This is a genomic window from Pantoea sp. GABEPS69 (assembly GCF_045780835.1).
GTDB classification, from domain to species: Bacteria; Pseudomonadota; Gammaproteobacteria; order Enterobacterales; family Enterobacteriaceae; genus Pantoea; species Pantoea septica.
In genome coordinates this window covers 2546883-2662225 of sequence record NZ_CP118618.1, presented here as the reverse complement: position 1 = coordinate 2662225, position 115343 = coordinate 2546883, and the positions used below count along the sequence as shown (strand labels likewise).

Annotated in this window: 102 protein-coding genes and 5 tRNA genes (2 of these 107 cut by a window edge); 63 read left to right on the top strand and 44 right to left on the bottom strand. The window is 59.2% G+C overall.

All coding sequences use genetic code 11. The annotated features are described in order from the left end of the window. The 5 genes from PVE98_RS13050 to PVE98_RS13030 all read left to right on the top strand — a co-directional run. On the top strand, positions 1-1103 hold the 3' end of the coding sequence (locus PVE98_RS13050) for a DNA translocase FtsK 4TM domain-containing protein (RefSeq protein ID WP_096072877.1). It extends 2437 nt beyond the left edge of the window; the window shows 1103 of its 3540 coding nt (coding positions 2438-3540); its start codon lies off the left edge, out of view; its stop codon occupies positions 1101-1103. A gap of 177 nt (positions 1104-1280) precedes the next feature. Further along, positions 1281-1892, top strand: a complete 612-nt coding sequence (lolA, locus tag PVE98_RS13045; RefSeq protein ID WP_033751302.1) for an outer membrane lipoprotein chaperone LolA — start codon at positions 1281-1283, stop codon at positions 1890-1892. Positions 1893-1899: 7 nt separating this feature from the next. Further along, positions 1900-3243 carry a replication-associated recombination protein A gene (locus tag PVE98_RS13040; protein ID WP_033751927.1) on the top strand — a complete coding sequence of 448 codons (1344 nt, stop codon included), beginning with the start codon at positions 1900-1902 and terminating at the stop codon, positions 3241-3243. Positions 3244-3333: 90 nt separating this feature from the next. Next, positions 3334-4626, top strand: coding sequence for a serine--tRNA ligase (gene serS, locus PVE98_RS13035; protein ID WP_096072878.1), 1293 nt, complete (start codon positions 3334-3336; stop codon positions 4624-4626). 305 nt (positions 4627-4931) lie between these two features. Beyond that, on the top strand, positions 4932-6083 hold the full coding sequence (locus PVE98_RS13030) for an MFS transporter (RefSeq protein WP_033751924.1): 1152 nt from the start codon (positions 4932-4934) through the stop codon (positions 6081-6083). Between the two features lie 64 nt (positions 6084-6147). Here the strand turns inward: PVE98_RS13030 and pflA are convergent, their stop codons facing one another. From pflA to ycaO, 4 genes are all read right to left on the bottom strand, one after another. After that, on the bottom strand, positions 6148-6888 hold the full coding sequence (gene pflA, locus PVE98_RS13025) for a pyruvate formate lyase 1-activating protein (RefSeq protein ID WP_033751298.1): 741 nt from the start codon (positions 6886-6888) through the stop codon (positions 6148-6150). A 159-nt stretch (positions 6889-7047) separates the two neighbouring features. Further along, positions 7048-9330 (bottom strand): formate C-acetyltransferase, encoded by a 2283-nt coding sequence (pflB, locus tag PVE98_RS13020; RefSeq protein WP_033751297.1) that lies wholly within the window; start codon positions 9328-9330, stop codon positions 7048-7050. A gap of 68 nt (positions 9331-9398) precedes the next feature. Next, a complete protein-coding gene (gene focA / locus PVE98_RS13015; protein ID WP_096072879.1) occupies positions 9399-10259 on the bottom strand; it encodes a formate transporter FocA in 861 nt (286 codons plus the stop codon). Positions 10260-10623: 364 nt separating this feature from the next. After that, complete coding sequence (gene ycaO, locus PVE98_RS13010; protein ID WP_033751294.1) at positions 10624-12384, bottom strand: 30S ribosomal protein S12 methylthiotransferase accessory factor YcaO; 1761 nt, start codon at positions 12382-12384, stop codon at positions 10624-10626. Between the two features lie 310 nt (positions 12385-12694). On the opposite strand from ycaO, the gene serC reads away from it, so the two are divergent. The 12 genes from serC (at position 12695) to PVE98_RS12950 (ending at position 26715) form a co-directional block, all read left to right on the top strand. Then, on the top strand, positions 12695-13780 hold the full coding sequence (gene serC, locus PVE98_RS13005; RefSeq protein WP_096072880.1) for a 3-phosphoserine/phosphohydroxythreonine transaminase: 1086 nt from the start codon (positions 12695-12697) through the stop codon (positions 13778-13780). Positions 13781-13866: 86 nt separating this feature from the next. Next, positions 13867-15153 carry a 3-phosphoshikimate 1-carboxyvinyltransferase gene (gene aroA, locus PVE98_RS13000; protein WP_096072881.1) on the top strand — a complete coding sequence of 429 codons (1287 nt, stop codon included), beginning with the start codon at positions 13867-13869 and terminating at the stop codon, positions 15151-15153. Between the two features lie 200 nt (positions 15154-15353). Continuing rightward, positions 15354-16034, top strand: coding sequence for a (d)CMP kinase (cmk, locus tag PVE98_RS12995; protein ID WP_033751286.1), 681 nt, complete (start codon positions 15354-15356; stop codon positions 16032-16034). A 124-nt stretch (positions 16035-16158) separates the two neighbouring features. Beyond that, positions 16159-17832, top strand: a complete 1674-nt coding sequence (gene rpsA / locus PVE98_RS12990) for a 30S ribosomal protein S1 (protein WP_048784670.1) — start codon at positions 16159-16161, stop codon at positions 17830-17832. An 87-nt stretch (positions 17833-17919) separates the two neighbouring features. Next, positions 17920-18204 (top strand): integration host factor subunit beta, encoded by a 285-nt coding sequence (gene ihfB, locus PVE98_RS12985; protein WP_033751281.1) that lies wholly within the window; start codon positions 17920-17922, stop codon positions 18202-18204. 205 nt (positions 18205-18409) lie between these two features. Next, on the top strand, positions 18410-20662 hold the full coding sequence (locus PVE98_RS12980; RefSeq protein ID WP_096072882.1) for a DNA internalization-related competence protein ComEC/Rec2: 2253 nt from the start codon (positions 18410-18412) through the stop codon (positions 20660-20662). A gap of 34 nt (positions 20663-20696) precedes the next feature. After that, positions 20697-22445: a lipid A ABC transporter ATP-binding protein/permease MsbA gene (gene msbA, locus PVE98_RS12975; RefSeq protein WP_096072883.1), complete on the top strand. Its 1749-nt coding sequence runs from the start codon at positions 20697-20699 to the stop codon at positions 22443-22445. Further along, the gene (gene lpxK / locus PVE98_RS12970) at positions 22442-23443 is read left to right on the top strand and encodes a tetraacyldisaccharide 4'-kinase (protein ID WP_096072884.1); all 1002 of its coding nucleotides are present in this window, start codon (positions 22442-22444) and stop codon (positions 23441-23443) included. Before msbA ends, lpxK begins: the two co-directional genes overlap by 4 nt. Before the next feature lie 24 nt (positions 23444-23467). After that, the gene (locus tag PVE98_RS12965) at positions 23468-24685 is read left to right on the top strand and encodes a winged helix-turn-helix domain-containing protein (RefSeq protein WP_096072885.1); all 1218 of its coding nucleotides are present in this window, start codon (positions 23468-23470) and stop codon (positions 24683-24685) included. A 106-nt stretch (positions 24686-24791) separates the two neighbouring features. Next, positions 24792-24974, top strand: a complete 183-nt coding sequence (locus PVE98_RS12960) for a Trm112 family protein (protein ID WP_033751266.1) — start codon at positions 24792-24794, stop codon at positions 24972-24974. Further along, positions 24971-25720 (top strand): 3-deoxy-manno-octulosonate cytidylyltransferase, encoded by a 750-nt coding sequence (gene kdsB, locus PVE98_RS12955; RefSeq protein WP_033751263.1) that lies wholly within the window; start codon positions 24971-24973, stop codon positions 25718-25720. The genes PVE98_RS12960 and kdsB overlap by 4 nt, the downstream gene beginning before the upstream one ends. A 101-nt stretch (positions 25721-25821) precedes the next feature. Continuing rightward, positions 25822-26715 carry a fructosamine kinase family protein gene (locus PVE98_RS12950; RefSeq protein WP_033751261.1) on the top strand — a complete coding sequence of 298 codons (894 nt, stop codon included), beginning with the start codon at positions 25822-25824 and terminating at the stop codon, positions 26713-26715. Here PVE98_RS12950 and elyC read toward each other — a convergent pair. Further along, positions 26695-27480 (bottom strand): envelope biogenesis factor ElyC, encoded by a 786-nt coding sequence (gene elyC / locus PVE98_RS12945; protein WP_096072886.1) that lies wholly within the window; start codon positions 27478-27480, stop codon positions 26695-26697. The two genes, PVE98_RS12950 and elyC, sit on opposite strands and share 21 nt — an antisense overlap. A 125-nt stretch (positions 27481-27605) precedes the next feature. On the opposite strand from elyC, the gene cmoM reads away from it, so the two are divergent. From cmoM to PVE98_RS12910, 7 genes are all read left to right on the top strand, one after another. Continuing rightward, on the top strand, positions 27606-28391 hold the full coding sequence (gene cmoM / locus PVE98_RS12940; RefSeq protein WP_033751258.1) for a tRNA uridine 5-oxyacetic acid(34) methyltransferase CmoM: 786 nt from the start codon (positions 27606-27608) through the stop codon (positions 28389-28391). Further along, positions 28388-29710, top strand: coding sequence for a chromosome partition protein MukF (gene mukF / locus PVE98_RS12935; protein WP_096072887.1), 1323 nt, complete (start codon positions 28388-28390; stop codon positions 29708-29710). The genes cmoM and mukF overlap by 4 nt, the downstream gene beginning before the upstream one ends. Then, positions 29691-30407: a chromosome partition protein MukE gene (mukE, locus tag PVE98_RS12930; protein WP_033751251.1), complete on the top strand. Its 717-nt coding sequence runs from the start codon at positions 29691-29693 to the stop codon at positions 30405-30407. Before mukF ends, mukE begins: the two co-directional genes overlap by 20 nt. Then, entirely contained in the window at positions 30404-34879 is a 4476-nt protein-coding gene (gene mukB, locus PVE98_RS12925) for a chromosome partition protein MukB (RefSeq protein ID WP_313619288.1), read from the top strand. The genes mukE and mukB overlap by 4 nt, the downstream gene beginning before the upstream one ends. Positions 34880-35032: 153 nt before the next feature. Next, a complete protein-coding gene (ldtD, locus tag PVE98_RS12920) occupies positions 35033-36841 on the top strand; it encodes a L,D-transpeptidase (protein ID WP_096072889.1) in 1809 nt (602 codons plus the stop codon). 188 nt (positions 36842-37029) lie between these two features. Continuing rightward, positions 37030-37578 carry a YcbK family protein gene (locus tag PVE98_RS12915; protein ID WP_096072890.1) on the top strand — a complete coding sequence of 183 codons (549 nt, stop codon included), beginning with the start codon at positions 37030-37032 and terminating at the stop codon, positions 37576-37578. A 39-nt stretch (positions 37579-37617) separates the two neighbouring features. After that, positions 37618-38247, top strand: coding sequence for an MBL fold metallo-hydrolase (locus PVE98_RS12910; protein ID WP_096072891.1), 630 nt, complete (start codon positions 37618-37620; stop codon positions 38245-38247). A gap of 75 nt (positions 38248-38322) precedes the next feature. On the opposite strand, the gene PVE98_RS12905 is transcribed toward PVE98_RS12910, so the two are convergent. From PVE98_RS12905 to pncB, 4 genes are all read right to left on the bottom strand, one after another. Next, the gene (locus PVE98_RS12905; RefSeq protein WP_096072892.1) at positions 38323-39513 is read right to left on the bottom strand and encodes an amino acid aminotransferase; all 1191 of its coding nucleotides are present in this window, start codon (positions 39511-39513) and stop codon (positions 38323-38325) included. Between the two features lie 208 nt (positions 39514-39721). Then, on the bottom strand, positions 39722-40882 hold the full coding sequence (gene ompF / locus PVE98_RS12900; RefSeq protein WP_096072893.1) for a porin OmpF: 1161 nt from the start codon (positions 40880-40882) through the stop codon (positions 39722-39724). A gap of 301 nt (positions 40883-41183) precedes the next feature. Continuing rightward, complete coding sequence (gene asnS / locus PVE98_RS12895) at positions 41184-42584, bottom strand: asparagine--tRNA ligase (RefSeq protein WP_033751232.1); 1401 nt, start codon at positions 42582-42584, stop codon at positions 41184-41186. 159 nt (positions 42585-42743) lie between these two features. Beyond that, positions 42744-43949 carry a nicotinate phosphoribosyltransferase gene (pncB, locus tag PVE98_RS12890; RefSeq protein ID WP_096073887.1) on the bottom strand — a complete coding sequence of 402 codons (1206 nt, stop codon included), beginning with the start codon at positions 43947-43949 and terminating at the stop codon, positions 42744-42746. Positions 43950-44190: 241 nt separating this feature from the next. Here pncB and pepN point away from each other — a divergent pair, with 241 nt between their 5' ends. Continuing rightward, positions 44191-46806 carry an aminopeptidase N gene (gene pepN / locus PVE98_RS12885; protein WP_033751230.1) on the top strand — a complete coding sequence of 872 codons (2616 nt, stop codon included), beginning with the start codon at positions 44191-44193 and terminating at the stop codon, positions 46804-46806. Between the two features lie 268 nt (positions 46807-47074). Here pepN and ssuB read toward each other — a convergent pair whose 3' ends face one another. The 5 genes from ssuB to ssuE are packed head-to-tail and all read right to left on the bottom strand — an operon-like array spanning position 47075 to position 51331. Beyond that, positions 47075-47863 carry an aliphatic sulfonates ABC transporter ATP-binding protein gene (ssuB, locus tag PVE98_RS12880; RefSeq protein WP_096072894.1) on the bottom strand — a complete coding sequence of 263 codons (789 nt, stop codon included), beginning with the start codon at positions 47861-47863 and terminating at the stop codon, positions 47075-47077. Next, positions 47860-48651 (bottom strand): aliphatic sulfonate ABC transporter permease SsuC, encoded by a 792-nt coding sequence (ssuC, locus tag PVE98_RS12875; RefSeq protein WP_096072895.1) that lies wholly within the window; start codon positions 48649-48651, stop codon positions 47860-47862. Before ssuC ends, ssuB begins: the two co-directional genes overlap by 4 nt. A 10-nt stretch (positions 48652-48661) precedes the next feature. Next, positions 48662-49807: an FMNH2-dependent alkanesulfonate monooxygenase gene (gene ssuD / locus PVE98_RS12870; RefSeq protein WP_033751221.1), complete on the bottom strand. Its 1146-nt coding sequence runs from the start codon at positions 49805-49807 to the stop codon at positions 48662-48664. Between the two features lie 10 nt (positions 49808-49817). Further along, positions 49818-50765 carry a sulfonate ABC transporter substrate-binding protein gene (locus PVE98_RS12865; RefSeq protein WP_096072897.1) on the bottom strand — a complete coding sequence of 316 codons (948 nt, stop codon included), beginning with the start codon at positions 50763-50765 and terminating at the stop codon, positions 49818-49820. Positions 50766-50779: 14 nt separating this feature from the next. After that, entirely contained in the window at positions 50780-51331 is a 552-nt protein-coding gene (gene ssuE, locus PVE98_RS12860; RefSeq protein WP_033789321.1) for an NADPH-dependent FMN reductase, read from the bottom strand. A 765-nt stretch (positions 51332-52096) separates the two neighbouring features. On the opposite strand from ssuE, the gene PVE98_RS12855 reads away from it, so the two are divergent. From PVE98_RS12855 to PVE98_RS12835, 5 genes are all read left to right on the top strand, one after another. After that, positions 52097-53077, top strand: coding sequence for a glycosyltransferase (locus PVE98_RS12855; protein ID WP_096072899.1), 981 nt, complete (start codon positions 52097-52099; stop codon positions 53075-53077). Positions 53078-53283: 206 nt separating this feature from the next. Beyond that, the gene (locus PVE98_RS12850) at positions 53284-54810 is read left to right on the top strand and encodes a lipopolysaccharide biosynthesis protein (RefSeq protein WP_033751212.1); all 1527 of its coding nucleotides are present in this window, start codon (positions 53284-53286) and stop codon (positions 54808-54810) included. Further along, positions 54807-55814 (top strand): glycosyltransferase family 2 protein, encoded by a 1008-nt coding sequence (locus tag PVE98_RS12845; protein WP_407568511.1) that lies wholly within the window; start codon positions 54807-54809, stop codon positions 55812-55814. The genes PVE98_RS12850 and PVE98_RS12845 overlap by 4 nt, the downstream gene beginning before the upstream one ends. Before the next feature lie 120 nt (positions 55815-55934). Continuing rightward, a complete protein-coding gene (pyrD, locus tag PVE98_RS12840) occupies positions 55935-56945 on the top strand; it encodes a quinone-dependent dihydroorotate dehydrogenase (RefSeq protein WP_096072901.1) in 1011 nt (336 codons plus the stop codon). A gap of 153 nt (positions 56946-57098) precedes the next feature. Then, on the top strand, positions 57099-57641 hold the full coding sequence (locus tag PVE98_RS12835) for a cell division protein ZapC (protein WP_033751204.1): 543 nt from the start codon (positions 57099-57101) through the stop codon (positions 57639-57641). A 3-nt stretch (positions 57642-57644) separates the two neighbouring features. On the opposite strand, the gene PVE98_RS12830 is transcribed toward PVE98_RS12835, so the two are convergent. Beyond that, positions 57645-58754: a YcbX family protein gene (locus PVE98_RS12830; RefSeq protein ID WP_096072902.1), complete on the bottom strand. Its 1110-nt coding sequence runs from the start codon at positions 58752-58754 to the stop codon at positions 57645-57647. Positions 58755-58930: 176 nt separating this feature from the next. Here PVE98_RS12830 and rlmKL point away from each other — a divergent pair, with 176 nt between their 5' ends. From rlmKL to rmf, 6 genes are all read left to right on the top strand, one after another. Next, positions 58931-61045 (top strand): bifunctional 23S rRNA (guanine(2069)-N(7))-methyltransferase RlmK/23S rRNA (guanine(2445)-N(2))-methyltransferase RlmL, encoded by a 2115-nt coding sequence (gene rlmKL, locus PVE98_RS12825; RefSeq protein ID WP_048782969.1) that lies wholly within the window; start codon positions 58931-58933, stop codon positions 61043-61045. A 6-nt stretch (positions 61046-61051) separates the two neighbouring features. Continuing rightward, the gene (locus PVE98_RS12820; RefSeq protein WP_096072903.1) at positions 61052-62968 is read left to right on the top strand and encodes an ABC transporter ATP-binding protein; all 1917 of its coding nucleotides are present in this window, start codon (positions 61052-61054) and stop codon (positions 62966-62968) included. A 16-nt stretch (positions 62969-62984) separates the two neighbouring features. After that, positions 62985-64253, top strand: a complete 1269-nt coding sequence (gene pqiA / locus PVE98_RS12815; RefSeq protein WP_096072904.1) for a membrane integrity-associated transporter subunit PqiA — start codon at positions 62985-62987, stop codon at positions 64251-64253. After that, positions 64240-65883, top strand: a complete 1644-nt coding sequence (pqiB, locus tag PVE98_RS12810; protein ID WP_033751191.1) for an intermembrane transport protein PqiB — start codon at positions 64240-64242, stop codon at positions 65881-65883. The genes pqiA and pqiB overlap by 14 nt, the downstream gene beginning before the upstream one ends. Beyond that, complete coding sequence (gene pqiC, locus PVE98_RS12805; protein ID WP_033751188.1) at positions 65880-66446, top strand: membrane integrity-associated transporter subunit PqiC; 567 nt, start codon at positions 65880-65882, stop codon at positions 66444-66446. Before pqiB ends, pqiC begins: the two co-directional genes overlap by 4 nt. Positions 66447-66723: 277 nt before the next feature. Then, entirely contained in the window at positions 66724-66891 is a 168-nt protein-coding gene (gene rmf, locus PVE98_RS12800; RefSeq protein WP_072010433.1) for a ribosome modulation factor, read from the top strand. A gap of 57 nt (positions 66892-66948) precedes the next feature. Here the strand turns inward: rmf and fabA are convergent, their stop codons facing one another. After that, complete coding sequence (gene fabA / locus PVE98_RS12795; protein ID WP_033751185.1) at positions 66949-67467, bottom strand: bifunctional 3-hydroxydecanoyl-ACP dehydratase/trans-2-decenoyl-ACP isomerase; 519 nt, start codon at positions 67465-67467, stop codon at positions 66949-66951. 67 nt (positions 67468-67534) lie between these two features. Continuing rightward, positions 67535-69292, bottom strand: a complete 1758-nt coding sequence (locus tag PVE98_RS12790; protein WP_227741508.1) for a Lon protease family protein — start codon at positions 69290-69292, stop codon at positions 67535-67537. A gap of 162 nt (positions 69293-69454) precedes the next feature. Here PVE98_RS12790 and matP point away from each other — a divergent pair, with 162 nt between their 5' ends. Further along, complete coding sequence (gene matP, locus PVE98_RS12785; protein WP_147632222.1) at positions 69455-69922, top strand: macrodomain Ter protein MatP; 468 nt, start codon at positions 69455-69457, stop codon at positions 69920-69922. A 72-nt stretch (positions 69923-69994) separates the two neighbouring features. Here matP and ompA read toward each other — a convergent pair whose 3' ends face one another. After that, a complete protein-coding gene (gene ompA, locus PVE98_RS12780; protein WP_033751180.1) occupies positions 69995-71062 on the bottom strand; it encodes a porin OmpA in 1068 nt (355 codons plus the stop codon). Between the two features lie 353 nt (positions 71063-71415). Next, on the bottom strand, positions 71416-71907 hold the full coding sequence (gene sulA, locus PVE98_RS12775) for an SOS-induced cell division inhibitor SulA (RefSeq protein ID WP_033751179.1): 492 nt from the start codon (positions 71905-71907) through the stop codon (positions 71416-71418). 209 nt (positions 71908-72116) lie between these two features. Between sulA and PVE98_RS12770 the strand changes: the two genes are divergently transcribed. After that, positions 72117-72728, top strand: a complete 612-nt coding sequence (locus tag PVE98_RS12770) for a TfoX/Sxy family DNA transformation protein (protein ID WP_096072906.1) — start codon at positions 72117-72119, stop codon at positions 72726-72728. Here the strand turns inward: PVE98_RS12770 and yccS are convergent. Together yccS and PVE98_RS12760 are read right to left on the bottom strand one after the other, a co-directional pair. Continuing rightward, positions 72725-74863, bottom strand: coding sequence for a YccS family putative transporter (gene yccS, locus PVE98_RS12765; RefSeq protein ID WP_096072907.1), 2139 nt, complete (start codon positions 74861-74863; stop codon positions 72725-72727). The two genes, PVE98_RS12770 and yccS, sit on opposite strands and share 4 nt — an antisense overlap. Before the next feature lie 9 nt (positions 74864-74872). Further along, positions 74873-75316, bottom strand: a complete 444-nt coding sequence (locus PVE98_RS12760; protein WP_096072908.1) for a YccF domain-containing protein — start codon at positions 75314-75316, stop codon at positions 74873-74875. A 124-nt stretch (positions 75317-75440) separates the two neighbouring features. Here PVE98_RS12760 and helD point away from each other — a divergent pair, with 124 nt between their 5' ends. Beyond that, positions 75441-77495: a DNA helicase IV gene (gene helD / locus PVE98_RS12755; RefSeq protein WP_096072909.1), complete on the top strand. Its 2055-nt coding sequence runs from the start codon at positions 75441-75443 to the stop codon at positions 77493-77495. On the opposite strand, the gene mgsA is transcribed toward helD, so the two are convergent. Together mgsA and PVE98_RS12745 are read right to left on the bottom strand one after the other, a co-directional pair. Beyond that, a complete protein-coding gene (gene mgsA / locus PVE98_RS12750) occupies positions 77496-77954 on the bottom strand; it encodes a methylglyoxal synthase (RefSeq protein ID WP_096072910.1) in 459 nt (152 codons plus the stop codon). 68 nt (positions 77955-78022) lie between these two features. Then, entirely contained in the window at positions 78023-78664 is a 642-nt protein-coding gene (locus PVE98_RS12745) for a DUF2057 family protein (RefSeq protein ID WP_033751165.1), read from the bottom strand. Positions 78665-78836: 172 nt separating this feature from the next. On the opposite strand from PVE98_RS12745, the gene PVE98_RS12740 reads away from it, so the two are divergent. Further along, on the top strand, positions 78837-79259 hold the full coding sequence (locus PVE98_RS12740) for a CoA-binding protein (RefSeq protein ID WP_033751163.1): 423 nt from the start codon (positions 78837-78839) through the stop codon (positions 79257-79259). 32 nt (positions 79260-79291) lie between these two features. Here the strand turns inward: PVE98_RS12740 and hspQ are convergent, their stop codons facing one another. Next, positions 79292-79609 (bottom strand): heat shock protein HspQ, encoded by a 318-nt coding sequence (gene hspQ, locus PVE98_RS12735; protein ID WP_033751160.1) that lies wholly within the window; start codon positions 79607-79609, stop codon positions 79292-79294. A 59-nt stretch (positions 79610-79668) separates the two neighbouring features. Further along, positions 79669-80859: a 23S rRNA (cytosine(1962)-C(5))-methyltransferase RlmI gene (gene rlmI / locus PVE98_RS12730; RefSeq protein ID WP_096072911.1), complete on the bottom strand. Its 1191-nt coding sequence runs from the start codon at positions 80857-80859 to the stop codon at positions 79669-79671. Between the two features lie 85 nt (positions 80860-80944). Here rlmI and yccX point away from each other — a divergent pair, with 85 nt between their 5' ends. Continuing rightward, positions 80945-81223 (top strand): acylphosphatase, encoded by a 279-nt coding sequence (gene yccX / locus PVE98_RS12725; RefSeq protein ID WP_048782999.1) that lies wholly within the window; start codon positions 80945-80947, stop codon positions 81221-81223. On the opposite strand, the gene tusE is transcribed toward yccX, so the two are convergent. Together tusE and yccA are read right to left on the bottom strand one after the other, a co-directional pair. Further along, a complete protein-coding gene (gene tusE / locus PVE98_RS12720; protein WP_096072912.1) occupies positions 81224-81550 on the bottom strand; it encodes a sulfurtransferase TusE in 327 nt (108 codons plus the stop codon). Positions 81551-81689: 139 nt separating this feature from the next. Continuing rightward, positions 81690-82346 carry an FtsH protease modulator YccA gene (gene yccA, locus PVE98_RS12715; protein ID WP_033751148.1) on the bottom strand — a complete coding sequence of 219 codons (657 nt, stop codon included), beginning with the start codon at positions 82344-82346 and terminating at the stop codon, positions 81690-81692. 219 nt (positions 82347-82565) lie between these two features. Between yccA and PVE98_RS12710 the strand changes: the two genes are divergently transcribed. The 3 genes from PVE98_RS12710 (at position 82566) to agp (ending at position 84697) form a co-directional block, all read left to right on the top strand. Further along, positions 82566-82653, top strand: a tRNA-Ser gene (locus PVE98_RS12710). Between the two features lie 67 nt (positions 82654-82720). Beyond that, positions 82721-82808 (top strand) — tRNA-Ser (locus PVE98_RS12705). Between the two features lie 236 nt (positions 82809-83044). Next, complete coding sequence (agp, locus tag PVE98_RS12700) at positions 83045-84697, top strand: bifunctional glucose-1-phosphatase/inositol phosphatase (RefSeq protein WP_313619179.1); 1653 nt, start codon at positions 83045-83047, stop codon at positions 84695-84697. A 56-nt stretch (positions 84698-84753) separates the two neighbouring features. Here agp and PVE98_RS12695 read toward each other — a convergent pair whose 3' ends face one another. The 3 genes from PVE98_RS12695 to wrbA are packed head-to-tail and all read right to left on the bottom strand — an operon-like array spanning position 84754 to position 87029. Further along, entirely contained in the window at positions 84754-86127 is a 1374-nt protein-coding gene (locus PVE98_RS12695; protein WP_407568510.1) for an NAD-dependent succinate-semialdehyde dehydrogenase, read from the bottom strand. 51 nt (positions 86128-86178) lie between these two features. After that, positions 86179-86409, bottom strand: coding sequence for a YccJ family protein (locus tag PVE98_RS12690; RefSeq protein ID WP_033751138.1), 231 nt, complete (start codon positions 86407-86409; stop codon positions 86179-86181). A gap of 20 nt (positions 86410-86429) precedes the next feature. Continuing rightward, complete coding sequence (gene wrbA, locus PVE98_RS12685) at positions 86430-87029, bottom strand: NAD(P)H:quinone oxidoreductase (RefSeq protein WP_096072915.1); 600 nt, start codon at positions 87027-87029, stop codon at positions 86430-86432. Positions 87030-87182: 153 nt separating this feature from the next. Here wrbA and PVE98_RS12680 point away from each other — a divergent pair, with 153 nt between their 5' ends. Continuing rightward, positions 87183-88091: a DMT family transporter gene (locus PVE98_RS12680; RefSeq protein WP_033751134.1), complete on the top strand. Its 909-nt coding sequence runs from the start codon at positions 87183-87185 to the stop codon at positions 88089-88091. Here PVE98_RS12680 and rutG read toward each other — a convergent pair whose 3' ends face one another. From rutG to rutA, 6 genes are read right to left on the bottom strand one after another with little or no spacing between them, the layout of a single operon-like run. Next, positions 88092-89417: a pyrimidine utilization transport protein G gene (gene rutG, locus PVE98_RS12675; protein WP_033751132.1), complete on the bottom strand. Its 1326-nt coding sequence runs from the start codon at positions 89415-89417 to the stop codon at positions 88092-88094. It abuts the gene before it with no gap. A gap of 42 nt (positions 89418-89459) precedes the next feature. Then, positions 89460-89984 (bottom strand): NADH-dependent FMN reductase RutF, encoded by a 525-nt coding sequence (gene rutF / locus PVE98_RS12670; protein WP_033751123.1) that lies wholly within the window; start codon positions 89982-89984, stop codon positions 89460-89462. A gap of 10 nt (positions 89985-89994) precedes the next feature. Further along, positions 89995-90798: a pyrimidine utilization protein D gene (gene rutD / locus PVE98_RS12665; protein WP_033751121.1), complete on the bottom strand. Its 804-nt coding sequence runs from the start codon at positions 90796-90798 to the stop codon at positions 89995-89997. Then, entirely contained in the window at positions 90798-91193 is a 396-nt protein-coding gene (rutC, locus tag PVE98_RS12660; RefSeq protein ID WP_033751119.1) for a pyrimidine utilization protein C, read from the bottom strand. The genes rutD and rutC overlap by 1 nt, the downstream gene beginning before the upstream one ends. Positions 91194-91197: 4 nt before the next feature. After that, positions 91198-91917 (bottom strand): pyrimidine utilization protein B, encoded by a 720-nt coding sequence (gene rutB / locus PVE98_RS12655; protein WP_033751117.1) that lies wholly within the window; start codon positions 91915-91917, stop codon positions 91198-91200. After that, positions 91917-93005, bottom strand: coding sequence for a pyrimidine utilization protein A (gene rutA, locus PVE98_RS12650; protein WP_096072916.1), 1089 nt, complete (start codon positions 93003-93005; stop codon positions 91917-91919). The genes rutB and rutA overlap by 1 nt, the downstream gene beginning before the upstream one ends. A gap of 306 nt (positions 93006-93311) precedes the next feature. On the opposite strand from rutA, the gene rutR reads away from it, so the two are divergent. Beyond that, complete coding sequence (gene rutR, locus PVE98_RS12645) at positions 93312-93947, top strand: HTH-type transcriptional regulator RutR (protein WP_033751113.1); 636 nt, start codon at positions 93312-93314, stop codon at positions 93945-93947. Between the two features lie 42 nt (positions 93948-93989). After that, positions 93990-94964: a metal-dependent hydrolase gene (locus tag PVE98_RS12640; RefSeq protein ID WP_033751110.1), complete on the top strand. Its 975-nt coding sequence runs from the start codon at positions 93990-93992 to the stop codon at positions 94962-94964. 97 nt (positions 94965-95061) lie between these two features. Here PVE98_RS12640 and cycA read toward each other — a convergent pair whose 3' ends face one another. Next, positions 95062-96456 carry a D-serine/D-alanine/glycine transporter gene (gene cycA, locus PVE98_RS12635; RefSeq protein ID WP_033751107.1) on the bottom strand — a complete coding sequence of 465 codons (1395 nt, stop codon included), beginning with the start codon at positions 96454-96456 and terminating at the stop codon, positions 95062-95064. Between the two features lie 283 nt (positions 96457-96739). Between cycA and PVE98_RS12630 the strand changes: the two genes are divergently transcribed. Then, positions 96740-97438 carry an extensin family protein gene (locus PVE98_RS12630; protein WP_096072918.1) on the top strand — a complete coding sequence of 233 codons (699 nt, stop codon included), beginning with the start codon at positions 96740-96742 and terminating at the stop codon, positions 97436-97438. 1 nt (position 97439) lies between these two features. On the opposite strand, the gene PVE98_RS12625 is transcribed toward PVE98_RS12630, so the two are convergent. Then, entirely contained in the window at positions 97440-98114 is a 675-nt protein-coding gene (locus PVE98_RS12625; RefSeq protein WP_096072919.1) for a DUF4396 domain-containing protein, read from the bottom strand. Positions 98115-98666: 552 nt separating this feature from the next. Between PVE98_RS12625 and sdiA the strand changes: the two genes are divergently transcribed. Both sdiA and PVE98_RS12615 read left to right on the top strand, forming a co-directional pair. After that, positions 98667-99389 carry a transcriptional regulator SdiA gene (sdiA, locus tag PVE98_RS12620; RefSeq protein WP_033751098.1) on the top strand — a complete coding sequence of 241 codons (723 nt, stop codon included), beginning with the start codon at positions 98667-98669 and terminating at the stop codon, positions 99387-99389. A 122-nt stretch (positions 99390-99511) separates the two neighbouring features. Next, entirely contained in the window at positions 99512-100123 is a 612-nt protein-coding gene (locus PVE98_RS12615; protein WP_033751919.1) for an acyl-homoserine-lactone synthase, read from the top strand. Positions 100124-100157: 34 nt separating this feature from the next. Here PVE98_RS12615 and PVE98_RS12610 read toward each other — a convergent pair whose 3' ends face one another. Then, the gene (locus PVE98_RS12610; RefSeq protein WP_033751095.1) at positions 100158-100382 is read right to left on the bottom strand and encodes a DUF2594 family protein; all 225 of its coding nucleotides are present in this window, start codon (positions 100380-100382) and stop codon (positions 100158-100160) included. 422 nt (positions 100383-100804) lie between these two features. Between PVE98_RS12610 and uvrY the strand changes: the two genes are divergently transcribed. From uvrY to PVE98_RS12575, 7 genes are all read left to right on the top strand, one after another. Next, on the top strand, positions 100805-101464 hold the full coding sequence (gene uvrY, locus PVE98_RS12605) for a UvrY/SirA/GacA family response regulator transcription factor (protein ID WP_033751092.1): 660 nt from the start codon (positions 100805-100807) through the stop codon (positions 101462-101464). Next, positions 101457-103289 carry an excinuclease ABC subunit UvrC gene (gene uvrC, locus PVE98_RS12600; RefSeq protein WP_033751089.1) on the top strand — a complete coding sequence of 611 codons (1833 nt, stop codon included), beginning with the start codon at positions 101457-101459 and terminating at the stop codon, positions 103287-103289. Before uvrY ends, uvrC begins: the two co-directional genes overlap by 8 nt. 68 nt (positions 103290-103357) lie before the next feature. Further along, a complete protein-coding gene (pgsA, locus tag PVE98_RS12595) occupies positions 103358-103906 on the top strand; it encodes a CDP-diacylglycerol--glycerol-3-phosphate 3-phosphatidyltransferase (protein WP_033751087.1) in 549 nt (182 codons plus the stop codon). A gap of 152 nt (positions 103907-104058) precedes the next feature. Continuing rightward, a tRNA-Gly gene (locus PVE98_RS12590) sits at positions 104059-104134 on the top strand. A gap of 40 nt (positions 104135-104174) precedes the next feature. Then, positions 104175-104248: transfer RNA gene (locus PVE98_RS12585), tRNA-Cys, on the top strand. 11 nt (positions 104249-104259) lie between these two features. Then, positions 104260-104345 (top strand) — tRNA-Leu (locus PVE98_RS12580). A gap of 161 nt (positions 104346-104506) precedes the next feature. Further along, positions 104507-104707, top strand: a complete 201-nt coding sequence (locus tag PVE98_RS12575) for a hypothetical protein (RefSeq protein WP_227741477.1) — start codon at positions 104507-104509, stop codon at positions 104705-104707. A gap of 107 nt (positions 104708-104814) precedes the next feature. Here the strand turns inward: PVE98_RS12575 and PVE98_RS12570 are convergent, their stop codons facing one another. After that, positions 104815-104985 (bottom strand): hypothetical protein, encoded by a 171-nt coding sequence (locus PVE98_RS12570; protein WP_033751084.1) that lies wholly within the window; start codon positions 104983-104985, stop codon positions 104815-104817. Positions 104986-105138: 153 nt separating this feature from the next. Here PVE98_RS12570 and PVE98_RS12565 point away from each other — a divergent pair, with 153 nt between their 5' ends. Further along, a complete protein-coding gene (locus tag PVE98_RS12565; RefSeq protein WP_227741478.1) occupies positions 105139-105420 on the top strand; it encodes a DUF6404 family protein in 282 nt (93 codons plus the stop codon). A gap of 41 nt (positions 105421-105461) precedes the next feature. Here the strand turns inward: PVE98_RS12565 and PVE98_RS12560 are convergent, their stop codons facing one another. The 4 genes from PVE98_RS12560 to PVE98_RS12545 all read right to left on the bottom strand — a co-directional run bounded on the left by PVE98_RS12560 (position 105462) and on the right by PVE98_RS12545 (position 109032). Next, on the bottom strand, positions 105462-106961 hold the full coding sequence (locus tag PVE98_RS12560; RefSeq protein WP_096072920.1) for a SulP family inorganic anion transporter: 1500 nt from the start codon (positions 106959-106961) through the stop codon (positions 105462-105464). Between the two features lie 145 nt (positions 106962-107106). Then, positions 107107-107367, bottom strand: a complete 261-nt coding sequence (locus tag PVE98_RS12555; RefSeq protein WP_033751075.1) for a biofilm/acid-resistance regulator YmgB/AriR — start codon at positions 107365-107367, stop codon at positions 107107-107109. Between the two features lie 370 nt (positions 107368-107737). Continuing rightward, positions 107738-108145, bottom strand: a complete 408-nt coding sequence (locus PVE98_RS12550; RefSeq protein ID WP_084885883.1) for a DUF2000 domain-containing protein — start codon at positions 108143-108145, stop codon at positions 107738-107740. 41 nt (positions 108146-108186) lie between these two features. Further along, positions 108187-109032 (bottom strand): AraC family transcriptional regulator, encoded by an 846-nt coding sequence (locus tag PVE98_RS12545; protein ID WP_096072921.1) that lies wholly within the window; start codon positions 109030-109032, stop codon positions 108187-108189. A gap of 160 nt (positions 109033-109192) precedes the next feature. Here PVE98_RS12545 and PVE98_RS12540 point away from each other — a divergent pair, with 160 nt between their 5' ends. The 5 genes from PVE98_RS12540 to PVE98_RS12520 all read left to right on the top strand — a co-directional run. Continuing rightward, positions 109193-109624 carry a MarR family winged helix-turn-helix transcriptional regulator gene (locus PVE98_RS12540; protein WP_048786582.1) on the top strand — a complete coding sequence of 144 codons (432 nt, stop codon included), beginning with the start codon at positions 109193-109195 and terminating at the stop codon, positions 109622-109624. 2 nt (positions 109625-109626) lie between these two features. Next, complete coding sequence (locus PVE98_RS12535; RefSeq protein WP_096072922.1) at positions 109627-111312, top strand: MFS transporter; 1686 nt, start codon at positions 109627-109629, stop codon at positions 111310-111312. Continuing rightward, on the top strand, positions 111309-112403 hold the full coding sequence (locus tag PVE98_RS12530; RefSeq protein WP_033751062.1) for an HlyD family secretion protein: 1095 nt from the start codon (positions 111309-111311) through the stop codon (positions 112401-112403). The genes PVE98_RS12535 and PVE98_RS12530 overlap by 4 nt, the downstream gene beginning before the upstream one ends. Beyond that, positions 112403-113776, top strand: coding sequence for an efflux transporter outer membrane subunit (locus tag PVE98_RS12525; protein ID WP_096072923.1), 1374 nt, complete (start codon positions 112403-112405; stop codon positions 113774-113776). Before PVE98_RS12530 ends, PVE98_RS12525 begins: the two co-directional genes overlap by 1 nt. A gap of 194 nt (positions 113777-113970) precedes the next feature. Further along, on the top strand, positions 113971-115343 hold the 5' portion of the coding sequence (locus PVE98_RS12520; protein WP_096072924.1) for a TonB-dependent siderophore receptor. Its footprint extends 838 nt past the window's final position; the window shows 1373 of its 2211 coding nt (coding positions 1-1373); its start codon is at positions 113971-113973; its stop codon lies beyond the right edge, outside the window.

Here is a 115343-nt window from a genome sequence, read left to right as displayed (position 1 = left end):
TGGCGGTCGTGCTGGGTAAAGATATCGCCGGCCAGCCGGTGGTCGCCGATCTGGCGAAAATGCCCCACCTGCTGGTCGCCGGTACCACCGGTTCCGGTAAGTCGGTCGGCGTTAACACCATGATCATCAGCATGCTCTATAAGGCGACGCCGGAAGAGGTGCGCTTTATCATGATCGACCCGAAAATGCTTGAGCTGTCGGTCTATGAGGGCATTCCGCATCTGCTGACTGAAGTCGTTACCGATATGAAAGACGCGGCTAACGCGCTGCGCTGGAGCGTCGGCGAGATGGAGCGTCGCTATAAGCTGATGTCGGCGCTCGGCGTGCGTAACCTTGCCGGTTACAACGAAAAAGTCGAGCAGGCGGAAGCGATGGGCCGTCCGATTCCCGATCCGTTCTGGAAGCCGGGCGACAGTATGGATATGACGCCGCCGGTGCTGGAAAAACTGCCTTATATCGTGGTGCTGGTGGATGAGTTCGCCGACCTGATGATGGCGGTCGGCAAGAAGGTGGAAGAGCTGATCGCGCGTCTGGCGCAGAAAGCGCGCGCCGCGGGCATCCACCTGGTGCTGGCGACCCAGCGTCCGTCAGTGGATGTGATTACCGGCCTGATCAAGGCCAATATCCCGACGCGTATCGCCTTTACCGTCTCGAGCAAAATCGACTCGCGCACCATCCTCGACCAGGGCGGCGCCGAATCGCTGTTGGGCATGGGCGATATGCTCTATATGCCGCCTAACTCTTCCATGCCGGTGCGTGTGCACGGCGCCTTCGTGCGCGATCAGGAAGTGCACGCCGTGGTGCAGGACTGGAAGGCGCGCGGACGTCCGCAGTACATCGAAAGCATTACCGCAGGCGAAGAGAGCGAAGGCGGCGCTGGCGGCCTGGAAGGCGACGAAGAGCTGGATCCGCTGTTCGATCAGGCGGTGGCCTTCGTGGTCGACAAGCGACGCGCCTCGATCTCCGGCGTACAGCGCCAGTTCCGTATCGGCTATAACCGCGCCGCGCGCATTATCGAACAGATGGAAGCGCAGGGCATCGTCTCCGAGCCAGGCCACAACGGCAACCGCGAAGTGCTTTCGCCGCCGCCGCACGAAATGTAGCGCGACACGCTTTGCAACAAACAATCATGGGCCAGTTTTTACTGGCCCATTGTTCAGGCGACATTTACCCCTCATATCAGAGAAAGCTTTCGGGTTTTTCTCCTGGCTCAATGCTAAAACGGCGACCAGAATTAAAACGGTATTCACTGGATAGAGATAAATAAGGAATTGAAGCGGATGAAATCAAGCGTAATCGTGTCTGGCCTGTTGGCCGTTTTTGCGTCTGCCAGCGTAATGGCGGACGCCTCCAGCGATCTGCAGCAGCGTCTGAACAAAGTTAACAGCTTCCACGCCAGCTTCAGCCAGAAAGTGACCGACAGCAGCGGCGCCAACGTGCAGGAAGGCGAGGGCGAGCTGTGGGTGAAGCGTCCCAGCCTGTTTAACTGGCATATGACCGCGCCGGACGAGAGCGTGATTATCTCTGACGGCAAAAATTTGTGGTTCTACAATCCGTTCGTGGAACAGGCGAGCGTCAGCCTGCTGAAAAACGCCACCAGCAACACGCCTTTTATGCTGATTGCCCGTAACCAGCCGAGCGACTGGCAGCAGTACAACATTAAACAGCAGGGCGATACTTTTGAACTGACGCCGAAAAACAGCGACGGCAATCTCAAACAGTTCACTCTCTCGGTGACCCCAACGGGCACCATCAATCAGTTCAGCGCCATTGAGCAGGACGGCCAGCGCAGCAGCTATCAGCTCAAAAGCCAGAAAAACGGCGCTATCAGCCCGGACAAGTTTACCTTCACGCCGCCTAAAGGGGTGACGGTAGACGACCAGCGTCAGTGAGGTGAGCGTGGGTAATCTGTCTCTGGATTTTTCCTCTGAAGATTTTAAGCCGCTAGCGGCGCGTATGCGCCCCGAAACGCTTAAGCAGTATATCGGGCAGCAGCATCTGCTGGCGCCCGGCAAGCCTTTGCCGCGCGCAATCGAGGCTGGCCATCTGCACTCGATGATTCTTTGGGGACCGCCGGGTACAGGTAAAACCACGCTGGCGGAGATTATCGCGCGCTACGGCAATGCCGACGTCGAGCGTATCTCCGCCGTCACTTCGGGCGTCAAAGAGATCCGCGAGGCGATCGAGCGGGCGCGCCATAGCCGTCAGGTCGGCCGCCGCACCATCCTGTTCGTCGACGAGGTGCATCGCTTCAATAAAAGTCAGCAGGATGCGTTTTTGCCGCATATCGAAGACGGCACCATTACTTTTATCGGCGCCACGACCGAAAACCCCTCGTTTGAACTCAACTCAGCGCTGCTCTCCCGCGCACGCGTCTATCTGCTGAAATCGCTGACCACGGAAGATATCGAGCAGGTGCTCGATCAGGCGATGCAGGACAAAACGCGCGGCTACGGCGACAGCGATATTCTTCTGCCCGACAATACGCGACGCATGATCGCCGAACTGGTCAGCGGCGATGCGCGCCGCGCGCTTAATACGCTGGAAATGATGGCGGATATGGCGGAGCTCAACGCGCAGGGCAAACGCGAGCTGACGCCGCAGCTGCTGACCGAAGTGTCCGGCGAGCGCGCCGCACGCTTCGACAATAAAGGCGATCGCTTTTACGACCTGATTTCGGCGCTGCACAAATCGGTACGCGGCTCAGCGCCGGATGCGGCGCTTTACTGGTACGCGCGCATTATCACCGCCGGCGGCGATCCGCTCTATGTCGCGCGACGCCTGCTGGCGATCGCCTCGGAAGATGTCGGCAACGCCGATCCGCGCGGTATGCAGGTGGCGATCGCCGCCTGGGACTGCTTTACCCGCGTTGGGCCTGCTGAAGGGGAGCGCGCTATCGCTCAGGCGATCGTCTATCTTGCCTGCGCGCCAAAAAGCAACGCCGTCTACAACGCCTTTAAAGCGGCGATGCGCGATGCGCGCGAGCATCCCGACTATGACGTGCCGGAGCACCTGCGCAACGCGCCGACCCGGCTGATGAAAGAGATGGGCCTGGGCAAAGAGTACCGTTACGCCCATGACGAAGCGCATGCCTATGCGGCAGGCGAGGTCTATTTTCCGCCTGAAATGGCGCAGACGCGCTACTACACACCGACTCAGCGCGGCCTCGAAGGCAAAATTGGCGAAAAGCTCGCCTGGCTGGCTGAACAGGATCAAAATAGCCCGACAAAACGCTACCGCTAAAACAGGCGTTACGGTAAGGTGAGCAAGGATTTCAATGCATTCCAGCGGGAATGCATCCCTCTTTTCAACCTTTTATTACACAGGATAAGCATGCTCGATCCCAATCTGCTGCGTAATGAGCCAGACGCAGTCGCAGAAAAACTGGCACGCCGAGGATTTAAACTGGATGTGGAAACGCTGCGCTCCTTAGAAGAGCGCCGTAAAGTCCTGCAGGTAGAAACGGAAAATCTGCAGGCCGAGCGTAACTCCCGATCCAAATCCATCGGTCAGGCCAAAGCACGTGGGGAAGATATCGAGCCGCTGCGTCAGGAAGTGAACGCGCTGGGCGAACGCCTGGACGCGGCCAAAGCGGAACTGGATGCCCTGCAAAACGAAATTCGTGATTTCACGATGGCGCTGCCTAACCTGCCGGCGGACGAAGTGCCGCTGGGCAAAGATGACAGCGAGAACCAGGAAGTCAGCCGCTGGGGCGAGCCGCGCCAGTTTGATTTCCCGGCGAAAGATCACGTTGAACTGGGCGAGATGGCGAAAGGCCTCGACTTCGCCTCTGCGGTGAAGCTGACCGGCTCGCGCTTTGTAGTGATGCAGGGACAGATTGCCCGTCTGCATCGCGCTCTGAGCCAGTTTATGATCGACCTGCACACTGAGCAGCACGGCTATCTGGAAACCTACGTGCCTTATCTGGTCAACCATGCGACCCTGTACGGTACCGGTCAGTTGCCGAAGTTTGGCGAAGATCTGTTCCATACCCGACCGCTGGAAGAGGAGTCAGAGAGCAGCAACTATGCGCTGATCCCGACCGCAGAAGTGCCGCTGACCAATCTGGTGCGCGACGAGATCGTGGAAGAGGAGAGTCTGCCGATCAAACTGACCGCGCATACCCCTTGCTTCCGCTCTGAGGCGGGCTCTTACGGTCGCGACACGCGCGGCCTGATCCGCATGCATCAGTTCGACAAGGTCGAGATGGTGCAGATCGTCGCGCCGGAAACCTCGATGGATGCGCTGGAAGAGCTGGTGGGCCACGCAGAGAAAGTGCTGCAGCTGTTGAACCTGCCGTACCGCAAAGTGCTGCTCTGCACCGGCGACATGGGCTTCGGCTCTGCCAAAACGTACGATCTGGAAGTCTGGCTGCCGGCGCAGAATACCTATCGTGAAATCTCCTCCTGCTCCAATATGTGGGATTTCCAGGCGCGTCGCATGCAGGCGCGCTGCCGCAGCAAAACCGACAAGAAGCCGCGTCTGGTGCACACCCTGAACGGCTCTGGCCTGGCGGTGGGCCGTACGCTGGTAGCGGTGCTGGAGAACTATCAGCAGGCTGACGGCCGTATCCAGGTGCCGGAAGTATTGCGCCCCTATATGAACGGCGTCGAGTTTATCGGCTGATACGCGCATTAAGCAAAAAACCCGGACCTGTCCGGGTTTTTTTATCTTCAAAGCTCGTGCACGGCAAAAATTTATCAGAAATAAACGTTATCGACATGCGCGGCAGCGTCGCGCTTAAAAAGCCTGTTTTTCATTGAGATAGCAATAAATCCCGTCTCGTTTGATACTTCTATAACCTACTGAAGATTAATAAATTAAATTATCTTGCAGCAAAATGTGCTGCGCCTTTTTTTTGTGCTTTTCCTTTAAATTAGCCAGTGGCAAACTGCGCGCAACTTCCTCTCTCTTCTTTGGTTTTTATTCCTATGTCCACCTGGTCACGTCCCGTGGTGCTGCTGCTTTGCGGCCTGCTTTTGCTGACGGTTGCAATTGCTGTGCTCAATACGCTGGTTCCGCTGTGGCTGACTCACGATGCGCTGGCTACCTGGCAGGTAGGCGTGGTGAGTTCCTCTTTCTATACCGGCAATCTGGCGGGTACGCTGGTGGCCGGCTGGCTGATCAAGCATTACGGTTTTAACCGCAGCTACTATCTGGCCACTGCGGTGTTTGCCGCTGCGACCGCCGGTTTATTAATGATGGACGGTTTCTGGGCCTGGTCGCTGCTGCGCTTCGGCGCCGGCGTCGGCTGCGCATTGATTTGGGTGGTGGTAGAGAGCGCGCTGCTTTGCAGCGGCACGGTACGCAATCGCGGCCAGCTGCTGGCCGCCTATATGATTGTCTACTATCTGGGCACCGTGGCAGGCCAGCTGCTGGTAAGCAAAGTCTCGACCGAGCTGTTCAGCGTAATTCCCTGGCTGACCGCGCTGATGATCTGCGCCATTCTGCCGCTGGTGTTCGTGAAGGTCACCGCCGCCGGTGAAGCGACCGACGCCGCGCCGGGCAAAATCTGGCCGATGCTGCGTCGTCGTAGCTCACGGCTCGGGATTAACGGCTGCATTATTTCCGGCATCGTGCTGGGATCGCTTTATGGTCTGATGCCGCTCTATCTCTCGCATCAGGGCATGAGCGACGCGAACGTCGGCTACTGGATGGCGCTGCTGGTCAGCGCCGGCATTGTGGGACAGTGGCCGGTGGGCCGCCTGGCGGATCGTTTCGGCCGTCTGCTGGTGCTGCGCGTTCAGGTGTTCGTCGTGATTCTGGGCGCGATTGCCATGCTGAGCAACGCCGCGATGGCGCCGGCGCTCTTTGTGCTGGGACTGGCCGGTTTTACGCTCTATCCGGTGGCGATGTCATGGGCTTGCGAGACCGTGGCGCATCATGAGCTGGTAGCGATGAATCAGGCGCTGCTGCTGAGCTACACCATCGGCAGCCTGGCGGGTCCCAGCATGACGGCGGTGCTGATGCAGAGCTATTCCGATCGCATTCTGTTTGTGATGATCGCCGGCGTGGCACTGGTCTATCTGATGATGCTGCTGCGTAAAGCCGATCAGCAGGCGACGCCGGTGGCGCACGCCTGATATCATCGCACAGTCGCCTTAAGCACGTACGACAACGAAAAGGGAGCCCTGGGCTCCCTTTTCGTTAATACATAACATGATGACCGTAGCCAGCGAGAATGTTTTTCACCCGCTCCATGGTCTCTTTCGTCGGCGGCTTCACGCCGTCTAGCTTGTACTCTTCGCCCATTGCAATCCATTTATGCTTGCCGAGCTCGTGGTAGGGCAGCAGCTCAATCTTCTCGACGTTATCCATATCCCGCGTGAACTCGCCAAGCCGGTGCGCCGAATCGTCGTCGTCGGAATAGCCAGGCACGACCACATAACGGATCCAGGTGCGCTTGCCTTTCTTCTGCAGATAGCGGGCGAAGTCGAGCGTGCGATGGTTAGAGACGCCGACCAGAATCTGATGGACGTCATCGTTCACCTGCTTGAGATCGAGCATCACCAGATCGGTGACTTCCAGCAGTTCGTCGATGACCGGATCGTAGCGGCGCACAAAGCCGTTGGTGTCCAGACAAGTGTGAATGCCTTCCGCCTTACAGGCGCGGAACCAGTCGCGCACGAACTCAGCCTGTAAAATCGCTTCGCCGCCGGAGGCGGTAACGCCGCCGCCAGAGGCGTTCATAAAGTGGCGATAGGAAAGCACATCTTTCATCAGCTCTTCAACGGTGACCTCTTTTCCGCCGTGCGTATCCCAGGTATCGCGGTTATGGCAATAGAGGCAGCGCATCAGGCAGCCCTGAAAGAAGGTGATAAAACGGATGCCGGGACCGTCAACCGTCCCGCAGGATTCGAATGAGTGGATACGACCGTTGCAAGACATTGCGATGTTTCTCCAGGTTAGCCTGTAGCAGGCGCACAATCTCTGTTGTGCTCGATGATAAAGTCGGTTTTGACTGATTTCTGCCGTGAGAGCGCAGACAAAACGGGCCTTGGAGAAAAGGCTCCCGAAGGAGCCTTTTTACAGCTTAGAACATCAGGCTTACAGCGAGTTAGTGAAGGTACGAGTAATCACATCCTGCTGCTGCTCTTTCGTCAGCGAGTTAAAGCGGACGGCATAGCCAGAAACGCGGATGGTCAGCTGCGGATAGTTTTCCGGATGTTCCATCGCATCCAGCAGCATCTCGCGGTTCATCACGTTCACGTTAAGGTGCTGGCCGCCTTCAATGCTCGCTTCATGATGGAAGTAACCATCCATCAGGCCAGCAAGGTTAGCTTTACGCACGTTGTCGTCTTTACCCAGCGCGTTCGGCACGATAGAGAAGGTATAGGAGATACCATCTTTCGCGTAGGCGAAGGGCAGTTTAGCCACGGAGGTCAGCGAGGCGACGGCGCCTTTCTGATCGCGGCCGTGCATCGGGTTGGCGCCTGGACCGAAAGGCGCGCCAGCGCGACGACCATCCGGTGTATTACCGGTTTTCTTACCGTAAACCACGTTAGAGGTAATGGTCAGCACAGACTGCGTCGGTACGGCGTTGCGGTAGGTGGTGAGTTTCTGAATTTTTTTCATGAAACGTTCAACCAGGTCGCAGGCCAGGTCATCGACGCGCGGATCGTTATTACCAAACTGCGGATATTCGCCTTCGATTTCAAAGTCGACCGCCAGGCCGTCTTCGTCGCGGACCGGTTTCACTTTGGCGTATTTGATTGCAGAGAGCGAATCGGCAGCCACTGACAGACCGGCGATACCGCAGGCCATGGTGCGATAGACATCGCGATCGTGCAGTGCCATCAGCGAAGCTTCGTAGCTGTACTTATCATGCATGTAGTGGATGATGTTCAGCGCGGTCACATACTGTTTCGCCAGCCAGTCCATGAAGTGGTCCATACGCGCCATAACGGTATCGAAATCGAGCACGTCGTCCATTACAGGCGCCTCTTTCGGGCCTACCTGCATTTTCATTTTTTCATCCATGCCGCCGTTGATTGCGTACAGCAGGGTTTTCGCCAGGTTGGCGCGCGCGCCGAAGAACTGCATCTGTTTGCCGACAATCATTGGGCTGACGCAGCAGGCGATGGCGTAGTCGTCATTGTTAAAGTCTGGACGCATCAGGTCGTCATTCTCATACTGCAGAGACGAGGTATCGATGGAGACTTTAGCGGCATATTTCTTGAAGTTCACCGGCAGTTTTTCTGACCACAGAATGGTCATGTTTGGTTCCGGAGATGGACCCATGGTGTAAAGGGTATTCAGGAAACGGAAGGTGCTTTTCGTAACCAGCGTACGACCGTCGACGCCCATGCCCGCCAGCGATTCCGTTGCCCAGATCGGGTCGCCGGAGAAGAGTTCGTCATATTCTGGCGTACGCAGGAAGCGCACCATACGCAGCTTCATTACCAGATGGTCAATCAGCTCCTGCGCCTGCTCTTCGGTGAGTTTACCTGCCTGCATATCGCGTTCGATATAGATGTCCAGGAAGGTAGACACGCGGCCGAAGGACATCGCGGCGCCGTTCTGCGATTTCACCGCGGCGAGATAGCCGAAGTAGGTCCACTGTACCGCTTCCTGCGCGTTGGTCGCCGGACCAGAGATATCGCAGCCATATTTGGCGGCCATCTCTTTGATCTGGGCCAGCGCGCGATGCTGTTCGGCGATCTCTTCGCGCAGACGGATGGTGGCTTCCAGGTTAACGCCGTTTTCCAGATCGTTCTGCAGCGAATGGAACTGGGCCAGCTTGTCCTGCATCAGGAAGTCGATGCCGTAGAGAGCAACGCGGCGATAGTCGCCGATAATGCGGCCGCGGCCGTAGGCGTCCGGCAGACCGGTCAGCACGCCCGATTTACGGCAGCGCAGGATGTCCTGGGTATAGACGTCGAACACGCCCTGGTTATGGGTTTTACGGTATTCGGTGAAGATTTTTTTCAGCGTAGGGTCCAGCTCACGGCCGTAAACCTTACAGGAGCCTTCCACCATTTTGATGCCGCCGAACGGGATAATGGCGCGTTTCAGCGGAGCTTCAGTCTGCAAGCCGACGATTTTTTCCAGCGATTTATTGATATAGCCGGCGTCGTGCGCGGTAATGGTCGAGGCGAGATCGGTGTCGAAATCGACGGGGGCATGGGTGCGGTTTTCAATTTTGATACCTTCCAGCACGTCGTTCCACAGTTTAGTGGTCGCTTCGGTCGCGCCTGCAAGGAAGGACTCATCGCCCTCATACGGCGTGTAGTTCCTTTGAATAAAATCGCGAACGTTGACGCTGTTCTGCCATTCGCCCTCGGCGAACCCTTCCCAGGCCGCAGCCTGTTTTGTATTCAGATCGGTCATGATATACCTGCCTTATCTAAGAAGACGTTACGTTGGCGCCGCCAGCTACGCGGCGTCGGTCAGAATCATTAATGTGCGGTAGAACCGTTGCGTAAATAGATCACCCAGTAGGTCAACCCAACCAGCAGACCGCCGCCGATGATGTTGCCGAGCGTGACCGGAATCAGGTTGTCGATAATAAAGTTGACGGGCGTAAGCGCCTGAAACTGATCGGCGCTGGCGCCGGCGGCTTGCCAGAAAGCCGGGCCAGAAAAATCGCGAATGACGATCGCTAACGGAATAAGGAACATATTGGCGATGCTGTGTTCGAAGCCGCTGGCAACGAACATGGCGACCGGCAGAATCATCGCCAGGGTTTTATCCGTCAGGCTATGGCCGGAATAGCTCATCCAGACCGCCAGGCAGACCATCAGGTTCGCCAGCGTGCCCAGGCAGACGGCTTCAATAAAGCTGTGATGCATTTTATGATCGGCGGTTTGCAGCACATTCAAACCCCATGTGCCGTTCGCCGTCATATGCTCGCCGGCGAACCAGATCAGGGCGACGAAAAACAGCGCGCCGACGAGGTTGCCGAAATAGACGTTGATCCAGTTGCGCGCCAGCTGGCCCCAGGTAATGCGTCCGCTCGCTTTCGCGACGACAATCAGCACGGTGGAAGTAAAGAGATCGGCGCCGCATACCACCACCAGAATCAGCCCCAGCGAGAAGCAGATGCCGCCGATAAGCTTCGCCACGCCATAAGGCATGCCTGCGGTGCCGGTGGTCGCAGTGATATAAAAAACAAACGCGATGGAAATAAAAACGCCGGCGGTAATGGCAAGGAAAAAAGTGGTTAAGGGATGTTTAGTGGCTTTATAAACTCCAGCATCTTCCGCCACTTTGGCCATTGCGGCCGGTAATAACAGATTAAAAGGGTTGTCAGCTTTCACACTAACGCTCTCCAAAAGATGTCTGGAAAAATACTAACAAAGGAGTATAGGACAGGATTTGATCTGGATCATATTTGACCAGAAGACAGCGGGGTGGAACGAAGCAGGAAACGGTAAATTTTACGCAATTAATTGAATTTAAATAAATAAATAATTTTTAAACTTTACAATTTTATTTTAAAGCTTAGCGGTGGCCAGCGACGCATATTGTTAATGAATGTCGTAAAGTCAGTCAGAAGTGTTAAAAAAATAGAGCGATAATCGATTAGAAATAATGAAAGATAGTGCCCATGATAAAAAAATGGCGTCAATAATATTGACGCCATAGCTATTCAACTCAGCCTTTTGCGACTGGATATGTTAATTACTTTTTCCAGTAAAGACGCTTTGCCGCCTGAAGTTTTTCATAAGCCTGCAGCAGCGCCTGGTGCGCCGGGAAGGCTTTGAGATCGTCGTCGACGGCCTGCAGACCGTAGAAGGGGGCTTCGCCGCTGATGGCCGCCGACGCCGCTTCCAGCGCCTCCGCGCCGTACATGCGCGTGAAGGCGTGATGATACTGCAGCGGGTCGCGCTCATCTTCCATCGCCAGCAGCAGCAGCGTCTGCAGGCAGCGGTAGTAGTTGGCGCGTTCCGGCGAAAAGATCGAACCGTTGAACTCCATGGTCCATTCGGTCCAGATCAGCGCCTGATCCAGGTCGCCGCCGGCCAGCGCCAGCATCGCCTTCAGCTCGCCGATGCGCAGCGTGTACCAGCCGTTGTCCTTGCCGCTCGCCAGGCCCAGCAGTTCGCGCACGCGGGTAAAGTCGTCATGGCCTTCCTCATCCAGCTGGGCGATCAGGTCGAGATACTCTTCCGGATTCCAGTTGCTGGCAGGCAGCGCCAGCAGCGTGTCGCGCAGGCCCGCGCCCATATTGTTGTTCGCCAGCACCAAATCTTCCGCCGGATAGATATCGGACATGCCCGGCACGATAATACGGCAGGCGTAGACGCCCAGATGATCGTAATCCGCAATATAGACTTCCTGATCTTCCTCACGGAAGATCGCCATCAGGGTGGCGAACTCTTCCTGGGTCGTGCCGCTGAACGACCAGTCGACAAAGGGGTAGTCCGCTTTCTCTTTGAACAGATCCCAGGAGATAAGGCCGCTGGAGTCGATAAAGTGCGTCTCGAGGTTGGCATGCTCGGCAACTTCTTCATCGTCGAAGGTCGGCGGCGTAAAGACGTCGAGATCTTTCAGGCTGCGGCCCTGTAGCAGTTCGGTAACGGTACGCTCAAGGGCGACGCCGAAATCGGGATGCGCGCCGAAAGAGGCGAAACAGGTGCCGTTTTGCGGGTTGAACAGCACCACGCAGATCACCGGATATTTGCCGCCCAGCGAGGCGTCGTAGGCGAAAATCGGGAAGCCTTCCGCTTCGAGGCGTGCAATCGCCTCCACCACGCCAGGATAGCGCTGCATCACGCTCTCGGGAATGGTCGGCAGGCTGATCGCTTCGGCGATAATGCGATTTTTGATATAGCGCTCAAACACCTCGGAAAGCCCCTGCACGCGCGCTTCGTTGGCGGTATTGCCCGCCGACATGCCGTTGGAGACGTAGAGGTTGCCGATGATGTTCATCGGGATATAGACCGTCTGCTGGTCGGACTGACGGGTAAACGGCAGGCCGCAGATGCCGCGCTCGGCGTTGCCGGACTGCAAATCCACCAGCTCCGGCGCGGTCAGCGCGTCGTCAGGATCGTAAAAGGCGCGCAGGCGTGCATCCAGAATGCCTTCCGGCAGCGAACCGTCCGCCGGGATCGGGAACCATTTTTCGTCCGGGTAGTGAACGAAATCGCCGTTAGCGATCGATTTGCCCAGCCAGAAGTCGGCGAAGAAGTAGTTAGTCGAGAGACGCTCGAAATATTCGCCCAGCGCCGACGCCAATGCGGCTTTCTTGCTGGCGCCTTTGCCGTTGGTAAAGCAGAGCGGACAATCGCGGTCGCGAATATGCACGGACCAGACGTGGGGAACCGGATTAAGCCAGGAGGCTTCTTCAATATTAAAGCCAAGGTCGGTCAGCTTTTGCTGGAAGCGCGCGATGGAGTCTTCCAGTGCTGCGTCTTTACCGGGAATAAACGTTTGCGTCATGGGACCGCTCTCTCATATATAGTGGGCGTAAAGCGCGCAATGATACGGACTTTGCCGCCGTGGCGCTATGAAGACGAGATAAATTTCTACCTGCCATTATCCTGAAAGCGGCGTGGCAGAAGGGCTCGCTTTTCTCCCTGATCGAGCCGCCTCACAAAATTTCGCGCTGCGTTGCATTTGTAACATAAGCTGCGGCGCGGCAGATTCAGAAAATGTGATCCCTTCCTGATTTATCATTGCAGGCGCTATAAGGCAGTGATAAAACCGGTAAGCAATTCATAACCGTTCTGGATAACCGTGGTGAGGGGAAATGACGCAGATTTATAATTTTAGTTCCGGTCCAGCGATGCTGCCGGTTGAAGTGCTCCGTCGTGCAGAACAAGAACTGACAAACTGGCACGGTCTGGGGACCTCCGTTATGGAGATCAGCCATCGCAGCAAAGAGTTTCTCAAAGTAGCGGAAGAGGCGGAGCAGGACCTACGCGATCTTCTGAAAATCCCGGCTAACTACAAAGTTTTATTCTGCCACGGCGGCGCGCGCGCGCAGTTCGCTGCGGTGCCGGGCAACCTGCTGGGCGAGGCGACCACGGCGGATTATGTCGACGGCGGCTACTGGGCGCACAGCGCCATAAAGGAAGCGGAAAAGTATTGCACGCCGCGCACCCTGGACGTCAAAACTACCCGTGACGGCAAGCGCGCTATCCTGCCGATGAGCCAGTGGGCGCTGAGCAGCGACGCCGCTTACGTGCACTATTGCCCGAACGAAACCATCGACGGCATCGCTATCGACGAACAGCCCGACTTCGGCGACAAAATCGTCGTCGCCGATCTCTCTTCTACCATTCTGTCGCGGCCGCTGGACATCAACCATTACGGCGTGATTTACGCCGGCGCGCAGAAGAATATCGGCCCGGCCGGGTTGACCATCGTCATCGTGCGCGACGATCTGCTGGGCAAAGCCCGTCAGTCCGTTCCCTCTATTCTCGACTATCAGGTGCTGGCGGAGAACGACTCTATGTTCAACACGCCGCCGACCTTCGCCTGGTATCTCTCTGGCCTGGTATTTAAGTGGCTGAAAGAGAAAGGCGGCGTCAGCGAAATCGACAAAGTCAATCAGGCGAAAGCCGATCTGCTCTACGGCCTGATCGATAGCAACCCGTTTTACCGCAACGACGTCGCGACGGAAAACCGTTCGCGCATGAACGTGCCTTTCCAGCTGGCGGACGCCGCGCTGGACAAACTTTTCCTGGAAGAGTCGTTCAACGCGGGCCTGCACGCTCTGAAAGGTCACCGCGTGGTAGGCGGCATGCGCGCATCGATCTACAATGCGATGCCGCTGGAAGGCGTCAAAGCGCTGACCGACTTTATGGCCGACTTCGCACGTCGCCACGGTTAAGCCTAAGCTGTAGCGTCGGCGCTAGCGCCGACTTCAGACCCCGTCTCGCGGCGGGGTTTTGTCCTTTTCTGGAGATTTGGTTTCACATGCAGGACTCCCTGACCTTACAACCGATTGCACGCGTTGACGGCACCGTTAACCTGCCGGGTTCAAAAAGCGTTTCTAACCGCGCGCTGCTGCTGGCTGCGCTGGCGAAAGGCACCACGCGTCTGACGAACCTGCTGGACAGCGATGACGTTAAACATATGCTGAACGCGCTTAAAGCGTTGGGCGTCGATTTTACCCTGTCCGCCGACCGCACGCAGTGCGACGTGGTGGGACAGGCAGGGGCGCTGCGCGCCTCTCAGCCGCTGGAGCTTTTTCTTGGCAACGCAGGTACGGCGATGCGGCCGCTGGCGGCGGCGCTCTGTCTCGGCGAGCAGGATATCGTTCTGACCGGCGAACCGCGCATGAAAGAGCGTCCAATCGGGCATCTGGTCGACGCGCTGCGTCAGGGCGGTGCGCAGATTGAGTATCTGGAGAACAGCGACTACCCGCCGCTGCGCCTGAAAGGCGGCTTCACCGGCGGCGACGTCAGCGTGGATGGCAGCGTCTCCAGCCAGTTCCTGACCGCGCTGCTGATGACCGCGCCGCTGGCGGAGCGTGATACCCGCATCGCCATTAAAGGCGAGCTGGTCTCCAAACCCTATATCGATATTACGCTGCATCTGATGCGCTGCTTCGGCGTCGAGGTCGAAAACCAGCAATACCAGCGCTTTATCATTAAAGGCCGACAGCAGTATCAGTCGCCAGGCGACTATCTGGTGGAGGGCGACGCCTCTTCCGCCTCCTATTTTCTGGCCGCCGCCGCCATTAAAGGCGGAACCGTGCGCGTCACCGGCATCGGCCGCGACAGCGTGCAGGGCGATATCCGCTTTGCCGACGTGCTGGAAAAAATGGGCGCAACCGTTGAGTGGGGCAGCGACTATATCGCCTGTACCGCCGGCGAGCTTAACGGCATCGATATGGATATGAACCATATTCCCGACGCCGCGATGACCATCGCCACGGCGGCGCTGTTCGCTAAAGGCCCAACGCTGCTGCGCAACATCTATAACTGGCGCGTTAAAGAGACCGATCGCCTGGCCGCGATGGCGACCGAGCTGCGTAAAGTGGGCGCGGAAGTGGAAGAGGGGCATGATTTTATCCGCATCACTCCGCCGGAAAAACTGCGTCACGCGGAGATCGGCACCTATAACGATCACCGGATGGCGATGTGCTTCTCGCTGGTGGCGCTCTCCGATACGCCCGTGACTATTCTCGATCCCGGCTGTACCGCAAAAACGTTCCCCGACTATTTTCAGCAGCTGGCCAAAATCAGCCAGAACGCCTGATTTTCACCGTGCCGGAGAGCGAGTCTCTCCGGCATTCTCACTGCCTCTGGCCTCACTGACCAAGATATGTTCTGAATCTGCTGCAATTTATAGCGATGTCTCCGCTAAAAGGTAACGACATTAGCCTGGGCCGCGTATAATGCTTCCTGTTCTGAACAGCCTGAAGGCTGGACTATTTCGCGCAGCAACAGGAGAGAATAATGACGGCAACTGCCCCGGTTATAACTGTCGACGGACCTAGCGGCGCAGGCAAAGGCACGTTGTGCAAAGCGATGGCGGAGGCGCTGCAGTGGCATCTGCTCGACTCCGGCGCCATTTATCGCGTTCTGGCGCTGGCTGCGCTGCACCATCAGGTGGATATTGAAGCCGAAGAGGCGCTGGTGCCGCTGGCGGCCCATCTGGACGTGCGTTTCGTCTCGCAAGAGGGCGAACTGCGGGTAATCCTTGAGGGCGAAGAGGTCACCGGCGAAATCCGCACGCAGGAGGTCAGCAACACCGCGTCGCGCGTCGCCGCTTTTCCCCGCGTGCGCGAAGCGCTGCTGCGCCGCCAGCGCGCCTTTCGCGACGAGCCCGGCTTAATTGCCGACGGCCGCGATATGGGAACGGTGGTTTTCCCTGACGCACCGGTAAAAATTTTCCTTGATGCCAGCCCGGAAGAGCGCGCCCAGCGCCGTATGCTACAGTTGCAGGAAAGCGGCTTTAGTGTTAACTTTGATCGCCTTTTAGCCGAGATAAAAGAACGTGATGACCGCGATCGTAACCGCGCCATTGCGCCTTTAGTCCCCGCCGCCGATGCGCTGGTTCTGGATTCTACGCAGTTATCCATCGAACAAGTCATTGATCAGGCGCTGGAATATGCCCGCACAAAGCTGGGCATTTAATCTTTTCGGCCAAACAGAATTGCAGTAACCCTGTGCCAGGGAAAGCGCGCAGGGCATGTGAAACAACCCCATCCGACAATGACGTCAGGTGGACGTTAAATTGAAGAATCCTAAGATTATCAATATGACTGAATCTTTTGCTCAACTCTTTGAAGAGTCCCTGAAAGAAATCGAAACCCGCCCGGGTTCCATCGTTCGTGGCGTTGTTGTCTCTATCGACAAAGACGTCGTTCTGGTTGATGCGGGTCTGAAATCTGAGTCTGCCATTCCGGCAGAGCAGTTCAAGAACGCAGCCGGCGAACTGGAAATTCAGGTTGGTGACGAAGTTGACGTTGCCCTGGATGCAGTGGAAGACGGCTTCGGTGAAACCCTGCTGTCCCGTGAGAAAGCTAAACGTCATGAAGCCTGGATCACGCTGGAAAAAGCTTACGAAGACGCTGAAACTGTTACCGGTGTTATCAACGGCAAAGTTAAAGGTGGCTTCACAGTTGAGCTGAACGGTATTCGTGCGTTCCTGCCAGGTTCACTGGTTGACGTGCGTCCGGTACGCGACACGCTGCACCTGGAAGGCAAAGAGCTTGAATTCAAAGTAATCAAGCTTGATCAGAAGCGTAACAACGTCGTGGTTTCTCGCCGCGCGGTTATCGAATCTGAGAACAGCGCTGAGCGCGATCAGCTGCTGGAAAACCTGCAGGAAGGCATGGAAGTCAAAGGTATCGTTAAGAACCTCACTGACTACGGCGCATTCGTTGATCTGGGCGGCGTCGACGGCCTGCTGCACATCACCGACATGGCGTGGAAACGCGTTAAGCATCCGAGCGAAATCGTCAACGTGGGCGACGAAATCACTGTTAAAGTGCTGAAGTTCGACCGCGAGCGTACCCGTGTATCTCTGGGCCTGAAACAGCTGGGCGAAGATCCGTGGGTGGCTATCGCTAAGCGCTACCCGGAAGGCACTCGCCTGACCGGTCGTGTGACCAACCTGACTGATTACGGCTGCTTCGTAGAAATCGAAGAAGGCGTTGAAGGTCTGGTACACGTTTCTGAAATGGACTGGACCAACAAAAACATCCACCCGTCTAAAGTTGTTAACGTGGGCGACGTGGTTGAAGTTATGGTTCTGGACATCGACGAAGAGCGTCGTCGTATCTCCCTGGGCCTGAAGCAGTGCAAAGCCAACCCATGGCAGCAGTTTGCTGAGACCCATAACAAGGGCGATCGCGTTGAAGGTAAAATCAAGTCAATCACTGACTTCGGTATCTTCATCGGCCTGGACGGCGGCATCGACGGCTTGGTTCACCTGTCTGACATCTCCTGGAACGCGACTGGCGAAGAAGCCGTTCGTGAGTACAAAAAAGGCGACGAAATCGCTGCCGTTGTACTGCAGGTTGACGCAGAGCGTGAGCGCATCTCTCTGGGCGTGAAACAGCTGGCTGAAGATCCGTTCAACAACTACATCACCCTGAACAAGAAAGGCGCCATCGTTACTGGTAAAGTAACGGCAGTTGACGCTAAAGGTGCTACAGTTGAACTGGCAGACGGCGTTGAAGGTTACCTGCGCGCTTCTGAAGCTTCACGTGACCGCGTTGAAGACGCAACTCTGGTTCTGAATGTTGGCGACGATGTTGAAGCTAAATTCACCGGCGTTGATCGTAAAAACCGCGTTGTTAGCCTGTCTGTCCGTGCGAAAGACGAAGCTGACGAGAAAGATGCCATCGCGACTGTGAACAACAAGCAGGAAGAAAGCAATTTCTCCAATGCTATGGCTGAAGCGTTCAAAGCAGCTAAAGGCGAGTAATCGACCTGAAGCAACCGGGCAGGGAAATCTGCCCGGTTACGGTAGCAAGCTGTCATACCTTTCCCACAAGGATTAACCGGAGGTTACATGACCAAGTCAGAACTGATTGAAAGACTTGCTGGCCAGCAAACTCATATTCCGGCGAAAGTCGTTGAGGATGCTGTAAAAGAGATGCTGGAGCACATGGCCACTACGCTGGCCCAGGGCGAACGCATTGAAATCCGGGGATTCGGCAGCTTTTCTTTGCATTACCGCGCACCGCGTACGGGTCGTAACCCGAAAACGGGCGACAAAGTGGAACTGGAAGGTAAATACGTTCCCCACTTTAAGCCGGGCAAAGAGCTGCGAGACCGTGCAAACATTTACGGTTAAGCCGTAACCGAACGCAGAAACGACATCTCAGGATGTCGTTTTTTTTTGCCCGCCGTTTCTCTGCGAGACTGGCTGACACTCTCTGCAATAGCACTAAAATCTTCCTCTTTTTTTGCGAGGCCGCGCTGAAGCGCGCCAGTCTGCGCCTGACCGCGCGCCGCATTATCTGCATACTCTCCGCGTGTTAAACCGGAACGAGAGCAAGATGACAGCGACGCTAATTGCCAGAATCGCTATTCTCGCCGCGCTGCCGCTGCTGTTTCTTCACCGGCTTCCATCAGCAGCAGGCATCGCGGCAGTCGCCTGCGCCGGCATACTGCTGCTGTGGACGCAGTCGGCCTGGCTACGCATGGCGGCAATCGCGCTGCTGCTGTGCGGCTGGATGCTGGGAGCTGCGCGCTCAGCCGTCACCGCGATAGAAACCGCCAGCGCCGCGCCCGCCACCTACAGCGTGCGCATCGATGAGGTACAGCAAGACAGGCGGCAAATTAAGGTACAGCTGCTAAAGCGAGAAGGGCGCTATCTGTTTCCGCCGCGTTTCGCCTGGCTGTCGTTCGGAGAGAGCGAGCAGGTCTGGTGCCTTGGGCAGCGCTGGTCGATGCAGCTCAGCCTGCGGCCTGTGCATGCCCGGCTCAATGAGGGGGAGTTTGACGCGCAGCGTTTCGCGCTGGCGAATCATATGGGATTGCGAGGCCGTATTCAGCAGCAATGGCCTGAATCCCTGACCTGCAGCTGGCGCTGGCAACGCATCCTGCGCGATCTGCCGACGATAAATGCGCTGGAGCAGCGCGCCGTTGTCGAGGCGCTCGCGTTCGGGGAGCGGGCGGAAATGAGCGACGCGCTGCGTCAGCTGCTGCGGGAAACCGGCACGGCGCATCTGATGGCGATTTCAGGCATGCATATCGCGCTGGCCGCCAGCAGCGGCTGGCTTATGGCGCGCGCGGTCCAGCTGGCGCTACCGGCGCGCCTTATCGGCTATCTGTTCCCGCTGCTGACGAGCTGGCTGCTGGCGGCGCTTTATACCTGGCTCTCCGGTAGTCACGCGCCCGCCCAGCGCGCGCTGATCGCCCTGACGCTGTGGCTTATCTTTCGTATCAAAGGCGTGCAGCTCAGCGGCTGGCAGGTCTGGAGTCTGTGCGTCAGCGGGCTTCTGCTGTTCGATCCCCTTAACGTGCTCTCGGAAAGTTTCTGGCTCTCGGCGCTGGCGGTTGCCTTTTTACTGACCTGGTACCACTGGTTTCCTTTACCGGCGCGCTGTCGACGCGGATGGCGCTGGCTGCCGGTCCAACTGCTGCACCTGCAGCTCGGCATGATGTTGCTGATGGCGCCGCTGCAGGTGATGCTATTTGAAGGCATCAGTCTCTCGGCGCTGGCGGCGAATATGCTGGCGATACCAGTCATCTCTTTTATCAGCGTGCCGCTTATCCTGCTGGCGATGCTGATGCCGGTCAGCGCGATCTGCGTCGCGCTGTGGCGGCTGGCGGACCTCTCCGTCGTCTGGCTGATGGCTGCGCTCAAGGCGTTGCCCGCGGGGTGGTGGGCGTTCTATGACGCCGGGACGCTGGCGCTGCTGCTGTGGGGCGGGCTGATTGTCTGGCGCTGCGCGCTGTTTTACGCGGCGCCGGTCAGCTGCGCAGCCGTCATTATGGCGCTGCTGGTCTGGCGCTGGCCACGCGACGAGCCGGGGTGGCATATCGATATGCTGGACGTCGGGCAGGGACTAAGCGTGGTTATCCGCCAGGGAAGAGAGGCGATGCTCTATGATACCGGACCCGCCTGGGAAAACGGCGACGCCGGCACGCGCCACGTTATTCCCTGGCTGGCGCGCAAACGGCTGCGCCTTCAGATGGTAGTGCTCAGCCACCGCCATCTCGATCACAGCGGCGGGCTGAACGCGATAACACAGCGCTGGCCCGAAGTGCCGATACGCAGCGCCACGCTCGATGCCGCTCATCGGCCCTGCATGCGCGGCGTACGCTGGCGCTGGGGAGTCTTGAATATCGAAGCGCTGTGGCCGCCCGCGCGCTCGGCGGTCAGCAACAATAACGACTCCTGCGTGCTTAGCGTAGATGACGGCGTTACGCGTCTGCTGCTGATGGGCGATCTGGAGGCACCGGCGGAGCGGCAGCTGGTGGCGCTGGAAAAAAGCGGGCTTGGAGCCGATATCATCCAGGTTCCGCACCACGGCAGCCGCACTTCCTCAACGCCGCTACTGCTGCGCAACGTAGGCGGACGTATCGCTATCGCCTCGATGGCGCGCTACAACGCCTGGCGTATGCCGGTCAACAGCGTGCTGGAAAACTACCGCCGCGCGGGCTTCGCCTGGTACGACACCGCTCAGTCGGGCCAGATAACCCTTACCGTCGCCGGGCGTAAAACCGCGGTTTCTGGCCTGAGAGAGCAAATTTTGCCCCGTTGGTACCATCAGTGGTTTGGCGTCAAACGGGAATCCAGGTAGAATGAGCGGCTATTTCAAACAGCGTGAATAAATAATGCATCAAGATAAAGATCTCTCAACGTGGCAGACATTTCGTCGACTCTGGCCGATGATCGCGCCCCATAAAGCGGGTTTATGCGTGGCCGCTGTGGCCCTGATAATTAACGCCGCGGGCGACACGCTCATGCTCTCCCTGTTGAAGCCTTTACTGGATGATGGGTTTGGTAAAGCGGATAAGTCGGTGTTGATCTGGATGCCGTTGGCCGTTATCGGGCTGATGCTGATCCGCGGCGTCACCAGCTATATTTCCAGCTACTGCATCTCCTGGGTTTCCGGCAACGTCGTGATGAATATGCGCCGTCGCCTCTTCAGCCATATGATGGGCATGCCGGTCTCGTTCTTCGACCAGCAGTCAACAGGCACGCTGCTGTCGCGCATTACCTACGACTCCGAGCAGGTCGCCTCTTCCTCATCCAGCGCACTGGTTACCGTAGTGCGCGAGGGCGCGTCGATTATCGGCCTGTTTATCATGATGTTCTACTACAGCTGGCAGCTGTCGCTCATCCTGATTGTTCTGGCTCCCGTGGTCTCTCTGGCAATTCGCTCGGTCTCTAAGCGCTTTCGCAGCATCAGCAAAACCATGCAGAACACCATGGGGCAGGTCACCACCAGCGCCGAGCAGATGCTGAAAGGGCACAAAGAAGTGCTGATTTTCGGCGGTCAGGAAGTGGAGTCAGAGCGTTTTGCCCGCGTCAGCAACCGCATGCGTCAGCAGGGCATGAAGCTGGTATCGGCCTCATCCATCTCCGATCCGGTGATCCAGCTGATCGCCTCGCTGGCGCTGGCGTTTGTGCTTTATGCCGCCAGCTTTCCCAGCGTTATGGATACGCTGACCGCAGGCACCATTACCGTGGTCTTCTCGTCGATGATCGCGCTGATGCGTCCGCTAAAATCCCTGACTAACGTCAACGCGCAGTTCCAGCGCGGTATGGCGGCGTGCCAGACGCTTTTCTCTATCCTCGACAGCGAGCAGGAAGTCGATACCGGCACGCGCGAAATTGAGCGCGCCAAAGGCGACGTTGAGTTCCGCAATGTCACCTTTACCTATCCTGGCCGCGATATGCCAGCGCTGCGCGACATCAACCTGGCGCTGCCGGAAGGCAAAACCGTGGCGCTGGTAGGGCGCTCCGGCTCAGGCAAGTCGACGCTGGCCAGCCTTCTGACGCGCTTTTACGACATTCAGCAGGGCGAAATCCTGCTGGACGGTCATGACCTGCGCGAATACACGCTGCGTTCGCTGCGTAATCAGGTCGCGCTGGTCTCGCAGAATGTTCATCTGTTCAACGACACCATCGCCAACAATATCGCCTATGCGCGCAGCGAGCAGTATAGCCGCGCCGAGATCGAGCGCGCCGCGACCATGGCGCATGCCATGGACTTCATCAACAAGATGGATAACGGGCTGGATACGGTGATCGGCGAAAATGGCGTGCTGCTCTCCGGCGGCCAGCGCCAGCGTATCGCCATTGCGCGCGCGCTGCTGCGCGACTGCCCGATTTTGATCCTGGATGAAGCGACCTCTGCGCTCGATACCGAGTCGGAACGCGCAATCCAGTCGGCGCTGGACGAGCTGCAGAAAAACCGTACCTCGCTGGTTATCGCTCACCGCCTGTCGACCATCGAGAAAGCCGATGAAATCGTGGTGGTAGAGGATGGCCGTATCGTCGAGCGCGGCACCCATGCCGATCTGCTGGCTCAGCGGGGCGCCTACGCGCAGCTGCATAAGATGCAGTTTGGGCAATGATCGAGCGTATCTGGAGTGGACGCTCGCCGCTGTGGCTGCTGCTGTGGCCGCTTAGCCTGATTTACGGCGCGGTCTCCTCTCTGATTCGTCTTAGCTATCAGCGCGGCTGGCGCAAAAGCTGGCGCGCGCCGGTTCCGGTGGTGGTGGTCGGCAATCTCACCGCCGGCGGCAACGGTAAAACGCCGGTCGCGATCTGTCTAGTGCAGGCGTTACAGCGCCGCGGCCTTCGCGTCGGTGTGGTTTCGCGCGGCTACGGCGGCAAAGCGGAGCGCTATCCGCTGCTGGTCGACGCCGATACGCCGACGGAGCAGGCGGGCGACGAACCTGTGCTGATCGCCCAGCGCACCGGCGCGCCGGTCGCGGTGGCGCCGAAGCGCCGCGCCGCGGTTGAAGCGCTGCTCGCCAGTCACCCCCTCGATCTCATCATTACCGATGATGGCCTGCAGCACTACGCGCTGCGGCGCGATCGCGAAATTGTGGTGGTCGACGGCGTCCGCCGCTTCGGCAACGGGTGGTGGCTGCCGGCCGGACCGATGCGCGAGCGCGCTTCGCGTCTGCGGCAGGTGGACGCGGTAATTGTTAACGGCGGCCACGCGGAGGCGAGTGAAATCGCGATGGCGCTGCGGCCTGGTGATGCGGTCAACCTGCATACGCAGCAGCGCGTGCCGCTTTCCGCGCTGGAAAATGTGGTGGCGATGGCCGGCATAGGGCATCCGCCGCGCTTTTTCGCTACCCTTAACCAGCATGGCGTCACGCCGGTCGCCGAGATCGCCTTCGCCGATCATCACGCCTACAGTCAGGAGGAATTGACCGGTTTAGTGGTCAAGGGCCAAACCCTGCTGATGACCGAAAAAGACGCGGTTAAGTGCCGTCGCTTCGCCCAGCCCAACTGGTGGTATCTGCCGGTCGAAGCTGAGCTGAGCGGCAGCGCCGTCGCGCCTCTGCTGGACGATATTGAACGTCTGGCGCGGCAGCGCACAGGCAGCGCCGCAGACTAACCTCTGGCCGAATGCAGGAAGGGAATGAACACAACGCTTTCGCTTTCGCTTCAACAGGCACGAAATCTTCATCTGGCGGCGCAGGGTCTGCTGCGCGCGCCGTCGAAACGCGCGCGCTATGCGGATCTGCTCGCGGCGGTGCGGCGCATGTCGCTGCTGCAAATCGATACCATCCACGTCGTCGCGCGCAGCCCTTATCTGGTGCTGTTCAGCCGCCTCGGCAGCTACCCGCCGCGCTGGCTGGAAGAGGCGCTGGCGCAGGGCGAGCTGTTTGAATACTGGGCGCACGAAGCCTGCTTTATTCCCCGCGAAGATTACCGGCTGCTGCGCCACCGCATGCTCGAACCCGAGCGCCTTGGCTGGAAATATAACGCCCAGTGGATGCAGGATCATCAGCAGGAGATCGCCGATCTGCTGCGGCATATTGCCGATAAGGGGCCGGTTCGCGCCGCCGACTTCGCCAGCGGCGCCGATCACAAACCCGGCTGGTGGGCCTGGAAGCCGCACAAGCGGCATCTGGAAAATCTTTTCAGCGCGGGCGAGCTGATGGTCAGCGAGCGACGCAATTTTCAGCGGGTCTATGATCTACGATCGCGCGTGCTGCCGGAGTGGGAGGATGCGCTGCACGCCCTCAGCGAAGCGGACGCGCAGCGGGAAATGCTGCGCAACAGCGCACGCAGCCTCGGTATTTTTCGCGCCGCCTGGCTGCCGGATTACTACCGTCTTAAACGCGTAGCGCTGAAGCCTTACCTGGAAAAAGCGCAGCAGGCGGGTGAGATTATGCCGGTCGAGGTGGCCGGACTTGGCGAGATGTGGCTGCATCGCGATCTGCTGCCGCTGCTCGACGCGCCGCTTAACGCCACGCACAGCGCCATTCTGTCGCCGTTTGATCCGCTGGTCTGGGATCGGCGGCGCGCGCTGGAGCTGTTCCAGTTCGACTATCGTATCGAATGCTATACGCCAGAGGCGAAGCGCAAATATGGCTATTTCGTCCTGCCGGTGCTGCATCGCGGCGCGATCAAGGCCAGGCTGGACGCCCGCATGCAGCGGCAGGCGCGGCAGCTGGTGATCAAGAATTTTTGGCTGGAGTCGGACGCGCGCGTCACCGCCGCATTCGTCAGGGATGTTCGCCAGGCGATTGAACGCTTTGCGGCCTGGCAGGATGCGGAGAGCGTGCTGTTCGAACAAATGCCCGCCGCGCTGCGGCCGCACTGGCCTGGCGTCTGGACGCTCAATTCCTGAGCTTTGCGGTCTGCGCCGCAGTTTCGCGGCCGCTTTCCGCGCACGCTGAAACACTGCGCTATGGTATCCTTAGCGCCTTATGCAATCGGTCCGCAATGGAGGACATATGGATCACCGCTTACTCGAAATTGTTGCCTGCCCGGTGTGCAACGGCAAGCTTTACTACAACAACGCCCAGCAGGAGCTGATCTGCAAACCTGACGCGCTCGCCTTTCCGGTACGCGACGGCATTCCGGTGCTGCTGGAAAACGAAGCGCGCACGCTCGCCGTGGAAGAGATCCATCCATGAGTTTCACGGCGATTATTCCCGCGCGCTACGCCTCGACGCGCCTGCCCGGCAAACCGCTGGTCGATATCGCCGGAAAGCCGATGATCGTTCACGTGATGGAGCGCGCGCGCGCCTCTGGCGCCAGCCGCGTGATTGTCGCCACCGATCATCCGGATGTGAAAACGGCGGTTGAAGCGGCGGGCGGCGAAGTCTGCATGACGCGCGCCGACCATCAGTCTGGCACGGAGCGGCTGGCTGAGGTGATCGAAACCTGCGGGTTCGCCGACGATGAGATCATCGTCAACGTGCAGGGCGACGAACCGCTGATCCCGCCGGAAATCGTCCGCCAGGTGGCGGCGAATCTGGCAGGCGCGCAGGCGGGCATGGCGACGCTGGCGGTGCCGATTCATGACGCGGAAGAGGCGTTTAACCCTAACGCAGTGAAGGTGGTAATGGACGCGCAGGGCTACGCGCTCTATTTCTCTCGCGCCACTATTCCCTGGGATCGCGAGCGTTACGCCGCGTCCCGCGAGGAGATCGGCGATACGCTGCTGCGCCATATCGGCATCTACGCCTATCGTGCCGGCTTTATTCGTCGCTACGTCTCCTGGGCACCTTGTCCGCTGGAGCGGATCGAACTGCTGGAGCAGCTTCGCGTGCTCTGGTACGGCGAAAAAATCCATGTCGCCGTCGCGGAAACCGTGCCGGGCACAGGCGTGGATACGCCGGAAGATCTGGCGCGCGTGCGCGCCGCGCTGCAGGGCTGACGGCGTCGGGGAATCATCCCCGACGCTTTTATTGATCTATTTCTGCTTTTTCGCCCGCTGAGGCCTCCAGGATGGTGTGATGTTTTCCTTGAGGAGGATGCATGGAAAGTCTCAAATCTGAACTCTCGCTGGTGCTGGGCGAGACGGTCGGCCGGCTCGAAACCATCAGCGAACAGCCGCCGACGCGGCTCTATGCGCTCTACGATCGCCAGGACAAACCGATGCCGCTGGTGGCGAAATATTTCCGCCATCAGGGACGCGCCGCGCTGGAGGCGAAAAAGCTGGCGCTGCTCGGCCATGAAGGGCTGATCGCCGTGCCGGCGGTCTATGGTCTGGTGCTAAGCCAGCAGCCGCCGGCGCATGAAATGCTGCTGATGGCGCGCCTGAACGGCGTCTCTGCCGAGGCGCCGACCCGCGACGCCGCGCGCTGGCAGCAGCTGTGCGAAGAGGTGGTGGAAGGGCTGCTCGCCTGGCATCGCATCAGCGGGCATGGCCTGGTCGGCACCGTCGACAGCACCCAGCAAAACAGCTGGCCCGCCTGGTTCCATCAGCGCGTGGAAGTGCTCTGGTCCACGCTCAGCTACCTGCAGCCGCCCGCGTTCACCCCTGCCGACCGCCAGGTGCTGTTTCGCAGCCGCGAGCAGCTCGCGCATCTCTTTCGCGACTTCGACGATCCCTGCGTGATGCTGCATGGCAATCTGCGCCTGACCAGCATCGTCAAAAACGCGCGCAGCGATCAGCTGCTGGCGATGACCCAGCCCGGCGCCATTTTATGGGGGCCGCGCGAATATGAGCTGATGCAGCTGGGCGAAAGTCCGGCGGAGCAGGCGCTGATGGCGCGCTATCTACAGTGTGCGCCGGTCTCCGAAGGTTTCCTCTGGCGGCGCTGGCTTTATCAGCTGTGGGACTGCATCGACGGGCTGGTGCAGTATGGCGAATTCGACCGCGCGCGCTTCGATTACGCCCATGCGCAGCTACTGCCCTGGCTCGGCTGAGGGCGCGTCGCCGCCTTTTAGCCACTGCCACGCCTGTCCCAGCGTCTCATAGACGACCCGGTCGCTGTGGCTCAGCCAGAGCGGCGAAGGGAGCGCGCGCTCCCACCAGTTGAGCGGCGAAGCGATCGCCAGCTGATTGGCGGGCGCGGCAAGCGGCGTTAAGCCGGCGGCGTGAAAGAAATTCAGGGCGCGCGCCATATGATTGGCGGAGGTAACCAGCAGGAAGGAACGCTGGCCGACGACGCCGCGCACCGCACGCGCCTCCTGTTCGGTATCTTTCGGCCGATCCAGCACCTGAATATGATCTGGCGGCACGCCCAGGCTTAGCGCGACCGAGGCGGCGACCTGCGCGTTGCTGACAGGATTCTGTCCGGCGGCGGCGCCGGTGAAGATCATCGTCGCCTGCGGGTTGCGTCGCCACTGGCGCACGCCTTCGGCGACGCGCGGCAGACTGTTGCCAATCAGGTTCGAACTCGGCGCCCAGTCGGGGTTAAAGGTGTAGCCGCCGCCCAGCACCACGATAAAGTCGACCTTCTCGCTGCCGTTCCAGGTAGGGTAGCGCGACTCCAGCGGCAGCAGCAGACGATCGGCGACCGGCTGCAGGCTCAACAGCAGCAGCAGCGCCCAGCTCAGCGAGACTAAAATTTTGCCGCTTTTGTGCCAGCGGCTAAACCAAAGCAGTAAAATACCCGCTGCCATCATCAGCAGCAGCAGCGGTAAAGGCATCAACAGACCGCCCACCAGTTTTTTCAGTCCAAAAAACATCAAAAAAACTCCTTGTTGTCCGAAAAAACAGCAGCTGGAAAGGAAGAAGGGGATGAAAGGTTCATTCTTCATGAGCCTGTGACAAAATAGCACAAGTCTGAGCGCAGCATACCGGAGCCCACGCCATGCAGGATCGTAACTTCGACGATCTCGCGGAAAAATTTTCGCAAAATATTTACGGCACCACCAAGGGGATCGTGCGTCAGGCGATCCTCTGGGACGAGCTTGAGGCGATTCTGCCGACGCTCGGCGCGGCGCCGCTGCGCGTGCTGGATGCCGGCGGCGGGCTGGGGCAAATCTCCAGCGGGCTGGCGCAGCGCGGCCACCAGATCCTGCTGTGCGATCTCTCGGCGGAGATGCTGCGCCGGGCGCAGCAGCATGCCGAGGCGCAGCAGGTGAGCCACAACATGCAATTCAGACAAATCGCCGTGCAGCAGGTGGGCGAGCATTTGGATACGCCGGTGGATCTGGTATTGTTTCACGCTGTGCTTGAGTGGGTCGCCGAGCCTGAAAAAGCGCTGCAGGCGCTGTTTGACGCGCTGCGGCCCGGCGGCGTGATGTCGCTAATGTTTTTTAACCGCCACAGCCTGGTGTTTCGCAACCTGACGCTGGGGAACTTCGGCTATCTGCGCGTCAATATGGCGAAGCAGAAGAAGCGCTCCCTGTCGCCGGACTACCCGCGCGACCCGGAAGATGTCTACCGCTGGCTCGCCGCGTGCGGCTTCGAGATCGAGCAGCGCACGGGCGTGCGCGTCTTCAGCGACTATATGAAAGCCCCGCCGGCGGACGGCGGAGGCGACGCGAGCATTCTTGAGATGGAGCGACGCTACTGTCGCCAGGAACCCTTTTTAAGCCTGGGACGCTACATCCACGTGACCGCGCGTAAACCAGGGCAGAAGGACGAACTATGAGTGAATTTTCCCAGACGGTACCCGAGCTGGTCAGCTGGGCGCGCAAGAATGACTTTTCCCTTGCGCTGCCGGTCGATCGTCTGGCTTTTCTGCTGGCCATCGCCACCCTGAACGGCGAGCGAATGGATGGCGAAATGAGTGAGGGCGAGCTGATCGACGCTTTTCAGCACGTCAGCAAAGCTTTTGAGCAAACCCATGAAACCGTGGTGGTGCGCGCCAACAACGCCATCAACGATATGGTGCGCCAGCGCCTGATCAACCGCTTTACCAGCGAGATGACGGAAGGACACGCCATTTATCGTCTGACGCCGCTGGCGATCGGCATCACCGACTACTACATCCGCCAGCGCGAGTTCTCGACGCTGCGCCTGTCGATGCAGTTGTCGATCGTGGCGGGCGAGCTGAAGCGCGCCGCCGATGCGGCGGAAGAGGATGGCGACGAGTTCCACTGGCATCGAAACGTCTTCGCGCCGCTGAAATATTCCGTGGCGGAGATCTTCGACAGCATCGACATGACGCAGCGCCTGATGGATGAACAGCAGCAGGCGGTCAAGAACGATATCGCCGATCTGCTGAACAAAGACTGGCGCGCGGCGATCTCCAGCTGCGAAATGCTGCTGTCGGAAACCTCCGGCACGCTGCGCGAGCTGCAGGATACGCTGGAGGCGGCGGGCGACAAGCTGCAGGCCAACCTGCTGCGCATCCAGGACGCCACGCTCAGCAGCCCCGATCTCGGCTTTGTCGATAAGCTGGTGTTCGATCTGCAAAACAAGCTGGACCGCATTATCAGCTGGGGCCAGCAGGCGATCGACCTGTGGATCGGCTACGACCGCCACGTCCACAAATTCATTCGAACCGCCATCGATATGGACAAGAACCGCGTCTTTGCGCAGCGCTTGCGCCAGTCGGTGCAAAATTACTTCGACCAGCCGTGGGTGCTGACCTACGCCAGCGCCGATCGCCTGTTCGATATGCGCGACGAGGATTTGACGCTGCGCAACGACGAGGTGATGGGCGAACTGCCCGCCGAGCTGGAATATGAAGAGTTCAACGAAATCCGCGAACAGCTGGCGGCGATGATCGAAGAAGCGCTGCTGAGCTACAAATCTGAACAGAAACCGCTCAATCTCGCCACGGTGATGCGCGACTATCTTGCCCAGTATCCGCGCGCGCGCCACTTTGATCTGGCGCGTATCGTCGTCGATCAGGCGGTGCGCCTCGGCGTGGCGGAAGCCGATTTAGCCGGTCTGCCCGCGGAGTGGCAGGCCATTAATGATTACGGAGCCAAGGTGCAGGCACATGTCATCGACAAATATTGAACAAGTGATGCCGCTTAAGCTGGCGCAGGCACTGGCGAACCCGATTTTCCCCGCGCTCGACAGCCAGCTGCGCGCCGGTCGCCATATCGGCATCGAAGAGCTGGACCAGCACGCTTTTCTGATGGACTACCAGAGCTTCCTGGAAGAGTTTTACGCCCGCTACAACGTCGAGTTAATTCGCGCGCCAGAGGGCTTTTTCTATCTGCGTCCGCGCTCCACCACGCTGATCCCGCGCTCGGTGCTCTCTGAGCTGGATATGATGGTCGGCAAGCTGCTCTGCTATCTCTATCTCAGCCCGGAGCGTCTGGCGAACGAAGGCATCTTCACCCAGCAGGAGCTGTATGACGAGCTGCTGGCGCTGGCCGACGAGAACAAGCTGCTCAAGCTGGTGAACCAGCGCTCTACCGGCTCCGATCTCGATCGCGCCAGGCTGCAGGAGAAAATGCGCGCCTCGCTGAGCCGACTGCGTCGACTCGGCATGGTGTGGTTTATGGGCAACGACAGCAGCAAATTCCGCATTACCGAATCGGTGTTCCGCTTCGGCGCCGACGTGCGCAGCGGCGACGATCCGCGCGAGGCGCAGCTGCGCCTGATCCGTGACGGCGAAGCCATGGCGCTCGACAGCGTGAGCGCGACCAGCGAGCAGGATGATATTGACAGCGACGCGAGTGATAGCGCGGAGGAAGAACAGGCATGATTGAACGCGGAAAATTTCGTTCGCTTACCCTGATCAACTGGAACGGCTTTTTTGCCCGCACTTTTGATCTCGACGAACTGGTCACCACCTTGTCGGGCGGCAACGGCGCAGGCAAATCCACCACCATGGCCGCCTTCGTGACGGCGCTGATCCCGGATCTGACGCTGCTGCACTTCCGCAACACCACCGAAGCGGGCGCCACCAGCGGCTCGCGCGATAAAGGCCTGCACGGCAAGCTGCGCGCCGGCGTCTGCTACGCGGTGCTCGACGTTATCAACTCGCGTCACCAGCGCGTTATCGCCGGCGTGCGTTTGCAGCAGGTAGCCGGCCGCGATAAAAAGGTCGATATCAAACCGTTCAGCATTCACGGGCTGCCGATGGATAGCCAGCCGACCGACATGCTGACCGAGATTATGAATAGCCGCCAGGCGCGCGTGCTGCCGCTGAGCGAGGTCAAAGATCGCGTCGAAGCGCAGGAAGAGGTGCAGTTCCGCCAGTTCAGCTCGGTCACCGACTACCACGCGATGATGTTTGAGCACGGCATCGTGCCGCGCCGCCTGCGCTCCGCCGGCGATCGCAGCAAATTCTACCGTTTGATCGAAGCGTCGCTCTACGGCGGCATCTCCAGCGCCATTACCCGCTCGCTGCGCGACTATCTGCTGCCGGAAAACGGCGGCGTGCGCAAAGCCTTTCAGGATATGGAAGCGGCGCTGCGCGAAAACCGCATGACGCTGGAGGCGATCCGCGTCACGCAGTCCGATCGCGACCTGTTTAAGCATCTGATCTCCGAAGCCACCAGCTACGTCTCGGCGGACTATATGCGTCACGCCAACGAGCGACGCATTCATCTCGACGGCGCGCTGCAGCTGCGGCGCGATCTCCTCTCCAGCCGCAAACAGCTGGCCACGGAGCAGTATCGCCATATCGAGATGGCGCGCGAACTCGCCGAGCACGGCGGCGCAGAGAACGATCTGGAAGCGGACTATCAGGCCGCCAGCGATCACCTCAATCTGGTGCAGACCGCAATGCGCCAGCAGGAAAAAATCGAGCGCTACGAAGCTGACCTCGACGAGCTGACGCATCGTCTGGAAGAGCAGAACGAAGTGGTGGCGGAAGCGCGCGAAGCGCAGGAAGAGAACGAGGCGCGCGCCGAAGCGGCGGAGCTGGAGGTCGACGAACTGAAAAACCAGCTGGCCGATTTCCAGCAGGCGCTCGACGTTCAGCAGACGCGGGCGATTCAGTATCAGCAGGCGCTGCAGGCGCTGGAGCGCGCAAAGACGCTGTGTCAGCTGCCCGATCTCACCATCGACAACGCCGCCGAGTGGCAGGCGCGTTTCCAGGCGACCGAAGAGGAAGCGACGGATACGCTGCTGCGTCTGGAACAGAAGCTGAGCGTAGCGGAAGCGGCGCACAGCCAGTTCGAGCAGGCGCTGGCGCTGGTAACCAGCATCGCCGGCGATGTGCCGCGTCAGGAGGCCTGGCAAACCGGCCGCGAGCTGCTGCGCGACGCCGCCAATCAGCGTCACTACGCCGAGCAGCTCTCCTCGCTGCGCCTGCGCCTGAATGAGATGGAGCAGCGTCTGCGCGAGCAGCATGAGGCGGAGCGCCTGCTGGCGGAGTTCTGCAAACGGCAGGGCGCGCACTATGACGCCGACGCGCTGGAAGGGCTGCATAGCGAGCTGGAAGGGCAGATCGAACAGCTCAACGCCAGCGTCTCCGACGCCGGCGAACGCCGTATGGTGATGCGCCAGGAGCTGGAGTCGCTGCGCGAGCGCATCGCCGCGCTCACCGCTCGCGCGCCGCACTGGCTGGCGGCGCAGGAGATCCTGACGCAGCTCAGCGAGCAGACCGGCGAGGCGCTGGAAAACAGCCAGCAGATCACCGAATACATGCAGCTGCTGCTGGAGCGCGAGCGCGAAACCACGGTAGAGCGCGACGACATCGCCGCGCGTAAACGCAGCGTCGAACGTAAAATTGAACGCCTCAGCCAGCCTGGCGGCGCGGAAGATGCGCGCCTGACGCAGCTGGCGGAACGCTTCGGCGGCGTGCTGCTCTCTGAAATTTACGACGACGTCACGCTGGAGGACGCGCCTTACTTCTCGGCGCTCTACGGCCCGTCGCGCCATGCTATCGTGGTGCCGGATCTGTCGCTGGTGCGCGAGCAGCTCGACGGTCTGGAAGAGTGCCCGGAAGATCTCTACCTGATTGAGGGCGATCCGCAGTCGTTCGACGACAGCGTCTTCGCCGTGGAAGAGCTGCAGAACGCGGTGGTGGTGAAGGTGGCTGAGCGTCAGTGGCGCTATTCCCGCTTTCCAAAAGTGCCGCTGTTTGGCCGCGCCGCGCGCGAGAATCAGCTGGAGCAGCTGCACATCGAGCGCGATCGGCTGGCAGAACGCTATGCCACGCTCTCGTTCGACGTGCAGAAAACGCAGCGTCTGCATCAGTCGTTCAGCCGCTTTATCGGCACGCATCTGGCGGTCGCCTTCGAGGAAGATCCTGAAGCGCAGCTCCGCCAGTACAACGCCCGTCGTAGCGAGCTGGAGCGCGCGCTGGCGCAGCACGAAAGCGACAACCAGCAGCAGCGTCAGCAGTACGAGCTGGCGAAAGAGGGCGTGGCGCAGCTAAACCGCCTGCTGCCGCGCGTCAATCTGCTGCTGGACGACACGCTGGCCGATCGCTGCGACGAAATTCGCGAGCAGGTCGAAGAGGCGCAGGAGGCGGCGCGTTTCCTGCACCAGCACGGCGCGAAGCTGACGAAGCTCGAGTCGCTGATCGGCGTGTTGCAGAGCGATCCCGAGCAGCATGAACAGCTGCAGGCCGACTACCAGCAGGCGCAGCAGCAGCAGCGCGTCGCGCGTCAGCAGGCCTTCGCCCTGACGGAAGTGGTGCAGCGCCGCGCCCACTTTAGCTATGGCGACTCCGCCGGCATGCTGAACGGCAACAACGATCTCAGCGATAAGCTGCGTCGCCAGCTGGAGCAGGCGGAAGGCGAGCGCAGCCGCGCGCGCGAACGCCTGCGCGAGCAGCGGGCGCAGATGGCGCAGTACAGCCAGGTGCTGGCCTCCCTGAAGAGTTCGCACGACACCAAGCGCGACATGCTGAAAGAGCTGCTGCAGGAGATGCAGGATATCGGCGTGCATGCCGACGCCAGCGCGGAAGAGCGCGCGCGCATTCGCCGCGACGAGCTTTACGCCGCGCTGAGCCACAACCGCGCCCGTCGCAATCAGCTGGAAAAGCAGCTCACCTTCTGCGAAGCGGAAATGGAGAACCTGCAGAAACGGCTGCGCGTGCTGGAGCGCGACTACCACCGCATTCGTGAGCAGGTGGTGAGCGCCAAAGCGGGCTGGTGCAGCGTGCTGCGGCTGGTAAAAGAGAACGGCGTCGAACGACGACTGCACCGTCGCGAGCTGGCCTACCTGAGCGGCGACGAGCTGCGTTCGATGTCGGATAAGGCGCTGGGCGCGCTGCGTCTGGCGGTAGCGGATAACGAGCATCTGCGCGACGTGCTGCGCCTGTCGGAAGATCCGAAGCGTCCAGAGCGCAAGATCCAGTTCTTTATCGCCGTCTATCAGCATCTGCGCGAGCGTATCCGTCAGGATATCATCCGCACCGACGATCCGGTCGAGGCGATCGAGCAGATGGAGATCGAACTGAACCGTCTGACCGAAGAGCTGACGGCGCGCGAGCAGACGCTGGCGATCAGTTCGCGCAGCGTATCGAATATTATTCGCAAAACCATTCAGCGCGAGCAGAACCGTATCCGTCAGCTCAACCAGGGACTGCAGATGGTGAGCTTCGGCCAGGTGCGTAGCGTGCGGCTTAACGTAAACGTACGCGAAGCCCACGCCACGCTGCTTGATACGCTGTCGGAAGAGCATGAGCAGCATCAGGATCTCTTCAACAGCAGCCGTCTGACCTTCTCCGAAGCGCTGGCGAAGCTCTATCAGCGCCTCAATCCGCACATCGATATGGGGCAGCGCACGCCGCAGACTATCGGCGAAGAGCTGCTGGACTACCGCAACTACCTGGAGATGGAAGTAGAGGTCAACCGCGGCTCCGACGGCTGGCTGCGCGCCGAGAGCGGGGCGCTGTCGACCGGCGAGGCGATCGGCACCGGGATGTCGATCCTGGTGATGGTGGTGCAGAGCTGGGAAGAGGAGTCGCGCCGCCTGCGCGGCAAGGACATTTCTCCCTGCCGCTTGCTGTTCCTCGACGAAGCGGCGCGTCTGGATGCGCGCTCTATCGCCACGCTGTTTGAACTTTGCGAGCGTCTGGAGATGCAGCTGGTGATCGCGGCGCCGGAAAACATCAGCCCGGAAAAAGGCACTACGTATAAGCTGGTCCGTAAAGTGTTCAATAACACTGAACATGTGCATGTAGTCGGTCTGCGCGGCTTCTCTGCCGATGCGCCGACGACGCGCCGCGACAGCGAGGAGTCAGCCGGGGTGGAAACGGAAAACTCGCAGGTTTAAACTGGTTAATAATTACCGCATTGGGTAATCTGTAGACGGCATTTGTCTCCTGAGGCAAATGCCGTTTTTTATTTGTATACTCAGGAGACGAGTAGCAGCCCAGTTGCAGCGGATCCAGGAAACGCTGCGTGGTAAACAAATGAGGGGGCAGGGATGTTGCTGACCAATAAAACCAACAATTATCTGTTTTCACTGCTGGCGCTTGCGCTGGCCTTAACGCCGGTGCATCTGACGCATGCGGCGGTTATTGCAGCGTTACCCGGTACTACGCACGCGACCATTTCAGTCAGCGATAGTCAGCAGCGCCTGCGTCAGGCGTTCGCCGGTAAAGAGCCGCCGTTCTATTTAGCCACGCTGGCGACCCTTTATGCGGCGCACAATATGCAGCCGATGTGGCAGGATCGCGCGGCGGTGCAGCAGTTCCAGCAGCAGCTGGCGGAAGTCGCCATGTCAGGCGTGCAGCCTCAGTTCACGCGCTGGGTCGATCGTCTGACCGATCCCGGCATCAACGGTTTCGCGCGCGACGTAGTGCTTAGCGACGCGATGCTGGGCTATCTGCAGTTTGTCTCCAGCGTGCCGACGCAGGGCGAAAGCTGGCTCTACAGCAACGTGCCCTACAAGCTGGCGCAGCCGCCGGTATCGGTAGTGAACCAGTGGCAAAACGCAGTGCTGGCGGGCGGCTCCGCCGCGTTCGTCGCCTCGCTGGTGCCGCAGCACCCGCAATATGCGCCGATGCACGCCGCGCTGAAGCAGATGCTTACCGACTCGCGTCCCTGGCCGCAGCTGAAAAACCGCGAAACGCTGCGTCCGGGTCAGGTGAGCGACGACGTTCCGGCACTGCGCGAAATATTACAGCGCACCGGCATGCTCTCCGCGCAGCCTGTCGCGCCGGGCCCTGCGGACGATGCGGTGCCTACCGCGCCGGTTCCGGCGAGCCAGAGCGGTCAGCCCGCGGCGGTAAGTCCTTCAGCGGCCAGCGTCGGCGATCTCGCCGCGCAAACGCCGCAGCAGGCGGGCAACGTGCAGAATGGCGCCGCTGACGCGGTTAGCGACAACGTCTATGACGCCGCGCTGGTGGAGGGCGTTAAGCGCTTCCAGCAGTGGCAGGGATTAGGCGGAGACGGCGCGGTCGGTCCGCGCACCCGCGAATGGCTCAACGTGACGCCGCAAATGCGCGCCGCGCTGCTGGCGCTGAATATTCAGCGTTTGCGCCTGCTGCCGGACGACATGCACAACGGCATCATGGTCAACATTCCCAACTTTTCGCTGACCTACTACAACAACGGCAACAAGATCCTCTCGTCGCGCGTGATTGTCGGCCGTCCCGATCGTAAAACGCCGCTGATGCGCAGCGCGCTAAATAATGTGGTGCTTAATCCGCCGTGGAACGTGCCGACGACGCTGGTGCGTCAGGACATCATTCCTAAGGTGAAGCAGGATCCGAATTATCTCTACAAGCACGGCTATACGCTGCTCTCCGGCTGGAGCGCGGACGCGGAGGTGATCGATCCCAGCATGATTGACTGGAGCATGGTCTCCGCTTCGTCGTTCCCCTATCGGCTGCGTCAGGCACCGGGCAACACCAACTCGCTGGGCCGCTATAAGTTCAACATGCCGAGCTCGGACGCCATCTACCTGCACGACACGCCCAATCACGCCCTGTTTCAGCGCGATATCCGCGCGCTTAGCTCAGGCTGCGTGCGCGTCAATAAAGCGTCAGAGCTGGCGGGACTGCTGCTGCAGGATGCCGGCTGGAATGATTCGCGCATTTCCGACCAGTTAAAACAGGGCGATACGCGCTACGTGCCGATTCGACACCGCATCCCGGTGAATCTGTACTATCTGACCGCTTGGGTCGCTGATGACGGCAAGCCGCAGTTCCGCACAGATATTTACAATTATGATAATCCTGCCCGTTCCGGCAGTCAGGCGCTGGCGCGCGCTGGACAGCTGCTGCTCTAATCCTTGATTTTCCGACCCTGTTCCTTTTCGCCGCCGCTGCGATAAGGATTCCAGAATGGCGATCCCGTCCGGGATCGCCGCACAAACCTCTCTACGACAGGTTGACGTGACCCGGATGGCCGGTTATGGTGCGGCCTTGTGCGGTTTTTGCACATTTCGATGGCTTCAATCTCAGGTAACCGTTTTTCATGTCCAGTTTTAACTTAACACGTCGCAAATTGCTTCTTGGCGGAACGGCTGCGGCCGGCATGGCGCTGCTGCCCAACGCAGCCATGGCCTCGCTTTCAACGTCACGTCCTCGGGTGCTGACGCTGAGCAATCTTCACACCGGTGAAACCCTTAAAACTGAGTTTTTTAACGGGAAAAGTTACGATAAGAGCGAGCTGGCTCGTCTGAACCACTTTTTTCGCGACTATCGCGCCAATCTGACGAAAAGCATCGATCCCCATCTCTTCGATCATATCTATCGCCTGCAGGCGCTGCTCGAGACCCGTAAGCCGATTCAGCTGATCTCCGGCTATCGCTCGCTGGCGACCAACAATATGCTGCGCGAAAGCGGTCCGGGCGTGGCGAAGCATAGCTACCACACCAAAGGTCAGGCGATGGATTTTCATATCGAAGGCATCGCGCTGAATAACATTCGCAAAGCGGCCTTAACAATGCGCGCCGGTGGTGTAGGATATTATCCTCGCAGCAACTTCGTTCATATTGATACCGGGCCGGTACGGCACTGGTAACGACGCCGGCAACGCTGCGTGCGCCGGTCATGGAGCGTTATGAACTACCACATTATTCCTGTTACCGCCTTTGCGCAGAACTGTTCGGTTATCTGGTGTGAGGCGACGCGCGACGCCGCCCTGGTCGATCCGGGCGGTGATGCGGCGACCATTATCGCCACGCTCCAGCAGCTCAATCTTACCCCGCGCCAGATTTTACTGACGCACGGCCATCTCGATCACGTTGGCGCGGCGGCGGAACTGGCGGCGCACTATCAGGCGCCGATTGTCGGCCCGCACCGGCTGGACGCTTTCTGGCTGGAAGCGCTGTCGACCCAGAGCCGGATGTTTGGTCTGGTGGAGTGCGCGCCCTTTACGCCGGATCGCTGGCTGGAGGAGGGCGACAGCGTGCAGGTCGGCGACGTCGAGCTGACGATCCTGCATACGCCTGGCCACACGCCGGGCCATATCGTCTTTTTCGATCGCGCAGGCCGTCTGCTGATTTCCGGCGATGTGATTTTCCACGGTGGCGTAGGGCGAACCGACTTCCCGCAGGGTAGCCATCAGGATTTGATCGCCTCGATTAAAGAGAAGCTGCTGCCGCTGGGCGACGATATCACCTTCGTGCCCGGCCACGGCGCCATCTCGACGCTGGGACGTGAACGTATCAGCAATCCCTTTCTGCAATAAAAAATGGGCCGTAGCGGCCCATTTTCTCTCCTGACGCACGCCAACCGCGTGCGTCTCAGCGGGAAGCGTGCAGATTTACAGCACCGCGACGATCGCCTCGCACAGCGCCGACATATTATCCGGCGTCATGCCCGCCACGTTAACTCGGCCCGAATTCACCGCATAGACGGCAAACTCGTCACGCAGGCGGATAACCTGATCTTTGGTCAGGCCGCTAAAAGAGAACATGCCGTTCTGCTGAATGATAAAGCTGAAGTCGCGCGTGGCGCCTTTCTCCGCCAGGGTATTCACGAACAGCTGACGCATGCGCTGAATGCGCTGGCGCATATCGGTCAGCTCCTGCTCCCAGATGGTACGCAGCGCCTGATTGCTCAGTATGGTCGCCACCACCGCGGCGCCGTGCGCCGGCGGGTTGGAGTAGTTGGCGCGAATGGTGTACTTCACCTGGCTGAAGGCGGTGGCTGCGGTGGCCGCATCGGCCGCGACCAGGGTAATGGCGCCGACGCGCTCATTGTATAAGCCGAAGTTCTTGGAGTATGAGCTGGCGACGAATAGCTCCTGATGCGAGGCGGCGAAAATACGCAGTCCTTCCGCATCTTCATTCAGGCCGCGCGCAAAGCCCTGATAGGCGAAGTCGAACAGCGGCAGCCATCCTTTCGCCTGAGAGAGCTGCGCCAGCTGGCTCCACTGTTCCGCCGTCGGATCGATGCCGGTCGGGTTATGGCAGCAGCCGTGGAACAGCACCACGTCGCCTGCTTTGGCTTCCTGCAGCGCGGCCAGCATGCCGTCGAAGTCGAGCTGGTGGTTTTCCGCATCATACCAGGCGTATTCGCACACCTCCAGGCCCGCCGCGTTAAAGACGTTTTTATGGTTCGGCCAGCTGGGGTTGCTTACCCAGACGCGCTTAACGGTCGTCTGCGTGGCGAGAAAATCTGCGGCGACGCGCAGCGCGCCGGTGCCGCCAGGGGTCTGCGCGGTGCGCGCGCGGCCAGCGGCGATCAGCGGATTCTCTGCGCCAAACAGCAGCTCCTGAGTGCAGCGCGCAAAATCGGCCAGGCCATCAATGCTGAGGTAGTTTTTGGTGGTTTCGTTTTCCAGCAGATACTGCTCGGCTTTTTTTACGCTGGTGAGTACCGGCGTATTACCGGTTTCATCTTTATAAACGCCGATGCCAAGGTTGATTTTGTGCGGGCGGTCGTCAGCGCGAAACAGATCGGCCAGCCCAAGAATAGGATCGGCGGGTGCCGCAGAGATAGATTCAAACATGAGTCGTGTCCAGTAGCGTGAACTTTAACGAAATGAGCCTTCAGGTTAACGTCAGCGCTGCGCATTGCCAACCGTTTACGCAAAAAATCGTCGCCGGGCGTCGGAGAGTACGCAGGCGCAGGACAAAGATAAGAAGGGCGTCGCTGTACGGTGAATGGCAGGCATAAAAAAACGGAGCCGAAGCTCCGTTTTTTCTGCGACAGCTAACTTAGAACTGGTAAACCAGGCCTACTGCTACGGTGTCGTCGGTGTTCAGACCCAGCGCGTTGTTGTCATCCAGCTGGTTGATCTGGTAGTCAGCATAAACTGACATGTTTTTGTTGAAGTAGTAGGTTGCGCCCACGTCGATGTATTTGATCAGGTCAGCATCGCCCACGCCTTCAATGTCTTTGCCTTTAGACTGCACGTAGGCGATAGACGGACGCAGACCGAAGTCGAACTGATACTGTGCAACCAGCTCGATGTTCTGCGCTTTGTTGGCGAAGCCAGTAGTGGTGAAGGTTGAGCCGTTTGCCAGCGTGCCTGTTGCTGTTACAGGAGTAGAGTTACGGGTTTCACCGTACATCGCTGCCAGGTAGACGTTATTCGCATCATATTTGATCGCGGTAGCCCAGTTCTCAGCACGCTTGCCAGCGCCCTGGCCAGTGGTGGTAGTAACGCTATTACCGCCAACTGCAGCAGGAGGAGTAACGGTAGTTTTCGCGCCTGCAGCCTGGCTGTCAGTGCGATCGCTACTGCTGTATGCGCCTACGATACCCAGACCGATTGGGGAGGTGTAAGAGGTTGACAGGCCCCAGCCGTCGCCGTTGGCGCGACGATCGTTATCAGCACGCTCGTTTTTACCCTGATACTGTGCCGCGAAGTCCCAGCCATCTACCAGACCGAAGAAGTTCTTGTTGCGGTAGGTCAGCAGACCGGTGCTACGACCGTTCATGAAGTTGTCTGAGTAGCCAGAGTCGCCGCCGAATTCTGGCAGCATATCGGTCCAGCCGATGGCGTCGTAAACAACGCCGTAGTTACGACCGTAGTCGATTGAACCCGCATCGCCAAATTTCAGACCGGCAAAGCCCAGACGGGTACGGTTGCCATCTTGCGCGTCAGAACCTTCAGAGTTGTTGGCCTGAACGTTGTATTCCCACTGGCCGTAACCGGTCAGCTGGTCATTGATCTGAGTTTCACCCTTAAAGCCGAAGCGAACATAAGTTTTATCGCCATCGTTATCAGTATTATCAGAAAAATAGTGCAGACCAACAGCTTTGCCGTACAGGTCCAGCTTGTTGCCGTCTTTATTATAAATTTCTGCTGCGTTTGCTGCGCCGGCAGCTAACAGAGCAGGGATAACCACTGCAAGAATGTTGCGCTTCATCATTATTTATTACCCTCATTGGAGTTTATTCGGACACCTGCCACTGCCGTCAAGAAACCGTTACGGAACCCTGAGAGAAGTTTGGTGTCTTCCTGTGTCTGCACGCATCTTTCCATCCCGAAGCAGGATATGCCACACTGAAAATGCTACTAAACTCCCAATCTGGTTTCTAAAAGAAAATTTGTATTACAAAATGTAAATATTGGGGAACTTTGTGAGAGAACTCAAAATTTACAAAAATAAAAAAAGGCCGGCAGTGCCGACCTAGTTATATATATGAATTTCTTATAATTAATAGATAATTTTAGAAATTTGCATTGCGCGGGGTGCGTGGGAAAGGGATAACGTCCCTTACATTTTGTACGCCGGTGACATAGGCGATTAAGCGTTCAAAGCCTAAACCGAAGCCTGAATGGGGCACGGTGCCGTAGCGACGCAGATCGCGATACCACCAGTAATCTTCTTTATTCAGGCCCATCTCTTCCATACGCGCATCCAGCACGTCGAGACGCTCTTCACGCTGCGAACCGCCGATAATTTCGCCGATGCCCGGGGCCAGCACGTCCATCGCCGCCACGGTTTTATTATCCTCGTTAAGGCGCATATAGAACGCCTTGATCTCTTTCGGATAGTTTTTTACTACAACCGGCGCTTTAAAGTGCTGTTCGGCCAGATAGCGCTCGTGCTCGGAAGAGAGATCGATGCCCCAGGAAACCGGGTTTTCGAAGCTCTGTCCGCACTTTTCCAGAATGGTAATAGCGTCGGTGTAATCAACCTGTGCGAAGTCGGTGGAGATAAAGCGCTCCAGACGATCGACCGCCTCTTTATCCACGCGTTCGGCAAAGAACGCCATATCGTCGGCGCGTTCGTCGAGCACCGCTTTAAATACATACTTCAGCATCGCTTCGGCGAGCGCGGCAGCGTCATCCAGCGTGGCGAAGGCGATTTCCGGCTCCAGCATCCAGAACTCCGCCAGATGGCGGCTGGTGTTGGAGTTTTCCGCGCGGAAGGTCGGGCCGAAGGTGTAGATTTTCGACAGAGCGCAGGCGTAAGTTTCACCGTTCAGCTGGCCGGAAACGGTCAGGAAGGCCTCTTTGCCGAAGAAATCTTCGTTGAAGTCGACGGCGCCCTGCGGCGTGCGCGGCAGGTTTTCCAGATCCAGCGTCGAAACGCGGAACATTTCGCCGGCGCCTTCGGTGTCCGAGGCGGTGATCAGCGGAGTCGAAACCCAGAAGTAGCCGTTCTCGTGGAAGAAGCGATGCAGCGCCTGCGCCAGGGTATGGCGCACGCGCGCCACGGCGCCAATCAGGTTGGTGCGCGGACGCAGGTGCGCCACTTCGCGCAGATATTCGATGCTGTGACGCTTCGCCGCCATCGGATAGGTGTCAGGATCGTCCACCCAGCCGGTCACTTCCACGCGGGTCGCCTGGATCTCAAACGCCTGGCCCTGACCCGGCGAGGCCACCACGGTACCGGTCACGATCACGGAGCAGCCGGTGGTCAGGTGCAGAACCTCGTCCTGATAATTATTCAGAGAATTATTCACAACGGCCTGAACGGGATTAAAGCAGGAACCGTCATAAACGGCGACGAAGGAAAGACCGGCTTTTGAATCTCTTCGGGTACGCACCCAACCACGTACGGTGACTTCACTGTCAACCGCGACGCGACCGTGCAGTACATCCGCTACAGGCACTACGCTCATAAATATCTCTCTATATAGAAGAAGTGAGTTTGAAAAATCTCCCCACACCGGGGTGTTGCTATGTTACTTGCGAGTCGCAAGGAAACAAGCAAAATCCGGCGGGACGGCAGATTTATTACAGCAGAAGCGGGGCGCGTCAACGCCCCGATAACGCGAGGATTAACTGGCTTTTTTCACCAGTGGCAAATCGAAGGCTTTGCGCAGCGCGCGGACGAAGGCCTGATCCTGACAGATGGTTTTGCCCGGACTGTCGGAGAGTTTCGCCACCGGCTTGCCGTTGCACTCCACCAGTTTAATCACGATATTCAGCGGCCTGACGCCGGGAATATCGCAGGTCAGGCGGGTACCGATGCCAAACACCACGCCAGCGCGCTGGCCGAAGTGGCGATAGAGCGCCAGCGCCTTATCCAGGTCGAGGTTGTCGGAAAAGACCAGGGTTTTGCTGTGCGGATCGATGCCCAGCTTCTCATAGTGGGCCAGCGCCTTTTCGCCCCACTCGACGGGATCGCCTGAATCGTGACGTAGTCCCTGATAGCGGCTGGCGAAGTTAACGCCGAAGTCGCGCAGAAAGGCGTCCATCGCGATGCAGTCGGTGAGCGCGATGCCCAACTGCCCGTCATACTCGTCGAGCCACGCCTGCAGCGCCGCGCGCTGGCTGTTGGCCAGCACCGGGCTAATCTGCTGAAAAGCCTGAAACCATTCGTGCGCCTGCGTGCCGACCGGCGTCAGCGCCAGGCGGCGCGCCAGATCGTAGTTGCTGGTGCCGATCAGCCAGGGGAAGTCCTGCTTCAGGGTGGCGACGATAGCCTGCTGCACCTCCTGCGAGAAACGGCGGCGGGTGCCGAAATCCATCAGGCGAAAGCGCGACATATCGATGTCGGCGACATCGCGGCGGAAGGCGCTCAGCTTCTGCTGCAGATGGTCGACCGCCTGCTGCGCGCTTACCAGCGGCGAGCGGTGGCGATGCACCACTTCGCTGATCAGCGCCAGCAGCGGCACCTCCCATAAAATCACTTCGCGCCAGGGGCCGGTGATGCGGATAGCGAGATGGCCGTCGCTATTGCGCACCTGCACCTGGTCGGGGTTATAACGAAAATCGCGCAGCCAGTTAAGGTAGTCGGCGTGGAAGAAGGGCAGGCTGGAGAGATACGTATGTTCGTCATCGGTCAGCGCTAGCGTCTGCATGGCGTTAATGGCCTCGCGAATCTCGTTCGCATAGAGACCAAGCAGATCGTCGCCGCGGCAACGAAACTCAGCCGCCACCGTGACATCATGATAACGGTGGAATACGGCTTGCTGCATATGAAGCTTGTAGGCGTCAGTATCCAGCAGGGAAGTCAGTATCGGGGAAGCATGTCCTGTCATGGTGCGTTTCAGCATCCTGTTCGGCGGCGCAGAGCCCGGTGTGTGAGAGTCATAAAGACGCAGGAGTATAAATCAGTAACTGCGACCGATCACAGCATATTTCAAGCCCGCAGGTCGAGGTTAAAACGTGCCGTTGTTAATGAATTGTAGCTATTTATGCCGCGATGCGCATTGTGCATGGCAAGCTAAAGGCAACGCGCTTAGACTTTGGCGGTAAACCTATAACAATGCGAGACGGAATATGACGCAACAGCACCACATTAAATATCGCCACGACTATCGTGCGCCGGATTACACCATCACCGATATCGACCTGACCTTTGCGCTCGACGCCGCGGCGACGCGCGTCACCGCCGTCAGCCAGGTTAAACGTCTCGGCGATGCGCAGGCTGAGCTGCGTCTCGATGGCGAAGCGTTAACCCTGATCGCCATTGAAGTGGATGGATCGCCGTGGAGCGCCTACCGTCAGGAAGAGGGCGCGCTGGTGCTGAGCCAGCTGCCGGAGCAGTTCCAGCTCAAGATCGTCAACGATATTCATCCCGATAAAAATACCGCGCTGGAAGGGCTCTATCAGTCTGGCGAAGCGCTCTGCACCCAGTGCGAAGCCGAAGGTTTCCGCCACATTACCTGGTATCTGGATCGCCCGGACGTGCTGGCGCGCTTTACCACCACCATCATCGCCGACGAGGCGCGCTACCCCTATCTGCTCTCCAACGGCAACCGCATCGACGGCGGCAAAGCGGAGCAGGGCAAGCACTGGGTGAAATGGCAGGATCCCTTCCCGAAACCCTGCTATCTCTTTGCGCTGGTGGCGGGCGATTTCGACGTGCTGCGCGACAGCTTTAAGACCCGTTCCGGCCGCGACGTGGCGCTGGAGATCTTCGTCGATCGCGGCAATCTGGATCGCGCCGACTGGGCGATGACCTCGCTGAAAAACAGCATGAAGTGGGATGAGGAGCGCTTCGGCCTCGAGTATGACCTCGACATCTTTATGATTGTCGCCGTCGACTTCTTCAATATGGGCGCGATGGAGAACAAAGGCCTGAACGTCTTCAACTCCAAATATGTGCTGGCGAAGGCGGAAACCGCGACCGACAAAGACTATCTCGGCATCGAAGCGGTAATCGGCCATGAATATTTTCACAACTGGACCGGCAACCGCGTCACCTGCCGCGACTGGTTCCAGCTCAGTCTGAAAGAGGGGCTGACGGTATTCCGCGATCAGGAGTTCAGCTCCGATCTCGGCTCGCGCGCGGTCAACCGCATCGATAACGTGCGCGTGATGCGCGGCGCGCAGTTCGCCGAGGACGCCAGCCCAATGGCGCACCCGATCCGCCCGGATCAGGTGATGGAGATGAATAACTTCTATACCCTGACCGTTTACGAAAAGGGATCGGAAGTGATCCGCATGATGCACACGCTGCTCGGCGAAGAGAACTTCCAGAAAGGGATGCAGCTCTACTTCGAGCGTCACGATGGCAGCGCGGCGACCTGCGACGACTTCGTGCAGGCGATGGAAGATGCCTCGAATGTCGATCTGTCGCAGTTCCGCCGCTGGTACAGCCAGAGCGGCACGCCGGTGCTGACGGTACGCGACGACTACAATCCCGAGCTGGAACAGTATACGCTGCACGTCACGCAGCATACGCCGCCGACCGCCGATCAGAAAGAGAAGCTGCCGCTGCATATTCCGCTCGATATCGAACTCTATGACGGCGAAGGCAAGGTGATTCCGCTGCAGCATAACGGTCATCCGGTGCATCACGTGCTGAACGTGACCGAGGAGTTCCAGACCTTTATCTTCGATAACGTCTACTTCCAGCCGGTGCCGTCGCTGCTGCGCGAATTCTCCGCGCCGGTGAAGCTCGACTATAAATGGAGCGATGCTCAGCTCACCTTCCTGATGCGCCATGCGCGCAACGACTTTGCACGCTGGGATGCGGCGCAGAGCCTGCTGGCCACCTATATCCGCCTTAACGTGGCGCGCCATCAGCAAGGCCAGCCGCTGTCGCTGCCGCTGCACGTTGCCGACGCTTTCCGCGCGGTTCTGCTGGACGAAGGGCGCGATCCGGCGCTGACCGCGCAGATTCTGACGCTGCCGGGCGAGAACGAGATTGCCGAGCTGTTCGAGGTGATCGATCCGCAGGCGATTACGGTGGTGCGCGAGGCGCTGGTGCGCACGCTGGCCACCGAGCTGGCGGATGAGTTTTATGCCGTCTACAACGCTAATCAGCAGGGCGAGTACCGTATTGAGCACGATGCGATGGGGCAGCGCGCGCTGAAGAATATCTGTCTCTACTATCTGGCGTTCGGCGAAACAGCGCTGGCGGACAGGCTGGTGCAGACGCAGTATCAGCAGGCGAACAATATGACGGATGCGCTGGCGGCGCTGGCGGCGTCGGTGGCGGCGCAGCTGCCGTGCCGCGGCGCGCTGCTGGCGCACTACGACGAGCGTTGGCATCGTGATGGCCTGGTGATGGATAAATGGTTAATGCTGCAGGCCACCAGCCCGTCGCCGGACGTCTTGCAGAAGGTGCGCGAGCTGCTGCATCATCGCTCGTTCACCATGAGCAACCCTAACCGCATCCGCGCGCTGATCGGCGCCTTCGTCTCCGGCAACCCGGCGGCGTTCCACGCTAAAGACGGCAGCGGCTATCAGTTCCTGGTGGAGATGCTGACCGATCTCAATACCCGCAACCCGCAGGTGGCGGCGCGTATGATCGAGCCGCTGATCCGCCTGAAGCGCTACGACGCCGACCGTCAGGCGCTGATGCGTCAGGCGCTGGAAACGCTGCAGGGGCTGGATAAGCTCTCGGGCGATCTCTATGAGAAGATCACCCGCGCGCTGAACGCTTAAACGGCAAAGGCGGGAAATATTCCCGCCTTACAGGCCGCAGAAAAGTATAAAACGCGGGTAGCAGGGACCGGAGAGTAAAGCGTCCCGCGACAGGGACAAAAACGCCGGGAGCGTTTTTGAACAACGCAGCGCGTTGGCCCGGTACGGGCGCACCTCAGGGATGAGGTGCGTATCCACGCGGGACGAGCGCGCAAGGATGCCTTGAGCGACTTTGTGATCGGTCACTGCTACCCGCCTTGTCATCTGACCCCGGTGTTACCAACTATTTTTAGCGCTGGTGGGCGTAGCGCGCCGGCTGCTCGCTTTCGCTGCGGCGCATCACGCGATCCAGCACCTCTGCCTCCAGCTCCGCCAGCCTGACCGACCCGCGACGGCGCGGACGCGGCAAATCCACCAGCAAATCGAGCCCAATCTGACCCTCTTCGATCAGCAGCACGCGATCCGCCATCGCCACGGCTTCGCTGACGTCATGCGTTACCAGCAGCACGGTAAAATGGTGTTGCTGCCATAACGACTCGATTAGCCCCTGCATTTCAATACGCGTCAGCGCATCCAGCGCGCCGAGCGGCTCGTCGAGCAGCAGCAGACCCGGACGGTGGATCAGCGCGCGCGCCAGCGCCACGCGCTGCTTCTGTCCGCCGGAGAGCGCAGCGGGCCACTCATGCGCGCGCTCCGCCAGCCCGACCGCCTCCAGCGCCTCGAGCGCCGCGCCGCGCCACTCGCGACCCTTCAGGCCGAGACCGACATTATCGATAACCCGCTTCCACGGCAGCAGACGCGCGTCCTGAAACATCAGACGGGTATCTTCGCGCGCGGTGTGCAGCGGCGCGTTGCCCGCCAGCAGCTCGCCCTGGGTGGTCTGCTCCAGCCCCGCCAGCAGGCGCAGCAGCGTACTCTTGCCGCAGCCGCTGCGCCCAACTACCGCGACAAACTGGCCGGAAGGAATATGCAGATCGATATGATTCAGGATGGTGCGGCTGCCGTACTGCTTGCTGACGCCGTTGACGCCGACCGGCGTGCCGGCGTTCAGCCGCGCCGGAGAGAGTGAAGTGCTCATGCGTTCTCCTCCTTCAATTGCCAGGCCGGATGCCAGCGCAGCCAGATGCGTTCCAGCAGCAGGGCGGCGACATCCGCCAGTTTGCCGAGCAGGGCGTAAAGAATAATCGCCACCACCACCACGTCGGTTTGCAGGAACTCACGCGCGTTCATCGCCAGATAGCCGATGCCCGAATTGGCGGAAATGGTTTCGGCGACGATCAGCGTCAGCCACATCAGGCCGAGCGCGAAACGCACGCCGACCATAATCGAGGGCAGGGCGCCGGGCAGGATCACCTGAATAAACAGGCTCCAGCCCGAGAGGCCGTAGCTACGCGCCATCTCCACCAGGCCGCGATCGATATTGCGGATGCCGTGATAGGTATTGAGGTAGATGGGAAACAGGGTGCCGAGCGCCACCAGAAAAATCTTCGCGGCCTCGTCGATGCCAAACCAGAGGATCACCAGCGGGATCAGCGCCAGATGCGGCACGTTGCGCAGCATCTGCACCGAGGTATCGAGCAGCCGCTCGCCAAGGCGCGAGGTGCCGGTGATCAGCCCCAGAATCAGCCCGATGGAGCCGCCGATGCTAAAGCCGATCAGCGCGCGCCAGCCACTGATGGCGAGGTGCTGCCACAGCTCGCCGCTGGCGGCCAGATGCCAGAAGGTAATGACGATATTTTCCGGCGAAGGCAGAATGCGCGTCGACAGCAGCCCGGTCTGGGAGGCAATTTGCCAGATCGCTACCAGCAGCGCCGGAAAAATCCAGGGCACCAGCTGGTTGGTAATGCGTTTAGTGGTTTTCGCCATCATTTCTCCCTCAGCTCTGCGACACTTTCTGCGGACGGAAATCGTTGGCGACGGTTTCGCCGAACGCCTGCACGTCGCGCGGTTGCGGGATCTGCGGCACCTCCAGGTCGAGATGCGGGAAGAGCAGCTCGCCGACGCGATACGCCTCTTCCAGATGCGGATAGCCGGAAAGAATAAAGGTCTCGATGCCGAGGTCGGCGTACTCCTGCATGCGCGCGGCCACGGTTGGGCCGTCGCCGACCAGCGCGGTGCCGGCGCCGCCGCGCACCAGACCAACGCCCGCCCACAGGTTCGGGCTGATTTCCAGCTGGTCGCGGCGCCCGCTGTGCAGCGCCGCCATGCGCTGCTGGCCCACCGAGTCGGTGCGGGCGAATGCGGCTTGCGCCTTCGCGATAGTGTCGTCGTCGAGATGGGCGATCAGACGATCGGCGGCGCGCCAGGCTTCGTCATTGGTTTCGCGAACAATGACGTGCAGACGAATGCCGAAGCGCACCTTGCGTCCCTGCGCCGCCGCTTTGGCGCGCACCTGTTCAATCTTCTCTTTCACCAGCGCCGGCGGTTCGCCCCAGGTGAGGTAGACGTCGACCTGCTCGGCGGCCAGATCCTGCGCCGGTTCAGAGGAGCCGCCGAACCAGAGCGGCGGACGCGGCTGCTGCACCGGGTCGAACAGCAGGCGCGCGCCGCGCACCTTGACATATTTGCCGGCATAATCGACCGTTTCGCCCTCCAGCACGCGACGCCAGACGCGGGTAAACTCCGCCGACTCGACATAGCGCTCATGGTGATCGAGAAATACGCCGTCGCCCGCCAGCTCTTCGGGATCGCCGCCGGTCACCAGATTAAATAGCGCACGGCCGTTAGAGAGGCGATCCAGGGTTGCGGCCTGGCGCGCCGCCTGAGTCGGCGAAATCACGCCGGGGCGCAGCGCCACCAGAAAGCGCAGGCGCTGCGTTACCGGGATCAGCGAGGCGGCGACCAGCCAGGCGTCTTCGCACGAACGGCCGGTTGGGATGAGCACGCCGCCGAAGCCCAGGCGGTCTGCGGCCTGCGCGATCTGCTGCAGGTAGCCGTGGTCAACCGGACGCGCCCCTTCCGAGGTGCCGAGATAGTGTCCGTCGCCGTGCGTCGGAAGAAACCAGAATACGGATAAGCTCATTATTCGCTCCTTACTGAAGTTGGGCGCTGGGATGCCAGATGCGATCGGCGATCGTCAGTTTGACCGGCACCAGGTGGCTGGAATAGAACAGATCGGCGGTGTGCTGCTGCGCCGCTGCGGTTTGCGCGCTGACCGGCGAAATATGGGTCGGCGGGCGGTGATCGAGATAGCTGGCGATAACCGGCTTCGGCAGGCCCATTGCGGCGGCGAGCAGATCGATGCTCTGATCGCGCTGGCTGAGCGTCAGCGCATCCGCCTGGCTAAAGGTATCCAGCACCTGTTGAACGAAGGCGCCGTTCTGCTCGGCGAACTTACGCGTCGCCAGGTAGAATGAGCCGGTAAGATTGAGCTGGCTGCCGTCGGCCAGCACGCGCACGTTGCCCTGCTGCAGCGCGGCGGAATAGTAGGGATCCCAGATAGCCCAGGCGTCCACGTCGCCCTGCTGGAAGGCGGCGCGCGCGTCGGCAGGCGTCAGATAGATCGGCTGAATATCTTTAAAGCTCAGCCCTTCACGCTGCAGGGCGCGCAGCAGCAGGTTGTGCGAGCTGGAGCCTTTCTGAAAGGCGACTTTCTTGCCTTTCAAATCGGCGACGCTTTTTAGCGGGCTGTTCTTCGCCACCAGAATCACCTCAGCCTGCGGCTTAGGCGGCTCCGAGCCGACGTAAAGCAGATCGGCGCCCGCTGCCTGGGCGAACAGCGGCGGTATATCGCCGGTGCTGCCGAGGTCGATACTGTCGACGTTTAGCGCCTCCAGCATCTGCGGACCGGCGGGAAATTCGATCCACTGAATTTTGGTGTCGGGGAAGCGCTGCTCCAGCAGTCGGTGCGATTTCGCCAGCACCATGCTGACGGAACCTTTCTGGTAGCCGATGCGAATCTGCGCGGGCGCGTCCGCCGCCTGCGTTTGCAGGCTCAGCACGGCGAGTGCGGCAAGTAGCCAGCCGGTGATGCTCTTCATGTCGGTTTCTTCCTTTAAACAGCCTGCGCCAGAGGTTTGTGATGGCGGGTCAGCGCCAGCCAGAACGCCTCGACCGCCTCATCCAGCCGGCGCGCCAGCGCCGCCTGCAGCTCTGGCTGGCGATCGTAGTGGGTAATCTGATGATCTTCGGCAAATACGCCGTGCAGGATCTCCTGCGCCTTCAGCGCGTTCAGCACCGGCTTCAGGGCGTAATCGACCGCGAGCATATGGGCCACGCTGCCGCCGCTGGCCAGCGGCAGCACCACTTTGTGCTCCAGGGCGCGTTCGGGCAGCAGATCGAGCAGGGTTTTCAGCGCGCCTGAGAAAGAGGCCTTATAGACCGGCGTGGCGACGATCACGCCGTCGGCGGCGAGCAAATCTTCGCGCAGCGCCAGCAGCGCCGGGGCATCGAACCGCGCGTTAATAAGATCGTCAGGCTGAAAATTCTGGATATTCCAGGGGATCACCTCAACGCCGCGCGCTTCCAGCGCGCGCTGGCACAGGGTAAGCAGCGAAGTCGAACGTGACGGGAAACGCGGGCTGCCCGCTAGCGTAATAACTCGCATCGTTACTCCTTATAACTGAAAGTTATTGATTAGCTATTGTTGAGAACTGATGGTCACATCCTGACAGAGCGGGGGAGAGGGCTTAAATGATTTATCCGGCAATCTAAAGGCGAAAAGCGCAAAACGCGCAGCGTTATTAATGAAAGCATTATCGGAAGCGGCAGGGCTGAGTTCCGAATAATCCTAAAACACTGGCGCAGATCCACAGGCATTGTTTATGCCGACTTAACAAATAGCAGCAAAAGTATCTGCACATTATCTGACGCAGGCTTATTAATCAGACAGGACACGTGGCGCTATTTGTTTCCTGCAACCCATTTGATGTGACGTGACGGAGAAAAAGCTAATCATGCCGCCTCCGCTGTGGGCTCGCCGGCGTTATTATCGGAATATCGCCATGCCGATAACGGACGTCGGGGAAACGTCATTTTCGTTAAGTGATAATAAAGCCATCAGACTGAAACGCCTTGTGACCTCTTTTCCGTCTAAAAGCGCTGACGCTTTAGCCAGAAAAGTTACATGATGTTAAGCAAAAGCCGCGCTTTGCCTCTGATACTTTACCTGGCGTGATAGATTCCGCGCTGAGGACGAATCTGAATAAAACGCTGGCCCTGTTAATAGAAAAAAGCTTCTGCCTATACTATTCCACCACGAGAGACTCGCTGCTGACGTCTCGTTTAATTCTTTCTGCGCCATGCTTTAACACAACTTTAATATTTGTGTAACGCTCGTGCTTTTTCTTTTAATCGACCCAGAGAAAGATGTATGGCAAAGACGCTGCTATCAGTCATTATTCCCACGTATAACGTGGAGAAATATATAGTCGAATGTGTCGACTCCTTGTTGCGTCAGGTTGACGCGCCGACAGAAATTATCATTGTTAACGACAGCTCGACCGATGGCACTCTGGCGCTGGTGGAGCAGAAATATGGTCACCAGCCGCAGGTTCGCGTTATCACCACGCCCAACGGCGGCGCGGGTAAAGCGCGAGATACCGGCATTGACGCCGCGCAGGGAGAGTTTGTCTTCTTCTGCGACCCGGACGATATCGTACCGGAAGGCTTCGTTGCAGAGCTGCAGCAGGTTACCGCTGCGCACCCTGAGATCGACCTCTTTTGCTTTAATTCGCAGATGTTTGAAGACGGTCGGGAAAATCAGACCCGTCCTAAAGTGCGCCACGATCAATTCGGTCTGCAGCCGCCACAGCAGGTTTTGTCGCGTCTGTTGAATAACGGCTCCTATACATCCGCCGCCTGGAACTACGCGGTGAAAAGAAGCCTGATTACGCAGCACAACCTGCGTTTTGTCGACCGGGTGCATGAAGATCATAAATTTACGCTGTCGGTATTTGTTCATGCCACGCACGCCTGGGTAAGCCAGCACGTTTACTATCGCCAGCGCGTACGTAGCGGCTCGCTCACCAACAGTCGCAAAAACGACGACTATTTCCTGCAGCGTTATAACGCCTTTATGCAGACCTACGGCATCCTTAAGCATAATTTAGATCATTCGCCGCTGAAGACGCAGCTGGAAAAAGCCTATTTAATGCACTCTTTCCGCCTGATGATTTATTTGTCGCTCTACAACGGCACGCCGGTGCCGGAATATGTCATTAATGCGATTCGCTTTATGGGCGGCAAATTTAAGCCGGTCAACGCTAAAGAGTGGCTGCTTATTAATCGCCCGCGCATGTTTATCCTGCTGCAAAAATATAAAGTTACAAAAGAGCTGAAAAAAGCCGCCTGACTTTTCGCTCGCATTAGCATGCCTGCTTATCGGACGATTCACCGCGGATAAATATTATTTCACCCTCTGGCTTCTTCCGCGGCAGGTCAGATTATCTCTGGCGCGCAGCGCCAGAGATAAATTTAAGACTATGTCTGGTAGGCAGGTCTGATGATGTGTGCCACGCTTGTGGCCTCCGAGAAAACTGCCCAGATACAATCATACTTATGTCAATTAAACGTAACGCGATCGCCAATTATGTCGGTCAGATTTACCTGACGCTGTCAGGCATTCTGGTCGTGCCGCTCTATATTCAACATCTCGGGATGGAAGCTTACGGGCTAGTGGGTTTTTTCTCGATTCTGTTAACCTGGCTCCAGCTGCTCGACGCTGGCGTGTCGACCACGCTCATGCGCGAAGCGGCGCGCTATCGCGCTAATCAGGCGGAGTTTATCTGGTTCCCGGCGCTCTTCTCCGCGCTGTCGAAATTCTTTCTGATCTCCACGGTCATTCTGGTGGTGATCGGCTGGCTGGCGACGCCATGGATCGCCCATAACTGGCTCGACGCGCGCCATCTGCCTTCGGCGGACGTGACGCTTGCTGTCGCTATCATGGTGATTACGGCGGCTATTCGCTGGCGTACCAGCCCCTATCGCAGCGTGATTGTCGGCTTTGAGCATCAGGTATGGCTCAACGGCGTCAACCTGGTCATCGTCACGCTGCGCACCTTTGGCGCGGTGCTGATCATTCAGCTCTTCTCCAATCCGGTACTGAGCTTTTTTATCTGGCAGCTGGCGGTGTCGATAGCGGAAGCGATCTGCCTGATTGCCAAGTCCTATCAGCTGGTGCCTGCCGCCGCGCGTAAACAGAAGCACGAAAACTTAAAGACGGTGTTAAAGCCCTTTATTCGCTTTGCGCTGAGCGCGGCGTTCGCCAGCGCCATCTGGACCTTTATTTCACAAATTGACCGTCTGGTGCTGTCGAAAACCCTGCCGCTGAGCGCCTACGGTTCCTTTACCGTCGTCGCTACCGCGGCCACCGGCATTATCCTGCTCAGCAGCCCGATTATGCAGGCGATCGTGCCGCGCATGACCGGCATTAAAACGCGCAAAGAGGGCGATGCCGAATCCCTGACGCTCTACCGCTACACTACTCAGGCGGTGGCGATCTTTATGGCGCCGCTCAGCATTACTATCGCGATGTTCGCCACGCCGCTGCTCTGGGCCTGGACGCAGAACACGCAGGTCGTGACGGATATGTCGTTCGTGCTCAGCCTCTACGCGCTGGGCAGCGGCGTGCAGGCGATTTGCGGCCTGCTTTACCATCTGCAGTACGTCAACGGCAACCTCAAGCTGCATCTGAAGGGCTTCTCCTGCTTCGCCGTGATCCTGGTTCCGCTCAACATCTGGGCCGCGATTCACTATGGCGCGGAGGGCACCGGCTGGCTGTGGCTGGGGCAGAATGTCTTCTATCTGGCCGGCTGGGCATGGCTGGTGCACCGCCGTTTCGCGCCGGGCATTCACTTTACCTGGCTGACGCGCGATGTGCTGCTGATCTGGGCGGTCGCGGGACTGATCGCATGGCTTTGCACCTTCCTGCCAATCGAGTGGAACCAGAACCGCTGGCTTAACCTGCTGTGGCTGGGTCTGATCGGCCTGGTTAACCTCTCAGTCTGCTGTCTGCTGCACAGCCTGGTGATTAAGCGTCTGCTGCCTGCCCGAGCCAAAGGTTTTACTATTGAGGAGCGAGAATGAGCACACGGAACCCTGACAGCCGCGCAGCGACGATCTCTGTTATCGTGCCGAACTGGAACTGCGCGCCCTGGCTGCCGGAAGCGATCGATTCGCTGCTGGGTCAGTCATCTCCGCCGGAGCAGGTGATCGTTATCGACGACGGCTCCACCGACGACAGCGTCACCCTGCTGGAGGCGCTGGCCGCCCGCCACCCGCAGCTGACGCTGCTGCGCGGCGAGCGCGGCGGGGTCAGCGCGGCGCGCACCAAAGGGCTGGAGATCGCCACCGGCGACTTTATCTACTTTATGGACGCCGACGATTTTGTCTCAAAAGATCTCTTCGCCGACTTCCGCAGCTCGCTGGCGCAGCATCCTGAGATGGAGATGTTCTGCTTCGGCGCGCGCATGTTTACCGACAAACCGGTCGCCGAGCGCCAGTATGAGCAGTTCCATCAGCGCCACATCGACGCCGTCCTGCCCGGCGGCGCCGATACGCTGCGCAGCATGATTCCGCACCGCTCGGCCCATCGCACACTGTGGAGCAGCATTCTCTCGCGCGATCTTATTATGCGCACCGGCGTGCAGTTTCTGCCGATCCAGAACCATGAGGACGCGCCCTATATGTTCGCGCTCTATATGTCGGCGCGGCAGATCGGCTTTACGCGGAAAAGCTACTACAACAAGCGCTTTATGCCGACCTCGCTGTCGCAGGGCAAGGCGACTTTCTCCTGGGTGGAAAACTACTATATCGCCCGCCGCAGCAGCGAAAGCTTCCTGCGCGAGCAGGGATTGCCGCCGGAAGAGAAGCTGCTGGACATCTACTATCAGCCGGTAATGTACGGATGCCTGATCGAAATCCGCAAAAACAATATTGCGGTGCCCGCCTCCTGGCATACCACTATCGATCAGTTGGTGCGCAAGGTCACGGGCGAAAGCAAACGTCTTAAGCTGCTCTGGTACTATCCGACGATTTACAGCGGTCTGCAGGCGTGTCGCCGTCTGGCGCGTTATGCCAGCAAGCGCTGATCGCGATCAATAATCTTGTCCCGTCAGTAATTTACTTTTGCGCCAGAGGCCTTTACCATTCTGGCGCACATTTTCCCGTGCACCCCGACAACTCATCGCTTCCGACCTCCAGGAGAGTGCATGCTTTATCCTATCGTCCGACCTGCGCTGTTTAAGCTCGACCCCGAGCGCGCTCACGAACTCACTTTTCAGCAACTGCGTTTCATCAGCGGCACGCCGCTGGAGGCGCTGATCCGTCAGCGTCTTCCTTCCCGTCCGGTGACCTGCATGGGCTTACGGTTCGACAACGCGCTGGGGCTGGCGGCCGGACTGGATAAAAACGCCGAATGCATCGACGCCTTCGGCGCGATGGGGTTCGGCTTCGTCGAAGTCGGCACCGTCACGCCGCGCGCTCAGGCGGGCAACGATAAGCCGCGCATGTTTCGGCTGGTCGAGGCCGAGGGCATTATCAACCGCATGGGCTTTAACAATCTCGGCGTCGATCACCTGGTGGAGAACGTCAAAAAAGCGCGGTTCAAAGGTATTCTCGGCATTAATATCGGCAAAAATAAAGATACGGCGGTAGAAAACGGCAAAGAGGATTACCTGATTTGCATGGAGAAGGTTTATGCGCATGCCGGTTATATCGCGATAAATATCTCCTCGCCAAATACGCCGGGATTGCGTACGCTGCAATATGGCGAAGCGCTCGACGATCTTCTGGCGTCGATTAAAGCCAAACAGAAAGCGCTGGAGCAGCAGCACCTGAAATATGTGCCGGTCGCAGTAAAAATTGCGCCCGATCTTTCTGAAGAAGAATTAATACAAATTGCCGACAGTCTGGTGCGCCATAATATCGATGGCGTGATCGCCACTAATACGACGCTGGATCGCTCGCTGGTCAGCGGCCTGCAATACAGCACGGAGTCAGGCGGCCTGAGCGGTCGTCCGGTGCAGTCGCGCAGCACGGCGGTGATCAAGCGGCTGGCGCAGGAGCTGGACGGCGCGCTGCCGATTATCGGCGTCGGCGGTATTGATTCATTAACCGCGGCGCGAGAAAAAATGGCCGCGGGCGCCGCGCTGGTGCAAATTTACTCCGGTTTTATTTATAAAGGACCGGGATTAATAAAAGATATCGTGACCCATCTCTAAGACATTTCTAATAAAACGACGCCGGGGGGTTTATTTCTCACTTCGGCTCGTTTATATTTTTCCCCTGTTGTGCGTATTTTCAGCTTTTTCCCCACAAACAGGGCTTCGCTGAGTCTGTGCAGAGAAACGCGGCGGTTAATGACGAGGCAAATTATGAAAATCAAACCTGATGATAACTGGCGCTGGTATTTCGACGCCGACCATGACCGGATGATGCTGGACCTGGCTGACGGTATGCTTTTCCGCTCTCGCTTTCCCCGCAAAATGTTGACCCCCGACGCCTTCACCCAGACCGGATTCAGCGTTGACGACGCCGCCCTCTACTACACCTTCGAAGAACGCTGTCGACAGAGTTCGCTAAGCGTTAATCAGCGCGCCGAGCTGACGCTCAACGCGCTGGTGGCGAGCCGCTTTCTGAAGCCGCTGATGCCGAAAAGCTGGCATTTCACCGCCTGGACCTGCGTGCTGCAGCCGGAGGCGGGCGATATGGTGGAGGTGACGCTGGCGGAAAACGGCGAACAGGCGCGACTGCTGGCGGTGGAAAGCGGCGGCAACGCCACGCTCTGCCTGCTGGCGCAGCCTACGCTTACGCTGGCGGGCAAGCAGATGGTATTAGGCGACGCCATTAAAATTATGAACGATCGCCTGCTGCCGCACCATGCGGAGAGCGCGCCGCGCTTCGCTTACGCGGTCTGATTCTCACGCCAGTTCTATATCGCCAGCGGGAATACAGCTGCAGCTCAGAATCGTGCCGTCGTCGCGAATGGCGCTCTTCTTCAGCGCTTTTACCTCTCCCGCAACCAGCGTCACTTTACAGCTGCCGCACAGGCCTGCCCGACAGGAGTAGGGGATTTTAAAACCCTGCTGCTCTAACTGCTCCAGCAGCACCTGCTGGTTATCGCCCTGAAACCGCTGGCCCTGCCAGGTAACAGAGACCGCCGCCGCCGTTTGCTGCTGCGGCTTAAGGGTTTCCACCACCGCACCAGGCCCGTAGGCGCGCGGCGTATGGCGCGCCAGCACCTGCACCTCGTCCCCGACGCGAACGATGCCGCTGCCGCGCGCAATCAAATTCAGGCCGAAGTCGATATCGCCGCTGCCGTCCTGCGCGCTGCGGAAGCCCCGCAGGGTTTTTAACGGCTCGCCGTCTGGATGCTTGCGGCCGCTTTCGGTGCCGACGGTGGTAAAGACGCAGCGGCTGCAGGGTTTAGGCACGTCGAAGATCACACTGCCGATCTGCACCGTTGCCCAGCTGTCTTCATCCCAGGCCGGCGCGCCGCTCACAATCAGGTTGGCGCGAAACTGTTCGGCGCGCACGCTGGCCGGGCAGCGCTGCTGCAGATCCTGTAGCGACGCGCTGTTAACCAGCAAAAACGGATAACCGTCGGCAAAACCCAGCGGCACCTCGGTAAAGCGTTTTACCCGGCGCGACGGCTGCGGCCCAACCCAGCGCAGCTGAACCGGGCGCGGAAAAAAGGCGCTGAGCCAGGCGTTGATGGCGTCGGGGGCGATGCGCGCGGTAAAATGGTTGCCCCAGACTTCCGTCGGCGCCTCCTGCGCGGCGAAATCGCTGAAGCGGATCATCGCCTGGCTGCCGTCGGGCGCCCGCAGAGAGAGGCCGTCAGTCAGCAGCGCCGGGGTAAAGCGCACCATCTCCGGATACTGGCGCGCGGTAATAAAGGTGCCGTCCAGATCCGTCACCATAAAAATGCGGTCGAAAGCCAGTCCACTCTCCAGCGCCTGCGCATGAGAGAGCTGGACACCCCGCATCGATTTGACCGGATGAATGAACAGACGGGACAGCGTAAGCATGGCGATCTCCAGAGAAGCGGGCGTGGGCGGCAAAAGAAGCTAACTTTATGATACATGGCGTCGGGACGCTATAGCCTCGTGATCGGCCGGGTGAGAGGCGCGCGCGTAGCTTTCCAACAATGAGGCGTAATTAGGGTATAATGCGCAGCAATTTTCTCAAGAGTAATAGTGACGATATGAATTCTCTCTTTGCCAGTACGGCGCGTGGGCTCGAAGAGCTGTTGAAAAGTGAGCTGGACGCGCTGGGCGCGCAGGATCTGCAGGTGGTACAGGGAGGCGTTCACTTTGAAGCCGATGACCGTACGATGTATCAGAGTCTGCTGTGGAGCCGGCTGGCGTCGCGTATTTTGCTGCCGCTCGGCGAATTCGGCGTCTACAGCGATCTCGATCTTTATGTCGGCGTACAGAGCATCGACTGGACCGAACTGTTCGGCAGTCAGCATACCTTCGTGGTGCACTTCAGCGGCACCAACGAATCGATTCGCAACAGCCAGTTTGGCGCGTTAAAGGTCAAGGACGCGATCGTCGACTCCTTTACCCGCCAGAAGCTGCCGCGTCCCAATGTGGATCGCGAGCAGCCGGATATCCGCATCAACGTCTGGCTGAATAAAGATCGCGCCAGCATCGCGCTGGATCTGAGCGGCGACGCGCTGCATCAGCGCGGCTATCGTCAGCAGACCGGCCAGGCGCCGCTCAAGGAGAACCTGGCGGCGGCGATCGTGCTGCGCTCCGGCTGGCAGCCGACCACGCCGCTGCTCGATCCGATGTGCGGCTCCGGCACGCTGCTGATCGAAGCGGCGCTGATCGCCTGCGATCGCGCGCCGGGTCTGCTGCGCAGCCGCTGGGGCTTCACCCACTGGCGTCAGCATAACGACGCGCTGTGGCGCGAGGTGAAAAGCGAGGCGCAGCAGCGCGCGCGTGCTGGCACCGCCGCCGCGCAGGCGCGCTTCTTCGGCTACGACAGCGACGGCCGCGTGCTGGAATGGGCGCAGGCTAACGCACGGCGCGCCGGCGTCGCCGATCTCTTTACCTTCGCGCGTCAGGATGTGCTGCAGCTGAAAAATCCGCTGCCGGGCGAGCAGCGCGGCACGGTGTTGAGCAACCCGCCTTACGGCGAGCGTCTGGAGAGCGAGCCGGCGCTGATCGCGCTGCACAGCCAGCTTGGCCGCATCATGAAACAGCACTTCGGCGGCTGGACCCTGTCGCTGTTCAGCGGTTCGCCTGAACTGCTGAGCTGCCTGCAGCTGCGCGCGGAGCGCCAGTTCAAGGCGAAAAACGGCCCGATCGAGTGCGTGCAGAAGAACTATCAGCTGGCGGAAAACAGCAGCGAAAACGGCGCGCAGATCGCCGAGGATTACGCTAACCGCCTGCGTAAGAACATGAAGAAGCTAGAGAAGTGGGCGCGTCAGGAAGGTATCGCCTGCTATCGCCTCTACGACGCCGATCTGCCGGAGTACAACGTGGCGGTGGATCGCTACGGCGAGTGGGTGGTGGTGCAGGAGTACGCGCCGCCCAAGACCATCGACGCCGCGAAAGCGCGCCAGCGCCTGTTCGACGTTATCGGCGCGACGCTCAGCGTGCTGGAGCTGCCTGCCAACCGTCTGGTGCTGAAAACGCGCGAGCGGCAGAAAGGCAAGAATCAGTATCAGAAACTGGGCGAGAAGGGCGATTTCTTCGAAGTGCAGGAGTACAACGCGCGCCTGCTGGTTAACCTGACGGACTACCTGGACACCGGGCTGTTCCTCGACCACCGCATCGCGCGCCATATGCTCGGCAAAATGAGCAAGGATAAAGATTTCCTCAACCTCTTCTCCTATACCGGCAGCGCCAGCGTGCACGCTGGGCTGGGCGGCGCGCGCAGCACCACCACGGTCGACATGTCGCGCACCTATCTGGAGTGGGCGGAGCGCAACCTGCGTCTCAACGGGCTGACCGGCCGTCAGCATCGCCTGATGCAGGCCGACTGCCTGAGCTGGCTGCGCGAGAGCGACGAGACGTTCGATCTGATCTTTATCGATCCGCCGACCTTCTCCAACTCCAAACGCATGGAAGAGGATTTCGACGTGCAGCGCGATCATATTATGCTGATGCGTAACCTGAAACGCCTGCTGCGCGCGGGCGGCACCGTCATGTTCTCCAACAACAAACGCGGCTTCAAAATGGATCTCGAGGGGCTGGCGTCGCTGGGCCTGAAGGCGCAGGACATTACCCAGAAAACCCTGTCGCAGGATTTTGCCCGTAACCGTCAAATTCACAACTGCTGGCTGATTACTCACGCCGGTAAGGAATAAGTTCAGATGTCATTAATCAGTATTCACGGCGCCTACCTCTCATTCAGCGATGCGCCGCTGCTCGACAACACCGAGCTGCATATCGAAGAGAACGAACGCGTCTGTCTGGTCGGCCGTAACGGCGCAGGCAAATCGACCCTGATGAAGATCATCAACGGGGAGCAGCCGCTGGATGACGGCCGCATCATTTTTGAGCAGGACCTGGTGGTGGCGCGTCTGCAGCAGGATCCGCCGCGCAATATTACCGGCTCCGTCTATGACTTTGTGGCGGAGGGCGTGGAAGAGCAGGCCGAGCACCTCAAAGCCTATCACGCGATTTCGCATGCGGTGATGCTCGATCCCAGCGAGAAAAACCTCAATGAGATGGGGCGTCTGCAGACTATCCTCGACCACCACAATCTGTGGCAGCTGGAGAGCCGCATCAACGACGTGCTGCAGCAGATTGGCCTGGAGCCTGATACCGAGCTGTCGTCGCTGTCGGGCGGCTGGCTGCGCAAAGCGGCGCTGGGCCGCGCGCTGGTGAGTAACCCGCGCGTGCTGCTGCTGGATGAACCGACCAACCACCTCGATATCGAAACCATCGACTGGCTGGAAACCTTCCTGAAGACCTTCAGCGGCAGCATCGTTTTTATTTCCCATGACCGCTCGTTTATTCGCAATATGGCGACGCGCATCGTCGACCTCGATCGCGGCAAGCTGGTCTCCTGGCCTGGCAATTACGATCTCTATCTGGAGGGGAAAGAGGAGGCGCTGCGCGTTGAAGAGATGCAGAACGCCGAATTCGACCGCAAGCTGGCGCAGGAAGAGGTGTGGATCCGTCAGGGCATCAAGGCGCGCCGCACTCGCAACGAGGGCCGCGTGCGCGCGCTGAAAGCGCTGCGCCGCGAACGCTCCGAGCGCCGCGAAGTGATGGGCAAAGCCAATATGCAGGTGGGCGAAGCGTCGCGCTCGGGCAAAATCGTTTTCGAACTGGAGCACGTCAACTATGGCGTGGGCGGCAAGACGCTGGTGCATGACTTCTCCGCGCAGGTGCAGCGCGGCGACAAGATCGCGCTCATCGGCCCGAACGGCTGCGGCAAAACCACGCTGCTGCGTCTGATGCTGCAGCAGCTGAAAGCCGACAGCGGCCGCGTGCATAGCGGCACCAAGCTGGAGGTCGCCTATTTCGACCAGCATCGCGCCGAGCTGGATCCCGATCGCACCGTGATGGATAACCTGGCGGAAGGCAAGCAAGAGGTGATGGTCAACGGCAAGCCGCGCCATGTGCTCGGCTACCTGCAGGACTTCCTGTTTCATCCGAAACGCGCCATGACGCCGGTGCGCGCGCTCTCCGGCGGCGAGCGCAACCGCCTGCTGCTGGCGCGCCTCTTCCTGCGTCCCAGCAACCTGATGATCCTCGATGAACCGACCAATGACCTCGACGTCGAAACCCTGGAGCTGCTGGAAGAGCTGATCGACGGCTATCAGGGCACTGTGCTGCTGGTAAGCCACGATCGTCAGTTCGTCGACAACACCGTGACCGAGTGCTGGATTTTCGAAGGCAACGGCGACATCGGCAGCTTCGTCGGCGGCTATCACGACGCGCAGCAGCAGCGCGCCGCCTACAAACAGCAGAAAAGCGCCCAGGGAAACAAGCCTGCCGCCGCGGCGAAACCGGCGGCGGAAAAAGCTGACGGCGCGAAACGCGGCGGCAACAAGCTAAGCTATAACCTGACGCGAGAGCTGGAGCAGCTGCCGCAGAAGCTGGAGTCGCTGGAGGCGCGCATTGGCGAGCTGCAGGCGAAAATGAGCCATCCTGACTTTTTCAGCCAGCCGCATGACCAGACTCAGCCGGTGCTGGACGCGCTGGCGCAGACCGAGCAGGAGCTGGAAACGGCGTTCGCTCGCTGGGAAGAGCTGGAAGCGCTGAAAAACGGCGCGTAACCATAAGGGAGTCGGGATGTGTTCAGCCGCTGAAAGTCAGGCGTGGATGCTCTGTCCACAGTGCGATTTGATGTTAAAACTGCCGGACGTGCCGCTGGGCAGCCGCGCGTCCTGCCCGCGCTGCCATTCGGTGCTGACCGCGAACTGGCCCGAGCCGCGCAAACGGCCGACCGGCTACGCGCTGGCGGCGCTGTTTATGCTGCTGCTGGCCAACCTGTTTCCCTTTATCACCATGAAGGTCGCGGGCCTCAGCAGCCAGATCTCGCTGCTGGAGATCCCGCAGGTCATGGTGTCGGAGGATTACAGCAGCCTGGCCACGCTGTTTCTGGCATTCGTTCAGGCGATCCCTGCGCTCTGCATGCTGACCATTATTCTGCTGGTGAACCGCATACCAATGCCGGTCAGCCTGCGTCTGGGGCTGGCGCGCATCCTGTTCCAGCTGCGCAGCTGGGGCATGGCGGAGATCTTTATGGCCGGCGTGCTGGTCAGCTTCGTGAAGCTGATGGCCTACGGCGATATCGGTCTGGAGACCAGCTTCTGGCCCTGGTGCCTGTTCTGCCTGCTGCAGCTGCGCGCCTTTCAGTGCGTGGATCGACGCTGGCTGTGGCAGCAGATCGCGCCGATGCCGCCGCTGCCGCATGCGCCGGAGAAGGGCGTCAGCGGGCTGGAGCAGGGAATGCGCTCCTGTCCGTGCTGCACCGCGATCCTGGCCGCGGACCAACCCGACTGTCCGCGCTGCGGCGTGATCGCCGCGCCGCGCCGCAAGCACAGCCTGCAGTGGACGCTGGCGCTGCTGTTTACCTCGCTGATTATCTATATTCCCGCCAACCTGCTGCCGATTATGGTGACCGAGACCCTCGGCACGCCTTATCCGTCTAACATTATGGCGGGCGTCATCCTGCTCTGGAGCGATGGATCTTATCCGGTGGCGCTGGTGATTTTTATCGCCAGCATCATGGTGCCGTCGCTGAAGATGCTGGCGATTGGCTGGCTCTGCTGGAACGCCAGCGGGCGCGGCCAGCGCGACAGCGAACGGATGCATCTGATTTATGAAATCGTCGAATTTGTCGGCCGCTGGTCGATGATCGACGTGTTTGTTATCGCCGTGCTCTCTGCGCTGGTGCGCATGGGGCAACTGATGAATGTTTATCCTGCAACGGGTGCGCTGCTGTTTGCGCTGGTGGTGATCCTTACCATGATCGCCGCCATGACGTTTGACCCGCGCCTGACCTGGGATCGCGTACGGGAACACACTACAAAGGAGCCGCGCCTTGACGGAAAGTAACCACGGCCATGCCAAAGTCGACCAGATTAAACGCTGGTCGCCGGTCTGGATTGTCCCCATCGTGACGCTGTTGATCGGTGGATGGATCCTGTTTTACCACTTCAGCCACCTCGGGCCGGAAGTGACCCTGATTACGGAAAACGCGGAAGGTATCGAAGCGGGGAAAACCACCATCAAAAGCCGCAGCGTTGACGTCGGCGTGGTGGAAAAAGCGGAGCTGACCGACGACCTGCATCACGTTGAAATCACCGCGCGGCTCAACTCCGGCATGGAAAAGCTGCTGCACGGCGACAGCGTGTTCTGGGTGGTGAAGCCGCAGATTGGTCGCGAAGGGGTAACCGGTCTGAATACGCTGCTCTCCGGCGCCTATATCGAACTGCAGCCGGGCAAAAAAGAGGAACCGAAAGAGCGCTATGAGCTGCTCGACGCGCCGCCGCTGGCGCCGCCGGACGCCAAAGGCATCCGCATTACGCTCGACAGCAAAAAAGCGGGACAGCTCAACGCCGGCGATCCGGTGCTGTTCCGCGGCTATCGCGTCGGTACCGTGGAGACCAGCACCTTCGATACCGATAAGCGTATGATGACCTACCAGCTGTTTATCGCCGCGCCCTACGATCGGCTGGTGACCACCAATGTACGTTTCTGGAAGGACAGCGGCATCGCGGTGGATATGTCGGCATCGGGCATGCGCGTCGAGATGGGCTCGTTGACTACGCTGTTCAGCGGTGGCGTCAGTTTCGACGTGCCGGACGGCTGGGATTTAGGCCAGGCGGCAGCGAACAACGCTGACTATCATCTGTTCGACGATCAGCGCAGCATCCAGGATTCGCTCTACACTAATCACGTCGATTTCCTGATGTTCTTCACCGATTCGATTCGCGGCCTGCAGGTGGGCGCGCCGGTTGAGTTCCGCGGCATCCGTCTGGGTACGGTGGCGCAGGCGCCCTTTATGACCGAAGGGGTGAATCAGGCGTTGAATAACGACTATCGCGTGCCGGTGCTGATCCGCATTGAGCCTGACCGCTTTACCGCCAGACTGGGTCAGGACTTTAACCTGGAGCAGCATCTGCAGGACGGCAAAAAACGCGGCCTGCGCGCCTCGCTGAAAACCGGCAACCTGCTCTCCGGCTCGCTCTATATCGATCTCGACTTCTACGATAACGTGCCGGCCTATAAAGGCCCGAACAAAATCGCAGGCTACGAGATCATTCCGACCACCAGCGGCGGCCTGAGTCAGATCCAGCAAAAACTGGTGGCGGCGCTCGACAAGATCAACGCCTTGCCGCTTAACAACGTGGTGACCGAGGCGACCGGCACGCTGAAAGAGAGCCAGCGCACGCTGCGTGAAATGCAGGGCACGCTGAAAAACCTCAATCAGATCACCGCCAGCCCGGCGATGAAAACGCTGCCGGAAGATATGCAGCAAACGCTGCGCGAGCTGAATCGCAGCATGAAGGGGCTGCAGCCTGGCTCACCGGCCTACAACAAGCTGGTGGGCGATATGCAGCGACTCGATCAGGTGCTGCGAGAACTGCAGCCGGTATTGAAAACTTTGAACACCAAGAGCAACGCGCTGGTCTTTGAGGCCAAACCGGGTCAGGATCCACAGCCAAAGAGGGCGAAACAGTGAGAAAAGGAGCCGTTTTTTGCGCCGCGCTGCTGTTAAGCGCATGCAGCAGCACCATCGATAACACCTATTACCAGCTGCCGTCGAAGCCGGCAGCGATGCAGGTACGCAGCGGCGGCGAAGCGCAGCCGCCGGCGCTGTGGGTTCAGCAGGTGGCGGTACCGGATTACCTGGCGGGCAACGGCCTGGTCTATCAGACCAGCGACGTGAAGTACGTTATCGCCGCCAATAATCTCTGGGCCAGCCCGCTGGATCAGCAGCTCCAGCAAACGCTGGTGGCGAACCTGAGCAAGGCGCTGCCGGGTCGACTGGTTTCCGCCGCGCCGCTGGGCGAAAAGCATGACACGCTGAGCGTGACCGTAACCGGATTTCAGGGCCGCTATGACGGGCGCGCCGTGGTGAGCGGCGAATGGGTGCTGCAGCATAATGGTCATGTGGTGAAGCAGGGATTCGACCTGGCGCTGCCGCAGAACGAAGATGGCTATGACGCGCTGGTGCGCACTCTGGCTATCGGCTGGCAGCAAACTGCGCAGCAAATCGCCAATGCAGCGATAACCACAGAATAAAATTCGCTAAAGATGTTGCTCAGCCCCTGGTTGTCGTCAGCGAAAAGCGGCGGCGATCGGGGGCTTTTTTGTTGCCGCTTCAGGGCGATAAGCGAACCTGCAACTTTTCGCAACAGAGAAACAGAACGATTTAGCGTCAAAATGATGACACTGGCGTGAAATTTGCGCATTGACCTTTCGAGGCAGGGCAGGTAGAACTTAATGGTGGCTGAGTAATAATTCGCCACTCTATTTCTTTCCACCAGATTCCACAGACCTGATATGAGGGATACGGAGTATGAAGAGACAGAAACGAGACCGCCTTGAACGCGCTCATGCACGTGGCTACCAGGCCGGTATTACAGGACGCTCAAAAGAGATGTGTCCGTATCAGATGATTGAGGCTAAGTCTCACTGGTTGGGAGGTTGGCGACAAGCCATGGAGGACAGGGCGGTTACGGTGTAATCGACCGTCAGGAAAAGGAAGAAACCTCCGCGCTGGCGGAGGTTTTCATTTGCGCTATCAGAAAGCGTTGGTGTCTTTGAACAGACCGACTTTCAGATCGCTGGCAGAGTAAATCAGGTTACCATCAACGAAGACTTCGCCATCGGCGACGCCCATCACCAGCTTACGGTTAATGACGCGCTTGAAGTGAATGCGGTAGGTCACTTTTTTCGCGGTCGGCAGCACCTGGCCCGTGAATTTCACCTCGCCGACGCCCAGCGCGCGGCCTTTGCCTTCGCCGCCCAGCCAGCCCAGATAGAATCCTACCAGCTGCCACATCGCATCCAGACCGAGACAGCCCGGCATTACCGGATCGCCGATAAAGTGGCAGGCGAAAAACCATAAGTCCGGATTGATATCCAGCTCGGCTTCAACGAAACCTTTGTCGAACTTACCGCCATCTTCGGTCATCTTGACCACGCGGTCCATCATCAACATGTTGCCTGACGGAAGCGGCGGACCGTTCTCGCCAAACAGTTCACCGCGACCTGACGCAATCAGGTCCTCTTTGCTATAGGATTCGCGTTTATCAACCATGTTTTCAATAAGCCTTGTTTTAGTGAAGCACGAAGTTTAGCGAACAGCTGTACGCTGAGCAATTCAATCAGTTCTGGTTAAACCAGTTTAGCCAGCGAAGCGGCCAGGGGCGATGACTCGCTTCCTGCTGATTGAGTTGGGTAATACGATCCTGAATCCGGCGCAGCAGCGCGTCGCCGTTATCCTCTTCGCTGCGCCAGACCACGCCGGTCAGCAGCGGCAGCGCCTCATCGGCGCGATCGATCGCCCAGATATGAAAACGGCCCTGTTCAACGGCGTCGACCACTTCCTGACTCAGGCAGAGGTGACGCACATTGCACGCCGGAATAATCACGCCCTGCTGGCCGGTCAGTTCGCGCTCGTTGCAGATAGTGAAAAAGCCTTCGATCTTCTCATTTAGGCCGCCTACCGGCTGAACGTTGCCGAACTGATCGACCGATCCGGTTACCGCAATCTGCTGATTAATCGGCTGATTAGCCAGCGCGCTGACGAGAGCGCAGAGTTCCGCCAGAGAGGCGCTGTCGCCGTCGACTTCCGAGTAGGATTGTTCAAACACCAGCGAAGCCGAGAAGGGCAACTGCTGATCGAGCTCCAGCTCGGCGATAAGATACGCCTGCATAATCATCATGCCTTTGGCATGGATGTTGCCGCCCAGTTCAGCTTTGCGCTCGACGTCGGTAAACTCGCCGTCGCCCGGATGCACTACGCAGGTAATGCGCGAAGGTTCGCCCCACGGGCGCGGATGGCCCGGAAACTCCACCACGGAAAGACCGTTGATTTGACCGACGACTTCGCCTTCGGTTTCAATCAGGATCTGCTTCAGCAGAATTTCGTCGCGCATGCGCTCGGCGAGGAAGGCTTCGCGCCAGGTGCGCACGTCAAGGGCGCTGACCAGCGCCGCCTCGTTAAGCGCATTCTCCTGCGCGAAGGCTTCGCGCATCTGACGTAATAGCCAGCGCGGGCAGAGCGGCAGCACTTCCTGATCGCCGGTGTAACGCACCGCTTCGCGGATCAGCGGCGGCCAGAAATCGGCCTGCGGAGCGGGCAGTCCCGCCTGCAGCGCGACATCCTGCGCCCAGCGGCACCAGGCGAGCATGTCGTCTTCATCGACAATCTGCATGTTCTCTTCGAATTCAGTATAGATCGCCATCTCGTGCAGTTCAGGATCGCTCTCCTGAAACGCCGCCAGCGCATCGCGGTCGCCGCAGAGCACCAGTTTCAGGCTAAGCGGAAGCGGGGGAACAGAGACCGGCAAAGGATGACGTTCATCGGGCGACTGCCATTCCAGACGGCCCAGCTGGATAGCGCGTTTCAACCGCAGCCACAGCAGCGGCTGCGCCTGCAGGGTGCGCAGCGACAGCACCAGCGTTCCACCGTTGGCGCGGTGAATCAGGCCTGGCTCAAGCTGCAGTCGGTCGCGGTGCAGGCGCACGCAGCCGAATAGCTGATCGTTTTCAATCCACTCTGCGAACTGAACCTGACCGCTGCCGGTAAAAGGATGCGAGGCATCGCCGGGCGGCTGAAGGGTCACGTTATCCGCGATGATATGATAATGTCCGCCGAACAGCTCAGTGGATTCGTCAGCGATACGCTCCATCTGGCGCGCGATAAGCGCCAGGTAGTCCAGGTTCTCCTGACTACATACCAGCAGAAGGGGAAAGCTCTCGCTTTGCTGATCGAGGCAGGCCAGCGCATTCAGCAAACGCGGCTGTACCGTCGCCAGGCTATCGGTCTCTTCTTCGGTAATACGGGAGAAAACGGACGCGTATCCGGTAATATTCGGCTGCAGGTCTTGCCAGGAAAGTTGGGAGCTGGTCAAAATAATCGCATTTGGTTAATTAAAGAAAAGCGGGATTATACAGGAAACCCCTTTGTTAAGCACTGCATGGTTCGGATTAACCCTGAGACATACAACGCCTTTTTCCTTACTGCATCCAGCAAAAAAACTGTTATTCTAAATTTGTTACGCGGTCACGATGAGATTCCGATGAAATACCAACAACTCGAAAATCTTGAAAGTGGATGGAAATGGAAATACCTGGTGAAGAAGCACCGGGAAGGCGAGCTGATCACGCGTCATCTTGAACTCAGCGCCGCGCAGGCGGCCGTGGATGAACTGCTCGCAATGGAAAACCGTCCGGTCGATGTGGCTGAATGGATCGCGCAACATATTCATCCGGACCTGGATAATCGGCTGAAACAGACGATTCGCGCGCGCCGCAAGCGACACTTCAACGCTGAGCATCAGCATACGCGTAAGAAATCGATCGATCTGGAATATCTGGTGTGGCAGCGTCTGGCAGGGCTGGCGCAGCGTCGCGGTTGCACGCTGTCGGAAACTATCGTTCAGCTGATCGAAGATGCCGAACGTAAAGAGAAATACGCTACCCAAATGTCGAGTCTGAAACAGGATCTGCAGGCGATTCTCGGCAAATCAGAAACGGGCAGCGACTAGCGCGGTGCGTTAAAGGATAAACAGCAGACATAAAAAAACCCCGCTTTGCGGGGTTTTTTCTTACGGAGTAACTTAAGCCTGCGGCTGAGTTACAACGTCTTTGATACCTTTCACGTCGATTTCTACGCGACGGTCCGGACCCAGGCAGTCGATCAGAGCCTGACGGCCTTTCACGCTGTCACAGGTGTTGCCGGTAACTGGGTTAGATTCGCCCATGCCACGTGCAGAGATCTTGTTAGACGGGATACCTTTAGATACCAGGTAGTCAACCACTGACTGAGCGCGTTTCTCAGACAGTTTCTGGTTGTACTGCTCAGAGCCGATGCGGTCAGTGAAGCCCAGAACGACGACTGAACCATCTTTCGGATCCATTGAGCTCAGCTGGCTGTACAGCTGATCCAGAGCCTGCTGGCCTTCCGGCTTCAGGGTAGATTTGTTGAAGGTGAACAGCACGTCAGACTTCAGGGTGAAACGCTTGGTTTCAACAACTGGAGCCGGAGCCGGAGCCGGAGCTACAACCGGTGCTGCTTCATCCTGACCGAAGCGGTATGAAACGCCTACGCTCAGCATGCCGTTGTCAGGACGTGCGCCAACGGTCTGTGCGTCGCCGATGTTGTTAACCCACTGGTAGTCCAGACGAGTTGCCCAGTTCTGAGTCAGAGCGTATTCAACACCCACTGCTGCCAGCGGAGAAACGCCGGTGTCGTGGTCGCTGATGCGGCCGTTGACAGCGTTGTTCTGAGTTGCGTCAGCGCGCCATACCATACCACCCAGACGGGTGTAGACATCCAGATCGTCAGTGATCGGATAGCTCAGTTTAGCAGCCAGCTGAACGCCCTGTGCTTTGAATGCGCCGTTGTTTACGGTGCCTTTGTTCGGCATACGGCCAAGCCAGTCGTAACCCAGCTCGAAGCCCAGGTACGGGTTAGCCTGGTAACCTACGAATGCACCAGCGCCAAGCTGAGATTCGTGAGTCGGGCCATTATTGTTGCCATAACCGTTACCGTAGTAACCAGTATCGTGATACTGAGACCAGCCCAGTTTAGCACCGGTATACCAGGTGTCATCTTTCGGAGCGGCCTGCGCTACGGTAGCGAAGCCAGCCAGTGCCACTGCAATTGCGATAGCTGTCTTTTTCATTTTGCGCCTCGTTATCATCCAAATAGGCAATGAGCAAAAAGGGATGCTCTTGGTTGTAATCCTTCGCCGGGTTAATACGCTCGCTTATGACTCTACCGATTAAAAAACGGAGATTATTGAGCACCCTGGCGAGGTAAAGTCTACAACGAGATTGGAAAGTTACAAGTATGATGTGAGGGGATGCTGCAAAAAAACAGGGCTTTATACACATATTCTAACATTTTGCCCGGCCTTAATGCCGTCGCGCTTTAAGGCAAAATGCAGCTAAACCATTGTCAAAGCTGGAGGGAAAAGAATCAGTGGCTTAGCTGAAACAAAAAAGGTAAATGGCGCGAGAAAAATCCTATTTTTACTTAATGAAACAAATCCGACTGAATTTTTAGTCCTTTATTTGGTCGCAGCGTGCGTTCGGTCGTCCCATTTGGACGCATAATCAACCCTAGCGCTTTGCCTTCCGCCGCAGCCTGTTCTAATTCGCGCCGCTCTTCCTCATCCAGATCGTAAGGTATCCACGCCAGCACGACGCTGTAATTCCCTGTGCGCAAAGCTTTAATCATCGCCTCCACAGAGGTGCAGCGCTCGGAATCCGCGACGTGCATGCTTTTTTCCAGCGGCAGACCCGACTGCTGCAGCCAGGCGCGATTGAGCTTGTGCGCGGGCGTCAGCCACAGCTGCCAGCGAGACTCCTGGCTGAGCTGTTGCAGTAACGGCAGCAGCAACATTTGCATCATGCCAGGCTGTTCGCTATAGCGCAGTTCCGTAATCCAGCCGCTGTGCTGCGACGGTTTGGTAGCGGATACGTGACGGTGAGCGAAGCCTGCATTATTAAAGTGTTGGGTGCGCATAAGTTAACCACTCAGCATTGGACTGTATGGATATACAGTAATGACTTCCTGGATAAAGATCAACCTCAAATTTGGAAAACGGCTCGCAAAAAAGAGAGAAGGTCGGGCTCGAACAAAAGAATTAATTGAACCCTTAATTGATTTTTTCTATATCTCTAACGGATTGATAGTGATGGTTTTTTATTAATTGCACACAAGGAGAGCGTGTCATGAAAAAACAGCACCCTGTTGTAGAACGGTCCCGCAATCGTCTGGCCGCGCTAGGCCACATCGAGTCGCGCACTCAGTTCGGCGGCTATGCGCTGGCGGTGGAAAAAGTCGTTTTCGCTCTCATCAATGACGACGCGCTCTATCTGCGCGCCAGCGAAGCGCTGAGGAAATATGCAGCGCGGCAGCCGATGCAGCCGCTGGTGTTTCGCAAGCGCGGCACCGAGGTGAGCCTTAACTACTATCGCGTCGACGACGCGCTCTGGAGCGATCCTGACCAGCTGTTGTCGCTCTCCGCCGCTTCACTGCGCACCGCCCGACAGGAGACGCTGGCCAAACAGCGGCCGCTGCGGCTGAAAGATCTGCCCAACCTTAGCCTACGCATGGAGCTCTTGCTGCACGAGGCGGGGGTGAGGACCGTGCGCCATCTGAGGGAGCTGGGATCAAAACGGTGCTGGCTCAGGCTCAGAGCGATCAATCAGCACATCGGCTTTAAAACCTTGCTGGCGCTGGAAGGGGCAATAGAAGGGCGTCATGAAGCCGCCCTGCCGCAAACGGTCAGGGCGGAACTGAATGAATGGTATCAGGAGACGTTAAAAGGCGATGCTTCTTAAGGCTCCGCCAGCGTCCGGCGCAGACGGGCGATCTCCGGCAGCAGGGCGACCAGCAAGCCGAGCTGCTGCAGCACCAGCGGAGCGCGCGTCTCCTGATTGGCAGCCATATCGCTAATGCGCTGCGTTAGCGCGCTCTGCATCGCTTCCGCTTCGGCGTCGCTCACCACCTCGGTTTGCAGCACATCTTCGACATAGCAGACCGTATCGTCGAGCAGCGTCAGCAGCGCGCCGTCGTTCAGCTTATCGCGGTGCGCGCCCAGCGCAGAGATATAGCTCAGGAAAGAGTGGTTCAGGCAGAGCAGCTGGAAAGCGGACTCTTTATGTTTCTGCTGCGTTCGCGACTCGCCGCTCATATTGGAAACCACCGAAGCCAGCTCCGCATCGGCGTTGTGGGCGTCGCGGCGCGCGATACGATAGGCGAGGCGGTTGTCTTTTCCCTGGTGATACTGCTCCATAATCGCATCCAGATAGCGGCAGTTGGCATTCAGGGTGCGCGTCGCCACGGCGGGCAGCTGGCGAAAACGCCAGTCGGGCCAGATAAACGCCACCGCCAGCCAGGCGAGCGCGCATCCCAGCAGCGTGTCCACGATGCGCGGCAGCGCCACCTCGAATCCTTCTCCCAGCAAATTAAAGCAGAGCAGCACCAGCAGCGTAATAAACAGCGTCGCCTGCGCGTACTGCACCTGACGAAAGGCGAAAAACAGCACGCCGCTGACCACGATCAGCACCAGCTGGCCTTCGGTCGACGGCACCAGCCAGAGCACCGGCAGGCCGATGGCGATGCCCGCCAACGTACCGCCGATACGCAGCGCGAGCCTGCGCCGCGTGGCGTTATAGTTAGGCTGGCAGACAAACAGGCTGGTAAGCAGGATCCAGTAGCCGCGATCGAGGCCGGTAATCTGAATAAAGCCGTAGCCGATACAGAGCACCACCGTCATGCGCACCGCGTGGCGGAACAGCGCCGAGGCGGGCGACATGTGTCGGCTCAGACGCAGGCGAATGTCGCTCCAGCCGCTGAGCCCTTCGCGCGACAATCGGTTATCGCCCGCCAGGTTTTCGCTGGCTAAAGACTGCTCAGACTCTATCGATCCCAGCTGCGCGTCGATGGCGCGCAAATTACGCAACAGCCAGAACAGCGGGCGCAGATGAGGCGCGTCAGGCTCGTTTTGCTGCAGGCGCTCCAGCGCCGTCTGCAGGCGATCGAAGGCGCGCTCGAAGCGCGGGTCATGCTCCCAGCGCTCGCGCAGCAAAATACACTGAGAGAGCTGGCGGCACGCCTGCGCCTGCATATTCAGCAGCCGCTGAAAGCGGAACAGGATCTCGTTGTAGCGCCAGTCGTCGCGCAGCAGATGATACTGCAGATGAGAGGAGCTGGCGCGCTCGTGGATATCCTGCGCGACAAAGTAGTAGTGCAGGCTGCGGCGGGTGCTGCGCGATCCGCGATCGCCGCGCAGGCGGCTCTGCAGCGTGCTTTTAGTCAGGTTTAGCTGCGCCACCAGCTGGCTGTTGACCATCGCGGTGCGGATCAGGGTGGCGTCATCCTGCGCCTCGCCGTCGGGATCGAACAGATTCGCCTTGGCTTCAAGGTACTGCGCCAGCTGCGCGTAGCTCCCCGCCAGCTGTTCCTGCACCGGCCGCACCGGGAACATCAAATGGCCGAGCAGCGTCAGCACGTTGTACCAGAGCGCCCCGACCAGCAGCAGTATCGGCTGCATATACCACTGCGAAAAAAGCCCGATGCCCAGCATGGTGTAAACCGCAATCAGCAGCGCGCCAAAGGCGATGGTGGCGTAGCGCTGGCCGAGCGCGCCCAGCAGAATAAAGCCCCAGGTGGAGAGCGCCAGACCGGCCATAAAGGCCAGCGGATGGGGAAACAGCAGCTCTACCGACACCGAGGCGATACAGAAGCAGAGCAGGGTAATCAGCAGATTGCGCAGTCGACCGGTAAGGCGATCGTCGAGATCGGCCAGCGCCGCGGCCACCACGCCGAGCGTCAGCGGAATGGTCCAGTCGATCTGATGCAGCCACCAGGGCACCGCCGCGCAGCCGGTCAGCGCCAGAAAGATGCGCAGCAGATAACGCCAGCTGCTGTTAAAGAGATAGTTGCGCCAGCCCGGCAAGGCTTTGGACATCATATAGCGGCCTCAGTAGCGCCGACGGGCGCTGGCGTCGCGCGCGGCGCGGGCTTCTTCAACCGAGACCACGCGGCGGCCGACCGGCCAGAGCGCGATGGCGGCGATTTTAAAGTTGGCGAGGCCCACCGGAATGCCGATGATGCTGATGCACTGCACGATGCCGGTGGAGATATGGGTCAGGCAGAGCCACCAGCCGAAAAAGATCAGCCAGAAAATATTGAGGAAGGTGCCGCCGGTGTTGAGCAGCGCGCTTTTACTCTCCGGTCGCAGCACGTCCACGTGCAACGCCTCGTTGCCGTAAGGCAGCAGAGAGAGTTTGGTGATTTCCCAGCAGGAGCGCGTCAGCGGCAGGGTAAAGATCAGGACGATACTCACCAGCGTGGCGAACAGCCAGCAAAGGGTGGTGATAAACCCGCCGAGAATAAAATTGAGAATGTTCAACACAGTGCGCATGGCGTTTTTTTCCTTTTGCTTTCCGCAAGATGTGCCGCCAAGTTTAGCCTGTTTTAAGGCTGGAGCGCCAAGAGTCTGACAGGTAAACTCCCGATATTCTTTTCCCAGGTTCGACGGTGTGGACATGGAACTCAAAGCGACATCGATGGGCAAACGGCTTGCCCAGCATCCCTATAACCGGGTACGCCTGCTGGCGGCTGGGGTGGAAGTAAGCGGCGACCGGCACGAATACCTGATTCCTTTCAACGAGCTGCTCAATATCAGCTGCAAGCGCGGCATGGTCTGGGGCGAGCTGGAATTTTTACTCCCTGACGACAAAGTAGTGCGGCTGCACGGCACCGAATGGCAGGAGACGCAGCGCTTCTACCACTATCTGCTGCAGGCCTGGCAGGCGTGGAGCGCCGAGATGAGCGCGATCTGCGCCGGGGTGCTAGACGAACTCAGGCAGGAGATCGCGCGCTTCGGCGAGCAGGATCGCTGGATCAGGCGCAGCGAGCTGCAGGCGCTGCGCGCCACCATCGAAAAACAGTTCGCCGCGCTGCCGCTGCCGCTGGCGCGCCTGGAAGAGTTCAGCGACTGCCGCGAGCCTTACCTGCTTTGCCAGCGCTGGCTGGAGCAGGGCGACGCGGCGCTGCGCCAGCGCAACCGCGACTGGACGGCGCGCATGCTCAGCGCGCATCACGACTTTTTCGCCTCGGTGGAATCTTCGCCGCTCAACGTGTCGCAGAGCGAAGCAGTGGTGAACGGCGAAGATGCGGTGCTGGTGCTCGCGGGCGCAGGCAGCGGCAAAACCTCGGTGCTGGTGGCGCGGGCGGGCTGGCTGCTGCGGCGCAAGCTGGCCGCGCCCGATCAGATTCTGCTGCTGGCGTTTGGGCGGCAGGCGGCGGAAGAGATGAACGATCGCATTCGATCACGGCTGGGCGTCGCCGACATTCAGGCGCGCACCTTTCACGCGCTGGCGCTGCACATTATCCGCGAAGGCAGCAATAAGCAGCCGGTCGTCAGCAAGCTGGAGGGCGATATCGCGGCGCGTCACGCGCTGCTGATCGACACCTGGCGTCAGCAGTGCGACGAGAAGAAGGCGCAGGCGAACGGCTGGCGTCAGTGGCTGCGCGACGAGCTGGAGTGGGAGCTGCCTGAAGGGCACTTCTGGCAGGACGATCGGCTGGCGAAACGGCTGGCGTCGCGCCTCGAACGCTGGCTGGGACTGATGCGCATGCACGGCGGCGCGCAGGCGGCGATGATCGCTGACGCGCCGGAAGAGGTGCGCGAGCTGTTCAGCAAGCGAGTGAAGCTGATGGCGCCGCTGCTGAAAGCCTGGAAAAGCGCGCTGAAAGAGGAGGTCGCGGTCGATTTTTCCGGGTTGATCCATCAGGCCGTAGCGATCCTCGACAAAGGACGCTTTATCAGCCCGTGGAAGCATATTCTGGTAGACGAATTTCAGGATATTTCGCCGCAGCGCGCCGCCCTGCTGGCGGCGCTGCGCCAGCAGAACAAGCGCGCCACGCTGTTCGCCGTGGGCGACGACTGGCAGGCGATCTATCGCTTCACCGGCGCAGAGATGACGCTGACCACCGCCTTTCATCACTACTTCGGCGACGGCGATCGCTGCGTGCTGGATACCACCTATCGCTTTAACGATCGCATCGGCGATATCGCTAACCGCTTTGTCCAGCAGAACCCGCACCAGCTGCGCAAGCCGCTCAACAGCCTGATCAAAGGCAGCAAAAAAGCCGCAGGCCTGCTGCCGCAGGAGCAGCTGGAGCCGCTGCTGAACAAGCTGAGCGGCTACGTGAAACCTGATGAGCGCGTGCTGCTGCTGGCGCGCTATCACCATCTGCGCCCGGATGTGCTGGATAAAGCCAAAACCCGCTGGCCGAAGCTCAACCTCGACTTTATGACCATTCACGCCAGTAAAGGACAGGAAGCGGATTTTGTTATTCTGCTGGGATTGCAGGCGGGAAAAGAGGGCTTTCCCGCCGAGGCGCGCGAATCGGTGATCGAGCAGGGACTGCTGCCGCAGCCGGAGGATTTTCCGGATGCGGAGGAGCGGCGTCTGGCCTATGTGGCGTTAACGCGCGCGCGCCAGCAGGTATGGATGCTCTACGATCGCGAACAGCCTTCGCGCTTTGTCGAGGCGTTTCGTCAGCTCGGCGTGCCGCTGCTGCGTAAAGCCTGATTAGCTCAGGCGCGCCTGCAGATAGCGCTGATAATCGGGGATGGCGATCTCTACCGGCTGGGCAAACAGCGGCGACTGAATAATAAAGTTGGCCGTGGCGCGGTTGGTAGCAACCGGAATGTTCCAGACGGTGGCGAGGCGCAGCAGCGCCTTAACATCGGGATCGTGCGGCACCGCGTTAAGGGGATCCCAGAAAAAGATCAGCACGTCGATTTTGCCTTCCGCGATCAGCGCGCCCACCTGCTGATCGCCGCCCATCGGGCCGCTCAGCATTGCGTTCACGTTCAGTCCGGTATGGCGACTAATCAGATTGCCGGTGGTGCCGGTGGCGTAAAGCGTGTGAGGTTCAAGCGTGGGCTGGTTCTGTTTTACCCAGTCGAGCAGCGAGGCCTTGCAGTGGTCGTGCGCAACCAGCGCGATATGTTTGCTAAGGCCAAGCGTGCGGGTGGTCTGTTCCATAAAGACGTCCTGGTGAAGTCGCGTGCGAAGAAGAGTGGCACGAGTTTACCCTGCGTCTTTCCCGCCTATCAACTTGTCCTTAACAATTTGACCAGCGACATAAACTGCTGGCGGGTCGCCTGATCGAAGCGGTGAAACCAGCGCTTAATCGCGGGCGACTGCGCTTCGTCTATCCAGACGAATTCCGCCTCGACGGGCGGCAGGTTTGCCGCACCGTCGCGCACGGCGGCGAAATGGGGTACGGAGGCGACCTGGCCGTTGCGGTTATAGAGGATCATCGCCTTTTCCATATCGCTTTCCGCAGAGAGCGGCAGACGATCGCGCCGAATATCGATCTCTTTGCCGTGTTCGTCGACCAGCTGAAAATTGAGCGTGCGATCGAAGTGATGGCGCTCGCGGCGATTTTCTAGCGCGGGCAGGCGGATGGTGATGGTTTTGACCTGGGCGTTGAAGGTGACGATCATCGGCGCAGACTGATAGCGCAGCGACGCGTCTTTGCGCGCGTCGCGCAGCTGTTCGACGCGGAAGAGAAACTGATGCTGCCCGCGCTCCAGCTCAAGACTGTCGGCGCCTTTCAGCAGCGAACCGGAAATTTTGCGCCCGTCCAGCACCAGCAGATCGATCTGCGGATCAAGCTTCAGCGTGATGGCCTGACAGGTTGCCGAGACGAGGAGAACAGTCAACCCCGTCACGACCAGAGAGAGTTTCATGTAGACTCCAGAATAGGGCGCAAAGTTTTGTGTGTAGCAAATTCTTACATTATGGCAGTAAATTTACATTTGAACATATATTTCTGTGCGCCAGTGCAAAATTCCGCTTTCTGGAAAGCGGCGCGCTTAACAGGCGACGCTACATTTAATGCTCTGAAACAAGGAGAAAAAAATGAACGATCAAACGATTCGCGACGTGTTGACGCGCACTCAGCGCATTGCACTGGTAGGCGCCAGCGATCGTCCAGACCGACCGAGCTACGGCGTGATGAAATATCTGCTGGATCAGGGCTACGAGGTGATTCCGGTGAGTCCGAAACTGGCCGGGAAGACGCTGCTGGGCCAGACGGCCTACGCGAAGCTGGAAGAGGTTCCGGGCAAAATCGATATGGTTGACGTGTTTCGCAATTCAGAAGCGGCGTGGGGCGTGGCGCAGGAAGCGATCGCGGCGGGCGCGGATACCCTCTGGCTACAGCTGGGCGTGATTAACGAGCAGGCCGCCGTGCTGGCGCAGGATGCGGGTCTGACCGTGATTATGGATCGCTGTCCTAAAATAGAAATTCCGCGTCTGGGCGTGACGCGACAGAAACAGTAGCATCACAGGCGGCGTAGGAATGCCGCCTGCGATCAGTGGCGCAGGCGCGGAGCCTGCAGCTGCTGGCGAATCGATGCGGCCAGCTCGTCCATCTCCGGCTGTTCCGGATGTTCCGAACTGGTTTCGCCGGAAAGCTGAATCTCAGCGATATAGGTGTGCACCTGATCGCCTTCTTCATCTTCCATTACCACGTGATACCAGGGCGCGCGGCGCAGTGTTTCGGTCGCGCCGACCTCGTCCAGCTTTGGCGTATCCAGCGAATATTCGGGATCGACATCGACTATTACGCCTAGCACGCCCGAAAGGCGGTGCCGAACCTGCTGACCAATACCAAATTTAGTGGCAATCATAGTGACCTCCAGAAAAACTGCCTCCTGATCAATATGGCGTCAGAAGGCGCTTTTTCAAGTCACACCACACGACATGCAAAACCTTTAAGATAAAGACCCTCAGGATAGCTGGCGATCACCGGGTGATCGGCCGCCTGACGGAACTGCTCGATAAACTGCGCTTCGCGGCCCGCATCCAGCGCGGCGTCGGCCACGATCTTCTGGAACAGCTCGGTCGCCATCAGGCCTGAACAGGAGAAGGTCATCAGGATACCGCCGGGATTGAGCAGCTGCATCGCCAGCATATTGATATCTTTATACCCGCGACAGGCGCCCGCCAGCTGGTTTTTGTTCTCCACGAACTTCGGCGGATCCATGATAATCAGATCGAACTTTTCGCCGGCGTCGCGATAGCGGCGTAGCAGCTTGAACACGTCGTCGCGCACGAACTGGGCGCGCGACAGATCCAGCTCGTTGAGCTCGACGTTCTGGCGCGCTACGTCAAGCGCCTCCTGCGAGGTATCCACGCTAATCACTTCGCGGCAGCCGCCCATCAGCGCCGATACGGCAAATCCGCCGGTATAGGAGAAGCAGTTCAGCACGCGCGCATCCTGCGCATAGCGGCGCGTCGCCAGACGGCTGTCGCGCTGGTCGAGGTAGTAGCCGGTTTTATGGCCGCCCTGAATATCGACCAACAGCTTCATGCCGTGTTCGGTAATCGGCAGCAGCGGCGGCGGTAGTTCGCCGGTTATCGTGCCCTGCGTCAGCTCCAGACCCTCTTTTTTACGCACCGCCACATCGGAACGATCGTAGATGGCGCACTGGGGAAAGCACTGCTGCAGCGCGGAGAGAATCGCCGGGCGCTGATACTCCGCGCCGGCAGAGAGCAGCTGCAGCACCAGAAAGTTGCCGAAGCGATCGATGGTGACGCCAGGCAAGCCGTCAGATTCGCCGGCGATCAGACGATAGCTGTCCAGCCCGTCTTTCTGCGCCAGCCAGTCGCGCCACTGCCGCGCCAGCTCGAAACGGCGTACGAAGAAGGCGATATCAATTGATTCGTCCTGCTGCCAGCTCCAGACGCGGGCGCGAATTTGCGACTGCGGCGAATAAGCCGCACGCGCGAGAAATTTGCCGTTATGGTCGCAGACATCAACGGTTTCACCCAGTTGCGCTTTACCTTCAAGGCGCGCGACGGCACCGGAAAACACCCACGGATGGCGGCGGAGCAGGGATTTTTCACGTCCCTTAGCGAGAATCAATCGAACGGTCATAGTTTGCTATGCTTACCTGAAAAAATGAGGCGCCATTGTCCGGCGGATAACGGAAAATTGCAACGCGCAGCGGCAGGAGAGAGTGATGACATCAGCCTGTTATAAAATATGGGTACACGGCAGAGTGCAGGGCGTCGGGTTCCGCTACAGCACACAGGCGCAGGCGTCGCAGCTTGGCGTGCTGGGTTACGCGCGGAATCTGGATGACGGCAGCGTCGAGGTACTGGCCTGGGGCGAGCCGGACAAGGTCGACGCGCTTATCGCGTGGCTGAAGGCAGGCGGGCCGCGCGGCGCGCGTGTCGATAAAGTATTAATGGAGCCGCATCAACCCGCCGAGCCGCCGCGCCGTTTTACCACCGGCTAATCAGAGACACTTCGCCGGTTTAGGCAGGCCGGCGATTTTAGTCGCCTGTTTCGCCGGTCCATCCGGGAACAGGCGGAACAGATATCGACTGTTGCCTTTCTCTTCGCCGTACTTTTGCGCCATCGCCTTGACCAGCATGCGGATGGCGGGCGAAGTATTGTATTCCAGATAGAACGCGCGCACGAAACGCACCACTTCCCAGTGCGCCTCGCTCATGGCGATGCCTTCTTTATCGGCGATCTGTTCTGCCAGCGCCTCGCTCCAGTCGTCGCGATGCTTCAAATAGCCTTCGCCGTCGACCTCGATGGTTTTACCGTTAAATTCCACGTTTGCTCCTGACTGCGTTGTCCGGCGGCATTCTACCAAATTGCGCCGTCAGAAAAAGCAAAACCCCGCCGAAGCGGGGTCAGGGAGGCGCTGTCGCGGGACGCCTTGCTGTTGTGTAGGGCTACCCGCTGCGAAGCGATTAGTCGTTGCGGGCGAAGCCCAAAATGCTCAGCAGGCTGATAAAGATATTGTAGAGCGAGACGTAGAGGCTGACGGTGGCGCGAATATAGTTGGTCTCGCCGCCGTGAATAATATTGCTGGTTTCCCACAGAATGGCGCCGGCGGAGAAGAGAATAAACAGCGCGCTGATCGCCAGGTGCAGCGCAGGCAGCTGCAGGAACAGATTGGCGACGACCGCCACCAGCAACACCACGAAGCCCGCCATCATCATACCGCCCAGGAAAGACATGTCGCGGCGGGTGGTCAGCACATAGGCCGAGCAGCAGAAGAAGACCAGCGCCGTGCCGCCTAACGCCAGCGCAATCACGTCACCCATGCCTGCGGCTAAAAACGAGCTGAGGATCGGACCAAGGCAGTAGCCGAGGAAGCCGGTGAAGGCGAAGGCCGCCAAAATCCCCATCGGGCTGTCAGCCAGCTTATGGGTGAGGAACATCAGGCCGTAAAAACCGACCAGCATTAAAATCAGTCCCGGACCAGGCAGGCCCAGCACGGTGCTCGCAGTGGCGGTCACGGCGGAAAACGCCAGCGTCAGGCCGAGCAGGAAATAGGTGTTACGCAGCACCTTATGGGTGCTGAGCAGCGATGTCCGTGAAGACGAGGTAATAATTCTGTCCATAATGCGCTCCTTTATCAGAACACGAGGTTTGCGCTGAGAATACGCAGCGGGGGCAAAACGGGAAAGGCGTTTTACCCTTCTTTACGCGATAAATCGCTGTTTCTCTGAGCGGAATGGCGATTTCGCCAACGAATAACGCCATTTTGGCTGTTTTTCAGGCGAATGAATTCGTACAGGCTTTACATCCTCCGGGGGGATGTTTATAGTGCGCCTCATTGCGGAGGGGTGGCCGAGCGGCTTAAGGCAGCGGTCTTGAAAACCGCCGATGGGAAACCATCCGAGAGTTCGAATCTCTCCTCCTCCGCCACTTTCCTGCTCAGGCAGGAACAGGCAATGCGGCAATGTCGTTTTGCCGATGTGAAAAGCATCACCCCGGAGGGATGGCCGAGCGGCTTAAGGCAGCGGTCTTGAAAACCGCCGATGGGAAACCATCCGAGAGTTCGAATCTCTCTTCCTCCGCCACACCAGACAGGCCAGCACAATGTGCTGGCCTGTTGCATTTCTGCCTTTCGACCTCTGCTCGCACTGCGCTTTACAGGCTGCTTTCGGCCTGCTCTGCTATAGTCCATTCACGTTTTTGCAAACATCGGGCGCATTTCGCGGCCAGCTTAGGTTACACTGTGGGCCACTATGCTCTGATCAGAGCTAATCGGTTGATAGCCAGAGTGTTTCTCTACTGAATAAATGGAATAGGCACAATGATCAAGAAACTGAGTCTTTGCGCACTGTCGGTGCTGGCCGCGCTGCCGATCGGCATGGCGGCCCAGGCGGCTGAAGGCGACATGCAGCTTCAACAGGTACTGATGTTTAGCCGCCACAACCTGCGCGCGCCGCTGGCCGATAATGGCAGCGTGCTGGAACAGTCGACGAAGAAAAGCTGGCCGCAGTGGAGCGTGCCGGGCGGACAGCTCACCACCAAAGGCGGCGTGCTGGAAGTCTACATGGGCAACTACACGCGTCAGTGGCTGGCGCAGCAGGGCCTGGTGCAGAACGGCAGCTGTCCCGACAGCAGCAACGTCTTCGTCTACGCCAACAGCCTGCAGCGCACCGTCGCGACGGCTCAGTTCTTCGTTAACGGCGCGTTCCCCGGCTGTGATATCGCCGTCACCCATCAGGACGCCATGGGCACTATGGATCCGGTGTTTAACCCGGTGATCACCGACGACAGCGAAGCCTTTAATAAGAAAGCGCTGGCGGCGATGACGGCGGAAAACGAAAAGCTGGCGCTGAAGCCTGCGCTGCAGCAGCTGGATAAGATCGTCGATTACAAATCCGCGCCGGCCTGCAACAACAAAAAACAGTGCGATTTAAGCAGCGGCGACAACGTCTTCAGCGCCGAAAACGGCAAAGAGCCGAACGTAAGCGGCCCGCTGAAGGTCGGCAACTCGCTGATGGACGCCTTCACGCTGCAGTATTATGAAGGCTTCCCGCTTGAGCAGGTCGCCTGGGGCCAGATCAAAACGCCAGAGCAGTGGAAAACCCTGTCGGCGATCAAAAACGGCTATCAGGACGCGCTTTTCACCAGCCCGGACATCGCGCGCGAAGTCGCCGCGCCGCTGGTGGACTACATCCGCAGCCAGCTGGTGGATGAGGACAAAGCCAATGCGCCGAAAATTACCCTGATGGTCGGACACGACTCGAATATCGCCTCGCTGCTGAGCGCGCTGCAGGTTAAGCCTTATGAACTGCCGGGCACCTGGGAAAATACGCCTATCGGCGGCCAGCTGGTGTTCGAACGCTGGCACGATGCGAAAAACAATAAAGATCTGCTGAAGCTGGAATATGTCTACCAGACCGCCGATCAGCTGCGCGACGGCGAAGTGCTGAGCCTGAAGAATCCGCCGAAGCGCGTGACGCTGCAGCTGGAAGGCTGTCCGACCGACGGCAATGGCTACTGCAGCTGGGATCAGTTCGCTCAGGCGCTGAACGGCGCGCTGCAGGGCACGCCGATGGAGCCGGCCGCGCAGCCGACCGCGGCGGCGGCTGAAGATGCCGCTAAGCCGGCGGAGAATAAACCGGCCGCCAGTAAGGGCGCCGCTGATAAAGCTGCTGCCGATAAAGCTACTGCCGATAAAGCCGCCGCTGATAAAGCTGCTGCGGACAAAGCGGCAGCGGAAAAAGCCGCCGCGCAAAAAGCGGCTGAAGCGAAAGCTGCAGAAGAGAAGGCGAAAGCGGCCGAGGAGAAAGCGAAGGCAGAGCGCGCTGCGGCGCAAAAGGCGGCTCCCGAGAAGGCCGCCGCGGATAAAGCGGCGGCGGACAAAGCCGACGCGGTTAAACCTGCCGATGTGCCAGCGCAGAAGCCGGTAGAATCCGCGCAGAACAGCGACGCGAACCAAGCCGTCACCCAGTAAAACCCGCTCCAATGAAAAACCCCGCCTCAGCGGGGTTTTTTTATGGGCGAGGCGGATTAGCCTGCAACCACCACCAGTTTCTGGTTGGCGAACTCTTTGATACCCAGGTCCGACAGCTCGCGGCCATAGCCGGAGCGCTTCACGCCGCCGAACGGCAGCTCGGCTGAGGTATCGCTCTGCGAGTTAATAAACACCATGCCGGTCTCGATCGCCGAGGCGAGTCGGCGTCCGCGCGCGCTGTCTTGCGTCCAGACCGAGCCGCCCAGGCCGTAGTGAGAGTCATTTGCCAGCGCAACGGCGGCGTTGTCGTCGCCTACCACATAAATCTGCGCCACCGGTCCGAAAAATTCCTCATAGTAGGCAGGATTATCCGGGCGGATATCGGTCAGGATCGTCGGCTGGAAGTAGCAGCCGACGCCCTCGACCGGCTTGCCGCCGATCAGCAGCGTCGCGCCGTTCCGCACCGCCTCGTCGACCTGTTTCGCCAGGCGATCGCGCGCCTCTTTGGAAGAGAGCGGCCCCAGCGTGGTCTGCTCGTCGAGCGGATCGCCCAGGCGGGCCGCCTTCAGCGCCGCGCTGAACTTATCGATAAAGGCGCTGGCGATCTTTTCGTGCAGAATAAAGCGCTTGGCGGCGGTGCAGACCTGACCGCAGTTGCTGAGCCGCGCCTGCGCGCCCTGACGCAGCGCCTCGTCGATATCGGCGTCGTCAAGCACGACAAAAACGTCGTTGCCGCCCAGTTCCAGCGTCGATTTCTTCAGGTATTTGCCCGCCTGCTGCGCCACGGCGCTGCCGGCGCGCTCTGAACCGGTCAGGGCGACGCCCTGCACGCGATCGTCGGCAATCAGCTCGGCGACCTGGTCGCTGCTGATAAACAGGTTAGTCCAGGCGCCTTCCGGCGCGCCCGCTTCGATAACCAGCTTTGCAAACACGTCGGCGCAGTGCGGCACAATATTGGCATGTTTCGCCAGCACCGGATTGCCCAGCGCCAGGTTAGGCGCCAGCACGCGCATCAGCTGATAATAAGGGAAGTTCCACGGCTCGACGGCGACCAGCACGCCGATGGGATGATACTCGACCCAGGCCTCGCCCAGTTCGCTGGGGTAGGGCTGCGGTTTAAGGATCTCTGCCGCATGGTCGGCATAGTAGCGCGCGATCTGCGCGCAAATTTTCACTTCTCCACGGCTCTGACCAATCAGCTTGCCCATCTCTTTGCTGGCGATGGCGGCCAGCTCGTCAACCCGGCTTTCAATCAAATCAGCCAGTCTGGCGAGCACTTGCAGACGCGGAGCGATATCCCCTTTGCTCCACGACGAGTGGAACAGGCGATCGGCGGTTTCCAGCGCGTGGCTTACCGCAGCGGCGTCGTGAGAAGGCCAGCTTTTCAGCAGCTGATTATTGGCGGGGTTAATGCTCTGATAGGAAGACATAGATTCTCCTTGGTCAGTAAAAAAGGTGAGGCGGGAAATCCCGCCTCGCAATCAGATATTTTTGCGCTCTACCGGCGTATCGTCCCACGTCAGCACGTCGGCTTCCGTTTTGTCAAAGGCGCGAAACAGCACTTCGTCGTTACCCTGCTGACGCCAGATCTCCTCCGCCAGCTTTTCGTCATAGTTAGCCACTTCGAAAATAGCCTCGGCGATTTCCGGCGAGGTGTGGCGCAACGTGGCCCATTCGCCCACGTGGTGTGCTTTCGCTTGATCGTTCGACATACTTTTCTCCTTAATGAAACTTACCCTTTGAGTTTTACCGTCAGACCGGCAACGTGTTCGCCCTGATAGCGAGCGATATTCAGTTCCGCTTCCGTGGGCTGACGCGAGCCGTCGCCTCCCGCCAGCGTAGTGGCGCCGTAAGGCGTACCGCCGCGCACCTGCGAGATATCGAACAGCTCTTGCGTTCCGTAACCAATCGGCACGATCACCATGCCGTGGTGCGCTAAGGTGGTCCAGACCGAGGTAATAGTCAGCTCCTGGCCGCCGCCGGTACCGGTGGAGGTAAAGACGCTGCCGACCTTGCCGTGCAGCGCGCCGGACGCCCACAGGCCGCCGGTGCGGTCCCAGAAGGTGCGCATCTGGCCGGACATATTGCCGAAGCGCGTCGGCGTGCCGATCAGGATAGCGTCGTACTGCGGCAATATGTCCGGCGTGGCTTCCGGGGCCGCCTGGTCGGTTTTTCCGCCTACCTGAGCGAAACGCTCGGCGTCCATGGTTTCCGGCACGCGCCGGATATCGACTTCGACGCCCGGAACGCGACGCGCGCCTTCCGCTACCGCATGCGCCATGGTTTCGATATGTCCGTACATTGAGTAATAAAGCACCAAAACTCGGGCCATTGCGCGCTCCTCAGCATGTGAAAACCTAAGCAGAAGTATAGAAGAGCTTTTTGGCCCTGCGGCGAGATCGCAAAATTTGCGGTTTTTCTGATGCATTGCATTCAGGTCGCGACCTGCGCACAATGGCGCCCGTTGAATCACGGAAGGTGTGTTATGTCGGACGTTTCCCGCACGCTGGCGCTGCGCGTATCGCGTGAAGAGCTGGTGCTGATTTTGATTACCATGATCTGGGGCGGCACCTTTCTGGTGGTGCATCGCGCGATGGCCTTTTCCGGTCCCTTCTTTTTTGTCGGGCTGCGCTTCGCCACCGCCGCGCTGATCCTCGCCTGCGTCTTTCGTCGCGCGCTGGCGGGCACCACGCGGCAGGAGCTGATCGCCGGCGCGCTGATCGGCCTGTCGATCGCCGGCGGCTACGGCCTGCAAACCTGGGGCATGCAGACCATCTCCAGCAGCCAGTCCGCCTTTCTCACCGCGCTCTACGTGCCGGTGGTGCCGCTGCTGCAGTGGCTGTTTCTGCGGCGCCCGCCGGGCGTGATGGCGTGGTGCGGCATACTGCTCGCTTTTCTCGGCCTGCTGCTGGTGGCCGGGCCGCAGGATGGCCGCATCAGCCTTAACCAGGGCGAAATCGCCACCTTGCTCAGCACGCTTGCGATCGCCGCCGAGATCATCCTGATTAGCCGTTTCGCCGGTCAGGTAGACGTGCGCCGCGTGACGCTGATTCAGCTGGCGGTCGCTTCGCTGTGCGCCTTCGCCCTGATGGCGCCGAACGGCGAGTCGATGCCGGCGCTCAGCCCGACGCTGCTGCTGAGCGCACTGGGTCTCGGCGCGGCCAGCGCGCTGATTCAGGTCACCATGAACTGGGCGCAGCGCAGCGTCTCGCCGACGCGCGCCACGGTAATTTACGCGGGCGAGCCGGTCTGGGCGGGCGTGGTAGGGCGTCTCGCCGGAGAGCGACTGCCTGCGGCGGCCATTCTCGGCGGCGCGCTGATCGTTTGCGGCGTCATCGTCAGCGAGCTGAAGCTCAGGCGAAAAAAAGCGGCGCCCGAGGCGCCGCGCGAATAATCATCCCTGCTGCCGCGCCGGACGCTCCGCCAGCGCCGCGCCGCGTCGGCGCAGAATCGCATTAAGCAAAATCGCGCCGAAGGTGGCGGTGCCGATGCCGCCCAGGGTAAAGCCGCCGATCTTCAGAGAAAAATCGCCCGCGCCCAGCACCAGGGTGGTGGCGACCATAATCAGATTGCCGTTCTGGCTGAAGTCCACATGGTTCTGCACCCAGATGCGCGCGCCTGCGACCGCGATCAGGCCAAAGACCACAATCGAGGCGCCGCCGATCACCGGCGCGGGAATCGCATGGATTAGCGCGCCGAACTTCGGTGAAAAGCCGAGGATTAGCGCAATGACCGCCGCCGCCACGAAGGCGAGCGTAGAGTAAACTTTGGTGACCGCCATCACGCCGATATTCTCCGCGTAGGTGGTCACGCCGCTGCCGCCGATCGAGCCGGAGAGAATGGTCGCCAGGCCGTCGCCGACAAAGGCGCGTCCCATCCAGGGATCGAGATTGCGGCCGGTCATGCCCGCGACCGCCTTGAGATGGCCGAGGTTTTCCGCCACCAGAATAATCGCCACCGGCGCGATCATCACCATCGCCTGAAGATCAAAGCTGGGTGCGGTGGTTTGCGGCATGCCGAACCACGCGGCCTGGGCTACGCCGCTGAAGTCGACCGGTTTGCCGAAGCCCAGCACGTTGGTCAGCAGCGCGTAAATCGCCCAGGCGACGATTAGCCCCACCAGAATCAGCAGGCGCTGCACCATCCCGTGCGTAAAGACCGCCACCAGCCCGATGGCGAGCACGGTCATCACTGCCATCCAGCTGTCGAAGCCGGAGGCCGCCACGCTGTGTACCGCAATGGGCGCGAGGTTAAGCCCGATCGCCATTACCACGGCGCCGGTAACCACCGGCGGCATCAGACGTTCGATCCAGCGCGTGCCGACTTTCATCACCAGCAGGCCGATGAGCATATAGAGCGCGCCGCAGGCGATGACTCCGCCGAGCGCGACGCTGAGATGCGGGTTGAGTCCCTGACCGTTGAAGCCGGTTACGGCGATCACCACGCCGACAAAGGCCGCGCTGGAACCGAGATAGCTCGGCACGCGTCCGCCGGTGATAACAAAAAAGAGCAGGGTGCCGATGCCTGACACCAGGATCGCCAGATTGGGATCCAGCCCCATCAGCAGCGGCATCAGCACGGTGGCGCCGAACATCGCCACCGCATGCTGCAGGCCGAGGATCGCCGTTTGTCCAAACGGTAGCGTCTCATCCGGGGCGATAAGCCCGCCGTCCGATACCGCCGACTTTTTACGCCATTGAGGAAACCAGGAACTCGCCATCGTTATCTCCAGAAAGAGTGGTATCAGGCCGCGCAGGGCGGATTAGCGGGCGTCCTGCCGCTGCAACGGTAGATAGCCGCGATTGAACCAGGCTAGTCCGTGCATTTCGTTGCTGAACGTCAGCGCCAGCACTTCGCAAAACAGCACGTCATGGGTGCCGACCGACGTAATGTCGCTGATGCGACAGTCGAACGAGACCAGCGCCCCTTGCAGCACGGGCGAACCTGTCGCCGCCGTGCGCCACTGCGCCGCCTGAAAGCGCGCTTCCATCGGCGTCTTGCCGCCGAACAGGCCAGAGAGCGCCTCCTGACCGGCTGCCAGGGTATTGACGCAAAGCTGGCGGTTGGCGTCGAACACCGACCATACCGAGGCGGAGCGATTCAGGCAGACCAGCAGAGTCGGCGGCGTATCGGTGACGCTGCACACCGCGGAGGCGGTAAAACCTGCGCGGCCCGCCGGGCCGTCGGTGGTGATGATATTAACGGCGGCGCCAAGGCGCGCCATGCCGTCACGAAAGGCCTGCTTCTCGACCAGCGCGATCTCTGGCGTAAGGGTAAGGGTGCTCATGGTTATCTCCTCAGCTCGCCGCGCGCTGCGGCGCGGCTTCGCTCCTGTTAAGCCACTGCAGCAGCAGCGAATTGAATCCGTCGGCGTCGGTGACGCTCATGGCATGTCCGCCCCAGGACATCGCGATCTGCTGCGCGTTGGGCAGCGCAGCCGCCAGCTCCCCGTTGCAGCTCCAGGGCACCAGCATGTCATCCTGGCTACAGATCGCCAGCACCGGCTGCTGAATGCGTTCGGCCAGCGGCGCGAAGTCGACGCGCATCAGGGCGTTCAGGCGCAGCAGCAGGTTGTCGCGCCCCTGAAAATGGGCGAGATGCGCCGCCTCTTCTTCGGCGAGACGCATCTGATGCTGCGCCATCCACTCCGCCGGATAGAGGAACAGCGGCTGCGCGCGCACGAAGGCCTCGACGCCCGCCTTGAGCAACAGATCCTGCCGCACCTGAAAGCAGCGCCGCGTATGGGGATGCAGCCGCAGCCAGCCGTTGATGACCGCCACGCGCTCGACGCGTTCGGGGTAATCGAGCGCCAGCTGCAGCCCGACGAGGCCGCCGAGCGCGTGGCCGATGACGCTGAAGCGCGTAATAGCGCGCTGCGCCAGCGCCTCGGCCAGCTCGGCCGCCATCATCGCCATCGAATAGTCGGCGGGCAGCGGCTGCGCGCTGCGGCCGGTGCCGCGCTGGTCGTAAACCACCACGCGATAGCGCGCGCACAGCGCCGCCAGCTGCGGCTGCCAGAAGCCCGCTACGCCGCCGAGGCCGGAAGCCAGCACCAGCGTAGCCGCCGCGGGATCCTGCCGTCCCAGTATCTCCAGATGCATCACGCCTCCCGTTTGCCGATATGCGCCACGCTGGCGATTTCCACCAGCGCGTCGGGCTTCACCAGGCCGCACTGAATGCAGAAGCGCGCCGGCTTATCGCCGGCGAAATACTCGGCATAGACCTGATTGATGGCGGCGTAATTTTGCCAGTCGGTAAGAAAAATGGAGTTGAACGTTACGTCGTCGAGCGTGCCGCCCGCGGTTTCAATCACGGTTTTAATGGTTTCCAGCACGTGGCGCGTCTGCGCGGCGGCGTCGCCGATATGCACCACGTTATTCTCTTTATCGAACGGCAGGATGCCGGATACATACACCACGCCGTCGGCCAGCGTCCCCGGCACGAAAGGGGCGATAGGCGTAGCGGTGCCCGGCGGAATAATCACAGACTTCGGCATGGCGTTACTCCTTATGACCTTGCAGGCTTTCGCAGAAGGCGTCGACGCTGGATACCCAGCCGAAAAAGGTTTCGATATTGAAAATCGCCGCCTGCTGCGCGAAGGGCGGGCCCGCCTGGTAAGTGGCGTCTTCCAGCACCACGCCGAAATATTCGAGGAAAAAGCCGTCGCGCAGCGTCGATTCCACACAGACGTTGGTGGCAATGCCGGTAAAGATCAGATGACGAATACCGCGGCTGCGCAGCATGCTGTCGAGCGGGGTGTTGAAAAAGCCGCTGTAGCGCGGTTTCGGCAGCACGATATCTTCTGGCTGCGGCTGCAGCGCGTCCACCAGCTGATAATCCCAGCCGCCTTTCGCCAGCAGCGAGCCCTGCAGCTCAGGGCGCTTGCGCATGGTTTTCAGGGCGTTGGATTTATGAAAATTCGGCGAACCGGCGTCGCCCGCCTCAACATACTGGTTATCCCAGCCGTTCTGGAACCAGACGATCTGCACGCCGGCCGCGCGCGCGGCGGCGACCGCCTGCGCAATCTTCTCTATCACCGGCGTCGTGGCGGAGACGTCGAAGCCGGCGAGGTCGAGATAGCCGCCGGGCGTGGCGTAGGCGTTTTGCATATCGACCACGATCAGCGCGCTTTGCGTGGGTGGGAAAGCGATCGCTTCCGGGCGCGCAGGCAGCTCAACCTGCGGCAGCGCGGAAGCATGGGCGCAGTAAACGGTACTCATCAGGCCACCTCTCTGTTGTCATTGATCTGGCTGCGACACTGCATCAGCGGCTGGATATGCTGGCCGAAATCTTCAATGCCCTGCAGGAAGTCGTCAAAGGTGAGCAGCACGCCCTCGGCGCCTTCAACCTGCGCCACCTCATCCAGCATGCGCGCGACGTTAGCGTAAGAGCCAACCAGCGTGCCCATATTGATATTGACCGCGGAAGTGGGGTCGGCCATCTGGCGCACGTTGGTGTCGCTGCCGGAACGCTTGTCCTGCTGGCTCTGCGTGGTGAGCCAGGCGAGCGCCTCCTGGTCGGCGCCCGCTTTGTAGTGTTCCCATTTCGCGCGCGCCGCCTCGTCGCTGTCGGCGGCGATAATCATGAACAGCACGTAGGAGCCGACGTCGCGGCCCGCCTTGTCTGCCGCCTGCTTCATACGCGCGGCGGTCGGGGCGAAGGCGGCCGGCGTATTGACCCCTTTGCCGAAGCAGAAGTTGTAGTCGGCATGCTGCGCGGAAAAGGCCATGCCTGCGTCGCTCTGACCGGCGCAGATCACCTTCATCGGCTTCTGCGGCTGCGGGCTGACGCGGCAGTCGTTCATGGTGAAAAACTCACCCTTGAAATCGGACTGGCCGCTGCCCCAGAGGTCGCGCAGCACGGTAACGTACTCCGTCAGGTAGTCGTAGCGGCGGCTAAAGTAGTCATCGCCCGGCCAGATGCCCATCTGCTCATACTCCGGCTTCTGCCAGCCGGTCACCAGATTGACGCCGAAGCGGCCGCCGGAGATGGAGTCGATGGTCGACGCCATGCGCGCCACGATGGCGGGCGGCAGCGTTAGCGTGGCGGCGGTGGCGTAGATCTCGATACGTGAGGTCACCGCGGCCAGGCCCGCCATCAGGGTGAAAGATTCAAGGTTGTGATCCCAGAATTCGGTTTTGCCGCCGAAGCCGCGCAGCTTGATCATCGAGAGCGCAAAGTCGAAGTGGTAGCGCTCCGCCTTTTGTACGATCGCCTTGTTCAGTTCGAACGTCGGTTTGTACTGCGGAGCGTGGGTAGAAATCAGCCAGCCGTTGTTACCAATCGGAATAAAAACGCCAATCTTCATGTCAAACCCTCTTTGCCAGGTGAAAAATGATGGGGTGCGCTACGCGGCATCCTGCTTCATCCCTGATGGCGGCGCTTGCTGACAAATTTGCAAAGGTTGTGCCACAAAATAAAAGAACATATTTAACAATGAATTAAATTTAAGGCGGCGAGAGAAAGTGGAGCGGATGGTCCGTTATGGACCATTTGGTCAAAAATCTCTGCACGTTTTGCAGGCAAGCTGAACAAAAAAGGTGCAGCGGCCGGGTTGGGCAGGGGTGAGCGGCTTTGCTATGATGCCAGTACGCTTAAGGAATGAGGTAACGCTGTGAAAACCGATGAAAAAAAACCGACGCGACGTTCGCGCGCGACTGCGGCGAAACGCGCCGCCATTCTGGAGGCCGCGCTGGCGCTTTTCTCTCAGTTTGGTATTCACGGCACGCGTCTGGATCAGGTCGCCGAGCGCGCCGACGTCTCGAAAACCAATCTGCTCTACTATTATCCTTCGAAAGAAACGCTCTATATCGCGGTGCTGAAAGAGATCCTCGACGTCTGGCTGGCGCCGCTGCGCGCGCTGCAGCACGATATGGACCCGCTCAGCGCCATACGCCGCTATATTTGCCTGAAGCTTGAGGTGTCGCGCGACCATCCGCAGGCGTCGCGGCTCTTCTGTCTGGAGATGCTGCAGGGCGCGCCGCTGCTAAAAGGGGAGCTGGCGGGCGATCTCAAACAGCTGGTGGACGATAAGGCGGCGATCGTTGAGCGCTGGATCAATGAAGGGCGGCTGGCGGGCGTGCAGCCGCAGCACCTCTTTTTTATGCTGTGGGCGGCGACGCAGCACTATGCGGATTTCGCCAGCCAGGTCGAGGCGATTACCGGCCAGACCCTGAGCGATCCCCAGTTTTTTGATGAAACGGTCGAAAACGTGCAGCGCATGATCATCGAAGGGATCCGCGTGCGCTAATTTCCTGGCGGCTGGCGCCGCCGCTCTGCCACGGAGTCATCGATGGATTCTGTTTCGCAACTGCTGCTGGGCGCGTCGGTCAGCGTCGCGGCGATGGGTCGCCGGACGCCGCTCTGGCAGGCGGCGGCGGTGGGCGCCGTCTGCGGCACGCTGCCCGATCTCGATGTGTTTATCGATCACGGCGACGCCATCCGCAATATGACGCTGCACCGCACCGAGAGCCATGCGCTGCTGTGGCTGACGCTGGCCTCGCCGCTGCTCGCCTGGCTTATCGCGGGCCTGTTCCGGCGCGGCGTAAGCTGGCAGCAGTGGTGGCTGGCCATCTGGCTGGCGCTGATTACCCATCCGCTGCTGGATCTGATGACGGTGTACGGCACGCAGCTTGGCCTGCCGCTCACCGATCACCCCTTCGCCGTCGGCAGCATCTATATCGTCGATCCGCTCTATACGCTGCCGCTGCTGATCTGCCTCGCGGTAGCGCTGCGGCGCGGCGGCGCCAGCGGTCTGCGCTGGAATCGCGCCGGATTAACCCTGAGCACGCTCTATCTCGCCTGGAGTATGGCGATTCAGGGCGTGGCAGGCTGGCAGATCGGGCAATCGCTGGCGCAGCAGAAGGTGTCCGACGAGAAGGTGCTGGTGACGCCAACCGCGTTTAATACGCTGGTGTGGCGAGCGGTGATTATCGACGGCGATCGCTATGGCGAAGCCTGGTGGTCGCTGCTGTCGCCGACGCGGCCGCTGCAGATCCGCTGGCAGCCGCGACACACGGCGCTGTTCGCGCCGCTGCAGGGCAGCTGGTATGCGGAGCGCGTTGCCTGGTTCAGCCACGGCTTCTATGCGCTGCGCGAGCAGGATGGGCAGACCCTTATTGCCGATTTACGCATGGGGGAAGAGGGAAATTATACCTTTACCTTCGGCCTGGGCACGCCGCAGTCGCCCGCCGCGCATCCTGAGCGGCTGCCTTCCGCGCGCCCTTCGCTGGGGCAGAGTTTTAAAAAAATTGGGGAGCGCTTGTAAAAGCCACAATGACGCACCCCATCCCTGAGGTGCGGGTCAACGCGTTGCGTTGTTCAAAGCCCTCTTTATCGCGGTTTGACGCCCAGGATAAAAGCGCTTAACGGGCGGCGCGACGGCGCAGCAGCCAGCCCATGGTCAGCATGACAAACCACAGCGGGGTGACCATCAGCGCCTGACGGGTATCCTCCTGCAGCGTCAGCAGCACCAGCACGAAGGCGAAGAACGCTATCACCACCCAGCACATGAACTTGCCCAGCGGCATCTTAAAGCCCGACGCCGCATGGCGCTCCGGATACTTCTTGCGGTAGGCCAGATAGCTGCACAGGATAATGGTCCAGACGAACATAAACAGGATCGCCGACACCGTGGTCACCATAGTGAACACCGTCATCACGTCCGGGATCAGATAAATCAGCGCGACGCCGACAAGCAGACAGAGGCAGGAGAAAAAGAGTCCGGCAGTCGGCACCGCACGCGCGGAGAGTCGACCAAAGGCGCGGTGCGCCACACCCTGCTGCGACAGGCCGTAAAGCATACGGCTGGTGGAAAAGATGCCGCTGTTGGCAGAAGAGGCCGCCGAGGTCAGCACCACAAAGTTCACGATGCTGGCCGCCGCCGGCAGGCCGATCAGCACGAACATTTCAACAAAGGGGCTGCGATCCGCCAGCACCTGCGTCCAGGGCGTTACCGCCATGATCACCATCAGCGCCAGCACGTAGAACATAATCACGCGCAGCGGAATGGCGTTAATGGCGCGCGGCAACACCTTATGGGGATCGTGTGTTTCCGCCGCTGCCGTGCCGACCAGCTCAATGCCGACAAAGGCGAAGACCGCAATCTGGAAACCGGCGAAAAAGCCGCTCAGCCCTTTCGGGAACAGGCCGCCGTGATCCCAGATATTGCTCAGCGACGCGGTGCCGCCGCCTGGTGACGGATAGTGCAGAGTCACCAGCACGATGCCGGTGATAATCAGCGCCACGATGGCGACGATCTTAATGATGGCAAACCAGAACTCCATCTCGCCGAACATTTTCACCGTGGCGATATTCAGCGCAAGGAAGACGAAGACGCACAGCAGCGCGCTCATCCACACGGAAAAGCCGGGGAACCAGAGCTGGAAATAGGCGGATATCGCCACCACGTCGGCGATGCCGGTCACCACCCAGCAGAACCAGTAGGTCCAGCCGGTAAAGTAGCCTGCCCAGGGGCCGAGCAGGTCGGCAGCGAAGTCGCTGAAGGATTTGTATTCCAGATTAGAGAGCAGCAGCTCGCCCATCGCGCGCATGACAAAAAAGAGCATAAAGCCGATGATCATATAAACGAAAATGATCGACGGACCCGCCAGACTGATGGTTTTGCCGGAGCCCATAAACAGTCCGGTACCGATGGCACCGCCGATGGCGATAAGCTGAATATGACGGTTATGCAGATTACGCCGCAGCTTGTCAGGATTCTCCTGTTCAGCAACGGCTGCTTTTATTTGATCAACCATAAAATCGTTATTCCTGTCTGGATGTTGTGTCAGCTCTGCTGGCTGTTTGCGATCGCTTGCCTGGAGGCAAGTGGGCATAAGATAGAGGAATAAGGCAAAAGCTCGCTATTTTTTTTGTCCAAATGCGACCTTTACGTCTTATTAACATGTCAGAAAATCTTTACGCGGCACAAACTTGCGGCACAACGCGGCTGTTTTAAGCGAAAAGCGTCGTTTCCGGCGCTAAACCGGCGCGTAGCTTCTACACTTTTGTTCTCTAAATCAAGCTGCTGCAAGAGAGAGAATGCGCACGATTATTTTGCTGCTGGTGCTAATAGCCGTTGGCTGGTGGAGCCTGCCGTGGCTAAAACAGCATCTGCCGCCCCAGTTCAACCCCTTCACGCCGCTGGCGGTCACCGATCCGCCCGGCTGGATGACGCGCTACAAACTCAAGCGGCTGGCTGGCGATCCCGCTGCCTGCCTCGACGTGATGCGCCGCGCGCAGCAGGCGGGCCTGGTGACGTTTAGCGCGCGTCCCGCCGTCACGGGCGCCTGCCCGCTGCCTGACCCGCTGCGCATCCAGCGTTTCGGCAGGGTCAGCCTGAGCAGCAGCTTTCTTGCCAGCTGTCCGATGGCCGTCGCCAGCACCATGTTTGTTCTGCGCAGCCAGCAGCGTCTGGCACAGGTACAGCCTGGCGCGTCGCTGGCGCGCATCAACCATGTCGGCAGTTATGCCTGCCGCAATATCTATCACCGCACGGAAGGGCGCTTAAGCGAGCATGCCACCGCAGACGCCTGGGACGTCACCGGCTTTCAGCTGGCCGATGGGCAACGCATAGAGGTAGGGAAAAACTGGACGCAGCCGGAGAACAAGTCGGCTCTGCTGCATCAGCTCTGGCAGGAGGGGTGTAATAACTTCGGCAATGCGCTTGGGCCGGATTATAACGCCGCGCATGCTGGCCATTTTCATTTCGGCATGCGCGGAACCGGATATTGTCGATGAATTAAACCGCCGGGTTCAGGCCGCGTTTAATCAGGAAATGATTGGCGGGCCAGGAAAATATAAATCCGGTCAGCGTCGCGAGCTGCAGCATAAACCAGAAAGCCGCCATCAGCGGATTAATTTGCTGATGAAGCACAAACTTTAGGGCCAGGCTCATAAAGAGGAAAATACCTGCCTGATAAACCAGCAGCGGGAAAGTTTCGGTGCGAAAGGCGACCAGCAACGCGCGCCAGATAGAAAATGCTTCGCGCTGTCTGATCGCCATAAATTGTAAAAAAAGACCGCTAATCAGAGAAATAGCCAGGCAGATAATTGCCTGCATCCAGAGCGGCGTAGCAAAATGGTAGTGGTTTAGCAGAGTGATAATCGGAATTGTAATCAGTTCGCTAAAAATGCAGGCTGCCGCCGAGAGAGAAGTGGTAATAAATATGGTTTGCCAGCCGGCGTAATGATGAATTTTTTGCGGAGCCAGTAGCGCAAGTTTAAGCTGACGCGACGGTTTTCGACCAAGATACCACCAGGCCAGCCAGCCAAAGAACGGCATGTAGAGTCCGGTCAGCGGCCAGATAATGTTCATTATCCCGACAGGATGTGGATGGCGAAAAATATCCTTTAGGATCATCAGAGCGGTACAGGCTCCTAATACCAGGAAGGGTAATGCCAGCTGATTCAACATAGTGTTTCCCACCTGCAAAGGTAAAAGCGCATCCGTAAAAACGGCTGAGGGCTGCCAGAGGCCTGCACGCCGCGCGTAATGGGGAGGTAAGAGGTCCATGGTTAAGCGTAGCCCAATCGCAACACAAGGAAATGATCTATGCTTAAGCGAGACGGCAAAAAAAAGCACACATTTCCACTCCTGTCGGCCGTTTCGCTTTAGAATACCTTAACTCTATGTTTACAAATAAATTACGCATCTAAACTAATTTAACTTAATAGCTATGCTGAATGATGGCCAATGTATGAGGGATTTATTGTTGTGTTGCAGATTGAATCTGTTTAAGAAAAATCTTATTCTGTTTTTCGGCGGCTATACTGCTGAGAATGGGCTTCTCTTTCGAGAAACACAGGAAACATGCTTTAAGTAAAACACGCACAATCGGACGTACGTGGTTTTTACTGGCTTGCTGTTTTTTCTCAATAAAACTTTTTTCTCTTATAAATTTATTTTTTTAAAAATGTACAACCTCAATAACCAGACGCGTCAGCGTGAGGATAACGCCGAGGCAATATGACTAACGAAAATTATTTCGTCTGGCGCCGAGAGACGGAAAAAGAATTTCAGGCTCTCACTTCAACTGAAGAATTGAAGATGCTCATTCAGACACAGGCGGTGTCATTAGGGTTCGACAGCTATTCCTTTTTGATTCAGCATCCTGTGCCTTTTACCCGTCCGCGCCTTTTTTTGCATCACACTTATCCAAAAGCCTGGATGAAACGCTATGAGGAAAAAAACTATTACGCCGTCGATCCGGTGTTATTGCTTTGCCAGCAGCCGGGACGAGGGCTGGAGTGGACGGACGAGATCTTCGCTGAGGCCGGCGATTTGTGGAAAGAGGCGCAGGAGTATGGGCTAAACAGCGGATTTTCCTGCTCCGCGATGGCGTCAAATCGCGCCATTGGTATATTATCTATAGCATCTCGCCTGGCAAGCAAGACGCAGCATTTGCACACCGAGCTGGAAGTGAAACTGCACTTTCTGGCGGAGCTGAGTTTGCGCGCGCTCCAGCGTTTTTCCGATGATGCGCTAATGGTGCTAAAAAATGATTTCAGTCAGCGCGAGCTGGAGATTTTGAAATGGACCGCTGAGGGCAAAACCTCGGCTGAAATTTCGCTTATTTTAGCTATTTCGCAGCATACGGTGAATTTTCACCAAAAGAATATGCAAAAGCGATTTAATGTTTCCAATAAAACCCAAATTGCCTGTTATGCGGCGGCAATTGGTCTGATATAGAAAAAGGCAACTACTAAATTTAGTAGTTACGTTGCCGGAAGCAGTTGTCTACCCTGCGCCGGGACTTTGCCAGGCGGGCGTAGCGTAAATCAGTGCAAACATGAGGATGTCAGGGGCGCATGATGAAGATAATTCAAACCCAGTTAAAGGATATGCCGTCCTCTCTGCTGGCCGAGTTAGGCAGCTACCGTTATAGCGTATTTGCGCGTGGAGAAGGTTGGTCTATTCCGCCGCGTCTCAGCACGCCGGGTCAGGAGTATGACCGTTTTGATCGTTCGGATGTCACCTGGCTGCTGGCATGGAGCGCGCGCGACGGCATTAGCGGCTGCGCGCGGCTGATGCCGTGGCATGAGCCCGCCCAGAGCGAAGGGCTGGTTGTGCCGTTTAGTCATGAAAAAGTATGGGAGATGTCGCGCTTCTCGGCGAAGCTGGAAGTGGACGCGGAGCTGCCGTTCAACCTGTTATGGCACGCTGTACAGCTCGCCGAACTCAACGGCATGGAGTATTTGATTAGCTCGGCGACGCCGATGCTGGAGAAGATGTTTGAGGATCACCAGGTCGCCTATGAGCCGCTCACGCCGGGCTTGATTCAGTCGGAAGACAATCTGTTCGCCATTCGTATTCCAGTGGCGCAGCCGGCGCTGGCGGAAAAGTATCGCGGCACGCGGCGCTTCAGCCCGGAAGAGGTATTGCCGTCGCTGGGCGTCTCCGTTAACTGGCAGTCGCACACCTGACAGCGCGCCCCCGCGTCAGGCGGGGGCGAACGCATCACTGACGATACGCGGTTTTAATCTGTTTAATGGTATTGCTAAACACTTCCGCCTGCGGCTTGTCACCCAGAGTCTGCACGTAGCGTTCCATATTTATAATCACTTTGCCGGCATCCGCCTGGCCCATTCCTTTCAGAATCAGCGTCACCATCATTTTCAGACAGGCGACTTCGTCGGCCAGCTTTAGCGTGTCGTGCGAGGTAACAAATTCTTCGTCGCTCATCGTGTTCTCCTTGGGGGTTAATCGAACGTGCCGGCATGTTCCGCACAGCCGTGCATCAGTATATCACAGCGCGCCATTTACCTGCGCAAGCGAAGCGTCAGGGCGGCCGAGTCATCGACAGGATATTATTTAAAGCAGCAGGTGAATAATTTTCACAGCATGCCTGCGCTGCATTTAAGTCCAGAGCGAGATTTTGCCTGGTGCATAATTTAACCTTTTGAAATTTAATGAAAATTAAAAAAATAAAATGATCATATTTTATGCGCCCACATATTAATTTAGCTGACTGGAAAGCCTTGATGTAAATCATTGAATACGGCCAAACATTCGGGCAATTGATGTTCATTATGGCGAAAAGCAGGTATCATGCGCGGATTCATAACCCGAATTATTCCTCATTTTAGCTTGCGGAGTGCTCCCCGTTGATCAGTGTTCTTCTTGTGGATGACCATGAACTGGTACGCGCCGGTATTCGCCGCATACTGGAAGATATGAAAGGTCTTGTGGTCGCGGGAGAGGCCTGTTGCGGCGAGGACGCGGTGAAATGGTGCCGAACTCATCAGGTCGACGTGATCCTGATGGATATGAATATGCCCGGCATTGGCGGGCTGGAAGCGACGCGCAAAATTGTGCGCTTCAATCCCGATATCAAAATTATTATGCTGACCATCCACACCGAAAACCCGCTGCCCGCTAAGGTGATGCAGGCGGGCGCGGCGGGTTATCTCAGCAAAGGCGCCGCGCCGCAGGAAGTGGTGAATGCTATCCGCTCCGTGCACGCCGGCCAGCGCTACATTGCGTCAGATATCGCCCAACAGATGGCGCTGAGCCAGATCGAGCCGCAAAAAGCGGAATCGCCCTTCAGCTGTTTGTCGGAAAGGGAATTGCAGATTATGCTGATGATCACCAAAGGGCAAAAGGTGACGGAAATTTCCGAGCAGCTCAATCTCAGTCCTAAAACCGTTAACAGCTACCGTTATCGCATGTTCAGCAAGCTGAACATCAGCGGCGACGTAGAGTTAACGCATCTGGCCATTCGACATGGCCTGTTCAATGCGGAGCCGTTAATCAGTAGTGAGTGAAGTTTTCAACGCCAAAGCCTTTCTCAGCACGGTGACCAGCCAGCCGGGCGTGTACCGCATGTACGACGCCTCGGACACCGTGATCTATGTAGGAAAAGCCAAAGATCTTAAGAAGCGCCTCAGCAGCTACTTTCGCAGCCACGTCGGCAGTCGAAAGACCGAGGTGCTGGTCAGCAACATCCATCATATAGACGTCACCGTTACGCACACTGAAACGGAAGCGCTGCTGCTCGAGCATAACTACATCAAGCTCTATCAGCCGCGCTACAACGTGCTGATGCGCGACGATAAATCCTATCCGTTTATCTTTCTCAGCAGCGATACGCATCCGCGCCTGGCCTACCATCGCGGGGCGAAACACGCCAAAGGCGAATATTTCGGCCCGTTCCCGAACGGTTATGCGGTGCGTGAAACCCTGGCGCTGATGCAAAAAGTCTTTCCGATTCGCCAGTGTGAAAACAGCGTCTACCGCAATCGCTCCCGACCCTGCCTGCAGTATCAGATTGGACGCTGCCTCGGTCCGTGCGTCGCCGGTCTGGTGAGCGAAGAGGAGTATGCGCAGCAGACGGAGTACGTGCGGCTGTTTCTCGCCGGTAAAGATGACCAGGTGCTGAACATGCTGGTGAAGCGCATGGAAGAGGCGAGCATCGGGCTGCGCTTCGAAGAGGCGGCGCGTCTGCGCGACCAGATTCAGGCGGTGCGCCGCATCACGGAAAAGCAGTTCGTCTCTAATCAGGGCGACGATCTGGACGTGGTGGGCGTGGCCTACGACGCCGGCATGGCCTGCCTGCACGTGCTCTTTATTCGTCAGGGCAAGGTGCTGGGCAGCCGCAGCTACTTCCCGAAAGTCCCGGCCGATACCGAGCTGGCGGAGGTGGTGCAGACCTTCGTCGGCCAGTTTTACCTGCAGGGCAGCGAAGCGCGCACCCTGCCGGGCGATATCCTGCTGGACTTCGATCTGCCTGAACGCGAACTGCTAGCCGCGTCGCTGAGCGAGCTGGCGGGGCGACGCGTGGCCATTCAGAGCAAACCGCGCGGCGACCGCGCGCGTTATCTCAAGCTGGCGCGCACCAACGCCGCGACGGCGCTCACCACGCGGCTCTCGCAGCACTCCACTATCCAGCAGCGGCTGGCGGCGCTGGCGCAGTTTCTCGAGCTGGACAAAATCAACCGCATGGAGTGTTTCGACATCAGCCACACCATGGGCGAACAGACCATCGCCTCCTGCGTAGTGTTCGACGCCAACGGACCGCTGCGTAGCGACTACCGCCGCTACAACATCGAAGGCATTACGCCAGGCGATGATTATGCGGCGATGAATCAGGTGCTGCGCCGCCGCTACGGCAAAGCGCTGGAAGAGGACAAAATACCCGACGTCATCCTGATCGACGGCGGCAAGGGACAGCTGTCGCAGGCGAAGCAGGTATTTGCCGAACTGGACGTGGAATGGGATAAGTCGCGACCGATTTTACTGGGCGTAGCGAAAGGCAGCGATCGTAAAGCGGGCCTTGAAACGCTCTTCTTTGAAGCGGAAGGCGAGGGCGTTTCGCTGCCGCCGGACTCCGCAGCGCTGCATGTTATCCAGCATATTCGTGACGACGCTCACAATCATGCAATTTCGGGCCACCGTAAAAAACGGGCGAAAGTAAAGAACACCAGCGCGCTGGAGAGCATCGAAGGCATCGGCCCAAAACGACGCCAGCAGCTGCTTAAGTACATGGGCGGCCTGCAACCCTTGATGAACGCCACGGTTGAAGAGATCGCCAATGTGCCCGGCATTTCGTTCGCGCTGGCGGAAAAAATATACCATTCGCTAAAACACTAGCATTGAAACAGGTGAGGCAATGTAGGAACATAGGGGAAATTCTACCCATTCCAGACAGTTACCGGCATATGCAATTTAACATTCCGACGTGTCTCACCCTGTTTCGAGTCGTCCTGATTCCTTTCTTCGTGCTGGCTTTCTATCTGCCGTTCTACTGGGCGCCGTTCGCCACCGCGCTGATCTTCGTGGTCGCTGCGGTTACCGACTGGTTCGACGGATTTCTCGCCCGTCGCTGGAAGCAAACCACGCGCTTCGGCGCCTTCCTCGATCCGGTGGCCGATAAGGTGATGGTGGCGATTGCGCTGGTCCTGGTGGCGGAATACTTTCACTCGTGGTGGATTACTCTGCCGGCCGCGACCATGATCGCGCGCGAAATTATTATTTCTGCGCTGCGCGAGTGGATGGCGGAGATCGGCAAGCGCAGCAGCGTCGCCGTCTCCTGGATCGGCAAGGTGAAAACCACGGCGCAGATGCTCTCGCTGGTGGCGCTGCTGTGGCGTCCCGACACTACGGTTATCGCCGTGGGCGTGGTGGCGCTTTATATCGCCGCCGTGCTGACATTCTGGTCTATGTTTCAGTATTTAAGCGCTGCGCGCGGCGATTTGCTCGATAGCTGATCGAAGCGACTTAAAAAGCAGCAAACGGACGCACTGTGAAGATAATTCTGTTGACTCAGTGCGTCAGGTCAGTAGAATGCATCGCATCGAACGGCGGCAAGGCTGCCAGAAGATAAGCAAAATCAGCAAGTTCCATTAGATTGCTGAACAATGCGGGAATAGCTCAGTTGGTAGAGCACGACCTTGCCAAGGTCGGGGTCGCGAGTTCGAGTCTCGTTTCCCGCTCCAGATTTGCAGGTCAGGATCCCCTGACGGCACAGCGGATAAAGGCGCGTTGGCAGAGTGGCCATGCAGCGGATTGCAAATCCGTCCACCTCGGTTCGACTCCGGGACGCGCCTCCACTTTACACCCTGCCCGGGTGGTGAAATCGGTAGACACAAGGGATTTAAAATCCCTCGGCTTATGGTCGTGCGGGTTCAAGTCCCGCCCCGGGCACCATCTCTATCGATTAAAAAAACCAAATTAAAACAAAGCAGTAGTAAGCAATGTCGTGACCGCCTTCAGGGCGGTTTTTTTGTGTCTGAATTGTCCCGCCAGCTAATCAATATAAGCGTTCCTGTAATTCGCGTTACTTTACTTCCTCACTAACAGGGGAGGTTATGATGGAAACGAAGTACGCTAAAGATGCTGTTCATGTGTGTCGTTTGATGTTTGGGCAGGCCGTGCTTGAGCTGCTGGCCGATCGACAACCGGTGACCAACCGCGCGCTCAAAGAAAAGATTAAGGTAATACTGCCCGACGCAAAACCCGATCTTGTCTACGAAACCGCGATGGCGTTACTTGATCACTCTCTGCATTGAGTGCGAAATCCTTTAACTCAGACCTGACATCGCTTACAGCGAGCGGCAACCTTTCAGACAGAAAGGAAAGTTAAAATGAAAAAACCCGGCGTTAACCGGGTTTTTCATTACGACTGCGGCTGTCCAACTGGACCTGAGCCCAGCGTGCCGCCCGGCGACGACTGGCCGCTTGGCGCATGAGGGCGGCCATCCGATTTAATCGCGTCGCTGCGGTGCATACAGCCCGCCAGCGCCAGCACCGCCAGCGTAATGCAGATCCCTTTTTTCACGTTATTCATCGTTGCCACCTTATTCTCCGGTATTGAAAAAGAAAGCATAAAAATGCAATGAAATTAAAGCGTAGCAGGCCAGCGCCAGCGCACCAGCTCTACACGCGTAAATTAATTCATGCCGGTAAAATTTGACCCGCCTCTCATCTGATGCAGCCTGGAGTGCAAAACGCCGCGCGATGCGATACTTTCACGCCTCGACAACGCGGCACGGGCCGCGCTGACAAAGAAGGAAACGAGATGCAGGGCGTCGTGAAATTTATCAAAGGCTGTCTACTGTTTTCCCTGCTTTGGGGCCTGTTTATGTGGTTCTGCTTCTGGCAAAAAGAGGGGATGGAAACAGGAATGGCGATTTTACAAAGCCTCTACGCAGGCGTCATCTATCAGGCGATGACGACGCTCATCGCGCGCTTCAAGGCGCGGCGGCAGGCCAAACCGCTTTAATGGCGATGCGGCTTCTGCCGCATCGCATCATCAGCCGTAAATTACTCGAATTTACCGGTCAGGCGGCGATGAAAATCGCTGCTGCGGGTATCCAGACCGACAATTGTCACCTGCGCGCCGTGGCGCTGATAGCGGTATTCAATGCCGTCGAGCGCGGCCACCGACGAGGCGTCCCAGATTTGCGCATCGGTCAGATCGATCGTCACCTGTTTCGGGTCATGACCGTAATCGAAGTGCTCAAACAGATCGTTGCTGCTGGCGAAAAAGAGCGGGCCGCGCACGCGATAGCGCACCGACTGACCGTCGGCGCTGACTTCGCGCTCGGCGTGGATCACGTGGGCGATACGGCGCGCAAACAGCATCATGGCGGCGATCACGCCCGCCAGCACCCCCAGCGCCAGGTTGCCGGTCCAGACCGTGACGCCAATCGTCAGCGCCATCACCAGCGTCTCCGACCAGGGCATGCGCCTGAGCGTTGTGGGCTGCAGGCTGTGCCAGTTCACCGTCTTCACCGCGACCACCATCATAATGCCCGCCAGCACGACCATCGGAATTTGCGCCATGATCGCGCTCAGGCCGGTTACCAGCAGCAGCAGCACCAGCCCGGCGACCAGCGTCGAAACGCGCGTGCGCGCCTTGCCCAGCTCGACGTTGACGATGGTCTGGCCGATCATCGCGCAGCCGGCGATGCCGCCGTAAAAGGCGGCGAAAATGTTAGCGACACCTAATCCCCAGGACTCGCGACGCTTGCTGGAGAGCGTATCGGTCAGATCGTCCACCAGCTTGGCGGTGAGCAGCGACTCCATCAGGCCGACAAAGGCGATGCTGAGCGCTGTCGGCCAGACGATTTGTAACGTTTGCAGGCTTAACGGCACCTGGAGCGCATTGAGACCGGGCAAGCCGGCGCTCATCGGGCCTTCATCGCCCACGTTGGGCACGCGCCAGCCCATCAGCAGCGCGACGGCGGTGACCACCACGATAGCGACCAGCGGCGAGGGCACGCTTTTCAGCAGGCGCGGCAGCAGCAGCACGATCGCCAGCGTCACGGCAAACAGCAGCCACACCAGCGAGCTCTGTCCCCAGACGTGCGGCACCTGCGCGAAGAAGATCAGGACGCCGAGCGCATTGACGAAGCCGAGCATCACCGAGCGTGGGATATAGCGCATCATGCGCGCCAGACCGGCCACGCCGAACAGGATCTGAATCACGCCGCCCAGCACCACGGCGGGCAAAATATAGGCCACGCCGTGCGCATGCACCATCGGGCCGATCACCAGTGCCACCGAGCCGGCGGCGGCGGTCACCATCGCCGGACGCCCGCCCAGTATCGAGAGCGTCAGGCAGAGCACCACCGACGCCACCAGGCTGACCTTGGGGTCGACACCGGCGATCACGGAAAAGGAGATCACTTCTGGGATTAAGGCCAGCGCGGTGATCACGCCTGCCAGACACTCGCGGGTGAGCAGGGCGGGGGAACGTAGCACGCGGCCCATGCTCAGGTCGTTGTCCAAGGATGGAACAACGTCATTAGGTTGACTCATAAACTTGCAGGCTCTTTTTGATTATTCGCTCTCGCGACAGAAGCGGAGAACGCAGCAGAAATTAAGCTGGAGAGAGTACTGTCTGAAAGGAAAATTTGCCAGCGCTGGCGGAACGGGCAGGATAACTCCATCCCTGGAGTCAGGATTACACCGTTAAATCGTCGGGGGTTTTATGCACTACCAGCTCCAGCAGCTGACGATAGATGTCAAGCGTCGCCGGATCTGACTCCAGCTCCAGCCGGTGGATCAGTTTAGCGATAATCGCTTTATTGGTGACAGGATTGCCCGTCTGGAGAATCTCCGCGATAGCTAAACCCAGCATTTCCATCTCGCTAGCGGCGTTGTTAGCCGCTGCGTTGAAGCGATCACCCATCTCTTTATCGGTTTGCGAAACAGCGTTTTGCATGTGTCAGCCCTAAAATAGCCCTGGCGTCTATTCGAATACCAGATCAATTAACGATGAAAATCCCCTTACATGGACAGATGTAAAGGGTGCCAGCTCATCAAAAAAAGGACCTCTGAAGGTGGAAATCCACTGACACCTTCAGAGGCGACGCAAACGCATCATTCGTTACGGAATCGTTATCCGATTCATGGGACGTAAAGTTATACAATGAAGGTGTACAGACACAAGAGTAATATTAGTCAATTTGTGCTATTTGTTAATTATCAAATGCATAAATGTATACGAAGTGAGGCAAAGCTGTACAGGTTGTTTGTACAATGGCACACTTGTACAGCTATGTGGTTAAACGTGCAACGTTTCTGGCCGCTGTTTAGCTAAAAAGCTTTAACTTCGAGGTCAGTTTTCGCACCTGTTGTTTCTCGCCGACCAGTGCCAGGCCCAGCAGGCGCCACTCGCTGGCCGGGATTTCGCGCATCGCCGCGCTAAAGGCCGCGTAGTCGGTGGTGGTCTGACCCTGCTCAGGAAAGAGCACCAGATCGCACGCCAGCTCGGCACAGCGGGCGCGCAGTGCGTCCATCTCGGCATGGGTGGCCGCCAGCACCGGAATGCCGACCGGAATAAGGCCGGGATAGCTGCAGGCGTCGGCATCCTGTAACGCCTCGCCGACCAGCGCGGGATGGCGCTGGCCGAGCGTCAGCGCGATGACCGCCGCGGCGTTGGCGGCTTTACCAGGGGCGAGATCGTTTTGCAAAATCATGACGCAACGAGGGTCTTGCATAACACTTCTCCAGACAGAAAAAGGGCATTGTGGCCCGGTCTTCAGCCGGCGTCTGGAAGATTTGTGCAGGCCTGCTGATAGCGCGCCGGGGTCAGATGGCAGGCGCGCTTAAACCAGCGGCCCAGGTGGCTTTGATCGGCGAAGCCTAATGCCGCAGCGACGTCGGCGGCAGGAAGGCCCGCCGCCAGCTGTCGGCGGGCCTGGGATAAGCGCCACTGCACCAGCCAGGCGTGCGGCGGTAAGCCCCACTGCGCCTGAAACAGGCGCGAAAGGCGAAAGCGATCCACCTGCAGCGCCTCGGCCATCGCCTGTAATCCCGGATTAAGCGCATGATGAGCGATAAGCCAGTCGCGCGCCTGCTGGGCCAGCCGGCGATCGTTATCCGCCGCGCGCGGCTCGCTGCGCCATAGCGGATGCTGACTCAGCTGCAGAAACAGGCGGTCGAGCGTAGCCTCTTTGATCAATGCCGGATGGTCGTGCCACAGCGCGTCGAAACAGTGCCAGACGGACCAGGCGAGCGCCTGATCCTCGCGCAGCGTGGCGGCGAAGCGGAGTTCGCCGCCGTAGTCAGCGGTGCAGAGCGGCGTCAGCTGCTGCGCGATCTGCTGCGGCGAGAGATAGAGCATACGATAGGTAAAGCCCTGCGCATCTACCGCGTCGCCGTCGTGCAGCTCTTCCGGCTCCAGCATAAATACCGTGCCGGGGCGGCTACGGTGCTGTTTACGGCGCGAGTGAAACTGCTGCACGCCTTGCTCCGTCACGCCGATCAGATAGCTGTCGTGCCAGTGAGGATCGTAGGCGTGGCCGGTGAAATGCGCGCGGATGGTCTCGATGCCGTGCAAGGCGTCGCGGCGCAGATCTATCCAGTTGCTGTTGCGATCGGGCATAGTAGCTCCAGTTTTATCCCGTCTGGGTAGTAATATGACCTTAAAACCCGACGACATACGCGTCATTATTTAACGCCTTGTGCTATTTTCATTAGCAATTTGCTCGGCGTATAATAACGCACTCATTTAGTTAGAACTCTAATAATCAGGTCGCTACGCTTTGACTCTGCACTATAAAACCTTTACCCATCTTCTCTACCAGACCGCGCACGCATGGCGGCTGGCCGTCGATCGTCACCTTAAACACAGCGGCCTGAGCATGAGCAGCTGGATGGCGATCGGCCTTATCGCCAGCGAAACGCGGCCGCTGACCCAGACGGAACTGGCGCAGATGCTTGGCCTGGAGGACGCCAGTATGGTGCCGCTTATCGACCGTCTGGTGAAACAGGAGCTGCTGACGCGCGTGCAGCCGCCGGAAGATCGCCGCAAGCGCCATCTGGTGCTGACGGAAAAAGGCAATCAGGCTTTCGCCTTAGTGAAAAACGAGGCGGACGCGCTGCGCGCCGATCTGCTCGGCGATATCGATCCGCAGGCGCTGGCGACCACGGAGCAGGTGCTGCAACAGCTGCTGACGCGTATGGGAAATATGTAGCGGTGGCACGACGCAATCCCTATGCGCAGCGCGAATGGTTGCCGCATGAAAAACCCATGCTGCCGGGCTCGCCCTCGACCCCGATTCATTCGCCGCCGAAACGGATTGCCTTTGGCCTGATAGGCCTGCTTATCTCGCTTACCGGCGCGCTTAGCAACGCGCTGGTTACCGCTAACCTGACCAACCTCCAGGGCACCTTCGGCGCCTACTCTAACGAAATCGCCTGGCTGCCCGCCGTCTACGTGATGGGCAATATTTCCATCAACCTGCTGCTGGTGAAGTTTCGCCAGCAGTTCGGCTTGCGCGTGTTCACCGAAGCCTTTCTGGTGCTCTACGTGCTGGTGGCCTTTTTCCATCTCTTCGCTAACGATCTCAGCTCGGCGATCATTGTGCGCACCGCCCACGGCATGGCGGGCGCGGCGCTCAGCTCGCTGGGGATCTACTATCAGGTGCAGGCGTGGCCGGCAAAGCACCGGCTGAAGGCGCTGGTGATCGGCCTGACCGTCTCGCAGTTCGCCATTCCGATGGCGCGGCTTTTTTCGTCCGAGCTGTTGCAGCTGGAAGAGTGGCGCGGGCTCTATCTGTTTGAGCTGGGTCTGGCGATGATCGCGCTGGGCTGCGTGCTGGTGGTGAAGCTGCCGCCGGGCGATCGCATCAAGGCTTTTGAAAAGCTCGATTTCGTCACCTTTATGCTGCTGGCGCCGGGCATGGCGCTGCTCTGCGGCGTGCTGTCGCTGGGGCGCATCGAATGGTGGTTCACCACGCCCTGGCTCGGCGTCTGCCTGGCGTTCGCGCTGGTGCTGATCGTCGCGGCGATCGTCATTGAGCACAACCGGAAAAATCCGCTCATCAATACGCGCTGGCTCAGCAGCGGCAACATGGTGCGTCTCGGCATCGTGATGATTATGATACGCATCGTGCTGGCGGAGCAGAACACCGGCGCGGTGGGCTTTTTGCAGCAGCTGGGGCTGCTCAACGATCAGATGCGCGGCCTGTCGCTGGCGATTATCGGCGGCATGACGCTCGGCATCGCCACCAGCGCGCTGACCATCCGGCCCGCGCACCTTAACTGGCCGATCGTCACCTCGCTGGCGGTGATGATCGTCGCCTCGCTGATGGATGCCCAAGCCAGCCCGGTGACGCGCGCCAACAATATGTATCTCAGCCAGTTCCTGCTCGGCTTCAGCAGCACCTTTTTTATGGCGCCCGCAATGCTGATCGGCATCGGCAGCGTGGTAACGCAGCCGAAAAATCTGGTGAGCTTCGTGGTGCTGTTCGGCATGAGCCAGAACCTGGGCGGTCTGATCGGCTCCGCGATCCTCGGCACTTTTCAGGTCTGGCGCGAGAAGTACCACTCCAGCCTGATCGGCGATCAGCTCTCGCTGCTCGATCCCAACGTTACAGAGCGCCTCAGCCAGTATGGCGCGCTGTTCAACAGCCAGCTGGCCGATCCTGCGCTGCTGAGCGCGCAAAGCACCAGCCAGCTGCAGGTGGTGGCGACGCTGCAGGCGAACGTGCTGGCCTATAACGATACCTATTTACTGACGGCGGCGCTGGCGCTCATCACCCTGATGTGGGCGCTGTGGCGTCTCTCCCGTCAGCGATATCTCAACTGGCGACAGGCGCGCTTTAATCTGATGGAGCAGCGTCTGGCGGCAGCGTCACAAGAATCTATGGAGTCACGATGAGTCAGCAGGATGAACTTCAGGCGGCGGAGCGCGAGCGCGCCAATCGCCGGCGTATTCTTTCCATTGCGGCGGGAAGCGGCATCGCCATTCTTGGCGTGCTGATTATTTTATACGCCTGGCAGCTCTGGCCCTTCACCAGCGCTATACAGAGCACCGAGAACGCCTACGTGCGCGGCCAGGTGACCTTTATCAGCCCGCAGGTCAATGGCTATCTCACCTCGGTGGAGGTCGTGGATCTTCAGCCGGTGCAAAAAGGGCAACTGCTGATGACCATCGACGATCGTATCTATCGTCAGCGCGTGCATCAGGCGGAGGCGCAGCTGGCGATGAAGCAGGCGGCGCTCAGCAACAACCTGCAGCAGCGCCGCAGCGCGGAAGCCACCATCGCCAGCAATAAGGCCGCGCTGGAGAACGCCAGAGCGCAGGCGCTGAAGGGGGGCTTCGATCTGAAGCGCGTCGAAAATCTGGCCGCCGACGGCTCGCTCTCGGTGCGTGAACGCGATGCGGCGCGCGCCGCCAACGCGCAGGCGCAGGCGGCGGTGCGTCAGGCGGAGGCGCAGGTGGCGGTCGCGCAGCAGAATCTGCAAACCGTGATCGTCAATCGCGCGTCGCTGGAAGGCGACGTCGCCAGCGCCCAGGCGGCGCTGGAGCTGGCGCAGATCGATCTTGCCAATACCCGCATCGTTGCGCCGGACGCCGGGCAGCTCGGCCAGCTTTCGGTGCGCAAAGGCGCCTACGTCACGGCGGGCACGCGGCTGACCTCGGTGGTGCCGGACCATAAATGGATTATCGCCAATATGAAAGAGACGCAGCTGGCGGATATTCGGCCGGGCCTGCCGGCGACCTTCCGGGTCGACGCGCTCAACGGCAAACGCTTTAACGGCCATGTGGAATTTATCTCGCCGGCGGCGGGCTCCGAGTTCAGCGCGATTTCGCCGGATAACGCCACCGGCAACTTCGTCAAAATCGCCCAGCGCATTCCGGTGCGAATCGCCATTGACGAGGAGGATATGCGCGAGCTGCGCCCCGGCATGTCGGTGGAGGTCAGCATCGATACCGCCGCACAACCGCGCGATAAGGCGGTGAAGTAATGAGGCGGCTGTTATGCGCCGGTCTGGCGGCGCTCATGCTGGCCGGCTGCGCCACCGAGGTAGAGAAAGCGCCCGCGTCGCTGCCGATCCCGCCGCAGTGGCGTAATCAGGTTGGACCCGCCGCCGCGCCGGAAGCGGAGTGGTGGCGCGCCTTCGGCGACGACAATCTCAACCGGCTGGTGACGCAGGCGCTGCGCAATAACCTTGATATTCTCACGGCGCGTTCGCGCGTCGAACAATACCGCGCCGAGCTGCGCGCGGCGCAGGGCGACAACTTCCCGACGCTGAGCGCGGGCGTCGGCGCGACGCATCAGCGCGCGCTCTCTGCCGCTACCGGCCAGCCTTACGAGAGCGCCGTTTATCAGGGGCTGCTGCAGGCGAGCTACGATGTCGACCTGTGGGGAGCGCGCAGCAGCAGCATCGCGGCCAGCGAAGCGTCGCTGGAGGCGCAGCGCGCGGCGGCGTCGGCGGCGGAGCTGACCGTCGCCAGCTCGGTAGCGTCGGGCTATCTGAGCCTAGTGGCGCTGGACGAGCAGCTGCGCGTCACCGAGGCGACGCTTGAGACGCGCGGCAATTCGCTGCAGCTGGCGCAGCGCCAGTTCGAAACCGGTTACAGTTCGCGGCTGGAGTGGATGCAGGCGGCGTCCGAATTCCAGACGGCGAAGGCGCAGGTGCCGCAGCTCAGGCATCAGATCGCCCAGCAGGAGAACGCCCTGAGCATTCTGGTGGGGATGAACCCGCGCGAGATCGCGCGTCGGCCGCAGTTCAACCAGATTATGCCGCAGCAAATGCCGCAGCTGTTGCCGTCGCAACTGCTTAACCGGCGGCCCGATATCGTCCAGGCGCAGCGCCTGCTGCTGGCGGCGGACGCCACGCTCGCCTCGTCGCAGGCGAAGCTGCTGCCCTCGCTCAACCTGACCGCGAGCGGCACCCTGCAAAGCAGCGAGCTGCATCAGCTGATCGACAATCCGTTCCGCCTCTGGAGCATTGGCGGCAGCGTGCTGGCGCCGCTGCTGAACCGCGAAGCGCTGACGGCGCAGGTAGATGTGTCGATGGCGGCGCGTAACCAGGCGCTTTACGGCTATGAGAAAGTGGTGCGCAACGCCTTCTCCGAGGTGAACGACGCGATGGACGCCATACTGCAAGGGCAGGCGCAGCTGGCGGAGCTGCAGAAACAGGAAGAGTATGTCTCGGAGGCGCTGCGCATCGCTCGCAATCGCTATCAAAACGGTTATGCCTCCTATCTTGACGAGCTGGACGCGCAGCGCACGCTGTTCTCTACCCAGCTCAATCTGGTCTCGGTAAAAAACAACCTGCTGCTGGCGCAAATCGCCCTGTACCGCGCGCTGGGCGGCGGCTGGCAGGCGCCTTAAATCATTTTCGCGCGGCGGAGCAGGCCGCCGCGTTTTCAGCCTGCTGCTTTCCATAAAATACTTTAAGAATCAATAACTTAGGTGCCTCTTGTCTTTCACCTGTCAAGATTTTGCTTGCAATAAAAGCAAGGCTGCGCATAATCGCAAACCGTAATAATAATGATTATCAGTAACTTTAGCATTAGGGATCGACTATGCGCCGTTCGCTTTCTTCTCCCGGATTTAAACCGACGCTGCTGGCCTTACTGGTCAGCGCCGGTTGTTTGCCAGTGATGGCTGCTACCACCAACACCCGTGACTCCGCTTCAACCGCCAGTAGCGACGAGCAGGTCCTGACCGTCACCGCCGCGCCGCAGAGCGACTTCAAACCCGGTGGCGACCAGCTGGTGCCCGCTTATCTTGATGGCCAGGTAGCCCATGGCGGCCGTCTCGGCATGCTGGGCGAGCAGAGCGCCATGGAGGTGCCGTTCAACGTTATCGGCTTCACCTCGAAGATGATCCAGGATCGGCAGGCGAAAACCATCGCCGACGTGGTGAAAAATGACGCGGGCGTGCAGAGCCTGCAGGGCTACGGCAACTTCGCTGAAACCTACCGCATCCGCGGCTTTACGCTGGATGGCGACGATATGACCTTCGGCGGGCTGCCGGGCGTGGTGCCGCGCCAGGTGATGGACGCGTCGCTGATCGATCGCGTCGAGATCTTCAAAGGCGCCAACGGCCTGCTTAACGGTGCCGCCAGCAGCGGGGTAGGCGGCATGATCAACCTCGAGCCGAAACATGCCGAGGATCTGCCGCTGACGCGCGTCGGCGTCGATTACACCTCGGCGCAGCAGATCGGCACGACCACCGATATCAGCCGCCGTTTCGGCGACGCTAACCAGTTCGGCGTGCGCCTGAACGCGGTGCATCGCGAAGGGGAAACCGGCGTCGACGGCGAGCAGAAGCGCACCACTGCCGCCTCCCTCGGGCTGGACTACCGCGGCGATCGCCTGCGCACCTCGCTTGACGTCGGCTATCAGAAAAAAACCTTCCACGATGCTGATAACGGTGTCAACATCAGCGGCATCGACTTTATTCCAAAGCTGCCGTCAAACAGCCACAACTACAGCCAGGATTGGGTCTACAGCGATATCGAGTCAGAGTTCGGCATGGCGCGCGCCGAGTATGACGTTACGGACAGCTGGACGCTTTACGGCGCGGTGGGCGCGCAGCACTCTCACGAGCTGGGCGACTACGCGTCGCCGAAGCTCACCGATGCAGACGGCAACGCGCAAATCGGCCGTCTTGACACCAATCGCATCATCAACAACTTCAGCGGCATGGCCGGGCTGCGCGGCCGCTTCGATACCGGCTTTATCAGCCATAAGGTCAACGTCGGCTATTCCGCCTACACCTCGCGCAACAACACCGCGTGGCGCATGGCCTACGGCGCGAACACCGAGTCGACCAATATCTATCACACCGGCAAGGTGCCGAACCCGACCAATAACCTCACCGGCGGCGACTACAGCGATCCGCTCACTACCGGCCGCAACCGCACCCAGGGCTACCTGCTGAGCGACACGCT

Coding starts and splice junctions, on each gene's coding strand:
- lolA (WP_033751302.1), top strand. CDS start 1,281: ATGAAATCAAGCGTAATCGTGTCTGGCCTGTTGGCCGTTTTTGCGTCT.
- serS (WP_096072878.1), top strand. CDS start 3,334: ATGCTCGATCCCAATCTGCTGCGTAATGAGCCAGACGCAGTCGCAGAA.
- PVE98_RS13030 (WP_033751924.1), top strand. CDS start 4,932: ATGTCCACCTGGTCACGTCCCGTGGTGCTGCTGCTTTGCGGCCTGCTT.
- pflA (WP_033751298.1), bottom strand. CDS start 6,888: ATGTCTTGCAACGGTCGTATCCACTCATTCGAATCCTGCGGGACGGTT.
- pflB (WP_033751297.1), bottom strand. CDS start 9,330: ATGACCGATCTGAATACAAAACAGGCTGCGGCCTGGGAAGGGTTCGCC.
- ycaO (WP_033751294.1), bottom strand. CDS start 12,384: ATGACGCAAACGTTTATTCCCGGTAAAGACGCAGCACTGGAAGACTCC.
- serC (WP_096072880.1), top strand. CDS start 12,695: ATGACGCAGATTTATAATTTTAGTTCCGGTCCAGCGATGCTGCCGGTT.
- aroA (WP_096072881.1), top strand. CDS start 13,867: ATGCAGGACTCCCTGACCTTACAACCGATTGCACGCGTTGACGGCACC.
- cmk (WP_033751286.1), top strand. CDS start 15,354: ATGACGGCAACTGCCCCGGTTATAACTGTCGACGGACCTAGCGGCGCA.
- rpsA (WP_048784670.1), top strand. CDS start 16,159: ATGACTGAATCTTTTGCTCAACTCTTTGAAGAGTCCCTGAAAGAAATC.
- ihfB (WP_033751281.1), top strand. CDS start 17,920: ATGACCAAGTCAGAACTGATTGAAAGACTTGCTGGCCAGCAAACTCAT.
- PVE98_RS12980 (WP_096072882.1), top strand. CDS start 18,410: ATGACAGCGACGCTAATTGCCAGAATCGCTATTCTCGCCGCGCTGCCG.
- msbA (WP_096072883.1), top strand. CDS start 20,697: ATGCATCAAGATAAAGATCTCTCAACGTGGCAGACATTTCGTCGACTC.
- lpxK (WP_096072884.1), top strand. CDS start 22,442: ATGATCGAGCGTATCTGGAGTGGACGCTCGCCGCTGTGGCTGCTGCTG.
- PVE98_RS12965 (WP_096072885.1), top strand. CDS start 23,468: ATGAACACAACGCTTTCGCTTTCGCTTCAACAGGCACGAAATCTTCAT.
- PVE98_RS12960 (WP_033751266.1), top strand. CDS start 24,792: ATGGATCACCGCTTACTCGAAATTGTTGCCTGCCCGGTGTGCAACGGC.
- kdsB (WP_033751263.1), top strand. CDS start 24,971: ATGAGTTTCACGGCGATTATTCCCGCGCGCTACGCCTCGACGCGCCTG.
- PVE98_RS12950 (WP_033751261.1), top strand. CDS start 25,822: ATGGAAAGTCTCAAATCTGAACTCTCGCTGGTGCTGGGCGAGACGGTC.
- elyC (WP_096072886.1), bottom strand. CDS start 27,480: ATGTTTTTTGGACTGAAAAAACTGGTGGGCGGTCTGTTGATGCCTTTA.
- cmoM (WP_033751258.1), top strand. CDS start 27,606: ATGCAGGATCGTAACTTCGACGATCTCGCGGAAAAATTTTCGCAAAAT.
- mukF (WP_096072887.1), top strand. CDS start 28,388: ATGAGTGAATTTTCCCAGACGGTACCCGAGCTGGTCAGCTGGGCGCGC.
- mukE (WP_033751251.1), top strand. CDS start 29,691: ATGTCATCGACAAATATTGAACAAGTGATGCCGCTTAAGCTGGCGCAG.
- mukB (WP_313619288.1), top strand. CDS start 30,404: ATGATTGAACGCGGAAAATTTCGTTCGCTTACCCTGATCAACTGGAAC.
- ldtD (WP_096072889.1), top strand. CDS start 35,033: ATGTTGCTGACCAATAAAACCAACAATTATCTGTTTTCACTGCTGGCG.
- PVE98_RS12915 (WP_096072890.1), top strand. CDS start 37,030: ATGTCCAGTTTTAACTTAACACGTCGCAAATTGCTTCTTGGCGGAACG.
- PVE98_RS12910 (WP_096072891.1), top strand. CDS start 37,618: ATGAACTACCACATTATTCCTGTTACCGCCTTTGCGCAGAACTGTTCG.
- PVE98_RS12905 (WP_096072892.1), bottom strand. CDS start 39,513: ATGTTTGAATCTATCTCTGCGGCACCCGCCGATCCTATTCTTGGGCTG.
- ompF (WP_096072893.1), bottom strand. CDS start 40,882: ATGATGAAGCGCAACATTCTTGCAGTGGTTATCCCTGCTCTGTTAGCT.
- asnS (WP_033751232.1), bottom strand. CDS start 42,584: ATGAGCGTAGTGCCTGTAGCGGATGTACTGCACGGTCGCGTCGCGGTT.
- pncB (WP_096073887.1), bottom strand. CDS start 43,949: ATGACAGGACATGCTTCCCCGATACTGACTTCCCTGCTGGATACTGAC.
- pepN (WP_033751230.1), top strand. CDS start 44,191: ATGACGCAACAGCACCACATTAAATATCGCCACGACTATCGTGCGCCG.
- ssuB (WP_096072894.1), bottom strand. CDS start 47,863: ATGAGCACTTCACTCTCTCCGGCGCGGCTGAACGCCGGCACGCCGGTC.
- ssuC (WP_096072895.1), bottom strand. CDS start 48,651: ATGGCGAAAACCACTAAACGCATTACCAACCAGCTGGTGCCCTGGATT.
- ssuD (WP_033751221.1), bottom strand. CDS start 49,807: ATGAGCTTATCCGTATTCTGGTTTCTTCCGACGCACGGCGACGGACAC.
- PVE98_RS12865 (WP_096072897.1), bottom strand. CDS start 50,765: ATGAAGAGCATCACCGGCTGGCTACTTGCCGCACTCGCCGTGCTGAGC.
- ssuE (WP_033789321.1), bottom strand. CDS start 51,331: ATGCGAGTTATTACGCTAGCGGGCAGCCCGCGTTTCCCGTCACGTTCG.
- PVE98_RS12855 (WP_096072899.1), top strand. CDS start 52,097: ATGGCAAAGACGCTGCTATCAGTCATTATTCCCACGTATAACGTGGAG.
- PVE98_RS12850 (WP_033751212.1), top strand. CDS start 53,284: ATGTCAATTAAACGTAACGCGATCGCCAATTATGTCGGTCAGATTTAC.
- PVE98_RS12845 (WP_407568511.1), top strand. CDS start 54,807: ATGAGCACACGGAACCCTGACAGCCGCGCAGCGACGATCTCTGTTATC.
- pyrD (WP_096072901.1), top strand. CDS start 55,935: ATGCTTTATCCTATCGTCCGACCTGCGCTGTTTAAGCTCGACCCCGAG.
- PVE98_RS12835 (WP_033751204.1), top strand. CDS start 57,099: ATGAAAATCAAACCTGATGATAACTGGCGCTGGTATTTCGACGCCGAC.
- PVE98_RS12830 (WP_096072902.1), bottom strand. CDS start 58,754: ATGCTTACGCTGTCCCGTCTGTTCATTCATCCGGTCAAATCGATGCGG.
- rlmKL (WP_048782969.1), top strand. CDS start 58,931: ATGAATTCTCTCTTTGCCAGTACGGCGCGTGGGCTCGAAGAGCTGTTG.
- PVE98_RS12820 (WP_096072903.1), top strand. CDS start 61,052: ATGTCATTAATCAGTATTCACGGCGCCTACCTCTCATTCAGCGATGCG.
- pqiA (WP_096072904.1), top strand. CDS start 62,985: ATGTGTTCAGCCGCTGAAAGTCAGGCGTGGATGCTCTGTCCACAGTGC.
- rmf (WP_072010433.1), top strand. CDS start 66,724: ATGAAGAGACAGAAACGAGACCGCCTTGAACGCGCTCATGCACGTGGC.
- fabA (WP_033751185.1), bottom strand. CDS start 67,467: ATGGTTGATAAACGCGAATCCTATAGCAAAGAGGACCTGATTGCGTCA.
- matP (WP_147632222.1), top strand. CDS start 69,455: ATGAAATACCAACAACTCGAAAATCTTGAAAGTGGATGGAAATGGAAA.
- ompA (WP_033751180.1), bottom strand. CDS start 71,062: ATGAAAAAGACAGCTATCGCAATTGCAGTGGCACTGGCTGGCTTCGCT.
- sulA (WP_033751179.1), bottom strand. CDS start 71,907: ATGCGCACCCAACACTTTAATAATGCAGGCTTCGCTCACCGTCACGTA.
- PVE98_RS12770 (WP_096072906.1), top strand. CDS start 72,117: ATGAAAAAACAGCACCCTGTTGTAGAACGGTCCCGCAATCGTCTGGCC.
- yccS (WP_096072907.1), bottom strand. CDS start 74,863: ATGATGTCCAAAGCCTTGCCGGGCTGGCGCAACTATCTCTTTAACAGC.
- PVE98_RS12760 (WP_096072908.1), bottom strand. CDS start 75,316: ATGCGCACTGTGTTGAACATTCTCAATTTTATTCTCGGCGGGTTTATC.
- helD (WP_096072909.1), top strand. CDS start 75,441: ATGGAACTCAAAGCGACATCGATGGGCAAACGGCTTGCCCAGCATCCC.
- mgsA (WP_096072910.1), bottom strand. CDS start 77,954: ATGGAACAGACCACCCGCACGCTTGGCCTTAGCAAACATATCGCGCTG.
- PVE98_RS12745 (WP_033751165.1), bottom strand. CDS start 78,664: ATGAAACTCTCTCTGGTCGTGACGGGGTTGACTGTTCTCCTCGTCTCG.
- PVE98_RS12740 (WP_033751163.1), top strand. CDS start 78,837: ATGAACGATCAAACGATTCGCGACGTGTTGACGCGCACTCAGCGCATT.
- hspQ (WP_033751160.1), bottom strand. CDS start 79,609: ATGATTGCCACTAAATTTGGTATTGGTCAGCAGGTTCGGCACCGCCTT.
- rlmI (WP_096072911.1), bottom strand. CDS start 80,859: ATGACCGTTCGATTGATTCTCGCTAAGGGACGTGAAAAATCCCTGCTC.
- yccX (WP_048782999.1), top strand. CDS start 80,945: ATGACATCAGCCTGTTATAAAATATGGGTACACGGCAGAGTGCAGGGC.
- yccA (WP_033751148.1), bottom strand. CDS start 82,346: ATGGACAGAATTATTACCTCGTCTTCACGGACATCGCTGCTCAGCACC.
- agp (WP_313619179.1), top strand. CDS start 83,045: ATGATCAAGAAACTGAGTCTTTGCGCACTGTCGGTGCTGGCCGCGCTG.
- PVE98_RS12695 (WP_407568510.1), bottom strand. CDS start 86,127: ATGTCTTCCTATCAGAGCATTAACCCCGCCAATAATCAGCTGCTGAAA.
- PVE98_RS12690 (WP_033751138.1), bottom strand. CDS start 86,409: ATGTCGAACGATCAAGCGAAAGCACACCACGTGGGCGAATGGGCCACG.
- wrbA (WP_096072915.1), bottom strand. CDS start 87,029: ATGGCCCGAGTTTTGGTGCTTTATTACTCAATGTACGGACATATCGAA.
- PVE98_RS12680 (WP_033751134.1), top strand. CDS start 87,183: ATGTCGGACGTTTCCCGCACGCTGGCGCTGCGCGTATCGCGTGAAGAG.
- rutG (WP_033751132.1), bottom strand. CDS start 89,417: ATGGCGAGTTCCTGGTTTCCTCAATGGCGTAAAAAGTCGGCGGTATCG.
- rutF (WP_033751123.1), bottom strand. CDS start 89,984: ATGAGCACCCTTACCCTTACGCCAGAGATCGCGCTGGTCGAGAAGCAG.
- rutD (WP_033751121.1), bottom strand. CDS start 90,798: ATGCATCTGGAGATACTGGGACGGCAGGATCCCGCGGCGGCTACGCTG.
- rutC (WP_033751119.1), bottom strand. CDS start 91,193: ATGCCGAAGTCTGTGATTATTCCGCCGGGCACCGCTACGCCTATCGCC.
- rutB (WP_033751117.1), bottom strand. CDS start 91,917: ATGAGTACCGTTTACTGCGCCCATGCTTCCGCGCTGCCGCAGGTTGAG.
- rutA (WP_096072916.1), bottom strand. CDS start 93,005: ATGAAGATTGGCGTTTTTATTCCGATTGGTAACAACGGCTGGCTGATT.
- PVE98_RS12640 (WP_033751110.1), top strand. CDS start 93,990: ATGGATTCTGTTTCGCAACTGCTGCTGGGCGCGTCGGTCAGCGTCGCG.
- cycA (WP_033751107.1), bottom strand. CDS start 96,456: ATGGTTGATCAAATAAAAGCAGCCGTTGCTGAACAGGAGAATCCTGAC.
- PVE98_RS12630 (WP_096072918.1), top strand. CDS start 96,740: ATGCGCACGATTATTTTGCTGCTGGTGCTAATAGCCGTTGGCTGGTGG.
- PVE98_RS12625 (WP_096072919.1), bottom strand. CDS start 98,114: ATGTTGAATCAGCTGGCATTACCCTTCCTGGTATTAGGAGCCTGTACC.
- sdiA (WP_033751098.1), top strand. CDS start 98,667: ATGACTAACGAAAATTATTTCGTCTGGCGCCGAGAGACGGAAAAAGAA.
- PVE98_RS12615 (WP_033751919.1), top strand. CDS start 99,512: ATGAAGATAATTCAAACCCAGTTAAAGGATATGCCGTCCTCTCTGCTG.
- PVE98_RS12610 (WP_033751095.1), bottom strand. CDS start 100,382: ATGAGCGACGAAGAATTTGTTACCTCGCACGACACGCTAAAGCTGGCC.
- pgsA (WP_033751087.1), top strand. CDS start 103,358: ATGCAATTTAACATTCCGACGTGTCTCACCCTGTTTCGAGTCGTCCTG.
- PVE98_RS12575 (WP_227741477.1), top strand. CDS start 104,507: ATGATGGAAACGAAGTACGCTAAAGATGCTGTTCATGTGTGTCGTTTG.
- PVE98_RS12570 (WP_033751084.1), bottom strand. CDS start 104,985: ATGAATAACGTGAAAAAAGGGATCTGCATTACGCTGGCGGTGCTGGCG.
- PVE98_RS12560 (WP_096072920.1), bottom strand. CDS start 106,961: ATGAGTCAACCTAATGACGTTGTTCCATCCTTGGACAACGACCTGAGC.
- PVE98_RS12555 (WP_033751075.1), bottom strand. CDS start 107,367: ATGCAAAACGCTGTTTCGCAAACCGATAAAGAGATGGGTGATCGCTTC.
- PVE98_RS12550 (WP_084885883.1), bottom strand. CDS start 108,145: ATGCAAGACCCTCGTTGCGTCATGATTTTGCAAAACGATCTCGCCCCT.
- PVE98_RS12545 (WP_096072921.1), bottom strand. CDS start 109,032: ATGCCCGATCGCAACAGCAACTGGATAGATCTGCGCCGCGACGCCTTG.
- PVE98_RS12530 (WP_033751062.1), top strand. CDS start 111,309: ATGAGTCAGCAGGATGAACTTCAGGCGGCGGAGCGCGAGCGCGCCAAT.
- PVE98_RS12525 (WP_096072923.1), top strand. CDS start 112,403: ATGAGGCGGCTGTTATGCGCCGGTCTGGCGGCGCTCATGCTGGCCGGC.